This is a genomic window from Maribacter sedimenticola (assembly GCF_900188415.1).
Classification (GTDB): domain Bacteria; phylum Bacteroidota; class Bacteroidia; order Flavobacteriales; family Flavobacteriaceae; genus Maribacter; species Maribacter sedimenticola.
The window spans coordinates 115,343-230,685 of record NZ_FZNV01000003.1; the positions used below are offsets into that span (position 1 = coordinate 115,343).

The window sequence follows — 115,343 nt, forward strand, 5'->3', positions numbered from 1 at the left end:
TTAAGTCCGCTAAATATAAAATTTGGCGTTTATAGAAGAAAAGATAAAAGCAAAATATTTATATTTAGCTAAGTAATAAACCGAAACGAAAGTGCTTATCACCTGCCCTACGATTTCTTATACTAAACGTTGTGCAACATTTCCAAAACTAAACGCTGAATGAGAAAAATTGTAAATCTTACCAAACCGAAAGACGGAATTGTTCGACTTATGATCTATAACGATGAGTTCGGAACTTATCTTTTTGGATATAAAAATTTGGAGGATTGTGGAGCAGAATGGGACGAATGGTATGAATCTGAAAATGACGCAATGGAATCTTGCGAAACGGAATATGGAACAATAAAATTAAATTGGACTGAAATACCAAATCCTGAACCGAATTGCCAACACGATTGGAAAAATCCTGTCAGAATAAAAAGAAATGTAAACGGAAATCCTGAATTCGGAAAATTAGAAAAGCTGATAAACGGAAAATGGACGGAATTTGAGTCGACTAAATAAAAAAAACGTTGCACAACAATGTGTATAATTAATTGCTTATTGTGTGCGTACTCGGAAAATCCTACGGATTTTCCTCTGGTTCGTTTTCTTTTGCTAACTTAGTTCCAGTCAACGCAACTAACCATACACAAATACGTTGTACACCATTTGAAAAAAAATAATATTCAGTAAAATCTATGGGGATTCAGAAATTTTTGAGAAATTTTTTAAAACCGAAAAGTGCGACTGGATTTGTAGACAAGTTCATAAAAGATAGCTCAAAAAGAAGAGTTCATCTGGAATTGATATATAAAAACGATTTAATACTTCAAGTTGACCCACTAAAATTTGTGCCATCTTGGTTTGAACTTTTCAATGTAAATCAGACCAATTTCAAAAATGGTTTTGTAATATTCCTTGTTCTAGATAGAAAGGGAATTGAGAAAAATGAGAATTACATAAACTATCAAGAATCTGGCATTGAAATGATGGAATTGGACGAAATGCACGGAGAAACACCTATTAGGACTTTTGCCAAATTCGTAAAATGGACAAATGACCCTGTTTTATTGGGTAAGGAAATGAGAGTAATTCTTGAGGGAGTATTTAAATCGTCAATAATGGAGGAGCAAGCGATTTTCAATTTGAGGTACATAAAAAAAGGATTTGAAAACTTCTGAACGGAATAAAAACGGTGTACAACACAACCTAAACGTAATGCGGACTTTAGGGCTTAATCGAAAGGTCTGTGTATATTCATGAAGTCGCTAAATCTTATGGATTTAGCTTTGGACAAGAAAAAATAAAACCAAACAATAAGCTTTAGCTTCGTGCGCAGACGGAAACGAAAAGTTTCCTTGCCTCCGCACTACGCTTAGCCCAACCGTTGTGCATAATATGAAAAAACTAATTCTTGTCATTTTAGGAATTGCTTTTACATCGTGTAATCCATTTAACGAAAAAAGAGTTTTCAATTATAAAGCGGAATTGACTGATTTGACTTCAAAAATTGACGATTATCACAACGGAATTTTTGACAGAGATTCAATGGATGAATTTATCATTGAAGAAATTCGTGACTTGGACATTGATTTAATTATAAAAAATGTTGGACAGAAAAACTCGAGTTATTCTGGATTTACAGAAGAAAATGATAGTCTAATAATTTTCGTGAATAGGTCTGGAAGTATATTTAAAACGGAAAAGCGAATTATTTATGATTTCAATAAAAATCCTCGCAATTTTGGAAATGATACAATTGTAGGAGCATCGTATAGAATTATACAATTGGACGAAAGATGGTATTACTCGGAAATTGGATTTGATTAAAAAAATACTATGCACAACAATGCCTAAACGTAATGCGGCGGTTTGGGCTAAATCGAATAGTCTGTGTATATTTACTAAGTCGCTAAATCTTATGGATTTAGCTTTGGAAAAGAAAAAATAAAACTAAACAATAAGCTTTAGCTTCGTGCGCAGACGGAAACGAAATTTTTCCTTGCCTCCGCACTACGCTTAGCCGAACCGTTGTAGCACATTTACCAAAACCAACTAAATGATTGAATTAATACTTTCGACTTTAGCAGAGTTTGGACTAATTCGTGAAGATTATAAACATCGAAAACGAATAAGTATAAAGGAGAAAGAAAACGGTACGAAAAGACCTATTCAAAAATACCTTCTGCAACCGAGTTCCATAATGGTCATTTCGCTTTTAGTAGTTGGAAGTTTAAGCGCATTCCTATTTTTTGGTTATCAAAGAATGTCTATCTATCCTGATAAAACTGAAAAAGAAATAGCTGAAATGAGCGAGAGAATGGAAAATTGGAATGAAAAGTTCGGAAAATACCCAACGGACCTGAATGAATTAATCGGAAATAGTCCTTTGAGAAAAGATTGGAAAAAAGACGCTTGGAATCGAGAATATAAATTTACGATTACGGAAAAGGGAAAAGGATTTTTGATTACGTCTGCTGGTTCGGATGGGAAGTTTCATACTGAAGATGACATTAAATCGAAATAAAAGAAATTTAAAAATTGTTAGACTTTATATAATTAGTTTAATCTGTATTGTTGGTTATTTCTTGATGGAGAATAATAACATAATAGAAGTACTAGTTGAAAAATCGAGTGATTTTTTCCCAATTGAAGTTACCGGTAAGTTTATTACACTTGTTTTCACAGGAATACTCCAATATGGATTATTAGCTGTCGGAATATGTATTTTTTTAATGCTAAGTTTTATACTAATCAGAGAAAAAATTAAAAGCTATTGAGCAAATAAAAACGTGCTACAACAAAGCCTAAACGTAATGCGGACTTTTGGGCAAAACTGAAAGATCTGTGTATATTTATAAAGTCGCTAAATCTTATGGATTTAGCTTTGGAACAAAAAAAGGAAAAGCAAAACAATAAGCTTTAGCTACGTCGGCAGACGGAAACGAAAAGTTTCCTTGCCTCCGCACTACGCTTAGCCCAACCGTTGTAAGCAATTTAACAAATCAAGAAAATGACAGTCGAATATGGAAATTTAGAAATCGAAATACTCGATGGACAAAATTTGAATTCGGCGAATTATGGACTTGAATATCCAAGCGCTTTAGGAGTGCAAAGTGAATACCAACCTTCCTCAAAACATGGAATTAGAATAACGGAAAATGGAATCGAGAAATGTAGTGCATTACTTCTGGAATCTGGAGGAGCAACTGGCATCTCTGAAAACTCGTTTTTAATAAAAAATAAACGAATATATATTTGTTGTTCTGACCATATTTATTCTCTAAAAATATCGGACTTATCGGTTAATTGGAGAAAGCAGTTTGATACAGCAACCTGTTTTGGGATTTATGAATTTCAATCGGACTTTCTCGTTCATGGGGAACTCCAAATTAGTCGTATAGATGAAAGTGGACATGAAAAATGGACTTTTGGAGCGCGAGATATTTTTGTGAACCCAAACGGAAAAGATGAATTTAAAATTAAGGGCGACCAAATAGAACTTACGGATTGGGACAATAACAAATATGTACTAAACGCAGACGGAATTGAGTTATAGTGCGCAAAAAAACTGCTTACAACAATGCCTATAATTAATTGCTACATATTTTCCTCACGGAAAATCTTATGCAATAATTAGTATCTTCATTACTCGCTGGAAACATCCTATGGACGTTTCCGCAACCAATCATAGCCGAACCGTTAGGGTACATTAAACAAAATGAGAATTCCAATCGATATTCAAAAATCCAAGACACTTAGAGCACTCGTTTTTCATAAAAACGGATTCGATAAAGTATCTGAATATTTGACTGAATTCATTACTCTTTTTGCCTTGTTGTTATTACCAGCAACGTTTATACTTAAGGAATATCAAAACCATAAAAGTATAATTTTACCAATCACAACCTTAATGGTTACCATATTTATCATTAGTGGAATAATCTACTCGATTTTTAATACTAGTAAACTAAGAATACTTATAGGAAAATCAATAGACAAAAATAAATCAGATGTTGAGAAAATATCTGAATTGAAAAAATGGAAAGTAATCGATGAAGGAAGAGATTATATGACTTTACTAGTTGCTGATAAATGGAGTGGTTTTCATTCAGGAAAATTTTTGACTATTATTTTTCAAAACAATGAATTACTTTTTAATAGCTATTGTACAGATGTTTTCGGTGCAATAAGTCCATACCATTGGTTTGGAAATAGAAAAGTGGAAAAGGAATTTGTGTCGCAAATAGGATTATTAAACAACGTACCCTAACAACACCTATAATTAATTGCGGTCGGCTTTTCCTTTCGGAAAATCCACGCATATTTAGTATGTTTAGTCTGCGGGTCGAAATCCTGTCGGATTTCACACCGCAACTAATCATAGCTTAACCGTTGTGTGTAAGTTTAAACAAATTCTCAATTGAAAAAAATCTTCCTCATATTTTTGGTTGCCTTGTTTGTTGGTTGCAAAACTGAAACGAACAAAATCAAGCAGGAATCGGAAAATTCAATCGTAAGAAAAGACACCACAATTGAAAAAGAAACACCAAATTATTTTCAATATGAAGAATATAAGGTTGGACATGTTAATGATGGTTACGGAAAAAGATTTTATATCGATTCATTACACTACAATGCCGTGGTAAGATACTATCCGTCGGATAGTACAAAATTTTGGTTTAAACACTATGATGACTTTGTAAATGACACAACGTTATTAAAAGAATATTACAAAAACGGCAACTTGAAATTTATCAAAAAGAAAACTTACCACAATTTCATTCCGATAGGTGTCTGGGAGTTCTATAAAAGAAATGGTGAGCTAAAAGAGACTTTGGATTTTGACAATAAATATTATGTTTCTTTTCAAAAGGCAATAACTATTGCGAAAGTAAACGGAATTAAAAAGCCATTTGAAACTCAAATTTCGGGAGACAGTACTTGCTGGAAAATAATTCACTGGAGAAATGTAAAATTTGATTCATTATCAAATCGGGGGTTAGATGTTGGTAGTGGAATTGAAATCAATCGATTTAATGGTCATGCGGACAAATTTCAAACCGAAAGAAGAAGGGTAAGATAAAAACCTACACACAACACGGTGTATAATTAATTGCGGTCGGAATTTCCACTTGGAAATTCCTGCAATCAATTATCTTTATAGTCAGGCGGACATTTTCCGTTGGAAAAGTCCGCAACTAATCATACACATGACCGTTGTACACAATACCCAAAAAATGAAAATCGGAACTAAAATATTAATCCTATTTCTGACTTTTAATTTACTTTCTTGCAAAGGAACTGCACAAGAAACAGAAATTGAAAAGCCTACTACTGAATTTGATTTCTCAACAGTTGAAAAATTCCGAGAAACAAAACTTAAAGGTCAAATAATAAACGATTACGACAGCATTTTCAATTCTTCACAAAGAAAAGAACTGTCGGACATTATTTATGACTACAATATTGAAACTACACGACAAATAGTTGTTGTAACAATTGATAGTATAAATCCATATTCTGACATTCAAAAAATGGCGACGGATTTGGGAAAATATTGGGGAGTTGGAACAGCGGAAAAAGATAATGGACTGACAATTCTGCTTTGTAAACCTTGTCAGAAAATAGGAATTGCAACTGGATTTGGAACGGAACTTATTTTAACTGACCAAATTTGTAAAAATGTTATTGACCATACCATCATTCCTGAATTTAAAAATGGAAACTTTTATGACGGAATTAAAAACGGAGTGTCTGTATTAATAGAAAAATGGAAATAAAAGTACTGTGTACAACAATGTATAAAAATAATGCTAAATTAATTGCTTAATCAAAGGTTAGTGCACTTTTGTTGCGTCTGATTTTCCTGCGGAAAATCCTCGCACACAAAACCGCACTATTCTTATACGTAAACGTTGTAGCCAATTTAAGAAATGACAATCCAAGAGATACTAAATACAACAGAACACAGACCTTGGAAGATACCTACTGAAAGTTGGAAATTTTATCAGGAGTGGAATAATGCAATATTTCTTCATTGGCAAGTGGAATTATCCGAATTGGAAAAATTTGTGCCGAAAGAATTAGAAATTGACCTCTTTGATGGTAAACCTTGGATTTCGGTTGTTGCTTTTACAATGGAAAAGATAAGACCGAAAAACCTACCTTCTTTTCCTCCTATTTCGGATTTTGATGAAATTAATATTCGAACTTATGTAAAATCAAATAATAAAACTGGAGTATATTTTTTGAGTATAGAAGGCGGTAAAAGTTTGTCTTGTAAAATTGCAAAAGGAATGTCTGAACTTCCGTATAGATTTTCAGAAATCAAACGTACTGAAAACCAATACGAATCTAGCAACTCGGAATTTAATGACAAGTTGGATATTCAGTTTTCGATTGGAAAAAGAATTACGGAGAAAACCGAATTGGACAAGTGGCTGACCGAAAGATATGCTCTTTTTCAAGACACCGAAGAGTCAATTAACGAATTTGAAATTCATCATCTGGAATGGACAGTTAATGAAATTGACTTGAGAAATTTAGATTTTAATTATCCAAGATTTGACAAACTCATTAAAAATAAACCAAACAAACTTCAATACTCCGAAGGAGTAAAAGTTGTCGCTTGGGGTAAAAACAGCAAAGAAAAAACTGGCTACAACAAAACCTAAACGTAATGCGGACTTTAGGGCTTAATCTAAAGGTCTGTGTATATTTATAAAGTCGCTAAATCTTATGGATTTAGCTTTGGACAAGAAAAAATAAAACTAAACAATAAGCTTTAGCTTCGTGCGCAGACGGAAACGAAAAGTTTCCTTGCCCCCGCACTACGCTTAGCCGAACCGTTGTGCGTCATTATGACCAATTTGCCAAATAAATGAACAGAATAGAATTCATAAAGTTTTTAGAAGAGTTCAAAAAGGACTTTGATGAAAATAAATCTTCGTGGGAAAACACAAATTTGTCGGACTTTCTTGAAAGTATGATTGCCTATACTGAAGATATTCAAGTATATTATGAAAATATGAAGATGGACGTAGATGCGGACAAACCGACTTGGGAAAATTTTAAAAATATATTAATGGGTGCCTCGATTTATGAATAATGATAGAAAGGTTCAGGAATGGACTACCATAATTGATTTCTATAATGAATTAATAGATAAATATAAATGGCCTCAAAAGCCAATGTTGGAATTTATAATCGAACTTGAAAAAATAGGATTTTATAATAAATATTGGCCTAGTACCTCACACGAGGCACTTGAATTAAATTTAGAAAAAGAGTATGAAAAAAGGCTCGAATCACGCATGGTATATATTGTTTACAAATCTGATTCAAATAAATTTCAAATAAGTTTTCAAGCCGGACAGGGAAATGAAATACGGAAAAAAGTTTGTGGGAAAAATTTAACCAAGTCGGACTTAAAAGAAATTGAAAATTGGTTGACGGAAAAATAACGAACGCACAACAATACCTAAACGTAATACGGACTTTAGGGATTAATCTAAAGGTCTGTGTATATTTATAAAGTCGCTAAATCTTATGGATTTAGCTTTGGAACAAAAAAAAGAAAAAGCAAAACAATAAGCTTTAGCTGCGTCGTTAGACGGAAACGAAAGGTTTCCTTATCTCCGCACTACGCTTAGCCTAACCGTTGTCTTCAATGTCAACAAGCACTAAACATTTAATTAAATGAAATTAAAAACATATTTGACACTTCTCATATTATCCTTTTTCAGTTCTTGTAGTAATGACAATTTAGGAATTGAAGTAGAGGCGATAACATTGAACTATACATCCGTCGAATTAAGGCGAGGCGACGCACTAAGGTTAATCGCAACCTTAAATCCATCTAACGCAACTACCAAAGAGATTATGTGGAAAAGTTCAGATACTACAATAGTCACAGTAGATAATATTGGAAACATTGAACCAATTAATTTAGGTTCTGCAGAAATCATCGCCACATCCCAGAACAATATATCGGTAAAATGTAGGGTGACCATAATCACAGCTTGGAATTTAAAAGCCGATTTCGGTAGCGAAAGAGGTAGATATGGTGCTGTATCATTTTCTATTGGAGACAAAGCATATGTTGGCTTGGGTCGTGATGAATCATATAGCTATGATATTTTTGGAGATGAGTACATATCCAATGCAGGTAGTTTCAAAAACGACTTTTGGGAATACAATCCTGAGACCGATACTTGGAGAAAACTCAATAATTTTCCAGGTGAAGGAAGAACTGGAGCAGTTGGATTTAGTATTGACGGAAAGGGATATGTCGGATTAGGTTTTTACTCCGATGGTACTCGAAATGATGTCGGGTATACTTCTACATTTGAGTTCAAGCAAGATTTTTGGGAATACAATCCGTATGATGATAGTTGGACACAATTAGAGGATTTTCCGGGGGAAGCAAGAACCAAGTCTGCAAGTTTTGTTATAGACAACAAAGGTTATGTCGCTTGTGGTAGGGGAAAATTTGATAGTAAAAGAGATTTTTGGGAATTCTCGCCTTCTGACCAATCATGGAAACAACTGGTAGACTATCCTGTAGAAGGTAGAACCCCAGTTGGTTTTAGTATAAATAATAAAGGCTATGTATGGAGTAGTAACGGTTTTTGGGAATATTCCCTAAATACAGGTTCTTGGGATGAAAAACAAAACGCAGAAATTCAAGATACTTTTTATTATGATGTTAAAGGTTTTAGTATTAACGGCGATGCTTATATTTGCTTGGACACTAATTCTTTTTTTAAGTACAATCCAACCAATAATGAATGGACTAACCTCCCCGACAGATTTCCTGACTCAAAGGGTCGAGAAGCAAAAACCAGTTTTGTTGTAAATGAGAAAGCATTTTTAGGATTGGGATTTTATAGATACTCTTGCGGAAGTCATTGTAGTTCTTTCTCTCCTACTTCCAGCATATATCAGTTTATTCCCTAAATATATCTAATTAATAAAATAAGTTAGAGATAACACTGAAGACAACAGAGTATAAAAATAATAGCTGTTTAATCACTAAAACGAAAAAAATTAATATAAAAATGGTCTGAGTTTTACCGAAAAGTTAGCGCTTGAAAGGTCGCTACTATTCTTATACAAGACCGTTAGGCGTCATTAGGTACGATATACAAACATCCTTTACAAAGTTATAGAAACATCGTTTACACTTTTTAAGTTGCATTTGAAACCAACATTCAGATGCTATGCCTTGGAAAGAACATACGATTATGGAACAAAAAATTGAATTTATCTGTGAATGGCGAACTGGAAAATACACCATCACGGAGCTTTGCCGAGTCTTTAAAATTTCAAGACCAACAGCTTACAAAATCATTGCCCGGTTTGAAAATGAAGGTTATGAAGGGCTTAGGGAACTCTCCAGAAAACCGCGTAGCCCACACCCTAATGCCACCAATGAAAAAGTGGTAAACCGAATTCTCGAACTGAAGGAAAAACACAAGGCATGGGGCGCTAAAAAGTTGCACACCTTGTTGTATAAAGATTTCCCCGAGGAAATGATCCCATCTGTCTTGACCGTTCATAACATCCTGAAAAAACACGGTTTGGTATCGCCTCAAAAACGGCTTAGAAGAGTCAAACCCATTCACCCCATCTTTGACCCAAAACATTGTAACCAAGTATGGAGTGCCGACTATAAAGGCAAGTTCCTTATGGGCAATAAAATCTATTGCCATCCCCTTACGATCGCAGACTCGAAAAGCCGCTTTGTATTTACTGCAAAAGGGCATTACAAAGAAAACCTTGCATCGGCCAAAGCAGAGTTCAAAAGGGTTTTCAGGAAATTCGGTATCCCCGGACAAATCCATACGGACAATGGAAGTCCATTTGGTTCCGTGGCAGCGATTCAACGATTTACCAGGTTATCCTATTGGTTCATCGAACTGGGAATCATGCCCGTCTTTTCAGACCCGGCACACCCCGAACAGAACAGACGGCATGAACGTATGCATAGGGATTTACAGGCCGCTTGTGCCAAGCCTTGAGCTTATGACCTGAAGGCGCAACAAAGACGCTTGAACAGCTTTGTAAATGAATATAACAACCTAAGGCCCCATGAAGCATTGGGAATGAAAACACCCGCTTCGGTACATGAATTTTCAACCAGACCTTTTCCCGAAAGAACCCCCAACTTTGATTACGATTCCAAAATGAAAGTCTTAAAAGTCACCCAAAATGGAGCTATCAGATGGAAGGCCTATAATTGGGTTTACCTTTCCGCTTCGCTACAAGGTAAACATATCGGGGCCATGGACATTAGCAATGGTATTTGGAGGGTATTTTATAGAAACGTATTTTTAGGATACTTTGATGAACATGTGTTTAGAAAGAAAGAACAATCAGTAAGGTTAGAAACAAACTTAGTGTAAACCCTAATCTATAACTTTTGTAAACAATGTATATTAACGAACATGTTTGACAAATATCTAATATTAAAAAAATAAAAATGAAAGCATATCTATTATTTCTCATATTGCCCTTTTTTATCTCTTGTAATAATGATGAATTCGTATCAATTGATGCTGAAAAAATAACATTGAATCATACATCTATTGATTTAAAAGGAAGTAACACATTACAGTTAATAGCAACAATAAGTCCTTCAAATACTACTGACAAAGAAGTAACATGGGAAAGTTCTGACACCACTATAGTATCTGTTAACAATAAGGGAGTCGTTAAACCAATAAATATTGGCTCTTCAGAAATAACCGCCAGCACAAATGACAATATATCCGCTATTTGTAAAATAACTGTTACTACTTCAGGTTCTTGGGATAAAAAAGCTGATTTTGCAAACGGAATGGGTAGACATGGTGCTGTATCATTTTCTATAGGGGATAAAGCATATGTTGGTTTAGGTAGTGATTATCAATATGACTATGATGTATTTGGAGGTAACCCTATTACATCCCAGGGTGGTTTTAAAGATGATTTTTGGGAATACAATGCTGAGACCGATACTTGGAGAAGATTAAATGATTTTCCAGGTGAGAAAAGAACGGAGGCTGTTAGTTTTAGCATTAATGGGAAGGGATATGTTGGATTAGGTGAATACTTAGCTGTTGAGCCCGACGCTAATGGATTGAACTCTGAAACTGGATTCAAGCAAGATTTTTGGGAATACGACCCTGATAATGACACTTGGAAGCAATTATCTGATTTTCCTGGAGAAGGAAGACTCAAACCCATAGGTTTTGCTATAAACAAAAAAGGTTATGTAGGTTTCGGTGGTTATTATGATAAGAGAGATTTTTGGGAATTCTCACCTTCTGATAACTCTTGGAATCGACTACCCGACTACCCTGGTGAAAGTAGTGGTGGTGTCGTTGGGTTTAGTATAGATAATAAAGGTTATGTAGGTTTCGGTCTCAATTCGGATAATTATTTGCCAAGCACAGATTTATGGGAATATTCCCCAGAAACAAATTCATGGAATGAAAAACAAAGTGCAAAAATACCGACTTATTATGCTACTGGTCCAGATGCTCATGCTACTTTTTATGCTACAGGTTTTAGTCTTAATGGTGAAGGTTATATTTGTTTAGATGTTAACTCTGTATGGAAATACAATCCATCCAGCGATGAATGGACAGGGTTGATTGAACGATTTCCGTCGGTAGGAAACAACAGGTTGAAATCAAAAACCAATTTCGTTGTAAATGGAAAAGCATTTTTGGGGTTAGGATTAAATTTTAGTATTTGTGGAAATCATTGCCAAACTGGAATTCCGAGTTTTTCAATCTATCAATTTGTTCCTTAAACCATATAATTTATTAGCTAAAATCAAAAATACTAAAGACAACAAGGCGTATAGTAAATGGCGGTTTTATTCTGAAAATCAATATTTAAGTTCTTTACAAGCCAAGTGCTAAATCGAAAGTTAAGTGCGTCGAAATCCGCCACTAACCATACACTAACTGATGATGTTGCATTATTCATGAACTTGTTTAATGTTTTTTATAGGTATTCATGTGTTCGCAATGCTCGTGACTCCTACGTCGACCCTATGTGCTATATCTTGTTTTGCCAACGCTACTACTCGCCCACAGCTTTCGCTGATGTCGCCCGCACAAAGGGAAATGCAACATCATCGCAGCGCTATGTCAGATCGCATAAAACCGTAGGATAAGAGTATCTTTTCTAAGTACGACGCTTAACGGAAGAAAACAACCCAACATATCACGTCACTATATGTAATTTATTCATAACTGTTTATTTATTAACGAATTCATGTGTTCGCTACGCTCGGAAGGACCGCCATATTTTATTCCCAATACCGTCGAAAACCAAAAAGGGTTTTCACTATATTTCCATAAAATATCGCGGACTATACATAGCGCTGCGTTATCTACAATTAGGAAAAAGAGATATGATAAAAAAAACAACCCTAATCTTATTGTTATTAATTTCAATAAAAACATTTTCTCAAAAATGTAAAACCGACAAAGACCCATTTACAAATGAGAAAATAACATCATTTGATTTTTATAATAAAACTGTTTATTTTGAAATAAAAAATGACTCGATAAGATTTGACATTAAATTCAACTATTGGGGAGAAAGAAAACATGAATTTACTGAAGGAACTGAAATATTAATTAAACTTGAAAACGGTATTAAAATTGAACTAAAAACAATCAAACAGTCTAAACCAAAAATTGAAAGTATCACATCTTCATCGAACGGACCTTTTTTCCCTGGATTTGGTGGCGGATTTAATACAACAAGTTCTGAAAACTTTACAGCTTATTCTTTTACATTTTTGTTAAACAAAACGGAATTGAAAAGTTTGACTGAATCTAAAATTGATATTATTAGAATTCCAGATACAGATGAAGGTGAACATGTTGACCTAGAAGCAAAAGGAAAAACAAAACAGAAAATAAAAGCAATTAAAAAAGGTGCAACTTGTATAAGTGAAAATATATAACGTTGCACAACATGGTATAAAAAAATGCGTAGTTTAGTGCTTAATCAAGAGTTTGTGCGCTTTTGTTACATCTGATTTTCCTTCGGAAAATCCTCGCATAAAAAACCGCACTATTCTTATACACAACCGATGATGTTGCATTCTCCTACGTCGACCCTATGTGCTACATCTCGTACCTCGATTCTCGCACAAAGGGAAATGCAACATCATCGCAGCGCTATGTCAGATCACATAAAACCGTAGGATAAGGGTATCTTTTCTAAGTACGACGCTTAACGGAAGAAAACAACCCAACATATCAAATCACTATATGTAATTTATTCATAACTGTTAATTTATTAACGAATTCATGTGTTCGCTACGCTCGGAAGGACCGCCATATTTTATTCCCAATACCGTCGAAAACCAAAAAAGGTTTTCACTATATTTCCATAAAATATCGCGGACTACACATAGCGCTGCGTTGGCAACAATTAAAGAAAAACCGTGCTCAAATTGAAAAACTGAATATTATTGAATGATTTTAGACAAATACCAACTATACGGAGAAATCCAAAACAGAGGTTATTCAGCAACCGCAAAAGTAACAGATGAAAGTGGAGAAATTTATTTTGCCAAATGGATAAAAGGAATTGAAAAAAACTCACAACCGAGTAAAATTCTTTATAACAAATTAAGACACTTAAAAAAAGCAGTCCACTCTTCCCTACCGAAAATTATTGAATACGAATGGGACGAAAGCCAAAGTGCTTATTGCATTATATTTGAAAATAAAAACGCACGTTCTTTAGAAGAAAATATTTTTGAAATTAAACCAACGCATTTTTTAAAGGGGATTGAACAAATTGCAAATTGCTTACAGCAATTGCAACAAAAACATAAACTTGCTCACGGAGATATAACACCTGCAAATATACTTGTAGATGAAAACTTTGATTTTTACTTAATTGATTTCGGAATTTCAGATATTTCTGCAACCTTAAGCCAATCACAAGAATTAGAGATTTTCGCAAAAGAATTTGCGTCACCTGAAAAATGGGATAGAAAAATCCCAAAGGGATTTCCCTATCAATCTGACATTTATTCTATTGGAAAAGTTATTGAATGGTATTTTACAAAAAATGAAATTAACGAATTTGAAGAAGTTCAGAAATTGGCGGACAAAACTTGTGAGCAATTACCGATAAATAGAATAAATTATGTTGCTTTTTTAGAGCATTTATTGAAAATAACAAGTGAAATCTCATTTGATAATCAAAATACAATCTATTTATACGCAAATGAAGTTGTAATAGAAGATTTGAATAATCCAGACTTCAAACCAAAGTTTGACATTAGTCCGAGCAAAGGAGAAAATATACTTTTAAATATTTCTTCAAAAAACTTCTATCTACATTGTATTTGGAAAATTTCAGAAAACGGATTGAACATAATTAATTCTGCAAGAAAAGAAGACAAGGAAAAAGAGCATTCAAATACATTGAGGTATGGTAAAGAATTAGGTTTACCAATTATTTTCACATCACAAAGTGGATATAACGAACATTTCAACTTAACACCTTATTTAAAAAAGATACAAAAAGAAAAACAACACGAAAGCGAATACAGAAAAGGAAAAAAAGAAATTACTAAAGAATTAAAATTCTTTAAAGATTTACTAACCAAAGAGATACAAGTTTTAGAAAAAAACTCATTAAGGTTACGTTTTGTAAGTTTTGAGAAAAAAGGGAATTATGAAATTTCATTTAAAATTCAAGACAATGAAAAATACAGCAAGAACGGTTTAATCTACTCTCATATTGACAAAGCAACACCACCAAGTCCAGAAGATTTTGAATTTATCGTAAGTGAAACTGCCGATAAAAAACAAATGAAAGACCCAATGAAATTTTCGGGAGTTGCTTATGATTTCGACACAAAAACAAGAGTTTTAAGGTTTAAGGATTGTGAACGATTAGATTTTGAAAAAATCCCTAAAAACGGATACATATTTGAAAATATCAGGAAACAAGAAGAGGAAAAGAAAAGACAATTAGAAGCAATCCGAAAAGTAGAATATAATGAAGTTCAAAATAGAGATTTAATACATTTTGTTTTTAATCCTACGGATTTACAAGGCAAATATCTTGAGTTTCAAGAACTAAAAAATGTTTATCAAACAGACGAAAAAGGAAATGACTTTGTATATAGTTTTAATCAACAAAAAGCAATATTAAATGCAATTCATAGAGAACCTTTAACAATTATTCAAGGTCCACCAGGAACAGGAAAAACAACTGTAATCACAGAAATTGTTTTTCAAATTTTAAATAAAAATCCTGATGCTAAAATTTTAATCACTTCTCAAACAAATGATGCAGTTGATAACGTGTTAGATAATTTATTGGAAAAAGAGATTCCAATTGTTCGATTAAGTGGTATTAGAAAACCAAAAGTAAGTTTGCAAAAACATACTTTAGAAAGAAAAATTGAGGGTTGGAAAGAAGAAGTAAGAAAAAAAACTAAAGCCAATTGGAAACCATACAAAGAGCAATTTAAAAAGGCATTAGAAAAAGAGAATATTATTCTATTGCCAATTTTTGAAATCCTTTCTTCCAATAAACAATGGAAAGTAAAAAAACAACAAATAGAAAAAATGTTAGAACGTTTCAATACGTTTAAAGGTTTAGAAAAGTCTTTAACTTCTGAAACAGAGTTTATAACATCAATCAATAGTTTTGTAAAAGTAAATTTTGAAGAATATTTTTTAAAACAACAAATATTTAAAGATTGGTTAGCAACAATTAGTTCGTTAGATGAAAATAGTAATATAAATCAAAAATTAATAGATAGCATTAGAGTAATTGGTGCAACAACTAATCATATCGCATCAAAAAAATATCAAAAATATAATTTTGAATTTGACTATGTAATAATGGACGAAAGTGGAAAAGCAACCACAGCAGAAGCATTAATACCAACAGTTTTAGCAGAAAAATTAATTCTTGTTGGCGACCATAGACAATTAAGACCAATGCTAACTGCGAATCGTGAAGTTGAAAAATGGTTGAGAGAAAAATTTAAAACTGACACAGATGAATTTGACAGTTGGGATGATTACTTTAATAGAGCAAGTTTGTTTGAACAAGTAATTACAAAAATTGATGATGATTTTAAAAGTCAGTTAGAAAAATGTAGAAGAAGTTCAAAAGACCAAGTTTTACTAACTTCAAAATGCTTTTACGAACCTTTTGGAGATGAACCTATAAAACCAGTTGAAAGACCTCAAGAAAAAGAACATAATCTTGATTTAAAAATTGATAGTTCAATTGTCTTTCTTGATATTGGTAATTCATATAAAAGTGAAATTGATGGAAATGGTTCGTCAAGAAATAAATTAAGTGCAGAATTAATTCCAGAACTTCTAAATGGATTAGATAGGTTTGATAGAGTAAAGAATTACACAATTGGTGTTATTACAGGTTATTCTGCTCAAGTAAGAGAAATAAGAAAAGTTGTAAGAAATAAAGTTGATTATCGTAAACTGAAAAATGTAAAATCTAACAATGTAGTTATATCGGTTGTAGATAAGTTTCAAGGTTTAGAAAAGGATATTATCATTTTTGATTTAGTAAGAAGTCAGCAACAAACATTAGGATTTTTATCTAATGCAAATCGTATAAATGTTGCTTTATCAAGGCAAAAAAAACTATTAATTATTGTTGGAAATTTAGATAGCATATTAAGTGCAAAACCGCCAAAAGATTTGGAAAACACAAATCAAAAACCAGCATTACAAAAATATTTAAGTGAATTGAAGAAAGACTGGATTGTTAAAAACGTAGAACAAATATTTTAATGGACATACAAGAAATACATAAAAAGTTAGACAAACAATGTCCAAGCGATTATAAGATAAATGAAATTATCCAATTTGCATATCCTTATAGACGTGTACGTGTAAACGCAACTGTAAATAAATCGCCTGAAAAATCAATACAACAAGTATATTCAGTTTTTATAAGAACAATAAAAGCAGGTTATAATAAAGAAGTACAAATAATTAAATTTTTAGGTCTTAACAAAGAAGATTTTATATTAAGAGAATTATACTTTTTGCGTGAAAGAGGATTTGTAGATTTTACTTCAGGAATTTGGTTAGTAACCGAAAAAGGAGAAGAATTTGTAAAAGATAATAGTATTTTAAAAATTCTTGAAGAAGAAGAATTTGAATTTTTAATTGATGCAATATCAAATCGAGCAATTGAAAAGAATTTTAGATTATTTAGCGATAAAAACATTGAAAACAGATTAAACCCAGAGATTGATTATTCAATAAAAAACCCTGAATTGCTTAAAAACAAAAACGAACAACTTTCTGACATTTATAAAAGTCAGAGTAATGGAAAAGCATATTTAGTTGATTATGACAAGTCAAATATTAAGTTTGATAAGAAGGAAAATCACGATTATTATTTAATCGAATATATTCCGATAAAGGAAAAAGAAAGTGAATTAGAACCATATATTGAAGTTAGAAATACTGATAAAGATATTTCAAAACAAAAACGACTTTCAAAATCACTATCTGAAAAATATCCAAGTATATTATATCAATTTACGACTTCTGATAGAACAAGTTTTGCGAAAATTCAAGAAGATAATAATAGTGAACTTTTAGAAGAGTTTAAAACAACTGAAATCGAAAAAAAGATAACCGAAACGCAAACACTTTCAGTTTGGGAAACACAAGAAAAATTTGGAGAAGCATTAAAAACCGTTAAATCAAAAATATTAATAGAAAGTCCTTGGGTAAAACGTGCTACATTAAAATATATCAATAGTATTGAAAACGCATTACAAAGAAGTGTAGATGTTATAATATTGTATGGAATTGAAAGCAATGATGAACATCATTACGGAACAATTGAAAAACTGCGAAATTTAAAAAGTAAATATCAAAAGAATTTCCATTTAATACATTTACCAACTCATTTTGAAGAACAAAAAAACTATAAAATGACAGGAACACACAGAAAATTAATAATAAAAGATAATGATTATTACATACAAGGAAGTTTTAATTTTCTATCGTTCAACAAAGAGAAAGGACAGAAAATAGCGAATGAGGAAAGTATTTTAATCCCTAAAAATGTGGAAACGAAATGGGAAAGCGTTCTGAAAGAATATGGGATAAATAACGGTTGGCAACAACGTATATAAAAAATAGCGGTTTAATCGCTTAATCAAAAGAAAATGAACAAATTAAAGGTCAGTTATAATCCGAAAAGTTAGTGCGTAATAACCCGCTACTTTTCATATACAAGACCGATGATGTTGCATTATTCATAAACTTGTTTAATGTTTTTTATAGGTATTCATTTGTTCGCTATGCTCGTGACTCCTACGTCGACCCTATGTGCTACATCTCGTACCTCGATTCTCGCACAAACGGAAATGCAACATCATCGCAGCGCTATGTCAGATTACATAAAACCGTAGGATAAGGGTATCTTTTCTAAGTACGACGCTTAACGGAAGAAAATAACCCAACATATCAAGTCACTATATGTAATTTATTCATAACTGTTTATTTATTAACGAATTCATGTGTTCGCTACGCTCGGAAGGACCGCCATATTTTATTCCCAATACCGTCGAAAACCAAAAAGGGTTTTCACTATATTTCCATAAAATATCGCGGACTACACATAGCGCTGCGTTATCTACAATTAGGAAAAATGAAAAAGCAAATAGATTCAGTTGACGATTATATTTCTAAATTCCCAAAAGAAGTTCAAGAAAAACTTAACTGGATCAGAAAAGAGATTATAGATATTGCTCCAAAATCAGTTGAAAGTATTTCTTATGGGATGCCTGCCTATAAATTGAATGAAAAACCACTTGTGTATTTTGGAGGTTTTGCAAATCATATTGGGTTCTACGCTACACCAACTGGACATGAAAAATTTAAAAAAGCACTCTCTAAATACAAGCAAGGTAAAGGCTCTGTTCAATTTCCACTTGAGCAACAGTTACCTCACGAAATAATTACCGAACTTATCAAATTTAGGGTTAACGAAAATCTTAAAAAATGAATAGAGATAAAATAAAGATTTACTCCGAAATTTCTGCAAATAGAAAGAAGGTATGGGATTATTATACAAATCCAGAACATATCGTTAATTGGAATTTTGCTTCAGAGGATTGGTGCTGTCCGAAAGCTGAAAATGACCTTCAAATTGGTGGAACTTATAAAGCGAGAATGAAAGCTAAAGATGGAAGTTTTGGTTTCGACTTTGAAGCTGTTTATAAAGAAATAAATCCATTAGAATCATTTAGTTATGGTTTTGAAAATAGAAATATACAAGTTCGTTTTGAAGAAATGGGAAAGAAGACAAAAGTTATGATTGAATTTGACCCGGAATCAGAAAATCCAATGGAGATGCAAAAGAATGGATGGCAATCTATTCTCGATAATTTCAAAAAATATGTTGAATCAAACAAATAAAAGGTGCTAACAATGTATAAAAAACAGGCTAAATAGTAGTCAAAAAGGGTTTTCGCCCGTTTCAAGCATTGTGTTCTACCGAAATTTCAGCCCTTATAAATCGCCTACTTTTCATATACTAACCATTATAACACATTTGACATAAGCTGTACAACAAGACAACAACTTGAACGTTAAATATTTATGAAACGTAATCACTACTTTTTATTCGTAACTATCCTTTTATTATTTGCGGCTTGCGACAAAAATGAAAAGAACATAGAAGAACCTTTGACAGCAAAATTTCTGTTCGAAGATGGATTTGAAACTCAAAATAATTCTATAGACGAACTCTTTCCTTCAACTGGTTCAAGATGGTCATTAATTCAACAAACGGACCCTTCAAATGCCTCCAATGAAATTTCGATTACTAATAATGAATTTTCAGAAGGACAAAACGCAATTCGTTTTCTCGCCTACCGATCAGATGACCAGCTTTCAAAAATAGACATTGAAAAAGGAGGTTTAAATATAAAATCAGGAGATAAAGTAACTATAAAAGCTGATTTCTATATAGATACTAATGAATCGTTGGAAAACCTCTTATTAATTGACCTAGAATGTTGTTCTTGTTGGGACCCAAGTGTTGGGGATAATTTTGGTGCAGAAAATCAATGCCCAGGAGTTAGGCTTATGATGTCCGGTGGCAACGATTATCTTTCTATAGAAAGAGGCAAAATATCAGGTACTACATTGAAACAAACAAATTTTGCTTTTCCAAGAAATCAATGGGTTTCAGTTGTATGGGAAATGACCCTATCAGTAAATGAAGATGGACTTAATAGATTACTTATTAATGGAACGGAAGTATTAAATCAAATGGGTATGAATATGCCAAATGCAAAAATTTTTAGAGAGACTTTTGCTAATGAAGGAATTGACTTCACTTTGAAAGAACCTACCATTTACGAGCGCGTACAAATTGGGGCAACTGCAAATCCAACCGCTGGAAACATTGAATTATTTGTTGATAATTTTTCACTAAGGGTAGAATAAATCGTGCTACAACAAAGCCTAAACATAATGCGTACTTTGGGGCAAAAACCGAAAGGTCTGTGTATATTTATAACGTCGCTAAATTGAACATTACGCATTAGCTAACTATTCAAATTTAGCTTTGGAACAAAATAAGAAAAAGGAAAACCTACCTGTCAGCAGGCAGGCAAAAGGCTTTAGCTATGTCGGCAGAAGGAAACTGGCCAGCGCGCCAACTGGTCCACTGCTTTCGCAGATGTCCTATTTACGCACTACGCTTTGCTCAACCATTAGGCATCATATGAATCTAAAATTGTCCTTATTGATTTTCTTGTGGGTTATTCTTAATTCGTTTGGACAACAATGTGAATACCAGGAATACTTTCTTTTAACCGATTTAGCAAAAGATCAGACTTCCAAAAAGGATTATAAGGCCGCAAAAAATAACTTTAAACAAGCCTTCTCAAAAACTAGTTTTCCCTTGGGGCATGATTTGAGTTATGCCTTATATGTGGCCGACGAGACGAATGATGATGAATGGGCATTATTGATAGCAAAACAGCTTGCGAAGGGAGGTATTCCATTGAGATACTTCGTGAAATTCAAGAAAAGAAAATGGTACAAAAGATTTGTATCAGAATTCCACAGCTTAAATCAATACTATGAAGAAAATTTCAATTTGGAAATACGCGTTCGTTTTCTAGAATTATCCAAGAAAGACGCTGATTTTACTGAGAAGTATCATAGCTGGCGTGTTCGGGAAATAGAACTAACCAAGGAAGAGTTAATAAACGATGCCACGGAACGATTAAACGACTTCAAGGAATTCAACCAAAAATATGGTTTCCCAAATGAACAAACGATGGGATACAATTATAATAGACGTTTAAATAGAATAGAACCTTACCCTGTTGGAGCAATGATGATTCATATTTATCAAATGGGAGTTTTGCTATACCAAGATTCAATACCAAATTTTGTATGTACCGGGGGACTGCACCCTAGTTATAAAAAAAATCTAAAAACGATTCGCGGATTTGGAAATAGTACGGGAGTTAAACAAGAAATTGAGGCTAGATTTGCAAAATTCAGGGGCGAACCTATTAACCATTAAAACGACTGCTTTTCATATGGATAATTTCCTTTTGAAAAGTCCACAACGAAATCATAGCCGAGGACGTCCTATTTAATTTGAATAATTAGACTTTGAAAAATAGTTTCATATTGACTATTGGTATTTTATTTGTTAATATCTCCGTAGGACAAGAAATAGAACTGAAACTCAATATTCTTGGGTACCAATTTGTTCAAAATGGAAAAAAAGAAATTAGAAAGAATTGATAAAAGCAACAGCATCAATTCCTGAGGCTCGTTAATAAAATAGGCCAAATCTCACAAAAAGATTATTAGTGATGTGTCTACAATCGGTGGCGGTTTTATTGGAATATCGCTTTCTTCTACCGTACTTAAAAAACAAACAAAGGATTTGATAAATATAATCTTTCCATAAAATCCAATTCTGCCAATAGTGTTAAACCTGAATCTAAGATTATAGCAAACATCAACGGATTTGGGCTTTCAACGCGCTTTTAAAAAAACTATGTACAACAAGGTCTAAAATTCACTACTTGCGGATTTTCTAAACGGAAATCACGCGCAAAAAACTACCTTTATGTTCGGCAGGATCGTCCTACGAATGAATCTCAGCAAAGAAACATAACCTAACCGTAATGCGTCATGCCAAAAACTTAAACACTATAAAGATGAAACAGCTTATTCAATTTTTAGACATCACCCTAACTGGACTAATTGCCGGTGTAATATTCGGAATTTGGATTGGCAATAATCCTCAAGACTTATCAGCAGTAACTTATGTTGAGCAACAACAGAATACCATTAGAGCTTTGAATGTACTGATGCCAATTCTCGGATTAATCTCAATTATACTTACAGGAATATATGCTGTTCTATCTAAAGGTGAAAAATTAAACCGAAACTTATTACTTCTTGCAACTGCCTTCCTGATTATAAGCGGACTAATCACCCGTTTCGGTAATCAACCAATAAATGCTATTGTCATTACTTGGAAACTTGAAAACATTCCAGACATCTGGAGCACATTAAGAGATAAATGGTGGTCATTTCACATCATGCGAACTCTTTCTGCAATGACAGGTTTCGCATTAATTGTATATGTATCAATTTTTAATAAAATAAAAGGCAGGAACGTATAACAATGTTTTTTATAGGTATTCATGTGTTCGCTACGCTCGGAAGGACCGCCATATTTTATTCCCAATACCGTCGAAAACCAAAAAAGGTTTTCATTATATTTCCATAAAATATCCCGGACTATTCATAGCGCTGGGTTATGCAAAATCATAGCGCAACAATGAAAAATCTAATTAATTACATACAATCAAAAATTACCTTATCGCAAAACGAGATAGGTTTACTCAAAAATTACTTTGTAGCAGAAAAAGTTCCAGCTCAGACTATTCTTCTGGAATCAGGAAAAGTGGAGCGTTATATTTATTTTTTAGCTACTGGAATTGTAAAAGGATATCAAAATGTTGATGGGAAAATTGTTGTACAACATCTAATAGGTGAACAAGATTTTTTTACATCTTTAGATAGCTTTATGACAGAAACCCCATCCGTAGATTATTATGAAACAATCACTGATTGTAATCTGATAAAAATATCAAAACCTGATTTTGACATTTTACAAAAAGAAACAAAATTTTGGCCAATACTTGTTAAAGAGGTTACCAACGAACATTTAAGTTGCAAATTAGAACGCGTTAAGGATTTTCAAATTTTAACTGCAAAAGAACGCTATCTTAAATTTGTGGATCAATACCCAACATTAGCGTTGAACGTATCTATTGAGAATATTGCCTCATTTTTAGGAATGGAACCTCAATCCCTAAGTCGTATCAGAAAACAAATCGCTTTCTAACATATGTTATTTCCAATCTCTTAAAAGGGTTGGAGATTTGCTCAAATAAAATTTAAGAATTATGGGCAATGAAATTTCATTAGTAACTGGCGGAAATGGACATTTAGGAAACAACCTAATTAGACTCTTGCTTTCCGACAACCAAAAAGTAAGAACTACAGTAAGAAACATTAATACTACAAAACCTTTTAAAGGATTAGACTGTGAAGTTGTACAAGCTGATATAACCGACAGAGAATCATTAAAAAAAGCTTTTGAAGGCGTGACAAACCTATATGCTGTAGCAGCTAATTTTAGTATGTGGGCCAAGAATCCTAAAACAGAAATATATGATAATAATATGCAAGGAACTCAAAATGTGTTTGACATTGCTAACGAATGTGGCATCAAAAATATCGTTTATGTAAGTTCAGTAGCTAGTCTGGATTTTTCAAAATTACCCGCCAATGTGGCTAATGGATATAACCAAGACAGAAGAAATTGGTATTACAACTCTAAAAATGATTCTGATAAACTGGCATTAGAGTTGGGGAAAAAATATGGTATAAGAACCGTACTTGTTTTACCCTCTGCTATGATTGGTTCCAAAGCCTTTAAGTTAAGTTATTCCAACAACCTTGTATTACAAGTTTTAAATGGAGAAATACCTGTAGATACCAATGTAACTTTAAATTGGGTAGATGTTAAGGATGTGGCTCTGGGTATGTATAACGCTATGCGGAAAGGCAGAAATGGAGAACGGTATATTTTATCGAACGAAAAACACACTACGTTACAAGAAACGGTGAAAATTGCATCAGAATTATATCCTGAACTAAAATTAAAAACACCTAAAAAAGTACCTAAATGTTTATTGTACTCTGTTGCCGGTTTAATGGAGTTTAGTAGTAAACTTACAGGTAAAGAACCTCTCTTACAAAGACAATACTTGGACATGTTTTATGGCTTAAAACAAGATTATGATATTCGGAAATCCATAATAGAATTAGATTATAACCCTAAACCTTCAAGAAAAGCTTTGGAAGATGCTTTGAAATATTTGAAAACCAATTGGAAAAAAGATAACGGTATATAACAATGTTTAAAGAACATAGCGAAGGTTAGCACTACCGAAAACTATATGCTTATGTACCAAACCGCCAAATATAAAATCAAACCTTCAATATAAAAGTTGAAATCAAAATTTTATATTTGGCTCAATATCAATCAGAAACACACCGACTACTTGCATATAGTTAGAGCTTATGGTTACTTAAATGACTATGAAAAGGCGCGTTTTTATTGGAAAAAGTCTATTGAAGAAAATGACCAAAGTTTAGATGATAGAAAAATTTAAAGTGAACATACCACCATCCGATCTTGATGATTTAAAACATAGAATCAAAAATGTTAGGTGGCCAGATGAAATTAAAAACTCAGATTGGACGTATGGTACAAGTCTTTCCTATATCAAAGAACTTGCAGATTACTGGCTATACGATTTTAACTGGAGAACAATAGAAAAAGAAATCAATTCCTTTCCCAATTTTATTGCAACCGTTGACGGTATTAAAATCCATTTTCTACACATAAAGAGCAAAAGTAAAAATGCCATACCAATAATTATAACCCATGGTTGGCCAGGTTCATTTCTTGAAATGCTCAAAATAATAACGTACCTATCAGATTCAGAAAGCACACCTTTTCATTTGGTGATACCTTCAATTATAGGATTCGGATTTTCAGAAAAACCAACCGTTAATGGTAGTGATTACGGGTTTAACGCAGATTTATGGCATAAATTAATGCTTAAACTTGGGTATCATAAATTTGGCCTTCAAGGGGGAGATATTGGTGCGGGTATTAGCATAAAAATTGCACAAAAATATCCTGAAAGCATTATCGGGTTACATTTGAACTACATATCAGATTCTTATGTGCCATATTTTAGAGAAAATGAACCTATGAATCCCCACATCTTAAAGTACCAAAAATCTACCCGGTTGTGGAACGAACGGGAAGGTGCTTATGCTTTGGTCCATAGCACAAAACCTTTGTCATTGGCATATGGATTAAATGACTCCCCTATTGGACTTTGTGGGTGGATAATAGAAAAATTTAAGGCTTGGAGCGATAACGATGGGAATATTGAAAATAGTTTCACAAAAAAAGAATTATTGGCCAACGTTACATTGTATTGGTTAACTCAAACTATACATTCATCAATTAGAATGTATCACGAAATCAGTAATAATCCACTAAAATTTGGAAAAGATGATTTTGTAAAAACTCCAGTTGGTTTCGCAATGTTTCCAAAAGAGATTCCCGTACCGCCAAGAGATTATATTGAAAAAGGGTTTAATATTGTTCATTGGACTAAAATGCCTAAAGGAGGACATTTTCCGGCTCTGGAACAGCCTAAATTGTTGGCTGATGATATGATACGCTTTTTTATAAATTTGAAATAAAATAGCACAAAACTTCTACAGAACTATACCTAAACGTTGGTAACGTTAAACTTAAAATCTAACTCTAATGAAAGTTACAGCTGAAAAAAACGAAAAAATAGGTGCAATGACCTTTGCATCTGTTTATCCTCATTACTTAAACAGGTTAGAAAAAAACGGAAGAACTAAAGCTGAATTCCATAAAGTAATAACATGGCTAACTGGATTTGATGATAAAACGATTCAGGAATTGATAGATGAAAAAGCCACTTTTAAAACATTCTTTCAGAACGCTAAATTAAATCCTAATGCACACCTTATTAAAGGCGTGGTTTGTGGCTATAGAATTGAGGAAATACCAGATGAATTTGAATTGTATAGAAACTGTAGATATTTGGATAAGTTGTATGATGAACTCGCAAGAGGTCGTAAAATGGAAAAAATATTACGTGTTGAAAAAAAGTAAAACTGGTGTTAATTAATACCAAATCATTAAAGCTGCACACGGCAACATTCACCCTGTTTCATAGAAAAAATGAATAAATAGATTATTCAAGTTGTTATGGAACATCCATTATGTAAAATCGCAAATAGTAACTTTAGGGTGTAAAGCTAAGGTTTGTTCATATGTGTAAAAGCTGCTAACCACAAACTGAATATAGCCGAGTCATGGTAGTGCAAGTACTATCCACTTTAGAACGGAATGAAAACATATAGAATTAGTGGTTTTGGTGCCGATATGAGAGTGTTTGAACATTATCCCCTTACACAAGAGTTAATTTCAGTTAATTGTACCAAACAAAAAGTACAACTCCGGTTCAATAAAGGTAAATAATTTGTTTGGTTTTCCAATTGCCGAGGAATGGTGATTTATTCTGTATTTTTAACTAAACCAATATGTACTTAAATATAGAATTCATGGGCAATATTTTCAAAATCGTATTAATAGTTATGGTAATGGCTACTACCGTGACAGTAGTTCATGGTCAAAAAAAATTAGACCAGCAAACCGTTACAGATTTACAAAAAACACCTAAATATGGCTTTATACTAACTACGGAAAGGCATTTTAAAGGGGTACTAAGCATGTATGATTTGCTCATTGAAAACGGTGTTTCAATAGAAAATTACGAGATTGTTGTTAAAGGTAAAGTGGTTACCCAATTGGTGAAAAATTCTGAACTGGAAAAATTTTTTCAAAAATATAAGGGAAAGGTCAAGGTAAGCGTCTGCAGTGTTGCCATGGAAAAATTAGGCGTAGCGGAAGAGACGCTGTTTGATGGTCTTACTATCACCCCAACTGCTTCTGTACGGATGCTTCAATTACAAGCAAATGGGTACAATACTTTGACGTACTGATACAGATAACGATATTTAGAAAATTCCGATATTGTTAAATATATTTAACGGACAAATGAAAACAAGAACAATCCCTATAATTATTACAGCTTTGATCGTGACACCAAGGTTTTTATAGTACTCTTTATAGTAATCATACAAAACCAAAAGATTTTGCCAAGTGTATGGCAGAAAGCAAAAGGTAATTTACTGCCGAATTGTTCATTACAAAACCGTTACCCCATTAAAAAAATGATATGTCAATAACGAAAGAATCTGAATTAATAGGAATGCAAAAAATTAGTGAAGTTGTTGGAACTACACTAAAATTAATGAGAGAATATGCTAAAGTTGGGATGTCAACTAAAGAGCTTGATGAATATGGAGGTGAAATTTTAAAGGGTTACGGAGCTAAATCTGCACCATACGAAACCTATGGATTCCCTGGTTACACCTGTATAAGTGTAAATAAAGAAGCAGCACACGGAATACCATCAGAGAAAAAAATATTAAAAGAAGGAGATTTAATTAATATTGATGTATCAGCAGAACTAAATGGTTTTTGGTCTGACAATGGTGGTTCTTTTGTTCTTGGAAAAGACATTCATAATCACCAACCTCTTGTAGATGCTTCTAAGAATATTTTACGCAAAGCAATAAACAATATAAAAGGTGGAGTGAAAATTTCAGAAATTGGGTATTTAATAGAAACCGAAGCAAAAAAATCTGGGTTTAAAGTCATTAAAAACTTGGCTGGTCACGGGGTGGGTAGAAGTTTACATGAAGAGCCTGAAAATATATTAAACTACAGGGTTAAAAGTAACAGGGAACGATTTAAGAAAAATACAACGGTAGCAATAGAAACTTTTATTTCAACAAGGTCAACTATTGCCGTAGAATTGAATGACGGTTGGACCTTAGTTGGAAACAAAGGTGGATATGTTACCCAGCACGAACAAACCATATTAGTAACTGATAAACATCCTGCTATCTTGACAGAATCGAACGATATTTGGGGTTAAGTATATGGATAAATAGCCTTTTGTGGGCAGTTAAAAAACTTAAGAACAGTCATTACAAGTCCCCGTAAGAACACAATTTGCGTTTTGAACTTCATACCCATTAGGAACCGAATATTCTACAGGTACTTGCAGACATTCTATTGAATCACACGACAAACATCTAAAATGAAAATGATGTTGAACAACTTCTGGTTGATCCTCACATTTTTTACAAATGGCAAAATATTGTTTGCCATCTTCCGCTACAATTTTATGGACTATATCATCCTCACAAAATCTATTTAAGACCCTATAAATTGTTGCCCTATTGATTTCAATATCCAACTGCCGCTCAATAGCATCTTGACTTAATGCTTTTCTGGAACTTAAAAGTAAGTTCAACACGGCTTCTTTTGTTGGCGTATTTCTTCTGTTCATGTTTTATTGCGAATAAGTTGCAATAATACGGAAAAACTGTATATTTGACAACAATTACTATTGCGACAATTTCGCGTTAAAGATCATTTATGATAAGAAGAGAGGTTATAAGACTTTTTGGAGTAACTGGTTTAGTAACCATACTGTCAAAACCGTTATCGCTCTTCGCACATTACACCAACAAAATGAAAAAAAAAGAGTTTGAAGTCATTATTATTGGCGGCAGTTATGCTGGACTTTCCACAGCAATGAGTTTAGGCCGTTCATTGAGAGATACATTGATTATAGATGCTGGTGAACCGTGCAACCACCAAACACCGCATTCCCATAATTTTCTGACCCAAGATGGGAGCACGCCTCAAAAAATAGCTGAAATTGCCAAGAATCAATTATCTAAATATGACCATATTAATTTCTATAACGGATTTGCCGTAACTGGAAAAAGAATTCATAAAGGCTTTGAAATCACCACATCAGACGGAACAATTTTTACTGCAAAAAAACTGGTTTTTGCCACAGGAATCAAAGACATAATGCCTGACATAAATGGCTTTGAACAATGTTGGGGAATATCTGTAGTACATTGCCCCTATTGCCACGGGTATGAAATACGCCATAAAAAAACCGCTATAATTGCCAATGGGGAAAGAGCATTTCACCTTGCATCCTTAGTGCACAACCTAACCAAGGAAATAACCATCATTACCTCCAATATAAAAGACTTTGAAAAAGATCAGCTCCTAAAATTACAAAGGAACGCTATTCATATTGTAGAAAAAGAAATTGCAACGATTGAACATAAAAATGGCCAGTTAGAACTTATTGTTTTCAAGGATGGAAGTAAAGAAAATTATGACTGTGCCTATGCTGCAGTTCCGTTTATACAAAATTCTACCATACCTGAGGAATTAGGCTGTAAACTCACCGAACATGGACATATACAGGTCACTGCTATGCAAAAAACCACAGAAGATGGAATTTTTGCCTGTGGCGATAATAGTACATTAATGCGTTCCGTTGCAATGGCAGTTTCCAGTGGTAACATTTCAGGTGCTGTTATCAATAATGAACTCACACAAGAGCATTTTTAATATGGTTCAAGAACTTATAACAAACGTAAAATTAGAAGGTCACTCAGAAGAAATTCTACATTTCCTGAAAAACGGCTATCCAACATTAAAAATAAATTTTGATTTGGAGGATTTCAACAGACCATATCCTTGTGGACATTCTATTTTAAGGATAGAAGGAGGATGTATAGATACTGTTGCCATAATACGGCAACTTAGAAGCAAAGGAATTAAGTGTGATTTATTAGATGATAAAATCTGTGTGTAGTATGGCTGCATTTTGGGAAACTGCTTTTAAAAACAAGAAAGAGTTGTGGGGAATGAACCCTGCAAAATCCGCTGAGCTAACAAAGGATTTTTTTGTGGAAAATAAAATAAAGAACGTGCTAATACCAGGAATTGGATATGGACGAAATGCACAACCATTTATTGAACATGAAATTGCAGTTACAGGAATTGAGATTTCAAAAACTGCAATTAAACTTGCCAACAAGCATTACGGTAATGATCTGAATATCTTTCATGGCTCCGTAACCAAAATGCCTTTTGACGACCAAAACTATGACGGAATATTTTGCTTTGCCCTAATTCATTTGTTGGATAACAAGGAAAGAAAAAAGCTGATAAAAGACTGTTACCATCAACTGGCCGAAAACGGATATATGGTTTTTACCGCTGTAAACAAAAATGCTTCTCAATTTGGAAAAGGAACAAGGATCAGTAAAGACCGCTACGAAATTCTTAAAGGCGCAAAAATTTTCTACTACGACCAAGAATCCGTTAAAGAAGAGTTTGAAAAGTACGGCCTTATAGAAATATTAGAAGTAGAGGAAAATCAACCCATGTACTTAATTAAATGTAAAAAAAGTAAAAGCACTTTTCACTTTACAAATAACTCAGCACAAAAAAACTACTAAAATTATTGACCTCTTTATCGTTTTCCAAAATCAAAACTAAAGATCCAAATTAATACACATCCAAGATAAACCTTCATAAGCTTCAAGTAATAGATTAACAGTCAAAACTATACAGAATAGTCTTTACCCATAACTTCTATCCGTACCTTAAATTACCGATATTAGTAACTCAATAGTTCTCTAGAATAATCTTACGCACAAATATGAAAACGTCACTGATCAATTATATCTTAAAACATATAACACTCTCAACAGAAGAGCTAGAGGGCTTTTGCAACTTATTCAACCAAAAGGACGTTAAAAAAAAGTATTTCCTTATGCGTGAAGGAGAGGTTTGCAAGTTTGAGGGCTTTGTTACCAAAGGCCTTTTTAGAGTTTATCACATAGACAGTAATGGCTTTGAACAAGTACTCTATTTTGCACAGGAAAATTGGTGGATTACAGATATTGATAGTTTTACCAATGAAACGCCCTCACAACTTTACATACAAGCCTTAGAGGACAGTGAAGTATTGTTAATCTCAAAGAAAGATAAAGAGTTTGCTTATAACAATATTCCTAAAATAGAAAAACTCTTTAGAATCATGACTCAAAAAACGCATATCGCTTTACAACAAAGAATGATTGACAATTTGAGTAAAACAGCCGACCAGCGTTATTTGGACTTTATTGAAAAATACCCCAATCTTTTTCAACGATTAACCAACCTGCAGATTGCCGCTTATTTGGGCATAAGCCATGAGTTTTTGAGTAAAATTAGACGAAAAATAGCTAGTAAATAATCGTTGCCCAATCATTTATTGAACTTGTTCAATGTTTTGAAGTGGGTAACCGTTGCACCTTTGTACCATCATTAAAAACAGGACAAAAAAATGAAATCGATTATTTCAACAACATTATTTACAATTTTAATTTTATTCAAAATGAATGCACAAGAACAAAGTTTTAAAACAATAGAAACAAGCAAATTTAAACTTCAAATTTACAACGCATCAGAAAATAGTTTTGGTGTGGCATCTGTAATTATCTCAGGAAAAATCGATGCCGTATTAATAGATACACAATTTACATTGGCAGAGGCCGAACAAGTAGCCCAAGAAATTAAAAACTCAGGTAAAACCTTAACAACTATTTATGTGTCTCACGGTGACCCAGATTTTTATTTCGGATTAGAAGTATTCAAAAAATATTTCCCCGAGGTAACGGCTTATGCAACGCCTGCAACAGTAGAACATATTAAAGCAACAGCCCAAAAGAAATTGGAAGTTTGGGGCGAAAGATTAGGTGATAAAATTACATCCAATGTTATTTTACCGCAAGTTCTAAAAGGAAACACTATTGAGTTAGAAGGCGAAAAATTGGAAATCATTGGATTAGACAATTTCCCAAAAAGAACTTTTGTCTGGATTCCATCAATTAAAACAGCTTTAGGTGGTATTAATGTTTTTGGCACAACATTTAATGTATGGATGGCAGATGCACAAACAACAGAAGCACGCCAAAACTGGTTATCAATCTTAAATAGCATAAGTGATTTAAAACCTGAAATAGTAATTCCGGCACATGCAAATACAAATTCAGATTTCACAATTGATGCTGTAAATCATACTAAAAATTACATTCAATATTATGAAGAAGCTTTAAATAGCAATACCACTTCTGAAGCGTTAATAGCAACGATAAAATCAAAATATCCGAATTTAACTTTTGAAACAGCTTTAATGCTAGGAGCAAAAGTGAACACAGGAGAAATGAAATGGTAAGATTTATATTAATCATCAACCTGGCATTGCTTTTAGTAATGTCAGGTTGTTCATTTAAACAGGAAGCAATGACAAATTTAGAAATCATAAAAAGTACGTATGAAGGTAAAACTTCAGAAGAAAACGGTAAAAACTTGGCCAAACATGTAGCTGAAAATATTAGTTGGACAGAAGCCAAAGGTTTTCCTTACGGAGGAACTTATATTGGTTTAAAAAGTATTACCGAAAATGTTTTTAAGCGCTTAGGTAGCGAGTGGACCGATTATAAGTTTACTCCCGAAGATTATATTGCAAATGAAGACAAAGTAGTTGCTTATGGTACATATTCCGGCACCTATAAAAAAACGAACACATATTTTGAAGCACGCGTTGCGCATATTTGGAAATTAAACGATGGTAAGATTATTAGTTTTGAGCAGTTTGTAGACAGTAAATCCGTAGACGAAGCAATTCGTTAAATTACTACTCCAAGGGTGTACATAAGTCATTGATGAATTTGTTTTCGTCTATGACTTCTTTATTTAAATAATTGAAATATAGTAATCTTTATTTAGGGTTGTAGCAAGCTGTTCATTGAATCTAAAATAAATTTCTCCTTATCCATTTTAATTTCCTTTATAAGCGATTTCTTTTCCTCCGTAAGGGTAAAATATTTTTCTGCCCATAAATTAATCTCTACAATTACAGGAATTAAATCAACACCCTTGGGAGTAAGCTGGTATAAAACTTTTGCTTTACTTTCTGGATGGACTAATTTTTGGATCAATCCATGATTTTCCAACATTACCAATCTATTTGCCAAAATATTTGTTGAAATTTTTTCCTCTGTCTTTAACAAATCCCCATAGGTTAGCTTTTTATTGAACATTAAATCCCTAATTATCAATAAAGACCACTTGTCGCCCCAAATTTCAAGTGATGAACTTATTGGACATTGAGACCTTCTTTTTAGTGCTTTCATAAAATCTATCGTAAAATCACTTGCATTTTGCAAGTAAATTAATTTATATTTACACTTGCAAAATGCAAGTAAAATACAAATATAAAAGAAAAGCTATGAAAGAAAGCGCTCTTAACGTACAAACAAAAATTGCAAACATTGAGGGAAATGCAATTGCCTATCGCAAGTACGGTACCGGAATACCAATAATTTTATTAAATAGGTTTAGGGGCACATTAGATACTTGGGACCCGTTATTTTTAGATGTAATGGCTATGCACAATACGGTAATTACAATTGATTACTGCGGCATAGGCTATTCTACAGGAGAATTACCGCTAGATATTAAGGACGTAGCGTCTAATGTTATAAAATTTGCCAATCATTTAGATATTGAAAAATTTATTCTTTTAGGCTGGTCTTACGGAGGTTGGGTAGCACAATATGCTACTTTTCTATATTCTTCAAGAATATTGAATACCGTTATTATTGGCAGTAATCCTATTGGTAAAAACGAATTACCCTTCAAAAAAGAATTCTTTGAAAGAGCTTTAAAACCAATAAACGATAAGGACGATATCCAAGTTCTATTTTTTGAACCTGGTTCAGAAAACAGCAAAGCTGCGGCAGAATCCTCTACAAATAGAATAGCAAAAAGATTTAATCTTAGTAAAGTACCCTCAACTCAAGAGATATTCAATAGGTACTTTGCTTCAAAAACCGCAATTGCAGAAGACAAGGATAATTTTAGAACAGCGTATCAAACCACAACTATTCCTATTTTGGTAATATCCGGAGATCATGACATTTCTTTTGCACTAGAAAACTGGTATCCAATGCTGGGTAAAGCACCCACATTAAGGCTCATTGTTTTACCAGAATCCGGTCATGCCCCACACTTTCAATATCCAAATGAAACGAGCGCTTATATTAAGGCTTTTTTGGGGAACTAAACCGTGTAAATTAGCACCTAAATATACAGGAAGTAAAATCGTGAATTGCCCTTTATAGTTATCATACAAATAAAAAAGTTACCATAGGTAAAACCATTAAGGTCGCCACAAATTAAATTCATGAACTAAAACCTTAAGGGCTTATTGTTAAGTCTGTATTGTTAACAGTTTAAATTACCCTCCAGCCATTATTTTGGCAGAAAATTTAAACTAAACTAAGTGTGATATACTTAAAATGGATAGTTTAGAGTTAGTATTACAACAATCTTATTACCATGACAAAAAAAGGTTAACCCTACTTATCATTTTGCAATTATGTATAGCAAATGCCCAATCTTACAACCAATCGGTCTTGGATTTTCAACAACATTTAAACGAGGAATACAAAAACCCAGATGAATCACCTCTTGATAAAAAAGATTTAAAACGGTTTAAAGGTCATGATTTCTTTCCGATCAATGAGAAATATAGGGTAGTTGCAAAATTTACTAAGATTATGAACCCTACCCCATTTTTAATGAAAACCACAACAAGCAGACTTTCTATGTACGAGGTCTACGGGGTCGCTAATTTTGAGTTAGATGGTAAAGAATATCAACTTAACGTTTATCAAAATCATAAACTTAGGGAAACTGAAGAATATAAAAATTATTTATTTCTTCCGTTTACGGATTTAACCAATGGCGATCAGACCTACGGTGGTGGTCGGTTTATTGACTTGGAAATTCCCGAAGAAGAAACAATTGTTATTGATTTCAATAAGGCATACAACCCTTATTGCGCCTATAATTCCAATTATTCCTGCCCCATTCCGCCAAAAGAGAATGATTTAGACATCCACATTACGGCCGGAATAAAAAAATAAACAATCTTAACCAGGATGTTGGCCTTATGGATGAAATTTAAAAGGTGTGTTAATCAGCTATTTTTCTGGTCAAGTCTATCCCCATTCTTACCCTATTACCATAAAAAGGAACCGTATATGCGAACACGCTAAAACGTAATACTATTCTATTCATTAGAATTTGCAAAGGCACATGCCGTATCAAAAAAAATTATTACCTTAAGGGCTTACACCCGGTTTACGGGTAGTTTGCTTCTATAATCCAAAATTTCAAAACCATGAAAATCAACAATATTTTAATAGGTGTTTTTTCTCTTATCACGTTTACTGCATTTGCACAACATGAAAAAAGTGACCATATGGAATTAGCAACTGCGGTAACCGAACTGAAATTGAAAACGGAAAATTTTGATGAATTAAAGAATTTTGATTGGAATATGGTCAAGGAAATTTTTCAAGAAAACAATACCGATCAAGAAATCACCCTTGCCATTGCATATGTGAATACCTCTGAAGTTGACAAATCAAAAGTTAGAATTGATAATTTTGAAATGGAATTTACCGGGAAACTAGCTGACTTGGATAATTTGACCGCAAGGCTTAAAAAATCGATTGACAGATTGGATGAATTTAACGATCAAAATACCAAAAACTAAAGTTGATAATAGCATTTTACAACTACCTTAAGCTACATCCTTTATAATCATATGGGGTTTTTATGGAACTGTTGATATCAGTTATCGTCTGTCTAATTATTCCATGAAATACACTTGCAACAAATATAAAAGGTTGCATTTTATCTACTTAATGTATTTCCATAGGCAAACACATATTAAATGCTATAACAATCATTTAATTAACATTCTTTTCCCTCAGCCCACCCTAACAACCTTAACTTGTCCCTTATAATTCAACCAAAAAGTATACGTCTTTCGAAAATCCGTATACAGTATTAAGCTTACTCCTGCCCGACCTTTGCCCTATACTAATCATTAGTATTAAAAAAAGGCAAAATGGATATAAATCAATATGGCAAAAAGGGATGGACACCGGACAGTATTGAAAACCTGAACGGTAAAACTTTCATTATTACCGGCACTACTAGCGGAACAGGTTTTGAAGCAGCAAAAATTTTACTTTCAAAAGGCGCAAAAGTGGTCATGCTTAACAGGAACCAAAAAAAGGCAGGGGACACCATTAAAACGCTAAAACAAGAATTAGGCAACCACATTGATATGCTAGCCATACAAATGGATTTGGCGGTACAAGCTTCCGTAAAAAAAGCAGCCGATGAAGTTTTAAGTACCATTACCCAAATAGATGCACTTATCTGCAATGCGGCTATTGCCCAAGTACCTAAACAGATGTTAACGGTTGACGGTTGGGAAAGTCAAATGGGCACGAATTACTTTGGCAATTTCACCCTTCAGGCATTATTGTTTCCGCTCATTGAAAAATCCAAGGGACGTATTGTAACGGTTGGAAGTATGGGATATGACATGGGAATTAAAACCATAAAATTCGATGACCTTAACTGGGACAATGATTATACGCCCAATGATGCCTATAGCCAAAGTAAACTGGCACAGATCATGACTATCTATGAACTACAGGATAGATTGGCTGCAGCAGGCAAAACAGATGTAAAAGCATATGCTTGTCACCCGGGTTCATCAAGAACCAACCTAATTAATACGAGTGGTAGTTTTATGATGAAATTTATCTTTAACTTAATGAAATTATCCCCTCTGACACAATCGGCAGCAAAAGGAGCCTACCCACAATTACTATGTGCCACGGAACCAAACTTGGACCAAAGTGGTTTTTATGGTCCTACTGGCAGAAACTTTTGGACCGGTCCGGTGGGGGCACATAAATTGGAACCGCACGCTAAAGATAAAGCAGTGGCAAAAAGACTGTGGGAACTTTCAGAAAAGGAAACGGGAGTAAAATGGAATATTTAAATTAGGACCATGCAACACTTTAAAACATTAGCATCGTATTTAGATTATTTAGGATTGCCCAGACCCGAGCATCCTATGTTGAGCGTGTTCAATTCTAAAGGTGATGGTTTTTTGCCTTGCCCTAGAGAAAGTTCGCCTCCAATTACCAATGATTGCTATTCCATAAGTTTTAAAAAGTATGTGGATGGAGATTTAAATTACGGGCGAACCCAGTATGATTTTACCAATGGCGCCTTAATTTTTATAGCACCCAGACAGGTCTTGCAATGGGACAAAAGTGTGGTATTCGAACAAAAAGGGTTTTCCATAAACTTTCATGAAGATTTTTTAAAAGGAACGGCATTGGCCCATCAAATTAAAAAATATGGGTTCTTTTCCTATTCGGTTAACGAAGCGTTGCATCTATCGCCAAAAGAAGAAAAGCAATTGGAATCTATTGTAGAAAATATTGAAATTGAATATCAAAATAACCAAGATGTCTTTAGTAAGGAAATCATTATTTCTCAATTGGATACGTTATTGAAATATGCCAATCGATTTTATGAACGACAATTTTTACACAGAAAAGAAATAGCCAACAATTTATTGGAGCAATTTAACCAACACCTTACCCAATATTTTGAATCTGGACAATTGCAGGAAAAAGGCATTCCAAGTATAGAGCAGATAGCTGATAAAATGTCCGTTTCTAAACGCTATTTAAGTGATACGCTGAAAAAGGAAACAGGTAAAACTACCACTGAGCATTTGCAATTACTTTTAATTGATGAAGCAAAGAATATATTGTTGCAACCCAGTAAGAGTATTTCTGAAGTGGCCTATGAACTAGGGTTTGAATATCCGCCCTATTTTTCAAGATTGTTCAAGAAAAAAGAAGGAATAAGTCCAACCCAGTACAGGGAAAAATATAAAATGAATTAAACTATGGAAATCTTAAAATTAGCCACGGAGTGGGCAAAAGCCGAGGTATTCTCTACACGGTTCTTCATCATTTTCGCCATTTTATTTTTACTGGCAAGCATCGGGTTTTGGCAGTTGGGAAAAACAGATTTAGCAAAGGCTTACATTATTCCAACCTTAGTTGCAGGTATACTTCTTATAACCATAGGTCTCGGTCTTTTTTATACCAACAAATCTAGAATCAATCAATTTGAAAAAGCGTTCAATGCAGATGCACCTGCCTTTTATCAGTCAGAAATAGAACGTACCGAAAGTACCTTAAAAGAGTACACCGTTGTGTTTAAGGTCATTCCTATCTTAATTATTATTGCTGCATTGCTAATCCTCTTTATCCAAACTCCCACGTGGAGAGCCATAAGCATTACAACAATTGCGATGTTGACCGTTATCATATTGGTTGACGGAACGGCATATTCAAGAATTGAAGCCTACCATACAGCATTGAAATTGGTAGATTTAAAAAACTAAATCAAAAAATAAAACCTATCTTATAATAGGCGTTAGCGGTTCAGGTAGTGTCCTGAATTTAAACGGCCAGCAACAAGAAGAACTAAACAACGGTCAATGTATAGGATTAGAGCTTTTTTTGAGGAAATTGTGACAATTAACGATGAAGATTGGAAACTGTTCTCATCTAAACTTGAAAAAACCGAATATTCCAAAAAAACCATACTACTAAAAACGGGACAGACAGAAACGTATCTTTCGTTCATTGAAAAAGGAGCGGTTAGGCTTTATATTCCAAGTTTGGAAAACGATCTTACATTTGGTTTCTGCTTTGAAAACCAATTTGTTTGTGCATACGATTCGTTCATAAGGCAATCTCCTTGTACGTATCAGCTAGAAACATTGTCCAAGACAACCTTATGGCGTATCTCCCATACAGATTTACAAGAAATATATGCCCGGACAGCAATAGGCAATACCATTGGTAGATTGACCGCTGAAAACCTATATTTAATAAAATCAGAAAGGGAACAATCACTTTTAAACCAAACTGCGCAAGAACGTTATTTGTCGCTCTTTAAAAATAGACCAAATCTTTTCAAGGACATACCATTGAAATATATTGCTTCCTATATTGGCATAACCCCACAAGCTTTAAGTAGAATTAGAAAGCGAATTTCTTAACCTGGGTTCATTGTTTAAAGCGCCAATAGTCTTCAACTTTACAATAAAAAATGAAACCCTTAATTGTTTTACTAGTTGCCACATTAATTACAGGAATAGCCTTTAAATCCATACATGGAACGTACGACATTTCCTTATGCGCTAGAATTGGCATGTCCGTAATGCTACTCTTCACTGCACTAGGTCATTTTATGTTCACTGAAGGAATGGCCATGATGATTCCCAATTATATACCGTACAAAAAAGAAATAGTCTACTTTACCGCGGTAATTGAAGTTTTTGGTGCAATTGGGTTACATATTCCACAATATAGAACGTTGACAGCCTATCTACTAATTTTGTTTTTTATTTTGATAATACCAGCAAACATAAAAGCTGCAATTGAACATATAGAGTATCAAAAAGCCACGTTTAACGGACATGGATTGTACTATTTATGGTTCAGAATTCCATTACAAATATTTTATATAGCATGGGTATACTTATCTTCAATCAAGTACGGTTAAACACCTAGAAAAACCCTAAACGAACTTTATTCGTTATAGCTACATATCAATAATTTATAACCATTTTTATGGGAAAATTCACACAGATTTGTTAAATTTAAAGAACAAGAAATTTTTGGTCCAAATTTTATCCTAATACTCATTTTTTAAAGGAAACAATAAATGATGAACACAAATTTCAAATTTATTATCGGTTTAGTTTTAGTCTTAGGTTTTCTTTCCTGCAAGAGTAATAGGGTAGCCCTAAACCATCTAGAAGGATCATGGTTGCTTACGGATAATGAAAAGAATTTGAAATATGTAAAAATTGATGAGACCAAAGAACATAATGGATCTATCTTAAAAATAGCAGAGGACAGCACCATCATTGATTCGTACGTCATGAATTGTTTAATTGGAACGGGCAAATCAAAATTCTACTCTGAAGGTACTTGGAATATTGCCAAAAATTCAAAGTACATATCAAGCACAGTTCCTATTGACCGTCAAGGTCATAATTTTAAAATACTAAAACTTAACGACACCAGTTTTATTTTGAAAAATGTCGACAAGAAAAAAACAGCACTTGCTCAAAATGGCCATAATCCTTAAGTGCAAACATGTACAACTGGTCAACAATAACCGCTGTTTTACATTCTAGAACAGGAAAAAAATCATTTTCAACACTGTCCCGGCACATTAAGTTTTTTACTAAATTTCCCAAGAATAGTAAGTACTCCTATCTATACCAATGTTTAGAATATTAGATTAGTGCCTACTACTATCCAAACTTAAAAACTTGAGCCTGAAATAAGAAACAGGACATGAGAATGTCAAGTTTAGGATACATAAAAAGCATAGGATTTCAAAAAATTCAATCTAAACTAAAAAGAACTATACAATTCAATTTTTCAACTGAAATCAAAAACTTAATATGTTGTGGTATGTTAATACAGAAGCTGATCAATGTCCATTCTAACTAACTACCAGGAAATTTTGGTGGTAGATAAGGGTATCGAGGAACTAAAAAAATCGATCCTCCATGAAAAGCACATTTTTGTCAAATGGATTTCGCAAACGGATTGTATCCTAAGCCTACCATTTTCAATTGGCACAAACTATGCCCTTGATTTAAACAAGGATGCAAAAAGCGCAATCATTGTATATGCAACCTTTTCCAACTTGTCTAAAACACGAACACAAATTAAACTATATACAACGTTTAAATATGGTCTATTGTTTATACTGTTAATTCCTATTATTATGTTGGCTTTGGAACTAACGGTAGACTTGGGAATTCCGTTAGCCTTTTATTTTGTTTTTCCTATAGTTTATGTAATGCTCTTAATTTTTTTTAGGGCTGAAGAAAAAAAACTAATCAACCGGTTTAAGGGTCTTATAATAAATATGTAGCCCATTTGGGATATTAAAAACAACGATATCATTTATTCATACACTTTAAAAGAATAAGGGCAAAACAAGCACTTATCCTTCAAACGAAACTTGTGAAAATTTTAATTACAATTTGATAATCGCGGTTACTATAACCCTAAATAATTTAGAATTGCCTACCATACCACATGTACCTTGGCAACAGTAAATACTTCAAAATCAATTACATTTCTTATACTTGTACTACCCCATGGCAAACATTAAAACAAAGCTTTATGAAAAAAGCTATAGTACTATTTATCACAATAATGGCTTTATCATGCCAAGAAACCCAAGAGCTACTAAACCTGACACACGGGGTATATATTTCAAATATTACCATCATTACCTCAGAAGACGGCAACTACCATCCGTATAATGGCCACTTGGTAATCAAAAATGATTCTATTGTTTATGTCGATAAAAAAAAACCTACCCTTAGTGGCACTTTTGAACAAATAGATGGCACGGGTAAATATATTATTCCCGGCCTAATAGACAGTCACGTTCATATTACGGAAGTTCAAGGAATGTTGCCCCATCATATGGAAGCCAACCCAGAACTCGCCAAACAATTTACTTCGCAAATGCCCAACAGTTATCTGTATTATGGCTTTACCTCACTCATTAATCTTGGTGGCATATCCAATGAGCAATTAACCGCTATCAATACCCTGCCTATTCATCCGGATATTTACCATACAGGTCGCTCTGGGGCATCCGTTGCAAATGGTTATCCAATGAATTTTGCACCGGAACAATACCGGTTTGAATCTACCCCCAATTTTATTTACATGGAAAGCCAGGCAGCACATATCCCTGATAAATACGATCCTGCGGACCACACACCTAAGGCGGTAGTGCAACGTATAAAAAATACAGGAGCCATTGCCGTAAAATCCTATTACGAATCAGGATTTAGGGGCATGCCAAAATTACCCGTGCCCACGAAAAAAATCATGAACGAATTAATATCAGAATCGCACGCCAACGATTTGGTATTGACCGTGCATGGCAATTCCCTAGAGGCTCATTCCTTTTTAGCGGATGTAGGGGTAGATGTCATTGCACATGGGTTATGGAATTGGGAAACCTATAGGGATGTACCATTAGATTCACTACCCTTAGAAGTAAAACAAACCTTGGATAAAATAATAGAAAAACAAATAGGCTACACCCCCACCCTAACCGTCCTTTCCGGTGAAGAGGCACTAGCGGACCTAGCCTTTCTTGACCAACCCGAATTACAAAAGGTAGTACCCAAAAAATTGCTAGATTGGTATAAAACCGAAGAAGGACAGTGGTTTGCCAAAGAACTTTTCATCGAGCTTGAAACCGGTGAGGTTCATAAGATATATGGCAACATCCAGGCACATGCCATGCTTGCTCTAAAATACCTTTCCGATCGCAATGCATTACTGTTATTTGGTACGGATACGCCCTCTGCTCCAACATATGGCAACCAACCGGGCCATAATGGGTATTGGGAACTGCAATTGATGAAAGAGGCCGGTGTACCATTGGATAAAATTTTATCTTCAGCTACGATCAATAATGCCAAAGCATTTCATTTAGATGCTAATATAGGTTCCATAAAAACAGGTAAAAAGGCCAATATGCTCATTTTAACCAAAAATCCATTGTTGGATATTGAAGCTTACAACGCTATTGAACATGTGATGATTGGAGGCAAACTGGTCACTAGGGAGGATTTGGCAGTGAAAAATTAATGGCTAAGCAAGGTACATAACTTGTTAAGGGCATATTGATGAATATATTTTCCTAATGAGGCTGAAAAAACCTTATACGAACGACCTATATGCAGAACGCAGTATTTTATATTTTAAACAACCTAACCCATGATGAAATCAATAATACCAATGCTACTTCTAATGCCATTATTATTCTTTGGTCAAGAAGAAAAAGAAACCATAAAAAAAGTAGCCAACGAATTTCATGAATTATATAATGCAGAGCAGTACAAGGACATATTTGAGCTCTTTGCCCCGAATATGAAGTCGGCCCTACCCTTGGAACAAACCACTGATTTTTTAAAAGGCCTTAAGAGCCAAGCCGGTAAAATGGTGAACAGAACATTCATTACTTATGAAAATGGCACTTACGCTTCGTACAGAACAAATTTTGAGCGGGCACTTTTGGCCGTAAACATTTCGCTTGATAAAACAGGAAAAATAAACGGGTTGTTCGTTAAGCCGTTCAAAGACCCCGATCTGCCTAAGCTTGTAAGGAACACTACAAATTTTATACTACCCTTTAATTACGAATGGACCATTTTCTGGGGAGGAGACACCAAGGAATTAAATTATCATGTAATCAACGAGGCCCAAAAAAATGCATTTGATATCGTCATTACGGACCATACTGGAAAATCCTATAAAACCGACGGGAAAACAAACGATGACTATTACGCCTTTGGTAAAGAACTTATTGCCCCCTGCAATGCGGAAGTTGTTCTGGTCGTGGACGGTATAAAGGACAATATTCCCGGAGAGATGAATCCTATCTATGTTCCTGGCAATACGGTCATCTTAAAAACAGACCTGAATGAATTTCTATTTTTTGCCCACTTTAAACAAAATTCTATTGTAGTAAAGCAAGGTCAGCACGTAAAACAAGGAGATTTATTAGGACTTTGCGGAAATTCAGGTAATTCATCAGAGGCCCATTTGCATTTTCATTTGCAAAATATAGAGGATATGAACAAAGCCACTGGAGCAAAAAGCTTTTTTACCAATATTCTTGTGAACGGGGAACTTAAAAAAGAATACTCACCTATTAAAGGGGAAAAGGTCCAGAACAAAACAAAAACACCTTAAATGATTCAGGTAACAACCTAACACCTATTAAAGCGCCAGTAATACACAAACCACATGCCTTTTCAATGCCATTTCAACAAAAAACAAACTAGGAACTCGGTAAGCAAAGCTTTAGTTAACTTATTCTAAATCAGCTTAAAAAATTACTAAATTTAACCAAGGCCATTGCGCCAATCATACTAAAAATAACGCTATGCAAGCCCTAACAAAAACCGATTACGCTATATTGCCAGATCGTATAAAAGCAGCAATTATTGATGCATTGCTTTTAATAGCTGCAATGTACGCAGCCTCAGAACTATTGAATTTATTTGACAATGTCCCCAATTATGTTCGTATTGTCATAGCCGTACTATTGTTCATTTTATACGACCCTCTTTTTACGAGTCAATTTGGTGGTACAATTGGCCACTCCTTTAGTAATATTACGGTAAGAAAAGATACTGAAAGGGAAAATTATATTGGCTTTCCCTCCGCCCTTGTGCGGTTTATTTTCAAATTCACCTTAGGCTGGGTATCTCTTTTAACGGTAACCGGAAATAAAAAGAAAAAGGCCGTACACGACTATATTGCAAACTCTGTGGTAGTTACTGACAAATAAATAAACACTTGTAAAAAGCTGAACCTTACTATTTGCCAAGCCAATTATTATCATGTTATTTAATGCATAATTAATTTCCTGTTTATAAAAAAACTATGATTTGGCATCTTATTAGGAAAACGAACATGCTTAATTTGGGACTATATTGATAAACTCACCGTTCATAACTGACAGTGGTGTACAAAAGTTTGTAGATTTAAGGTATGGAAAAGGAAATCACGATTATTTGGAAAGACCTTAGCGAAGAACTCTTTATGTTTATTTTAAACAAAGTTAAAGATGAGCAATCCGCAAAGGATATACACCAGGAGGTTTTTATTAAAGTAATGACCAACATCCATCAATTAAAGCAAATTTCCAGACTTACTTCATGGATTTATCAAATTACCAGAAATAGTATCATTGATCATTTTAGAGGTATTCAGAAAAAGCAGGACATTTCAGTAGCCGAAATTGAATTGCCCGTTTTAGAGTCCAACAATTTTGACTATTCAAGACTCAGCCACTGTATCAACCAAAAAATCAATGCCCTATCCCAACAGCATAAAGAAGCCATTGTATTGACTACTTTTCAAAATTACTCCCAAAAAGAATTGGCCGCCCATTTAAAAATCTCCTATTCCGGTACAAAATCCAGAGTGCAAACAGCCAAGAAAATTTTAAAGGAAACGATTTTGGATTGCCCTAATGTAACATCTGACAAAACCGGTAAAATATTGGATTATAAAAAAAATGATTTTTAACTCCGTCTTTTTCCTCTCCTCTACGTCCCTATTATATAACCTAAAAATTGTATCCTATGGACAAGTCTAAAAAAACAGTTACCGTACAGATTTTGAACGCATTTGCAGAAAATGGTCAGGGTGGCAACCCTGCCGGAGTGGTATTAGATGCAGATGACTTATCGGTTCAGGACAAGCTTCAAATTTCAAAACAGGTGGGGTTGTCAGAGACCGCTTTTGTTTCAACATCAAAGACCGAAGATTTTAAATTGGATTTTTTTACGCCTACCAGACAAATTGCCCATTGTGGCCATGCTACCGTAGCAACCTTCTCCTACCTTAAACAACTAGGTAAACTGAAAAAAAATATATCTTCCAAGGAAACCATAGATGGTAAGAGATCCATAGAACTTAAAGGAGATTTAGCTTTTATGGAACAACTGGCGCCGACCTATACCCAAGTAGATGACCAAACCCATGTCATTTTGAAGTCATTGGGAATTCAACAAACGGACTTATTACCCAATGCCCCTATTGTTGTAGTACATACGGGCAATTCTTTTTTAATGGTACCCGTAAAGGATGAAAATGTACTTGCAAAACTAACCCCACAATTTCAATTGATTACCGAACTCAGTAACGCGCTAAATCTAATTGGCTATTATGTATTTGCTCCCAGCACCCAGTATGATGCCACGGCCAGAATGTTTGCCCCTAGTTATGGCATACTGGAAGAATCGGGAACTGGTATGGCAGCAGGACCCTTAGCATGTTATTTGTATGACAAGCTAGATATAACAAAGGAGGCGTTTCATATTCAACAAGGAAAATATATGTCAAAACCTTCTCCCAGTTTAATCATTGTGCACTTAAAATTACAACAGCATAGTATTAAAAGTGTAATGGCGGGCGGAAAAGGGATCGCTTCCAAAAAAATGAAAATTACTATTAATGCTTAAATTTTTTGGTGCAAAAAAAATAAGATAGGTCTCCGTTTTGGTTGTTCAACGATGTTTTCCATGAAATTTGAAATTTCTTATACTACTTTAATATTTATCAGTTGAAATGTAATTAGTTTTGTTCTGTACGACAAAGTAGATGGAAAAGAACCATTTTGTTCCATTTTATTTGAAATTAGTAGATTTTATCATGAACATTCAATATTCGAATACCGCACAATTACCAACGGCATATGGAAAATTTAACATCATTTCCTTTAAGGAAGAGGGTGTTGATTTTGAGCATTGTGTACTTTACAAAGGGGAATTAGAGGCTAAGGAAAATGTGTTGACAAGGTTGCATTCAGAGTGTCTTACCGGAGATGTGTTCGCTTCAAAAAAGTGCGATTGCGGAGAACAGCTTGAGGAAAGCTTACGGGCCATTGCCGAAAAAGGTAGCGGTATTGTGCTGTACTTAAGACAGGAAGGTAGAGGTATAGGACTTTTCAACAAAATTAACGCCTATGCTTTACAGGATGAGGGACAAGATACCATACAAGCCAACCATTCCTTGGGGTTTGATACGGATTTGAGGGATTTTACCATTGCGGCCAAGGTTCTTGAACATTTAAAAGTAAAATCCATAGAACTGTTATCCAACAACCCGGAAAAGATTGAAGTATTGGAAAATGCCGGAATCATTATTACAAAAAGAGTTCCGCTCATCACCAAAACTAACGTACACAACCAAGATTACCTAAACATAAAAAAGGTAAAGCTTAAGCATTTACTTTAACTCCAAAAACCAACCAATCCTTAAAAAACTTGGTATAATTTGGTTACGATTTTCCCCTTGGCAACCGGCAGACTCAATAATTGAGTCTCCTTTTTTACCTTGAAATTGAACGGTGGGGCCAACAAATCTACCCCGCTATGGTTTTTTAAACGTATGCCCTGCCCCGATATGATATCCTTGTTGGGTTCAAATTCTTGATCAGGCAAATGTTCGGTAAGCAGCACATATTTATAGTGGGCCAATTTTTCCACGATCTGTTGTATTTCCTGATTGCTAAGATGTTGTAAAACTTGCCGTACCACTGCACAATCCGCTTTGGGCAAGGGGTCTACGGCAATATCCAAACAATGAAATTCCAAATTTTCCTGGAGAAATGTTTTTTGATTGTGAACTATAAGGCTTTCAACTATATCAATAGCTATATAATGTGCTGTGTAGGCTACTAAGGTACTGCCTATATTAAAATCACCACAACCAAGATCGCACACTCGTAAAGGACGTTCAAAAGAACCTAGGAACGAGGAGACTACCTCTATATAAGGGGTTACGATCTTTGGTAAGTGAGACCCTTCTCCGGAATAAAATGCTGTTCCGTTTTCTCCCCAAAGTTGCATGGCATAAACCTGTTCCATAGCCGCCTTGGTGGGCCATGGTCTTTTTACTTTTTTAGATGTATTCCCTTTCACGATGCCGTACAACTATTGTCCTTACTGATATAGAAATGCCATAAGGTATTCATCCTTACAGCATTTTACAATATAGTAAAGCATTTACTTTTGTGTGGCTATCCATGTTCTAACCCTACGTTCTAATAATTCTAATGGTAAGGCTCCGCCACCAAGTATGGTATCATGAAATCCTTTGATATCAAAGCTATCGCCCAATTCAGTTTCTGCCATTTTACGTAATTCTTGAATCTTGAGCATTCCTATTTTATAAGATGTTGCCTGCCCAGGCATCACCATATACCGCTGTACTTCCGCTTTCATGGCTCCCTGGGCAATAGATGAATTTTCAGTAAAGTACTTTATACCGTCCGCTTCCGTCCATCCCTTGGCATGTAAGCCCGTATCGACCACTAATCTAATGGCCCGCCAAATTTCGTTCACCAAACGTCCAAAATCATAGTATGGATTTTGATATCCGCCCATTTCCTTGGCCAATGCTTCTGAATATAAGCCCCAGCCTTCACTGTACACACTAAAACCGGCCTGCGTCCTAAACTTAGGCACGGATTCCAATTCCTGTGCAATGGAGATTTGCATGTGGTGCCCAGGATTACCTTCATGATAGGCTACGCCTTCCATTGTTGATTTTGGCATAGCGTTCATATCCGATAAATGCACATAGTAGGTCCCTTTTCTGGAACCATCCGGGGTACCTGCAGAGTAATGTTGTGGCGCACCGTCCTGCTCACGAAATGCCTCCACTCGTTTTACCTGTAATTCCGCTTTGGGCAAAATGCCAAAATAGTCCGGTAGCTTCTTGGTCAAATCGTCCAAATATTTTGTGGATTCATCCAAGTATCCTTGTCTTCCTTCATCTGTATTTGGAAAGAAAAACTGCTCATCAGAATTTACGAACTTAAAAAATGCGTTTAAATCGCCCTCAAATCCTACGTTCTCCTTTATCGCCAACATTTCACTCTTTATTCTAGCTACCTCCTTTAAGCCTATTTCATGAACCTCATCCGCGGTCATACCGGTGGTGGTAAATACCTTTAAACGATAGTTATAAAAATCTTTGCCATTTTCATGCCTACTAACCCCAGTGGGCTTTTCTTCTGCATTATCCACTTCGCTCTCCAACCAACTCAACAGATCGGCATATGCCGGCTTAAAATAGTCATTGATCGCTTTTTCCGATTTCCCGATTAGTTCCGTCGCCTCTTCTTCCGTAATCTTATCCCCGGTCAAAAGCGCATTGATCTTACTTTTCATATCATTAAAGACTGGCGTACCGTCCTTTAATGCCTTTGTTTGGACAATTACGGTTTCAAAGGCAAACCTTGGCGGCAATATACCTGCTGCAGCCTGCTCCTTTGCACGCACTACCAGTTGATCCATTGCCCTACCTGTTTCCTTGATTCTGGAGATATAGGCATTCATATCCACAATACTGTCCACTTTATGAAAGTTGATCAAGTAACTGGGCAACCGTGTATGCATGCCACGCATTTGGTCAAACACATAATCCATATGGCTATAGGCCTCACCTTCTTTCATGATTTCATATTGGTACGTCCATAGATCATAGGATGTGCGGTCCGCATCGCTTAAACTATCATAATCAAACTTTTCATGTAGCTCCTTTGTACTTGCCGCCATCCACGCCAATTCGTTTTCCTCTGCCGCTTTGCTAAGGTCATCGATTTTATCATATTGGTCCTTTCTTCCTTGGGCGGTAAGTGCCAACGGACTCATTTGCAACCGTTCTTCGTATTTGTCATCAAACCATTGGTTCAATTCTGCTGTTTGGTCAATAATGGGCTTTTCTTCTTCCTTACAGGAGGATACCATTAGTAATGCCGTTAAGAACACGCCTTGAGTTACTTGGGTTAGTATTTGTTTCATGTTTGATCAGTTTATATTTAGTTAGTTAAATGCTCATAAGATATGATTACGGAGGTAATTTAAAGATATAGTAAATTGTTTATACCAGCTTCATCAGTACCTATCAAAAAGAAAATAACAATGGGATATTTAGTACCTTGAGATGTCCTCCATAAAAATCAAGACTAACAACCAAAAGTAAATGACCTATAAAACAAATCCATGAAATATTTGCATCTGCTACTTTGTTGCCTAACCTTAGGCTGTAATTTCCCCAGTGAAACCATTGTTGATACGGACAAGGGTAAAATAGAAGGGAGTTATAACACGGATAAAACGGTGCGTATATTTAAAGGTATTCCCTTTGCCTCACCTCCAGTAGGTAATTTAAGATGGAAAGCTCCGCAACCGGTTTTATCATGGAATGGAACTCTACAATGTACCGAATTTGGGCCAAGCCCCATTCAAAATACCCCGGAACCTTTCTATTGTTGGACAGAAGAGTTTATTGCCTTACCCGAACCTTTAAATGAGGATTGCCTATACTTGAACGTATGGACGACTGCAAAGACCAAAACAGAAAAACAACCGGTTTTTGTATGGATTTATGGTGGCGGACTCTCAAGTGGTTCTTCCAATTGTGCTATTTATGATGGTGAGGAATTGGCCAAGAAAGGTGTTGTATTCGTAAGTTTTAACTATCGCGTAGGTATACTTGGTTTTATGGCTCACCCAGAGTTGACTGCTGAATCCGGGAAAAATGCATCGGGCAATTATGGACTAATGGACCAAATAGCGGCGTTAAAATGGGTAAAGAACAATATTGCCGCATTTGGTGGCGACCCATACAATGTAACCATCGCCGGACAGTCGGCAGGGGCGTTTAGCGTGAATACCCTAATTGCCTCTCCCCTTTCCGATGAGTTGTTCCATAAAGCCATATTACAAAGCGGAGGTCTATTGGGAAGCACAAGGACACAATCCCTGGCCGATGCCGAAGCTACCGGAATACGCTTTATGGAAAAGGTCAAGGCAACCACTATCAACGAATTACGAAATTTACCTGTGAAAGATGTACATCTTATCAGTAATGATACCAATGTAGGGCGGTTTGGCATTACAACAGAAGGCTACGTAGTTCCAAAGGATATAAAGGACCATTTTAAAAATGGCAGACAGCATCAAATACCTATAATTAGCGGCTGGGTAACCGGGGACGGAAATTTTTCAGGAGATAATGAAATGACCGTTGAGGCTTATTATAACGAGGCCCAAGAAGAATACGGCGCTAAAGCATCGGATTTTCTAACTATTTTTCCTGCCGAAACAAAAGAGGATGTCAAAAAAGTAAAAAGCAAATTGGGTATGCTGCACTTTGCGGGCGTACCATCACATCTATTGGCAACGTATAATACACAACCCACCTACCTATACCAGTTTGGTCACGTACCACCGGATAAACAGGGTTTTCCCAATTACGGAGCTTTTCATACAAGTGACGTTCCCTATACATTGCACACCTTACATACATGGAAACGGAATTGGCAACCAAATGACAAGATGATAGAAGACGTACTTTCTTCTTACTGGGTGAACTTTGCAAAAACCGGAAACCCAAATAACGACGGTCTACCCACTTGGAAGTCTTACGACGAACAAACTGGAAATATTATGGTCATAAAAGATAATGAACCAAATTCTGAAGAAGGGTTTCTTGGCAATGAATTAAAATTCTTGACCGATCAATAGGGATTGAAAGTTTAATCTATTACATCTAATAACAATTTAATCACCTATTAATTAGCCTATTATGTGAAATTATAGTACAAAACCGATTTTTTTATATTTTCGATTATTTTCGTTATTTAAATATTATCTTCCATTATCGAAAATAAACGAAATATACCGATGCTATTATGAAGACCTATATACTCACTATTGTAGTGCTCATTTTGAATGGTCATTTATCTTTTTCACAACACCAGCAGAATGCCTTACCAGAAAACAACACGGCATTTGCCTACTGGTTAAAAAAATATATACCGGAAAACTATAAAAATGCCACTTTTGACCATCATAACGATTGGTTTCAGGTTAATTTGCCAGAACATAAGCTTACCATTAGTTGGGGAAAAGTAACCTCTACACAATCTGAACTTAGGGAAGTTGAAGGGTTAACAGAAAACGAGTCACTTTTTATAGGTAGACAAAAAGAGGAAAATTGGACGGATCTGCCAGGTATTGAATACTACCCTGAAATGGGCTATTATATTACCCAATATAAAGAGGCCACCATGGGCAGTTTTAAAGTTAGGCCTTTGACCGTACTACAGTTTGATGGAGATTCTAAAAATTTCATAGATGAGTTGGTTAATGCCTTTTCCCGGACATCTTCGGTTTCCGAGCATGATTTTATGTATTGGGTCAAAGATTACATAAACAACATCTACCCCTCACAAAAAGTAGCATATCACGGTGCATGGTACCAATCTGTAATACCGCAATTGGACCTAACGGTCACTTGGGGAACAATGGACAAACAGCAAATGGTCATTAAAGACCTTTATGGGGTACGTGAAGACAAATCATTTTTTATAGAAAAAAATTCTGTTGAAGATTGGAATAAATTTCCGACCATAACTCACAAGCAAGGTCTTGGCTATTACCTATCTACTTATAACGCACCTACCATGGGCAATTTTGAGGTAGGCAATAGTTGCGTAATCCAATTTAACGGCAATGCCAATGCGTTCGTTGACCAAATGTACCAAGCATGGCAAGCATCTGCACACTTTTATCAACATAATGGCAGTGAACCTACAGCAGGAATAGGATATCAGCCATTTCCTAAAAACGTAAGGGTAACCAAGGTAAAACATTTTGATAATATGTGTTGGAAAATTGCCGCCGCTGGTGGTACCTGGTATTTTGAAAATGGGGAAACAGATGGTAAAACCGGCTTTAGCAGCGCCTTTGATCAAGCTGGCAATGATTGGATCGGTAACGATGCGGATAAAGGCTATAATACCTCATCATCCAATGGAGGTAAACATGAATACCGGGGCTGGCCAAACTTTGGAGAAGGTAATTTCAACCATCCACAGCGCAAAAGCAACGCTACATCTTATTGGACGGATGCAAAAGGAAATCCAATAGCATTTAATCACATTTTAGAGGGCGATCATTTAATCATGAGAACTTCAAATGAAACGTATGATCTGGAATATCACTTTTACCCTACACATGCCACTATTAAAATAATAAAGGCGAAAGACAACTACGCATTTTTATATGAAGGTCCTGTGGGTGGCGAACAAGAAGCACCGATAGAAAAAGATTATTATGTATTGAAGGATGGCGTACATAGAACATTTGTAGAAGGCGGTTTAGGTTATTTAAATCCTGAGTTCGGCAACAAATTTCCTTCCCCTTACTTCTATTTGGCCGATAGTGACCCTAAGGATACCCAGGTTTTTTATGTTGGAGTAAAAGACACAGGTCCAACTGCTGCGGGAGATGAAGGTTGGCGACAAGGCGATAATATGGTAATCTTCAGTTTTGGAAGGGATGAGGACAAGCGCGCTTATACAGGTAACGAGGCCATATGTGTTTTTGGATTCTACCCTAAAGGCCCACATGATCAGATTTCAACCTTCATTGAATCTAGATTAAAACAACCCTTTACACCGGTCATGAAAACGGATTGACACCAAAATTTAAACATGCATAACACAAACATTTGTTAAAAGGTTTTTATATAACTAAACGAATGGTTAGTTTTGTAATGGATTTATAGCATATGGCGCGTAAAAAACAATATATAGAAAGTGAGGTTATTGACAGGGCAATGCAATTGTTCTGGCGTAACGGATATGAAAGTACTTCTATGCATATGTTGGAGCGTGAAATGGGCATCAATAAATTTTCAATTTATTCCAGTTTTGGCAATAAGCATGGTGTTTTTTTGGAATGCTTAAAATCTTACAAAAAACGTGTTCATGCCATTTTTGAAAAATTTAAAAAGGCCAAAAATGGCGTTGAGGATATCAAGGCATTTTTTTACGACTCTGTTGCAATAGGAAATATGAACGGAAATCAAAAAGGTTGCCTAGTCACTAATACATACTATGAATTTGCCCATAGTGATGATCAATTGGTGAAAGAGGAAATGGAAAGTTTTATGAAGAACCTTAAACAACTTTTTATAGAAAAACTTAAAATAAACACTGAAAAGGACCTTGACACTATAGAGCAACAGGCCAATTATTTATTACTTGCCAAACATGGCTTGGCGGTGGCAACAAAAGTAAATTCCAACAAAGAAATTGAAGATTATATTGAAATGACATTCAATAACATTTAACCCTTTTTTTTAACCTAAAACTAAACGACTGTTTAGTTATTAATTTATTTAAATTTTATATTATGACAACATTAAAAATACATGACATTGCATCTGCTCCTGAAGGAAGTAAAACGCAATTAGAGGAATCCGTAAAAAGCTTTGGAATGCTTCCCGGGCTACATGGTGTTCTTGCCGGATCACCCCAATTGTTACAGGCATACAAATCATTACATGAACTATTTTCAAACTCATCGTTCAACAATGATGAGTTGACCGTAGTTTGGCAAACGATCAATGTAGAGCACGCCTGTCATTATTGTGTGCCCGCACATACAGGAATTGCAAAAATGATGAAGGTTGATGATAGCATAACCAATGCCCTACGTAATGAAACACCATTGGAAAATACCAAGCTAGAGGCGTTACGTAAAATGACCTTGACCGTTGTAAGAAATAGAGGCCATGTAACCTCTGAGGATTTAGAGGCGTTCTACGCCGAAGGTTATGGTGAACAACACGTATTGGACATTATTTTGGGTGTATCTCAAAAAGTGATCAGCAATTACACCAACCATATTGCCAACACACCGGTAGATGCCCCTTTTCAAAAGTTTGCATGGTCCAAGGATAATGTAGGCGTATAGCCCTTAAAAACAACTAGGCAAACCTTCTACCCATACGGTAGAAGGTTTTTTTGTTTCAAACTACTTATATATTGATCCGTGCATTCACTCACGCCAACCATGACATTGTTCTTTTATCAAAATTCAAGTCCTTCAATGTTAGCTATGCCTAAGAAATACTATTGCGCCAATAAACATTTTATTCCGTTGCATAGATTCCTATACCATAGCTCTTGATGAAAATTAGATTTTAAGAATATGTATCTTTAGCGCACCATTAACTACAGCTTAATTTCATGTACAAAAAAACGCTATTCGTAGTATTGACTACTCTATTACTTACCTCCTGCTGGAAAGATAAAAGTCCAGAAGACCTTATACGCTTAAAGGATAAATTTAAATCACAGGTCAATGCATTTGAAAACAAAAAAGAGACCGCTAATAAAAATGTAAATAAGGGCTTGGCATCTTTGAACGCTTTAAAAAGTGCTTTGGAAGAAACCAAAAACGAGGACAAGGAATTCGCCAAGGTTTATGGGGATTGGGAAAAAGTAGATCGCCGTGTTCAAAACCTAAACAAGGAATATGAAGATTTAAAGGAAAAGGCATCCAATCTTTTTGCTGCCATGGAAAAGCAGACAAACAGCCTTAGTGACGAGACCAGTAAAAAAACTCTACTAGGCGCTATAAAAAAGGCCCGTGACAAATATAATGGTACTTTGGCCAATACCTCCAAAGCAATAGATAAATTAAAATTACTTCATGGAGATGCCGTAGAAGTGGTCAAGGCTTTGGAAGTTGCAGCGGCACTGAATTCTTTTGATAATATCAACGACCAAATGAAAAGTATTGAAGGTAGGGTAGACGGAATTATGCAAGAACTTAATGTAGCCGTAGTTGAAAGTAAAAAATTATATGAAAAAAAAATAACGGAATTAGGTGAGTAACCTTGCCACCCAAACCCTTTTTTAACTTTATACCAATCTATTTCTTGCTTGATTAACGGTATCGTTTTACAACTTTTTTAAAATTGATTATTTTAAAACGGACCTCTAATTATAGTGGTTGCATGAATCTTATTGTAAAAATAAATCACATAAAATGAAACAAATTATATTCCTATTAAGTATTGTATTCATATTTGGTTGTAATTCAAAAAAACAGCAAGCAGATAATCCCCCTAATACTTCAAGTAAACTTAAGGACAACAAAGACGAAATACCTGAAGGAATGCGCAATTCCCCCTTATTCGATACCACTGTGGTAACGCCAACCCAATTATTTGATAATATTTATTATGTAGGATATAAAGGGGTTGGATCTTTTGTGGTCACCACTTCGGAAGGCATTATCCTTATAGATGCAATGTGGACCTCAAATGATGCAGAAACCGTCATCGTTCCCCGTATTAAAGAACTTGGTTTGGACCCCAATTCCATAAAAAAACTTATTGTCACCCATGAACATGCAGACCATTATGGAGGTGCTCGTTATCTGGAAAAAAACTATAATGCCAAGGTAATGATGAGCAAAGTTGCGTGGGAGGGATTGCACGACCCCAATGCCAGAGTACTCGTGGATCCTTTTGGGAATAAATCCAGTGATTTATCTGTGCCAAAAAATTACATGGAATTAACGGATAAACAATTAGTGACCTTGGGCAATACGTCGATCCAAATTTTATTGACCCCTGGGCATACCCAGGGCGCCATTTCCATGATTATCCCAACAACTGACCATGGCGAACCCCATGTGGTGGCAATTTGGGGCGGAACAGGTCTACCGGATACGTTGGAAGAAAATAAAACATATTTAAATTCATTGAACTATTTTGCCTCTCAAGCGGTTACGCAAAACGTAGATGCACAAATTTCAAACCACCCTTTTTCCAACGATCTTCTTGACAAAATGACGGCACTAAGATCTAGAAATCCTAATGACACCAATCCTATTATTGTAGGTACTGAAAGTTTTAGCACAACTATTGACACTACCTTGCGTAAAAATGTTCAGGAAAAAATTGAACTTTTAAAGAAGAAGGACCAATAAATAGAAAAGTTTAGTTGAACATATTTCTTTGTGAACAACGTTTTTAGCATTATAAATATTGAATTGTAAATGCCCTTTTAACTTATGCAAAATATTATTATTCAAGGTATAAATTGGGATGCAAAATCCTCTTTTCAAAAAGGTCCTGCAAAAGCCCCAAAACAAATAAGAAAGGCTTTATACAGTGACTCCATGAATCTATATTCAGAATTGGGCACATCCATAGAACACCAAACAATTGTTGATGCTGGAGACTATGCAATAACCGACTATTTTGACATAGAATCCATCACAAAAAATAACCTTTTAAAAAACCTGCCCAAAATACTTACTCTAGGTGGCGACCACTCGGTCACCTTTCCAATTATAAAAGCGTTTCACGGTTTTTATCCTAAATTGGACATACTACATATTGATGCACATGCCGATCTGTACCATGCATATGACGGAGACCCTTACTCCCATGCATGTCCGTTTGCCCGGATTATGGAAAACGGTTTTGCGGTAAAACTAGTACAGGTAGGTATCCGAACCTTAAACCCACATCAGGCAGAACAGGCAAAAAAATTTAATGTAGAATTGCACGAGATGCGCAATTTGGACATCAATTCAATATCCAAATTTGAAAACCCGGTATATATTTCATTGGATATGGACGGATTTGACCCTGCCTTTGCCCCAGGGGTTTCACACCATGAACCAGGCGGACTTACCTCTAGGCAAGTCATAGATTTAATACATAGTATTGATACAAAAATTGTAGGGGCAGATATTGTGGAATACAATCCAGATAGGGATTTTCAAGATATGACCGCTTACCTAGCCGCCAAAATGATGAAGGAACTTTTAGGTAAAATGCTACAGCCCTAAACAAAATATATGCTAAAACCTTATATTGCCTTAATACAAAACCTGACCAATAATGCCCAATTCCCTAAGTACATTTTTGAAGCTACATAAGGTTTCAATACTTTTGGCAATGATGGGTTCAGTGTTTTATATCACTTTTGCCTATTATCTTCCCCGTACGGATTTTATAAAATTGTTGACTTTATTTGTAGCCCTGTTTTTCCTGTGTTACAAATTAATACAGTTTGAAAAATGGAATTTTAAATTTCTTTTGGCAATTGGTATTTTCTTTAGGCTACTATTTACCATTGCAGAACCCAATCTATCACAAGATTTTTATCGCTTTATTTGGGATGGGCATTTAGTGGCCAACGCTATTAATCCGTATTTACACGTACCCCAAGAACTGATTTTGGCACCCAATAATAGCATCCCCAATGCACAGCAACTTTTAAATGGTATGGGCAGCCTTAGCGCAAAGCACTATAGTAATTATCCACCTTTGAACCAGTTTATATTTGCGCTTTCCTCTTTAATTGGCGGAAACAGCATTTTAGGTTCTCTTGTTATAATGCGCGGTAGCATAATCATGGCTGATATTGGCATCCTTTATTTTGGAAGAAAGTTGCTGAAAAACCTGAACAGATCACCTCAGTTGATTTTTTGGTATTTCCTTAATCCATTGGTTATTGTTGAATTAACGGGTAATCTTCATTTTGAAGGAGTCATGCTATTCTTCTTTATAACTGCCATGTACTTATTATCAATGAAAAAGTGGCATTTGGCGGCCGTAATCATGGCATGTTCCATTTCAATAAAATTGGTGCCATTATTGTTTCTCCCCCTATTTTTCACCTATTTGGGCTGGAAGAAAAGTTTATTATTCTATGCCATAACGGGACTTACATGTCTGCTCCTGTTTTTACCTTTTTATACCCCGTTATTTATAGACCATTATATGAGTACCCTTAGGCTTTGGTTCTCCAATTTTGAATTCAATGCCAGCTTATATAATATAGTAAAATATACTGCCATGCATTTTGATGCCAAACCATGGGAATTCATAAAAGAATATGGAAAAATAACACCTTGGGCTACAATTACGATAGTACTCCTATTTACTTTTATACAGAAAAAACGCAATTTAAATGCAGTACTAGCATCAATGATGTGGGTATTGACCCTTTATTATTTTATGTCCACTACGGTACACCCGTGGTACATAATCTTTTTGGTACTGCTAGCCCTGTTTACTTCCTTTAGATACGCCTTGGTTTGGTCTGCGGCCATAGTCCTGAGCTATTTTGCCTATTCCCAATTAGATTACAAGGAAAATTTATGGTTGTTGGCCATTGAATATATTTCAGTATTTGGCTTTTTAAGCTATGAAATTGTTGCACAACGTAACAAAAAGTAAAGTTTTTGTAAAAAAATAACCATCGTTGATGTCAATTAAATATAATTTGTACATTTACCCCGTAATGAACGAAGAAATCTACTTTTTATACAGTACCGTGAGCCCAGTTGCTCTTGCGCGTCCGTTCACATCTCGCCGTCGTCGCCCGTAAGGGTAAGATATATTTATGGAATTAGGTGAGTCCATTTCCGCACAGAACATCAAAACTTTTTTTTACACTTTAAATCCAATTGGCAATGAACTTAATTGTTGCTAACGAATCACATTTTAAATACGCACAAGACATTTGCGATACCATTGCAGAATCTGCAAAGATCCGTGGTACCGGAATTGCTAAACGTACCCCGGAATATATCCAAAAAAAACTTTCCAACGGCAATGCTATATTAGCCTTGGACGGAGAAAAATTTGCAGGTTTCTGCTATATAGAGGTTTGGGGACACGAAAAATTTGTAGCAAATTCCGGCCTTATAGTACACCCGGACTATCGTGGTCAAGGACTTGCCAAAAAAATAAAGGCCAAGGTATTTGAACTTAGCAGAAAGAAATTCCCAGATGCCAAAATCTTTGGCATTACCACAGGTTTGGCCGTTATGAAAATCAACTATGAGCTTGGCTATAAACCGGTAACCTTTTCTGAACTTACTGATGATCCAGAATTTTGGAAAGGCTGTCAAACATGCAAGAACTTTGATATTCTTACACGTACGGAACAAAAAATGTGCCTATGCACCGGTATGCTTTACGATCCTGCACATAAGAAAAAACCGGAAGAAGGAAAGCAAATGAACGGAAAGGCATTTACCAGGTTAAAGAGTATAAAGGAAAGTCTGTTCTTGAAAAAGAAATAAGAGAATAGAAGTTATGGAGCTTAAAATGACTTTTACCAATTACAGATTTAATGATCGAAGTCTAGTTTCTTTCTTCTAACCTCTCAACACTGAACCTATAGAACCAAAATAAATAAATATCCGGCTTGCCGGAATTGAACATCATACAATGAAAAAATTAGTACTAGCATACAGCGGCGGATTGGATACTTCTTATTGCGCCAAGCATTTATCAAAAGACAAAGGATTTGAAGTTCATGCAGTAAGCGTGAACACAGGAGGTTTCTCTGTAGAGGAAATAAAGGAAATTGAAAAGAAAGCTATTGAACTGGGCGCTTCTTCTTATACCTCTATAGATGCCGTACAGACCTTTTATGATAAAGTAGTAAAGTATCTTATTTATGGCAATGTACTTAAAAACAATACCTACCCACTTTCCGTAAGTGCAGAACGAATTGTACAGGCCATAGAAATTGTTAACTACGCTAAAAAAATAGGGGCTGGCTATATTGCCCACGGTAGTACAGGCGCGGGTAATGACCAAGTACGTTTTGATATGATTTTCCAGATCATTGCCCCAGAAATTGAAATCATCACTCCGATCAGAGATAATAAACTAGCTAGGGAAGAAGAGATAGCGTACCTAAAAGAAAACGGTGTAGATTATCCTTGGGAAAAAGCAAAATACTCTATCAATAGAGGACTTTGGGGTACTTCTGTTGGTGGTGAAGAGACATTAACTTCAGAAAAACCTTTACCAGATAGTGCCTACCCAAGCCAATTACAGGAAAAGAACCCTACAGAGGTGAAACTTACTTTTGAAAATGGCGAATTGGTTGCTATAGATGGCGCAAAAGACAACCCCGTTGCAAATATTGAAAAACTAGAGGCTTTGGCATCTAAATATGCCATTGGCAGGGATATTCACGTTGGTGATACTATTATAGGCACTAAAGGTAGGGTTGGTTTTGAGGCTCCTGCATCCTTAATTATCATAAAAGCACACCACTTATTAGAGAAACATACGCTTACAAAATGGCAACAATATCAAAAAGAGCAACAAGGGAATTTCTATGGTATGCTATTGCATGAAGGTAATTACCTAGATGCTGTAATGCGCAACATAGAAACCTTCTTGACAGATACCCAAAAAACGGTTTCTGGAGATGTATTTGTAGGCTTATATCCATTTCAATTTAGGTTACACGGTATTTCATCTAAACATGATTTAATGACCGATGCTTTTGGCAAATATGGCGAGGTCAATAAAGGATGGACAGCAGATGACGCTAAAGGATTTATTAAGATTCTTTCAAATTCCGGTAAAATCTACAACCATGTAAATGGGAATAAATAATTAGGAGTTAGGAGTTAGGAGTTAGGAGTTAGGAGTTAGGAGTTAGGAGTTAGGAGTTAGGAGTTAGGAGTTAGGAAAAAAATAGTATTAAGTAATGAGTACAAAGTATTAAGTGAAAATTTAAAATATTGGATAAAGTACTTCGTACTTAATACTTATTACTTGATACTTGATACTTGATACTTGATACTTATTCAGAAAATAAAATTATGATTAAAGCAGGTATTATTGGTGGTTCTGGTTATACGGGAGGTGAGCTTATTCGCATCTTATTAAATCATCCGGCAACGGAAATCGATTTTGTATTCAGTACTACTAGAGCTGGCAAAAAGGTGACAACGGCTCATCCAGATCTATTGGGAGTTACTGATATAGCGTTTACGGGTAATGTAAATCTAAATGTAAACGTTGTTTTTCTATGTTTAGGCCATGGTAATTCTACCGCATTTTTAAACGAGCATCATTTTTCAAAAGATACCGTTATCATAGATTTGAGCAATGATTTTAGATTACACGCCTATGCCAATTTCAATGGTAAAGAGTTTGTTTATGGTTTACCGGAATTATTCAAATCCGAAATTGAAAATGCAAAATATATTGCTAATCCAGGTTGTTTTGCAACTGCTATCCAATTGGCATTGCTTCCATTGGCAAATGCCGGGTTGTTGGACAATGAAGTACATATAAATGCTGTAACCGGTAGTACTGGCGCAGGTGTTAGTCCGTCTGCCACATCGCACTTTTCATGGAGAAATAATAATGTAAGCTGGTACAAGCCTTTTACACATCAGCATTTAGGGGAAATCAACGAGAGCTTACATTCATTTCAAAAAGATACTGGTAATCTGTATTTTATGCCCAATAGAGGGAATTTTACCCGTGGTATTTTGGCAACTTCTTATACCAAATATGAGGGCAGTTTAGAGGATGCTAAAAAAATCTATCGGGAATTTTATAAGAATGCGGTGTTCACCCAAATATCAGATGAGCCCATCAATTTAAAACAAGTGGTAAATACAAATCAGTGTCACATCCATTTACATAAACATGATGATGTGCTATTGATTACTTCTGCCATAGATAACTTATTAAAAGGTGCATCTGGGCAAGCGGTACAGAACATGAACTTAATTTTTGGATTGGAAGAGAACTTGGGCCTTAATTTAAAAGCGGGCGTATTTTAACATAATTAAGCATTGGGCATTTTGTACAAAGCCAAATACATAATATTGTAACCGTTTTGTACCGATTAATCTGCCCTTGATAAAACAACGACACTAACATGAAAATAGCAATTATAGGAGCTGGAAACTTAGGACTTTCAATAGCCACGGGTATTTTGAACAGCAATGGCGCCACCAGTATGTATTTGACCAAACGGGATATAAAGTCCATTGCCGATTTTGAAAAATACGATAAGGTTACCGTAACGGATGACAATAGACTGGCCGTACAACGATCTGATATCTTAATATTTGCCGTACAACCCGTACATTTTGCTGAAATTTTGGAAAGCGTAAAGGATCTATTGACAGACAACCATGTGTTGATTTCTACCATTACCGGTTTTGGAATTGCAAAGATCGAGGCCGTCATAGGAAAGGACCATTATATTATTAGGAGTATGCCCAACACGGCTATTTCGGTCGGCAAATCCATGACCTGTATCTGTAGTAATGAAAAAGGTAAGAAAAGGGTTGAGCTTGCAAAGGCAATTTTCAATAGAATGGGACATTCCATGGAAATTCCTGAAAGTCAAATGCAGGCGGCAACCGTTATCTGTGCAAGCGGGATCGCTTTTTGGATGCGCTTGATACGTGCCACTACCCAAGGGGCCATACAATTAGGGTTTGATGCCCATGAAGCACAGGAATTAGCTATGCACACCTGTAACGGAGCTGCAAGCCTTCTTATTGAATCTGGCAATCATCCGGAAGAGGAAATCGATAGGGTTACCACGCCCATGGGATGTACCATAAAAGGCCTGAACGAAATGGAGCACCAAGGACTAAGCTCATCCCTAATAAGGGGAATAGTGGCATCTTTTGACAAAATTACCGAGTTTAAGAATAGCTGAGCGTAACAAACATGCCTGCTTAAAATTAAATATGAGCTATTAGCGAAAAGTGATAAAATATGAAATTATTTGACGTTTACCCTTTATATAATGTAACCCCGGTCTCTGCTCAAGGTATTGTAGTGACGGATGAAAAAGGACAGGAATATTTGGATTTTTATGGCGGTCATGCCGTAATCTCCATTGGCCACACGCACCCACACTATGTAAAACGGCTAAAAGATCAGTTGGATAAAATAGGATTTTACAGTAACGCCGTTCAAAATCCATTACAAGAAGAGTTAGCGGAAAAATTGGGTGCGGTATCCAATTGCGAGGATTATAACTTATTTATGTGCAATTCTGGGGCAGAGGCAAATGAGAATGCCCTAAAAATGGCATCATTTGTTACCGGTAAATCCAAGGTCATTGCTTTTAACAATGGTTTTCATGGACGTACCTCTGCCGCGGTGGCCGCAACGGATAACCCCTCGATCAACGCCCCTATTAACCAACAACAAAAAGTTACTTTTTTAACGCTCAACGATATTAAAAGTTTTGAGAATGAAATTGTCAAAAAAAATATCTGTGCAGTTATAATTGAATCTATACAGGGTGTTGGCGGTCTGGACGAACCTACTACGGAATTTTACCAAAACGTGGCCGCTTTGTGCAAAGAGAACAATGTCATGTTAATTGCAGATGAAGTACAATGTGGATTTGGCAGAAGCGGTAAATTCTTTGGTTTTCAACATCATAACATTAAGCCGGATATTATCAGCATTGCAAAAGGTATGGGCAACGGTTTCCCTGTTGGCGGAATTTTAATTCATGAGAGCATTAAAGCTAAATACGGTATGTTAGGTACAACGTTTGGAGGTAACCATTTGGCATGTACCGCAACCTTGGCCGTATTGGAAGTCATTGAAAAGGAAAATTTAATTGCCAATGCAGAAAAGCTTGGACATTATTTTAGGCAAAAGGCAACAGAAATACCGCATGTAAAACGAGTAAAAGGAAGAGGTTTAATGCTTGGTTTGGAGTTCGATTTTCAAGTAGCGGAATTACGCAAGAAATTGATACATGAACATCATCTCTTTACTGGTGGTGCCAAGGATAAAACCGTTTTAAGAATATTACCGGCCCTGAATATCACGGAACAACATCTAGATGCGTTCTTTGTGGCCCTCAAAACCGCATTATCATGAGTAAGATCCTAAGCCTTGAAAAACGAAATGCGGTATTGTTGCGCATGGCAGAATTGGTAAGGCAAGAAGAATCCATTTTAATATCCGCCAACGACAAAGATTTAACTTCTTTTGAATCTGGGGACCTTGCAATGACAGACCGTTTAAAGGTCAATAAAAAAAAGGTGGGGGAAATGATACTTTCCTTAAAGCAATTGGCCGCACAGGATGATCCGCTACATGTAGAGCGTTTTCAGTTTACCCATGATAACGGATTGGAGATAAGCAATAGAACGGCTCCTTTTGGAACCATAATGATTATTTACGAATCTCGGCCAGATGTTACTATTGAGGCTGCAGGAATTGCGTTTAAATCAGGAAATAAAATACTATTAAAAGGAGGTAAGGAATCGTTGAATTCCAATTTGGTACTGGTCAACCTTTGGCATAAGGCCTTAGAGGCCTGTGACTGTTCCAAGGAATGGGTAACATATTTAAATTATTCTAGGGAAGAAACACAGCGGTTTTTGGAAAACCCTTCCCAAAAGCTAGATCTGATCGTACCAAGGGGTGGTGAAAAACTCATTGCTTTTGTTAAGACACATGCACAATGTCCAGTTATTGTGAGCGGGCGGGGCAATAATTTTGTCTATGTCTCACATGAGGCAGACCTGCAAATGGCACTCGATGTTATTGTAAATGCCAAGACCACTAAAATTTCCGCTTGCAACGCCGTGGATAAAGTAATTATTTCCAGAGATTTACCTCGAAAAATGGAATTCTTAAATCATTTGGTACAGACCCTAAGAAAATATAACGTGGATATCATAACCGACGCAAAATTGGCAGGCTTGGAAGGAACGACCAAAATGGACAATGAATCAGTTTGGCATGAGGAATTTTTAGATTACAAAATTGTAATAGGACAAGTACCTGATGTAGATGAGGCCATACAACACATCAATACGTATGGAGGTGGCCATTCGGCTGCCATAATAACCGTAAATGAAGAAGAAGCATCGGTTTTTATGCAATCTGTGGATAGTGCCGCAGTTTACCACAATGCATCTACCAGATTTACGGACGGTGGGCAATTTGGTCTAGGTGGTGAGCTTGCTATCAGTACGGATAAGTTACACCAACGCGGCCCTATAGGCTTGCAGCATTTGGTGACTAACAAATGGTATGTAAAAGGAAACGGACAGATTAGATAAGTGATTCGTTGTTCGTTGTTCGTTGTTCGTTGTTCGTTGTTCGTTGTTCGTAAAATAAATGATAATAGTGTCGGGTTATGCGCAATCGAAACCTAAAAAACGGCTAATAGTTAAGACTAAAAGCAAAGAAGCATGTTGAAAAAGAGAATTTTATTAAAAATTGGTTCCAATACCCTAACCAAGGATACTGACCATATTTCTCGTGGTAAAATTGAGGATATAGGAAGGCAAATTGCGGCATTAAAGGACCAATATGAATTCATCATTGTGAGTTCCGGAGCTATAGCCGCAGCAAAGCAATTTGTAAAACTAGAACATAATGGCGAGGAAATTAATGTCAAGCAAGCTCTTGCATCCATAGGACAACCACATCTTATGAGGATTTTCCAGGAAAATTTCCGTGAATTGGGCTTATTTACCTCCCAATGCCTTTTATCCTATTCTGACTTTGAAAAAGAAGGTTCAAAAATAAATATTAAGAACACCATTAACGTTTTGGTCGCCAATAACTTTATCCCCATAATCAACGAGAACGATACCGTTGCTACAGATGAAATCAAGTTTGGGGACAATGATAAATTGGCCGGTCTAACCGCTGCCCTTCTTGCAGCAGATATTTTAATAATCGCGACCAATACGGATGGTATTTACACTAAGGTCTCGTTGGCCAGCAATACTCCCAAAACCATTACTAGTGTATCCGATCTTGATGAGTTGAGCCAAGAAATTGGCGACTCTAAATCCACACACGGTACCGGGGGTATGCAGTCTAAGATAGATGCCGCAACAATTGCTAAGAACGCAGGCATAGAAACTTGGATCACCAATGGCCTTGCGGATAATTTCATAATAGATGCTATTGAAAACAAAAGTGTATTTACAAAAATAAAAGCATGAAGAATTACCTTTCCATAAATGATATAGATGTATTGTCCAATTGGGTAAAAGAAGCCATATCATTAAAAAAAGACCCTAAAAAATTTAAGAAACTTGGTAGCGATAAGACAATCGGACTCCTATTTTTCAACAATTCTCTACGTACACGATTAAGCACACAAAAGGCCGCAATGAATTTGGGTATGGATGTGATTGTAATGAATTTTGGAAGCGAAGGGTGGGCGTTGGAATATGCCGATGGCACTATTATGGACCAAGGCACATCTGAACATATAAAAGAGGCGGCGCAAGTAATTTCCCAATATTGTGATATCATTGCCATACGTGCATTTGCCGGTTTGGTAGATAAGAAACTAGATGAAGCGGAAGAAGTATTGAACGGATTTAAAAAATATGCCAATGTTCCCATCGTTAACATGGAAAGTTCCGTTGGGCATCCGTTACAGGCCCTTACCGATGCCATTACCATGGAAGAACATAATTTTAAAAACAATCCTAAAGTGGTCTTATCTTGGGCTCCCCACCCTAGATCCTTACCGCACGCCGTAGCCAATTCCTTTGTGCAAATGATGCAGAAACAACATGCGGAGTTTGTAATCACCCACCCAAAAGGATATGAACTAGACCCTAACATCACAAAAGATTGTACTATTGAGCACGACCAAGAAAAAGCTTTAGAAAACGCCGATTTTGTTTATGTAAAAAACTGGAGCAGCTATAACGATTATGGTCAAATAAAATCGCAAGACCCAAACTGGCAAATGACGCTTAAGAAATTAGGCAAGGCAAAATTTATGCATTGCCTACCCGTACGTAGAAATGTAGTGGTAGCAGATGAAATTTTGGACAGTGACCAATCTTTGGTCATTGAGCAGGCAAACAATAGGACCTATGCGGCGCAGTTGGTACTAAAAAAAATACTGGAGAATTTAAAAGACTAACGTGGGCCATAAACTTGAACATAAGGTAGCGATAGTAACAGGGGCAACCAGCGGCATGGGCAAAGCCATTGCAAGATCCTTTGTTGCCAATGGCGCCAGCGTTGTATTATCTGGCAGGAATATTGAACGTGGTAAAAAGTTGGCAAAGGAACTAGGAGATCAGGCCCTGTTTTTAAATGGTGATGTAAGCATTGGTACCTATAACGAACAACTTGTGCGGTTAGCCGTGGAACGATTTGGAAGATTGGATATCCTTTCCTTGAATGCCGGAATTTTAGGTATAGGTAGTGTCACAGATTTAGAGGAACACGTATGGAATACCACGTTACATACCAACCTTTCCTCTATATTTCTCCTTTCAAAATATGCTATTCCAGAATTGCAAAAGCAACCGGGAAGTTCAATACTTATCAATGCCTCTATAGCCGCCTATAAAAGTTTTCCGCAACATCCAGCATATTGTGCCTCAAAGGCGGGTTCTCTTGCCTTAATGCGCCAAATGGCGGTAGAGTACGCCCCAAGCATTAGGGTAAATGCCATGTGTCCAGGACCTGTAGACACCCCATTGCTACATGATTCCGCCAAAGCGTTCAACGATCCTTCCAAGGCCGTGGAAAATGCCGGCAAGAGTACACTTTTAAATAGGCTTGGAAAAGCTAGTGATGTTGCCAACCTAGCGTTGTTCCTGGTTTCTGAAGATGCGTCTTGGATTACAGGTTCTGCAATGACCATTGATGGAGGTAAAATAAACACATAACATGAAAGAAGTAGTTTCCATAGTTAAAATTGGTGGTAACGTTATTGAGGATGACCATGCCCTAGACCAATTTTTGAATTCCTTTTCTAAATTAAAAGGACCAAAAGTATTGATTCATGGAGGTGGAAAATTAGCCACCAAATTGTCCACTAGATTGGGCATACCATCTAATATGGTAGATGGCAGACGTATTACGGACAAAGAAACCGTAGATGTCATTACCATGGTGTATGCTGGTTTGGCCAATAAAAAAATTGTAGCCCAACTTCAGTCCAAAGGTATTAATGCCTTAGGTATGAGCGGCGCGGACGGCAATAGCATTCAAGCTCATAAAAGACCTGTCAAAGAGATAGATTATGGTTTTGTTGGCGATATTGACGGGATAAATTCCAAAATGATCGCTAATTTATTGGGTACAGGAATCACGCCTGTTTTCTGTGCTATTTCCCATGATGGAAAAGGTCAGTTACTAAATACGAATGCAGATACCATAGCCGCTGAAATTTCCATTGCAATGGCATCTTATTATGAAGTTATACTATATTATTGTTTTGAGAAAAAAGGGGTTTTAATGCATATAGAGGACGAAAATTCGGTCATAGAACATATAAACACAACAACCTATAAGGAACTTTTGGACAAAGGTATCATTGCCGATGGCATGTTGCCCAAGCTACATAACTGCTTTCATGCATTAGAGCACAATGTTGCAAAGGTATGCTTGGGAGATGTGGGCATGCTCCAAAAAAACGCAGAACTGTTCACTACCATAACGCTTTAAAATGAATCAAGAACAACTTACGAAAAGCGCACTTGAATTACTTAAAAATTTAATTGCAATAGAATCTTTCTCCAAAGAAGAGGATAAGACCGCAGCTGCCATACAGGCTTGGTTGGCCAGTTATAATATCCCAACCGAGAGAGATATAAACAACGTAATTGCCAAAAATAAATATTGGGATGATAGTAAACCAACACTGCTTCTAAACTCTCACCATGATACGGTTAAACCAAATACGGCCTATACCAAAAATCCGTTTGACCCTCATATAGAGGATGGTAAGTTATTTGGACTTGGAAGTAATGATGCCGGCGGACCATTGGTATCACTTTTGGCTACATTCGTTAATTTTTACGAGGCCGAAAACCTCAACCATAACATTTTAATGGTGGCTTCCGCAGAAGAGGAAAATGCCGGGGAAAATAGTCTTAGGGGGCTATTGCCCAAACTTCCACCAATTGACGTGGCCATTGTTGGAGAACCTACCCTTATGCAGTTAGCCATAGCGGAAAAAGGTTTGGTCGTTTTTGATGCTGTGGTAAAAGGTACCCCATCACATGCCGCACATCCTAATACGGACAATGCAATCTATAATACAATTGATGCACTCAAATGGTTCAAGAATTATAAATTCAAAAAAACGTCAGAGGCACTTGGAGATGTAAAATTGACCGTTACCCAAATTAATGCCGGTACCCAGCACAACGTAGTGCCTGCACATGTAGATTTAGTCATAGATGTACGGGTTAACGATGCATATTCAAATAAGGAAATAGCAGATATTTTGAAGAAAGAGGCCCCTTGTTCTATCAAGGAACGGTCTTTACGTTTAAACTCTTCTAAAATAGACAAGGACCATCCTTTGGTACAATCCGGTATTGCGTTGGGAAGGTCCACTTACGGCTCTCCCACCCTGTCCGATCAGGCGGCATTAAGTTGTCAATCCTTAAAATTAGGACCAGGTGATAGTACACGTTCCCATTCTGCCAATGAATTTATTTATGTTCATGAAATTGAGGAAGGCATAGATTTGTATATTAAATTATTAAAAGGATTTTTGCAATAGGCAGTTCACTTAGAATTAACATACCATACTGTACGGATAGCATATTTAAATATGATATTTGAACTACTAATTGAAATTGAATTATGAAACTTTGGGATAAAGGATTTAGCACGGATAAAAAAATAGACCATTTTACAGTGGGCAATGATAGGGAGTTAGACCTTCACTTGGCAAAATATGATGTCATAGCCTCAAAAGCCCATGCTAAAATGCTAGGCAAAATTGGTTTGTTGACCACTAAGGAAACCAAGGAATTGGTAGATGAGCTAGATTTAATTGCTGCCAGAATTGAAAAAGGTACGTTTTCCATAGAAAAATCCTTTGAGGACATGCATTCAAAAATTGAATACATGCTTACTTTGAGCCTAGGAGATACCGGTAAAAAAATACATACCGCACGATCAAGAAACGATCAGGTTTTAGTGGCCATGCATCTTTATTTAAAAGATGAACTGAAAGAAATTAAGACAATGACAAAGTCCTTGTTCAACCTTTTAATAGTAAAGGCGGAAGAACACAAGGAGGTACTATTGCCTGGTTATACCCACCTACAAATAGCCATGCCGTCCTCTTTTGGGCTTTGGTTCTCTGCCTATGCTGAAAGTTTAATAGACGACCTATATTTTATAGAGGCCGCTTTTAAAGTAGCGGACCAAAACCCGTTGGGAAGTGCCGCAGGATATGGAAGCTCTTTTGATATAGACCGTAGTTTCACCACAAAGGAAATGGGCTTTGAGACAATGAAATATAATGTTGTAGCAGCTCAAATGAGCCGTGGAAAGGCAGAAAAAGCTGCAGCCTTTGGCTTGGCAAATATTGCCGCAACCCTCTCTAAAATGGCTATGGACATATGCCTTTACATGAGTCAGAACTTTAATTTTATTTCTTTTCCGGACGAGTTGACCACAGGCTCAAGTATAATGCCGCACAAAAAAAATCCGGATGTATTTGAATTGATAAGGGGTAAATGCAACAAACTCCAATCCATTCCCAATCAATTGACATTAGTCATCAACAATCTTCCCAGCGGATATCATAGGGACCTACAATTGGTAAAGGAAATTATTGTACCTGCCATTCAGGATATGAAAGCCTGTATTGAAATACTTACTTTCAGCCTTAAGGAAATACAAGTTAACACTGCTATTCTGGAAGACCCTAAATATGACTATCTATTTAGTGTGGACACCCTTAACGAGCTTGTGCAAAATGGTATGCCGTTTAGGGACGCCTATAAAAAAATGGGTATGGAAATTCAGGAAGGTACATTTTCACCAAAAAGGGATATACATCATACCCATGAAGGAAGTTTAGGTAACTTGTGCCTAAAAGAAATTGCGGAAAAGATGAAAAAGGTCTAGTCCCTTTTCACATATTTGTCCGAATATATTTTGGTGAATTGTGCACCAAATGTAACGATCAAGCTAGAGTACGAAACCCAGAGCATGACCAAAATTATGCTTCCGGCGGCTCCATATGTTGACCCAGGCTCTGCCTTTCCAAAATAGAAAGCCAAAGCATATTTTCCAATTAAAAATGAAAAAGTGGTCAATGCGGCCCCTACTTTAACCGCCTTCCAACGTACATGGGTACTGGGCAAATACTTGAACATTGCGCCAAACAACAAGTAGATAAATGTGAGTGACAATAGAATATCCAAAACAAAACCTAAAGCTAACATGCCTTCTGGCAACAATCTGGACAAATGAGCTGAAAAAGCGGATAAAAATGAAGTAAGTACAAAACTAATAAGCAATAAAAAACCAAATATAAGTATGAAACCAAATCCTTTTAACCGCATGAAAAGTGTAGAAAGTACTTCATTGGTATATTTTGGTTTTGCATTCCAAATATCGTTCAACGCATTTTGTAATTGATAAAATACTCCGGTCGCACCATAAATGAGAACCCCAACCCCTAAAATCGTGGCAATTACGGAGGTATTTTCGCTACCTCTATCTGCAATCATTTCTTGGATAGATTGTGCGGTTTCCGGCCCCATAGCAGATGAAATCTCGGCGAATAATTCTCCTCGCACAATTTCTTTTCCCCATATACCTCCTACCAGTTCCAAAATCAATATTAAAAGACCTGGTAATGAAAGTATAGCGTAATAAGCAATTACGGCACTTATTTGAAATGGTTCTTTAGCCATCCATGCCTTAAAGGTATCTACCATTAACCTTGGTAGATGTCTAAAATTAAATGTAGGTGTATTTAAATCTTGGGTATTAGACATTAAAATTATTTTAGCTGACCCTAAAATATACCATGTTCAAAACCCATACTGATTCTATTGCGTAAAATACTATCCCTTAAGCAATAACGAACCTCATACAATATCCTGATTTTGACCAAGTTCAACAGTATTGTTAAGGTTCACACTTATTATTTGCCCTTACACAACAAATAATTTTAACACTTAGCGTTCATTATCATATTTGATGATAATACATCGTACAAAACCAACAACATGCCTAACTTAACGAAAGTTATATCCCTCATACTTTTATTCATAAGCATAAACCTATCCTCCCAAGAATTTACGACCATTTGGACTACCACCAATAGTAGTTCGGGCTCTTCGGGGAACAGTGAAGTCAGCATTCCTACCAACCCTGCATATACCACATATAATTATAATGTAGATTGGGGAGATGGTACTTCAGATGCCAATGTAACCGGCAATATATTACACACGTATGCCACCTCTGGAACCTATACCATAAAAATCAGCGGTAGTTTTCCCGCTATATATTTTAATGATACCGGAGATAGAAATAAAATCATAGAAATTTTAGATTGGGGAAACATTCAATGGCAAAGTATGGAAAACGCCTTTTTTGGATGTGAAAACCTAAATTTTGATGCTATAGCCGCTCCCGACCTATCCCAAGTAAGCAGTTTAAAAAATATGTTTAGGGAATGTTATTCATTTAACGGAATTGTTAATTCTTGGGATGTGAGCAACGTAACGGATATATCAGGAATGTTTGCAAGTTGCTCCGTATTTAATAGGCCATTGGACAACTGGACGACGAACTTGGTTACCGATATGTCTGAAACATTTAAAAACTGTTCATCGTTCAACGAACCATTGGACAATTGGAATACATCTGCAGTTTCCTCCATGAAAGATATGTTCTATTCCTGTGTGAACTTTAACCAAAACATCAGTAACTGGAACGTTAGTCAAGTTACGGACATGGCCGGTATGTTCGTTGCCTGTAGAAAATTCAATCAACCTTTGGGCAATTGGGACGTAAGCCAAGTTACAGATATGAACTTAATGTTCTTCAGGACCAACGACTTTAACCAGGACCTTAGCTCATGGCAGGTAGGCAATGTTACAGATATGACCCGTATGTTTCACGAATCTGCCATTAGTTATCCTATGAACGACTGGGATGTTGCCAAGGTAACCTCTATGCAGCAAATGTTTGCCGATACCCCAAATTTTAATCAACCTTTGAGCAATTGGGATGTAAGCAATGTTACCAACATGGCCCAAATGTTCCGTAATGCAAGACTTTTTGACCAACCGTTGAATGATTGGGACGTATCTGCAGTAACGACCATGCAATCTATGTTTGCAGGAACTTCATCCCCTACCTCTACGTCATTTAACCAGCCTTTGAACAATTGGGACGTTAACAACGTAACGGATATGAGCTCTATGTTCTACAATAGCACTACGTTCAACCAAAATATCAATAACTGGAACGTTTCATCAGTGACCAATATGTCACAAATGTTCCGCAATGCAGATGCCTTTAACCAACCCTTGAACAATTGGGACGTTAGCAATGTAAGCAACATGCAATACATGTTTCAACAAAATGATGGTTTTGACCAACCCTTGAACGATTGGACAACGAGCAGCCTTACCAATATTTCATTTATTTTTTCCGGTAATTCTATATATAACCACCCTCTCAACAACTGGGACGTAAGTAAGGTAACCAACATGGGAAGCGCATTTAACAATGCCTCCGCGTTTAATCAAAACCTTGGGGTTTGGGATATAAGTTCCGTTACCAATTTGGGTAATATGCTATCTAACAGTGGTATCTCCCAAGAAAATTACGATGCCATCCTTACCGCTTGGTCCAACCAAACGGTACGTACAGGATTAACCTTAGGCGCAACCAATCTACAATATTGTGATGCCTTACCACAACGGCAGAGTTTGATCGATGTTGATGGATGGAACATTTTAGGAGATGCCGTAAACTGCTCTTACGTACTTTGTACGGATATTACCATGCCACATGCCAGTGATACCGCTACTCCTGCAAATAGTGATATACGTTGGGACCCTGCCCCAAATGCAGATGGTTATAGGGTTACCATAGAAGTTGAAAGAGGTGGCACAAGAAGTTATGTAAGTATTAACGGCAACCCTGCAAACAATTATGATATTGGAAATGTAGTGGGCGTAAGTTTCACCAATGAGTTTTTGGCTGGGGATACGGTATTTGTAACCGTAGTTCCGTATAACAGCGAAGGCCCTGCCACAGGATGCCAGGAGATTAGTTTTACCGTTGTTGAAAGTTGGGTCAATAATCCCAATGCGTTTAAATTCACGATTGATACCAGAAATTTAGATACCCAGTCTACGGCCACCAATCAATATAGATTACAATTGTTAAGCAGCTTGGATTATGATTTTAATATAGATTGGGGAGATGGACAATACAACAATAATGTAAGTAGTGATATTACCCATACCTATTTGGCCCCAGGTATATATACCATATCTATTATAGGAGATTTCCCATCATTTTACCATGCCTCCTCCAACAGGGACAACCTTAAATTAATTTCAATGGACCAATGGGGATCGCAGGTATGGGAAAGTATGAGACAAACATTTTACTTCTGTGAGAATATGGAGTATAATGCTACGGATATCCCTAATTTGTCTATGGTGACAGACATGCGAAGTATGTTCAGAAGAGCAACTTTATTCAATACCAACATCAATAATTGGGATGTAAGCAATGTTTCGGACATGAGCGCTATGTTTTACCAAGCATACATTTACAACCAGCCCATGGATACCTGGAATGTAAGTAATGTTACCAGAATGGACAATATGTTTGATACCGCTAATGAATTCAATCAAAATATCAATGGTTGGGATGTATCAAACGTTACCAGTATGTATAACATGTTCTCCAATACGGACAATTATAACCAACCATTGAACAATTGGAATGTATCATCCGTAACCTCTATGCGCCAAATGTTCCAAAGAGCAGATGTCTTTAACCAACCTTTGGATAATTGGGATGTTACATCGGTAACCAATATGCATGAAATGTTCTATGATGCAGAACTATTTAATCAAAATATTGATAATTGGGATGTAGGCAATGTTACCCTTACCAGTGGTATGTTCTATAGTGCTAAAGCATTTAACCAACCTTTAAACTCATGGGATGTTTCTAAAGTAACCAATATGTCATCTATGTTTTATGGTGCCAGTGTATTTGACCAACCGCTTAACAATTGGACCGTAGACAATGTTACCAATATGTCCTCAATGTTCAGCTCTGCAACTTCCTTTAATCAAAATATTGAAAGCTGGAACGTAACCAATGTTATCAGCATGTCCTATATGTTCAATTACGCCACCTCATACAACCAAGCACTAAATAATTGGGACGTAAATTCAGTAGTGAATATGAGTGGCATGTTCAGGGGTACCCAAAGTTTTAACCAACCCTTAAACAATTGGGATGTAAGTGCAGTGGCCAATATGAGCGCTATGTTTGAAGATGCTATTATTTTTAACCAACCTCTTGACAACTGGAACGTAAGTTCCGTAACATTAATGGAGTCCATGTTTGAAGATGCCGAGGCATATAATCAACCTATGAACAATTGGAATGTTTTTGTAGTTACCAATTTTGAATCAATGTTCCAAAATGCTGCAGTGTTCAACCAACCCTTAAATAATTGGAATACCGAAAAAGCCAAAAATATGGCCTCTATGTTTTATGGGGCAAATGCTTTCGACCAAGATATTGATTCCTGGAACGTAACCTATGTAACCACCATGGCAAATATGTTTAGGGAAGCATATGCGTTCAACAGGTCCTTGAACAGTTGGAACGTGGCATCTGTAAATACAATGAGCAGCATGTTCCAAAACGCAACAAGTTTTAATGAAAATATAGCGGGTTGGAACGTTCGTGGGGTCACTACCATGCAAAATATGTTCAATGGAGCTAGCTCTTTTAACCAAAATCTCAATAATTGGCGTGTTTCCGGTGTGGGTAATATGGATTATATGTTTAGGGACGCTACCGCTTATAATCAAGCTATGGATTTATGGAATTTAGGTGATGTAAGTATGCGCTCCGCTTTTTATAATGCAACTACTTTTAACCAATATCTGGGAGATTGGGATATTAGTGGAGTCAATAACATGAACGATATGTTGGACAATACGGCACTAACTAGGGAAAATTACGACAATACCTTAATTGCTTGGTCTGATCAAACCCTTACCAATGGAATTATGTTAGGTGCACAAGGATTACCCTATTGTGATGCCCAAGAAGAAAGATTGTCCATCATGACCAACTTTGGTTGGACATTTGATTTGGATGTTCGCGATTGCCCTATACCCGAGTGTACATTACTGGCGTCCCCATTAAATGGCGATACAGATGTGCCGGTAAATACGAACATTACATGGGAACCCACTTTGTTTGCCCAAGGATATCGATTAACCGTCGGCACCTCTGCAGGAGGTAATGATATCGTGGACAATGAAACCATTATCAACGAAACATCCTATGAATTTGCAACCAATTTCAATACAGGGGATATCATATTTGTAACTTTAATTCCTTTTAACGATGAAGGGGAAGCCGTTGGTCCGTGTACAGAAGAAAGCTTTACCATATCCAATGATCCCGCAACTATACCGGAATGTACTTCCATGACAGCTCCCTTAAATGGAGCCAATGACATTTCCGTAGGCACAGATTTAAGTTGGAACCCCATTTCCAATGCAGATGGCTACCTATTGAATGTGGGTACATCGTCCGGAGCTACTGATATCTTGAACGGATTGGATGTGGGCAATACCATACATTACGAATTTACCACAGATCTACCGGAGGACAGTGATATTTATGTTACTATTACCCCATATAATGATGAGGGCAACGCCACTTGTACAGAAGAAGTTTTCCATACAGAAATAATTCCCGTACCTCCTACCTGTACCAATCTAACACTGCCCCTTAATGGTGCCGTTGATGTTGCTAAAGACACTCATTTGACTTGGAACGCCATAAATAATGCTACAGGATATTTGGTCAAAGTTGGTACCACTGCCGGAGGAAATGAAGTTGTGAACAATATAGATGTAGGCAATGTTACTACCTATGATATTCCTGTAGACCTGCAGGAAGGAAGATTACATTATGTAACGATTACACCGTATAATTTGGAAGGTGATGCCGCTAACTGTACGGAAGAGACTTTTACTACGGGAGATTCCAGTATTCCCCCTTCATGTACCATGTTGACCTCACCTAGCAACAATGCTACCGGTGTTGATCCAAGCACCAATCTAACCTGGGTAGAACAGACCTCGGCTACAGGATATTTACTGACCGTAGGAACTTCATCGGGTGGTTCGGATATTTTTTCCGGAGACGTAGGTAACGTCATTACCTATGATCTAGCAACAGACTTGCCAGAGAATACTACAATTTTTGTTACTATAACTCCTTATAACGACAACGGCAATCCAACATGTAGCGAAGAACGTTTTACTACCAACGGTCCTCCCCAGTGCACAAGCCTATCAAGCCCTGCAAATTTAGCGGTCAATGTACCCGTAGATACAGGTATTGAATGGAATGCTACTGCCGGTGCAGTTGGTTATAAGTTAACGGTAAACGCTAGTATTACTACAGCAAACAATGTTATGGGGCTAGACATATCTTCAGGAACTACCTATAACTTTCCCAATAACTTTGAACAAGGGGAAACGGTTACCGTGACCATTGTTCCTTACAATAGTTTTGGTGATGCGGTAGGCCCTTGTACCCCAGAAAGCTTTACCATTGTTCCACCACCTAGACCAAATTGTACAACGTTAACAGAACCTCTTTCCAATGCGGTAGATGTTAACACGGACACCAACATAGAATGGGCACCCGTATTAGGTGCCGAAGGTTACAAATTAACAGTAACGGCCAGTAACAGTACGGCAAATAATTTAACGGATACCAATGTTACCACAGGTAATTCCTATAATTTCCTCAATGATTTTGAACAAGGGGAAACCGTAACGGTAACCGTAATACCTTATAATACTTCAGGTGATGCCATAGGGTGTAATTCAGAATCTTTTACCATTAAACCTGTACCTAGTTGTACAACCTTAAGCGCACCACTAAATGAAGCTACAAATGTAGATTTGGACACTTCTATTTCATGGAATGCAGTGAGCGATGCAATCGGATATTTTGTATCAGTAACCGCAAGTGCCAGTACTGCAAATAATATAACCGAACTTAAAACTACGGATACCTCGTATACTTTTAATTCCAGTTTTGACCAAGGTGAAACGGTATCCGTACATATTGTTCCTTATAATGAATCAGGAAACGCCATTGGCTGTACTACGGAACGTTTTACCATAGAGTCCGTACCGGTATGTACCAACTTAATATCACCTGTAAATGGTGCAATTGACCTACCTGTTGACCCAACCTTGGAATGGATGCCCATTGATACAGCTGTGGGGTATAGACTTTCAGTAACGGCGAGCAGTAGCACAGTAAACAATGTTATAGATCTTGACATAACTTCTGGCAACACCTATACGGTCCCTAACGAATTTGAACAAGGGGAAACGGTTACCGTATCCATTACACCCTACAACGATGCCGGTGAAGCTATAAACTGCCCAGCAGAAAGCTTCACGATAAAACCAATTCCTAACTGTACCAATCTAAATTCTCCGGAAAATGGCCAAGTGTTGGCACAGGTAAATGAAATATCCTGGAATTCGGACCCTTATGCAAACGGTTATAGGCTAACAGTAACGGCAGATTCTAGCACGATCAACAATGTTGACAATTTGGACATTACAGATACGTCGTACACATTTCCTCAGAATTTTAATGAGGGAGAAACCGTTACGGTTACCATAGTTCCTTACAATGAGCTTGGAAATGCAGCGGGATGCTCTCCCGAAAGTTTTACCATACGCCCTTTACCTGTATGTACCGATTTAATTGCACCATTGCAAGATGGAATAAATATCCCCGTTACTACAGATATAGAATGGAACAATGTGCTTGATGCCGATGGCTATAGAATATCCGTAGGTACAACACCAAACGGTACGGATATTGTTGAAAACGAAGATGTTGCATCTTTGACGAGCTACACGTTCGCAGAAAATCTTCCATCGGAAACAATGATCTATGTAAGTATAATTCCATACAATACATCGGGAGATGCTCAAAATTGCTCGTATGATAGCTTTGAAACCGGCAGGATAGCTCCGGATTGTGCCACAATAGTATCCCCTGCAAATGGGGAACGTGATGTTCCGTTGGAAAGTGTTATAACATGGAATGAAGTAGAAAAAACAGATGGTTATCGTATATCTATTGGTACTTCACCACAAAATAATGACTTGGCGGACAATTTGGATATGGGTACGGAAACAAGCTATACCCACCCTGAAGAATTCCCTTTTGGAACTGAAATCCATGTAACCATAACGGCCTATAATACTGTTGGAGACGCAATGGATTGTGATCAATTTACTTTTACCACTTTAGTACCGGAAGATGATACAAAATACGGATTCTCACCAAATGGAGATGGTATAAATGACTATTGGCATATTGAACATATAGAATATTATCCGCAAAATGTTGTCACCATTTATAACCGTTGGGGCGATATGGTTTTTCAAATTGAAAATTATGATAATGCATCCCACATTTTCTCGGGTACCGCCAATATGAAAACCAAAATGGGAGCGGATATACTTCCATCTGGTACTTACTTCTTCAATATACAAATAGAGGGTGAAACTATTTTAAACAAAACTCAAGGTTTCCTTGTATTAAAGCGATAGTCACATGAAACATTTATATAAAAACATCGCTTTTGCGGCACTACTTTTCATATTTGCCATACATAGCATTTTAGCGCAGCAGTCACCTAGTTTTTCTGAATACAATTATAATCCGTATTTGGTAAATTCTGCTTTTGCCGGATTGGCCCCAAGCGCGGAAATAGGGATAAGCAATACAGGTTTTTTTAATCAAATAGAAGGAAGTCCCACAAGTTTTGCACTTAGTTTTCATAGTCCGTTCAACAGAGGCAAGATAGGACTTGGTGCCGGACTCATAAGGGATGAGATCGGAGTAACCACGTCAACGAGTGCTTTTGCAACCTATTCCTATAAGATTTTCTTTGATACGAAAAAGAATAGGCCCTATTGGCAAATATATACGCCTAACTCACTATCTTTTTCCATCTCTCCTGGTGTACAACAATACCAGGATAATCTATTGGAATTGGGCATAATGAACGATCCTAATTTTGCTATGAACATTAATGCGACCATACCTACGGTGGGCCTTGGTTTTCTTTTAAATCTAGCGGACGTTTATGTTGGCTTGTCCACACCCAATGTAATTGGTGATTTATTGGTTTCTGATGATAATGTGGAAATCAACGTCCCTTATTATGGATATTTGGGATACCGGTTTTTCTCCAATAAATTTGAGGAACTGATGGTCAAGCCCAACTTACTTTTAAAGTATGAAAAAGGTTCTCCATTTCAAGTGGATATGAATGTAGCCGTAAGTTTTAAAAATAAATTTGAACTTGGCACAGGGTATAGGACAAACTCCTCAATAAATTTATTGGCAGGAATTTATCTGTTTAAAAATATAAGGGCCATTTACAGTTACAATATTGCCACGAACAATTCTCCTCTGGGCAATTCCCACGGAATAATTGCTACTTATAGATTTGGCGAAGGGTTCCCTACAGATTAATTAAGAAAACTTAGGGTTATTTGATCATTTTTAGATTAATGATTTCTTGTTGGGTCAAATACCTCCAATGTCCTCTAGGTAAATCCTTTTTGGTCAACCCGCCATAAACGACCCGATCCAATCTTTGAATATTGTAACCCAAGGTTTCAAACAGGCGCTTTACAATTTTATTCCTAGAACTATAGATTTCAATACCTACCTCTCTCTTGGGTGCATCTGCGATATAACTAATGTCCTGCACACGTACGGGTTTTTCATCGACTACAACACCTTCCTGTATCTTCTTTAAATCTGCGCTACGTAGTTCAACATCCAGCACTACATGATAAATTTTGCGCATTCCGTTTATTGGACTTTTCAAAATTTTGGTCATACTACCATCATTGGTAAACAGCAATAAGCCGGTATCTTCCTTTTCCAATTTATCTACCGGTAATAATTTTGATTTCGAAGCACTTGAAATTAATCCAGAAACATGCCTTTTGCCCTTTTCATCCCTAATTGTAGTAACAAAGTCCTTTGGTTTGTTTAGCAGCACATATTCCTTTTTTACAGGGTTCAGTAATTGACCATCAAACTTTACCTCATCTGTCAGTTTTACTTTATAGCCCATTTCGGTAATTGGCTTACCATTGACCGTTACATTACCTGCAGCAATGTAAATGTCCGCGTCTCTACGTGAACAAACACCAGAGTTGGCCACATATTTATTTAGACGTATAGAATTTGGATCGGAGGGCTTGTTTGGTGTAACATTCTTTTTAATTGGCGCATTGCCACGTGCGTAGCTTTTTTTCTTGAAATTACCACCCTGTCTACCTGAAGCCTTTTTTCCCCTACTTGAATCATCCCTACTCATAACTGTACCAATTTTATGCAAAGGTAGCAAATTGCACTACCGTTCAAATTTTTATCTTCAACATAATCCTAGGAACTACAAAATTCTATTGAGTACCAAGTCAATATCTATTAACAATATACTAAAGACCCCCGCTACAATGATAAGTTTTAGAATATTATGCAACCATACATAATCTTTCTTGTTCTTTGATTTCAACAACAAAAAAATGAACAAAAGAAGTAATCCTATACACCCTATAAAGTAAAAGTTCATATAACCAATATCAAACTTGAATATCAATAATAATGATGGCAATAGGGTAAATAAAATTAAACATGTAATGATCGTTTTAGAAATGTTAGCCCCATAAATTATGGGTATAGTACTATAATTTTGCGCAACATCACCAGAAATATTTTCTAGATCTTTTACCATTTCACGTGCCAAAATCAGTAAAAAAAGAAATATGGCATGGACAAAAATTACATTCTCAAAATTTTTATAATATACAAATACCACAAAGAACGGTGTTATGGCCAACGTAGCGGAAATAAAATTTCCCAATAGGGGAACTCTCTTAAGTTTATGGGAGTATAACCAGATTCCAAAAATATAGGATGAAAAAAAGAATACGGCCCTGAACGAAACATAACTTGCCGCAATAACCGCCAAAAAGTTCAATACGAAATAAGTAGTCAATTTAAAGCGTTGGCTCACCAAACGATCCAACATACTTTTTCTTGGTTTGTTGATGAGGTCTTTTTCTGCGTCATAAAAATTATTAATGATATAACCTGCCGCAATGACCATGGCAGATGCCATGACGATAACCAATAAATTTACATCAAAAACCACTTGTCTTAAAGGTAAATCTGGCGCCAAAATATAAATAGAGGCTAGATATTGCGCCAAGGCAATCACCAAAATATTATAGCCCCTTACTACCGAAAAAAGACTCAGTACCTTTAAAAGTAAGAGTTTGTTTTTTCTATTGAGCATTTTGGTACGTCCTAAAAATTATAAACGACCTCTAGTTTGTAGTCCTTAAGTGCAGTTTGTGCTTTTTCAAAATCTTCCGTAAAGCCTAAAATATATCCTCCACCTCCAGATCCGCATAATTTTAGATAATATTCATTGGTCTCTATCCCTTTTTTCCACAGTTCATGAAATTTTACTGGAATCATAGGTTTAAAGTTATCCAAAACAACATGGGACAATTGTTTTAAATTACCGAACAATGACTTAATGTTGCCACTCACAAAATCCTCTACACAGGCATCTGTATGCTTAATAAATTGATTTTTGAGCATATTACGGAAACCATCATTCTTCATTTGCTCCATGAATATCTGTACCATAGGTGCAGTATCACCAACAGTACCGCTATCCAGTAAAAATACGGCACCCTTACCTTCACTGTTTTGGGAAGGTATACTGGTAGATTCTATATTATCCTTGGAATTTATAAGTATAGGTAAACTTAAATAACTATTCAATGGGTCTAGTCCAGATGATTTTCCATGGAAAAACGACTCCATAGCCCCAAAAATAGATTTAAGTTTTAAAAGCTTTTCCCTGGTAAGATTTTCCAGCACCGTAATCTTATCCTTGGCATATTTATCATAGATTGCGGCTACCAAAGCACCGCTACTACCTACCCCATACCCTTGTGGTATAGAACTATCAAAATACATTCCGGATGAAATGTCGTTTTTAAGCAGTTGCAAATCAAATGTCACAAAATCATCATCATTTTCTGAAAGTTCTTCCAAATAATCTGCAAAGGCAGCTAAACTTTTATTTGATTTCTCTGCTTCTGGTGATAGAACGGAATCAGATTTTAAAGCGCCATTATAAAAATTATAAGGTATAGATAATCCTTTGGAGTCTTTAATGATTCCATACTCCCCAAAAAGAAGAATTTTTGAATAAAATAATGGTCCTTTCATATGTAAAGTCTTGGCAAATATCTAAAAAACTAACCAAATATGATCAAAGATTCAGTTAAAGTTTAACCTTTTACCTAAAAAGGTTAAACAAAATATATATGATATATTATACATAACGTCTGTACAACCTTAAACGTATATTACTTTTTTTTTGCTCCTTGACCTATTTGGTCGCAAATATACTGTCCGTTTTGACAAAAAGGAACTAATTTCTCCTTAATGAAAGAAAACACCTTATCTTTTTCATTTTCAGGGTATAATACATGCACATTAGCTCCTGCATCCAATGTAAAACAAACATGTGTCTTGGAGGTTTCCCTAAATTCCCAAATTGCATTAATAATAGAAAGTGTATTGGGTTTCATTAATATAAAATACGGGTTACTGGTCATCATCATGGCATGTAGGGTAAGCGCCTCACTTTCTACAATGTTTATAAATTCCTTTATATTACCACTTTCCAACACTCCTATAATTTTTCCTAAATTATCATCTGCCTGCTTAAATCTATTTGCAGCAAAAGGATGGCCGTGCATTAAATCATGACCCACTGTACTGCTAACCTGTTTTTCACCTTTATCAACCAATAATATGGTATCGTGAAAATTATTAAAAATGGGGTGTACGTCATAGGGAAAAGGAATTCCATAAAGATCGGAACTACTTTCTATAAAATTACTTTTACCCCATTGCACCAAAGGTCCGTTTATGCTTCTACATGCACTACCAGAACCCAATCTGGATAAAAAAGATGCTTTTCTGTCAAAATAATCATCTGTCATATTTTTAGTAAAACTTCGTTCCATCTCCATGAGGCACAAGGCCAGGGCAGACATTCCACTTGCAGAGGACGCAATACCGCTACTATGCGGAAAAGTGTTGCTGGTATGTATTGAAAGCCTATACTCCAACAAAAAGGGCATATAGGTAATTATCCGCTTAAAAAAGGTAGTTATCTTCGGCTTAAATTCCTCTTTGGGCAACCCTTCAAAATAAAGATCGAAAGAAAAATCCGAAGCCTTTTTCCCTAACTTTACATATTCAATTTTTGTTGTGGTAGAGCAAGCATTGAGCGTAAAACTGATTGATGGATTTGCCGGAATTTGATTTTCCAGCTTGCCCCAATATTTGATCAAGGCAATATTGCTAGGTGAAGTATACTGAACAATACCATGATCTTTATCTAAATTTAACGTATCGGGAATAAAATCTGTTTCAATCATTGAATATTCTCTTTGCGCAAAGATAGTTTTTAGGACCGTCAATTAAAATAAATCCTTATTTTAGAGCTAAACACCTACAGATTGAAAAGCAAACTTACCTATGTAACCATTGGCATATTAGTATGCTTAACCATTGGCTTTCTTGCTAGTGTAGCCACCCAAAGTTCTGTAAATACGTGGTACACTACATTGAACAAACCCGCATTGAACCCTCCAAACTGGGTATTTGCCCCTGTATGGACCGTTCTTTATATATTTATGGGTATTTCAGCTGGTTGGGTTTGGGCCAAAGGATTTTACCACAAATGGGTGAAAACCGGCCTCTATCATTTTGGCTTTCAATTGTTATTAAATGCCTTATGGAGCATTATCTTCTTTGGTCTAAGACAACCATTTTTAGGTCTTTTGATCATCATAACCCTTTTAATAGTATTACTATTGACTATTAAATGGTTTAAATTGGTAAGTAAACTTGCCGCTATATTGTTGGTACCTTATGTGCTATGGGTTTGTTTTGCCACCTATTTAAATTATAGTATTTGGATATTAAATTAGATTGACTGCACCCACTACCTATTGTTCTTTGGCCATTGCCAATAATTTATGCATAGTCCTATAATTTCTTGTGGTCGCCGTAATGTTCAACCGTTTCTCAATTAAATTGTTGTTCAATTTTGCCTTTCCATAACCTTGGTTACACTTAAGATAGATACAGTTTTCCTCTACTTGAAATGTTTCATTTTGAAAAGATTCTAATTTGAGCTCATTTACCCTCTCAATAGCGGGTTTTTGAAATGGCAAAACAAAATATACCCTATTCCCCAAAATCTCCTTTTCATCTACATATGGATTTTGCTGTAGTATTTCCGTTACTTCGTTTACCGTTTTTACTAAAACAGGCACATCAAAACCAAATTTGTCGGCAATGGCCTTTGCTAACTGAATATTTAAAAAATTAATATTGGTTTCTTGACATTTAAAGACCATATTACCGCTTTGAATATATGTCCTTACATCCTGGAATTCCAAACCTGAACATAACTCCCTTAATGATTGCATAGCCACTTTCTTTGTGCCACTTACATTAATGCCCCTTAAAAAAGCTAAATAAGTATTCATTCCTATTTTTTATGTCCCATATTGTCCACTACCCCTTTTGCGGCCAGATAACCCCCGGTCCAAGCATTTTGAAAATTAAATCCACCCGTAATGGCATCCACATTAATGATTTCTCCAGCAAAAAATAAATTAGGTAATAGCTTACTTTGAAAATTTTTAAAATTGACCTCTTTTAAATCCAAACCACCTGCGGTCACAAATTCTTCCTTGAAAGTACTTTTACCATTAACCTGGTATACCCCTTTTGTCAATTGCTCGGCAAGGGCCATCAATTGTTGTTTAGAAACTTCTGGCCAAGTAATCTCATCTGCAATATGCGCAGCTCTCACTAAATTCACCCATAACCGTTTGGGTATCTCCAATACTTTGGTCCTTAAAACAGTTTTCTTCTCTACTTGTTTTACTTGCATAAACAATTCCAAAAGTCCATTTTGATGATATTCCGGAACCCAATTTACCTGTATCTTGAATTGATATCCATATTGCTCAAGAACCCTGGCTCCCCATGCGGACAATTTTAAAATAGCGGGGCCACTCATCCCCCAATGGGTAATCAGCAAAGGACCATCCGTAGAAAGTAACGTATTCAATTTATTCTTGGCTACAATTTTCCCCTGTTTTCTTTTGGGCAAAACCTCTACCTCAGCATAGGTAGAAACACCTGGTATATTGGCAATCCGTTCATCCTTTATATTGAAAGTAAACAGGGACGGCACCGGTGGTATTATGGTATGCCCTAAATCTTTGATCAGCTTCCAAATTTTAGGGTTGCTACCCGTAGCCAATACCAGCTGCTTGGCTTTCAAATTTCCGCTAGTTACCAATACATTCCAATATGCACCTTCATCACTTTCTTCTTGTACCAGCCCAGTAACCGAGCATAGTGTCTTGACTTCAATCCCCAAGCGTTCAGCTTCGGAAAGAAAACAATTTATTATGGTTTGGGAACTATCTGACTGCGGAAACATTCTACCATCATCCTCAATCTTTAAGGCCACCCCTCGTGATTCAAAAAAACCTACGGTATCACCACTGGCATATTGATGAAACGGACCTAACAATTCTTTTTCCCCTCTGGGATAATTCTTACTTAGCTCGCTAGGGTTAAACTCCGCATGGGTTACATTACACCTGCCCCCACCGGATATCCGCACTTTGGTCAACACTTCCTTGCCTCGTTCCAAAATTGCTATTTTCGCTGCTGGCAAGGCCTCTGCAATATGAATGGCCGTGTAAAAACCGGCCGCGCCTCCCCCTACGATCAGTACATCGTACATTAGCGAACCCGTTCAGGAAAATTGGTGATAATACCATCAACACCAATTTTTTTCATAGCAGTAATATCTTCAGGTTCGTTTACGGTCCAGGTATAGATCTTTAGTCCCGCATCATGAATTTTATTGGCCATTTCTTGATCTAGTTTTTCAAAAAAGGGATTTATGGCCACTGCATTCAATTCTTTTGCAACCTCTATGGCATCCTCTGGATTATCCTCTGTAAGAACAGCAATGTCTATTGTTGGATTGTGTTTTCTCATTTCCCTTAATTCATCCCAATTAAAACTTGAAATCAAAAAATTATCCGGTGACCAGTTTCGTTGTTCAATATAAAAATTAGTAATGAAGTTAACCTTATCCGCCGTGCCGGCCCCTTTTAATTCTATGTTCAACGCAACTTTGTTATCTATAAGTTTTAATACATCTTGCAGTGTAGGAATCTTATGCCCACCATCCACGATCAATTGATGAAGCTGTATAATGTTATATTCCTCAATATTACCAGGGCCATTGGTCAATCTATCTACCGTATCATCATGAAAAACTACAATTTCTCCACTTTTTATCTTAAAGACGTCTATTTCTATCATATCTACCCCAAGATCCAATGCTTTTTGTATGGATGGCAGTGTGTTTTCAGTTTCATGCCCCATGGCTCCTCTATGCCCTATGACCAGCGGTTCTTTCATATTACAGGATATTAATGATGTGCAAATCAACAAAAAGATTAAAATCTTATTTAACATAACGTCTTATTTTAATTCAAAAATAAAGGATTCCAACGGATTTAAATTGACAGCTATATGACCCTCGCCGCTTCTAATCTCCAATTGATGCTTACTTCCATATAAGGTATCTATCAAATCATAGGATTCTCCCGTCAACTGCCACTGATTTACAACATCTACGGGAAGTTTTAAATCAAAGGTAAAATGTTCGTGAACATCAAAATTAACGACCACAATAAGTTTTTGATTGGAAGACCAGCGCACATAGGAAAGAACTCTATGGTTATAATTTTCAGTAAGTTCCTTATTATAAAAATGAATTTCACGGTAATGCCCCATTAAGGCATCACTCTGTATGGTGAAGTTTAACAACCTCTTATAAAAATCGCGCAAATCCGCTTCATTTTTATTGAGCTGTCCACCGTCAAATTTTTTATCGTTTACCCACCTTTGATGGTGCGGAACACCAATATAATCAAAAATAGATGTTCGTGACGGACTACCAAAACCAGCATGTTCGGCCGCAGGTTCCCCAACTTCCTGTCCAAAATAGATCATTGTTGGCGATGTCCCTATTGTTGCAGATACGACCATTGCAGGTTTCCCAATTTCGGCATTGCCTACGAATTCCGGACTTGCTATTCGTTGTTCATCGTGATTTTCCAAAAAATGAAGCATATGGTGTTCTATATCCTGAAGGCCGTTTTGAACCACCGGCAGGTGATCGGACCACCCGTAACCTTTCATAATATGCTTTAAGCCATCATAAAAGTCCACCTTGTCATACAAATAATCCATTTTACCCTTATGGATGTATGTCCTGTACAAATCCGGATTATAGACTTCTGCCATTAAAAATGCATCTGGATTTTTCATTTTTATGGATGAATTCATAAAACTCCAAAATTCAACAGGTACCATTTCTGCCATATCATACCTAAAACCATCTACACCCATTTGTAACCAGTACAGTGCTATATCCCTAAATTTTCTCCATGAACTGGGTACGGTTTTCTTTTTCCAGTAATTAAAATGCTCTTTATAATCCTTTTCCCCATAATCATTGGGCAACATATCAAAATCCAAAGCTCCATCTGGACTTACCCCGTAATTTATACGTACAGTTTCATACCAATCGTTCATGTCCGGTTGTGGACTTCTTGATCCGTTACCTGTCCATTTTGCGGGTACCTCAACCAAAGTGGCATTAGGTATGTTTAGGGTATCGCCGCCCAAAGGCCTATACCCATCTCTCCATACGGGATGTTGAAAGGTTGAACCCGGTATATAATAGAAATTGTTATCCTTTTGGTATTGAACAGATGTATCGTCACCAAAACCAAAATCGGTTACACCATTTGGGTTCGTTATACCTTCATACCTTCTTGCAACATGATTGGGCACAATATCAATAATCACCTTCATGCCCGCATTATGGGTACGCTCAATCAAAGACTTGAACTCTTTTAACCTATTGGATGGGTCAATTGCCAAATCTGGGTTAACATTATAATAATCCTTTACTGCATATGGTGAACCAGCTCTCCCCTTTACCACATTGGGATCATCATTAGAAATACCAAATTCGGTATAATCATTAATTACTGCGTGATGTGGAACCCCAGTATACCAAATATGTGTTACACCCAAATTTTTAATCTCTTTCAATGCCTTTTTGGTAAAATCCGCAAATTTACCAACGCCATTTTCCTCAATGGTACCCCAAGGCTTATTAGCGGTTTCAGTGTTTCCAAAAAGTCTTGTAAAAACATGGTAAATAACGATTTTCCTATTCATTGACACAATATCATATTTCTTGTCCTTTCTAATTATAAAGTATAGACCTACCGTTTTTAAACAGTAATAATCTCATCTGGATAAAGCACCACCTTTTCACCATTGACCCTTATTGAAACTTCCTTAGAACCTGACAATTGAAAGGTTACGGCCTTGGCACTAACATGAACCTTAATAATCCTGTTTCTAAAGTTCACCTTAAAGGAATATGCATTCCATTGTTCCGGTATTTGTGGCTGAAAGGATAATTTATCATTGATTATCCGCATACCGCCAAAACCTTCAACAATGCTCATCCAGGTACCTGCCATTGATGTTATATGTAACCCTTCCTCGACTTCCTTATTATAATCGTCCAAATCTAACCTAGAAGTTCTCAAGTAAAAATTATAAGCCTGTTCCATTCTACCCAACTTTGCAGCTTGTATACTATGCACGCAAGGAGACAAGGAAGATTCATGTACGGTAAACGGCTCATAAAAATCAAAATGCTTTTGTAATTGTTCCAAGGAGAAATCTTCTTCAAAAAAATAAAATCCCTGTAGGACATCTGCCTGTTTAATATAGGGCGACCTTAAAATTCTGTCCCAGCTCCATTTCTGGTTTATGGGCCTATCGGTTTTAGGCAAATCGTTCACTTTTACCAGATGTTTGTCCAAAAAACCATCTTGCTGTAAGAACACTCCATATTTTTTATCGTATGGAAAGTACATGTTGTCAGCTACCTTTTTCCAAGATTCGCATTCCCTATCCGTGAGTTTGGTCTTTCCAATAATACGATGGTAATCATCCGGATATCCATTCTTTACTTTATCCAATTGTTCCAACGTATAATCAATACACCATTTGGCCAAGTAATTTGTATACCAATTGTTGTTCACATTATTCTCGTATTCATTAGGGCCGGTAACACCCAGCATGACATACTTATTTTTATCCTCGGAAAAATTGACCCGCTGATGCCAGAACCTTGCTATACCTATCAAGACCTCCAGACCCATTTCCGGAATGTAGCTATAATCACCGGTATACCTGTAATAATTGTATATAGCAAAGGCTATTGCCCCATTTCTATGGATTTCCTCAAAGGTTATTTCCCACTCATTATGGCATTCTTCACCATTCATGGTCACCATAGGATAAAGAGCCGCACCATTGCTAAACCCTAATTTTGTAGCATTCTCTATTGCCTTCTCTAAATGGTTATATCTATATTTCAACAGTTTTTTGGCTACCTTATCATCTTTTGTAGCCATGTAAAACGGAATGCAATATGCTTCTGTATCCCAGTAAGTACTACCTCCATATTTTTCTCCCGTAAACCCTTTTGGACCAATATTCAATCTAGAATCTGTTCCTAAATAGGTTTGGTTAAGTTGAAAAATATTGAAACGAATACCCTGCTGCGCCTTAACATCTCCTTCTATGACGATATCGCTCATTTCCCAAATAGATGCCCATGCTTTTTTCTGTAGCTCCAACAAACCTTCAAATCCCAAAGAGGTGGCTTTATCAAGAACTGTATTGGCAGCGGTCACAAGCTCGTTTGCCTTATGATTTCTGGAGACGGTATACCCGCCAAATTTTGTTATTGTAATGGTTGTGCCCGCAAGTACCTTTTGCTTAAACTCCAAGGAGGCATAGGTTTCGTTGCGCTTAGCGACCTCTCCGGTGATCTGCTTACCGTCATATTGCAAAGTAGCCTGCATAAATGTACAGGTCTGAAAATTAGTTTTCATGGTATGCGCCTCTATAAAGGCCCTGTCACCTATAATGGAAGTGTTGGTGGTATTCCAAAATTTATCGTCCCAGTTACTATCCTCATTGGTTATACCACTATCCAAATAAGGTTCAAAAACAACTTCCGCATTGGCCTTTAGAACCTTTATTGAATATGAAATTGCACCTACTTCATCTATATCCAAACTTAAGAAGCGCCTTACCGTTACTTCAATCTCAATATTATTTGAAGTAACCGCTTCAAAGCTTCTGGTATAACAACCCTCTTTCATGTTCAGCTCCCTTCTAAAAGCCGAAATCTTTTTACAGGTAGACAGATCTAGCTCCTGTTCATTAATGTAGACCCTGATTCCTATCCAATTTGGTGCATTGAGCACTTTTGCAAAATATTCCGGATATCCGTTTTTCCACCAGCCTACACGTGTTTTATCAGGATAATACACCCCGGCGATATAACTACCTTGGAATGTAGCACCGGAATAGCTTTCCTCAAAATTGGCCCTTTGACCCATTGCCCCATTTCCTATACTGAAAATGCTTTCTGAAGATTTGACATTTTCCTTATCAAAACCCTCTTCAACAATGCACCATTTATCTGCCTTTATATAATTCTGATTCATACATTTAAATTGATTAGTCCGTAAAATTAAGTGAACTTTATACAGATATCCCTATCTACTTTGCAAGATTTTTTTGCACCAGAGATGCAATGAAATCCGTACCCATCTCCGTGAAATCCTTAAAATTATAGTGTGCTTCGCTGAGCACATTTTCCTCTCCTATACCTATACTGGTCATATTGGCACGATTTGCCGCTTCAATACCCGCAACCGCATCCTCAAAAACTACACAGCCTAATGGATCAACCTGTAAACTACGCGCCGCAATTAAAAATACTTCTGGATCAGGCTTGGCCTTCGTTACCTGGTTCCCGTCCACAATACTGTCAAAATACGACAAAAGGCCTACCTTCTTTAATATGGGCCTGGCATTTTTACTTGCAGAGCCCAATGCAATTGGAATGTTCTTATCCTTTAAATAATCTAATACGCGCGGTACATCCGGTAGAATTTCACTGGAGTCCATGTTTTCAATATAAGCTAGATAATCAAGGTTCTTTTCAACCATCCAAGTATCAAACTGTTCTTGGGTTGCTTTGATTTGACCAATATCCAGCAATATTTCCAAACATCTTTTTCTACTTACTCCCTTAAAAAGTTCATTTTGCTCAACCGTAAATTCAAATCCCAGTTCATTGGCCAATTTCTTCCAAGCCAAATAATGATACTTGGCGGTGTCTACGATAACTCCGTCCAAATCAAAAATAAATCCTACTTTTTTCATAACTGCAAAAGTATCAATTGATGGTGGATCCGCGTTTAATTAATGTAGCATTTATGATTTCGGTCTTAAACGGCCCCTCTTCTTCCGTAGATTCCATTCTACTTATCAGCATTTGGGCCGCCCTTTCTCCCATGATGTCCCCATGTTGGGCCACGGTGCTCAGGCTAGGATGGGAATATCTGGACAGCATGCCGTTTGTGAAACCTATTATTGAAATATCATCCGGAACCTCAAATCCCAGCTCCTTGATAATATTCATACATTGCACGGCAAAAATTTCGTTTACGCACAAAACAGCATCTATTTTACGCGTTTTGAAAAAATCCCTGATCAAGCTGTCGTTCTTCATATTGTAAGGTAGGGTCAGTATCAAATTATCGTCAACCTCAATATTGTTCTTGGACAAAGCCGATAAATATCCGTCCCTTCTATATTCACTTACATTAAAATAGTTCTCGGTGGTTACCAGGGCTATTTTACTAGCACCACTATTAATAAAGTGTTGTGTTGCCTCAAATGCAATTTCCTTGTCGTTCAATATAACTTTATCACAATCGATCTCTGATGTTACCCGATCAAAAAGCACCACAGGTATACCTTGATCTATAAGCTCCCGCAAATGAGTGAAATCATTTTTAAGCTGGGTCTCCGCACTTAACGAGAGAATAAACCCATCTATACTGCCGTTGGCAAGCATTTCCATATTGATTACCTCCTTATCAAACGACTCGTCGGATATACATACTATGACATTATATCCTTTTTGATTGGCATATTTTTCAATACCCCTAAATACCGTTGTAAAAAAATGGTGAACAATATCCGGTATGACGACACCTATATTCTTGGTTCTTTTATTTTTTAGGCTAAGGGCAATATTATTGGGCCGATAATTATAAAATTTGGCGAATGCCTTGATTTTATCCTTGGTATCCTTACTGATTTCAGGACTATTTTTCAATGCCTTGGACACGGTAGAAATAGAAACATCAAGTTCCTTGGCAATATCCTTAAGTGTAATTTTTGGCTTCAAAACAGGTATTTTAAATTAAATAATTTTTAAGATAAGAACTTAAAGCCTTTCTAAAAATTAAAAGGGCATTTTTGGTCAAAAATTGGCATTTTCAATAAAATAAGTATTTTTATATCATAAATTATTATCCTATATTCTCAAATACCATTTATCTAAATTATCAATTGTATAAATTAAAGGGGTTTGAACCATTAACCTCATAATTATTTAAAGTTATCAACACGAAACCGTTTTCGTAGTATTTTATCTTAGCCTACATATATACCGAAGTCTACATTTTACATATTTTTAACACTTGAAATTATATTAACTCAACTTAAATTAACAATTTATGAAGATTACATTAGTTAAAAGCTTGTTGGTACTAAGTACATTTTTGTGCTTTAGTTTAACGCAAGCTCAAGAAGTATCTGGTACCGTATCGGACGCCAGTGGACCTTTACCCGGAGCTAGTGTTCTTGAAAAAGGCACTACAAACGGTACACAGACCGATTTTGATGGTAACTATACCTTAACTGTTGAAGATGGAGCAGTACTTATTGTTAGTTATATCGGATACAAAACACAGGAAGTTGCCGTAAATGGTAGAAGCACTATAAACTTTTCTCTTGAAGAAGATGCCGAAGCTCTTGAAGAAGTTGTTATCATTGGTTATGGTACAACGACGGTTAAAGATGCAACAGGCTCGGTAACCGCGGTTACTGCAGAGGACTTTAACGGAGGTAACATTTCTTCTCCAGAACAATTGATCCAAGGTAAGACTGCAGGTGTCAATATTCAGGAAACCAGTGGTGAACCAGGAGCAGGTATTCAAATCAACATTAGAGGTTCTAACTCGGTTCGTGCCAATAACAACCCATTGTTTGTTGTTGACGGTGTTCCATTAGGTGGTGGAGACACTTCTCCACAAGGTGAAACCGGTTTTGGTCAAAGTGCCGTTAAAAACCCGTTGAACTTTATCAACCCTAACGATATTGAAAGCATTAGTATATTAAAAGATGCTTCCGCAACCGCTATCTACGGTTCTCGTGGTGCAAACGGTGTTGTTATCATTACAACAAAAAGTGGTAAAGGTAGCAGCCAAGGTGTTTTTGACTTCTCAAGTTCTTTGAGTATAGCTACAGCAGCGAATACTTTTGATTTATTGGATGCCTCTGAGTTCCTTTCTGGGGTTACTTCTGTTGGTGGAGATGCCAGCGCCGTAAATTTTGGGTCCAATACAGATTGGCAACAAGTAGTATTACGTTCTACTGCTTCTCAAAACCAAAACTTATCCTATTCCAAAAATTATGGAAACGGAAATGTTAGAGCTACTTTTGGCTATGGAAAGCAATTTGGTATCGTTGAAAATTCCGATCTTGAAAGAATTACAGGTAGAATTAATTTGAACCATAGATTTTTGGATGATAAATTGGTACTTGGACTTCAGACATCCATCGCTAGAATAAACGATTCCCAAGCGCCTATTAGTGCACAGGCAGGTGCAGCCGGTGATGTATTAGGTGGTGCTTACGCCGCCAATCCAACATGGCCAGCCAGTTCTAGTTTTAATGCAGGCGGACTTAACGTTAACCCACAAAATGCTTTGGACGAAACCCAAAACATTACAAATACAAACAGATATTTATTGAATGGTTCTGTTCAGTATAACTTTACCTCAGAAATTTCCGCAAAATTAAATGCGGGTCTTGATATTGCAGAAGCATCTAATACTTCTGTAATCTCTAGGGATATCAATAATATTAACGGTGTATCTGGGGTAGGTCGTGGAAACTATGGTGTTTTGGAAAGAAACAACAAAACGATAGAAGCTACGGTCAACTATAACAAGGAGTTTGAAAATTCTAACCTTGAGGCCTTAGTAGGTTTTGGATACCAAGATTTCAGAACGTTTGGTTTTAATGGAGGTGGTAGAGGATATACTACTGGCGACCTAAACCAAATGGGTGCTGACCTAAGAAGTGCTGTATCAGATTTACAGAATGCAGTAACAGGCTCATATCAACAAGCTTACTATGCACCCAATACAGGTGGTGTATTGGTGAACAGACTTCTTCCAACTGTTGCTCCTCAGGAAGCATTGGGCAGAAGCCTAAACAGTGCCGTAACTTCAGTATTTACAAATGCTTTTGACAATACTGACGAGTTACAGTCATTCTTTGCCAGGGTTAACTATACCTTAAATAACAAATATTTATTTACAGGTACAATGAGAGCGGATGGTTCTTCAAGATTTGGACCTGAAAACCAATACGGATACTTCCCTTCAGGTGCATTTGCATGGAAAATGAACGAAGAAGATTTCGTAGGAGAAAATGTATCTACCCTTAAATTACGTTTAAGTGCGGGTATTACTGGTAACCAAGATGGTTTAGGTTATGGTAACTTTGTGGCAAGACAGCGTTTTTCTGATTTAGTTATACAGCAAAACCTTGAAATTAACAACAACGGTACTGAAATTGTTGCTACTGATAGACCTGACCTTAAATGGGAATCTTCTTTCAACTTAAATGCAGGTATCGATTTTGGTTTTAACAACGATCGCTTTAGCGGTAGTCTTGATGTCTATAGAACAGAAACGACAGATGTATTGTTACAAACACCTCCTGCAGCTCCTGCAGTTGACCCGTTCCAATTCCAAAATGTAGATGCCAGCATTATCAACCAAGGTGTTGAACTTGCTTTGGCTTATGATTTTATTCAATCTGATGATGCTACATTCTCCGCTGATTTCAATATTGCATACAACAACAACGAAGTACAGAATTTTGCCGGTTTAATAGATACTGGTGAAGTTAACGGTCCCGGTTTAAGTGGTGCCTTTGCACAACGATTTGCTTCTGGCCAATCCTTATATTCTTACTACCTACCAATATTTACAGGTTTTGATAGTGGCGGTTCACCAACTTATCAAGATGTTGATGGTAATGGTGAAGGTGATCCGTTCCAAGACAAAACTTTTGTAGGTGAAGATGCTTTACCGGATATTACAACAGGTCTAAGCTTAAATTTAAAAGTAAAGAATTTTGATGCGTCCGTATTCTTCCAAGGACAGTTTGGTTTTTCTGTTTATAACAACACGGAGAACGCTTACTTTACTGCCGGTGCACTTTCTAACTCTAGAAACGTTACACAAAATGTATTGACTAGCGGTGAAAATCCTGGAGCTTCTGCAGATGCATCTACAAGATTCTTGGAAAAAGGAGATTTCGTACGTTTCCAAAACGCTAGCATTGGATACAATGTTCCATTATCTGGAGAAGGCGCCTTAAACTCTTTACGACTTTCAATTACTGGTCAAAACCTATTCTTAATAACTGATTACAGTGGTTTAGATCCAGAGGTTACTGCCAATACTGGTGATTTAGGTTCTGGTGTACCATCAAGAGGTATAGATTACGGTTCATACCCAAGACCTAGAACGATCACTTTTGGTATTAACGCATCATTTTAATTAAAAAAAATTGTATATCATGAAAAATAATCATTTTAAAATCTTAACACTTTCTATTCTATCGTTGGTAGGGGTTTCCTCTTGTACCGACCTAGAAATAGAAGAAACAGATTCAATTATATCTGATGGGTTTCAAGGCTTGGCCGACCCTTCATCTACCGTAACCAATTTATACGGTTCTCTTGCCGGACAATATGCAGGGCAGGACAATTACTTCGCCTTACAGGAAGTAACTTCAGATGAACATTTAATTCCTACCCGTGGTGGTGACTGGGGTGATAATGGTTTATGGAGAGTTTTGCATACCCATGACTGGAACGGACAACATGCATTTATCACAAATGTATTTCAGTTGTGGAACGGTAATCAATTGCAAGCCTCTCAGGTTTTAGACTCAAGAAGTAACCCTTCCGCAACAAACATAGGGGATGCAAGCTTTATAAGGGCATATAGTATGTGGGTTATTTTGGACAATTATGGACAAGTACCTTTTAGGGATACTTCATTACCTTCCACTTCAGTTCCTGAAGTATTGACAGGGCAAGCTGCAGTAGATTTTATCCTAGCGGATATTGAGACTGCCATTGCCAATGCTCCTGCAACACAAGCAGCTAGTGGTGAAGCTAACTTAAGAGCCAGTAAAGCAGCGGCTAGATATTTAAAAGCTAAGGTTCTTTTAAATAAGCATATCTATGTTGGTGGTGAACCAAATGGTGCAGATATGGCCGAAGTTATTTCTTTGGTTGATGCCATTACCGCAGATGGTTATGCATTGCAAGAAGGTTATTTTGATTTATTCTTACCAGATGCAGATACTGAAACTATTTGGGCTTTAGAAGCCAATACCATTAACAAAGTGGTAATGGGACTTCACTATAACAACACCAGTATTCAAGGTGGTGGTTGGAACGGGTTTAGTACCCTTGCTGAATTCTATGATCTTTTTGAAGGTGATGCCGAATTCAACGAACTGGATGCTAACCAAGAACCTGCAAACGGACAGGAAGAGCGTAGAGGTGGTGTACCAACAATTGGTGTTCCTTTTGACAACCAACCTTATGCATCAGAATTGGATGGATATGTAAATGGTTCCAACGTTGGATATGGTTTCCTAATCAACCAACAATATGCTTTGGATGGTACTCCTTTAAAAGACAGGCAAGGTGCCCCTTTAACTTTCAAAAGAGAATTTAAAGATGGTACAGGTGCTGTAAATTTCATTAACAATGATGAAACTACAGGTATCAGAATCCAAAAGTATGCCGCTAGAAATGGCGAAGCTTCTATAAGTCATCAAATTGTATTTAGATATGCAGATGCCCATTTGATGAAAGCTGAAGCTATATTTAGAAGTGGTGGTGACCCAACTTCTATGATCAACGACCTTAGAACAATTCGTAATACGGAGGAGTTACTAGGTACAGTTACCGCACAGGATATCTTAGATGAGAGAGGAAGAGAATTGTATCAAGAGGCTTGGAGACGAAATGATTTAATTCGTTTTGGTCAGTTTGGTAGAGATTGGTTGTTCAAAGCACCTGGAACAGTTGATAACGATGATTACAACGTTTTCCCTATTCCACCTGCACAATTATTGGCAAATCCAAACTTGGTACAGAACCCAGGTTATTAATAAGTTAAGTTAAGTGTAAGTAAAAAGGACCTCCATTTTTGGAGGTCTTTTTTTTGCACTTATGTCATTGGGTTTAAGGATAAACCACTTTTATTACATGTCAGCTGTTATTCTAAATCCAATTACCAATCTTCAATTATAGAAAGGATTTGTCATTCCTTACAGCCAAATCTATTCAGAAATTCCTGATATCTAATAGTACTTAATTTACACAATACATGTATTTAATTACATTCTGCCCTACCAGGTACATCTACAAACCATTTAAACAAAAAATAAACCTGCAATGCCAATATGGTATCCATTTAATACAAATACCATGTTACCCATGCATAAAAAATCACCTTAAGCAACTTTTAAAAGTTACCTAAGGTGATTAATACAAATTAATTTTACAATGAATATAAATAGATATTATTTGGCAAAGTATATATAGATACCCACTACAATACAGCAGATTGCAATACCAACTTGATTTACATATTTGTAGGGTGTAATGGATACTTGATTAGTATACTCTAATACAAAAGGCTCCTTCCTAGGCCTTAATGCTCCTATAATAAGCATGATTACTATGTTGGTGATAAACAGAATCGCCATTATATGCAAATAATGGGGATATGCTTCAGCCTCAATTAGCTTTAGTGCACCGGCATCCGTAATTCCATTTGCATTGGCCTGCGCCAAGGCATCATCAACAAATTTATTTTTAAGCCAAAACTGGCTAATGATATATAATGCGGAACCAGAAAGTATTCCAATTTTTGCAGCCAATGCGGGAACTCTCTTTGTTAAATAGCCTACAACTATTATAGTGAAAATTGGGATACTATAGATTCCGTTTATTTCTTGCAAATAATTGAACAAACTACCTGCATTGGCAATTAGCGGAGCTATGAACATTGCCGCGAGCGCCAAACATATTCCAAATATCTTACCATATTTAACTACAGTAGTTTCAGAAGCATCCTTATTGATATGTTGTTTATAGATATCGATACCAAAAAGGGTTACGGAACTATTTAACACACTATTAAATGAACTCAATATTGCACCAAAAAGTACCGCGGCAAAAAAACCAACCAAAGGTTTGGGCAATACGGCCCTAACAAGTTCTGGATAGGCCAGGTCACTTGAATCTAAATTACCGTCAAAATAATGATAGGCGATCATTCCCGGCAAAACCAAAATTAATGGCCCCAATATCTTTAAGAACGATGCCAGTAATAAGCCCTTTTGCCCTTCTGCAAGGTTCTTGGCGCCTAAGGCTCTTTGTATAATTTGTTGGTTGGTACCCCAATAAAACAATTGCACTAACATCATTCCGGTAAATATGGTGCTAAAAGGTACTTCTTGACCTGTATTACCGGTAGAATCAAATCGTTCTGGGTTTGTGCTCATTAGCGTATCCAAACCACCAAACACACTACCGTCACCAATAGCCATCAATCCAAAAATGGGTATTAAAAGCCCCCCCACCAATAGCCCTATGGCGTTAATGGAGTCAGAAACTGCAACCGCCTTTAAACCCCCAAACACCGCATAAACGGAACCGATGATACCTATTCCCCATATACATATTACCAATGCCGTACTATCCGTTACGTTCAACAATTGCGGTACATTGAACATACCGCTAATGGCCACTGACCCTGAATATAAAATTACCGGAAGCAAAACCACTACATAACCGGTAAGGAAAAGACCAGAGGTCAATGTTTTTGTAGCAACATCAAACCGTTTGGCCAAAAATTGAGGCACTGTGGTCAAACCGCCTTTTAAATATCTGGGCAATAAGAATATAGCGGCAACTACTATGGCAATGGCAGCCAAGGTTTCCCATGCCATTACGGACAATCCGTCCGTATAGGCACTACCGTTAAGTCCAACAATTTGTTCCGTAGAAAGATTGGTCAGCAACAATGATCCTGCAATTACCCCAGCCGTTAAACTTCTGCCTCCTAAAAAATAGCCGTCAGAGGATTGTTCATCTGTACTTCTTGTTGCAAAATATGATACTATGGCCACCAATAAAGTAAAGCCTCAAAAAGATAAAATCCCTATCATTTGGTATGTTGTTTGTTATTAAGTCAATGCTAAATATATTGGATTATTTTCATTACTTCTAAAATAGGACCATGAAAAACATTTTTATCACAATTAAACGCCTAATCTATAACGATTTCGACAAATATTAACATACAGTTTTTTCAATAAAACGCAACAAATAGTAGGTATTTGGCTATCTTGCAATTTAATTTTCCGTATAATGAATATGGAGTTTGAAACCGATTTTAATAGTTTTACAACATCATATTTAACGAGATGAAATTAGAGTTGACCATCTGCAAAAAAAAGGCATCTTGCAACGCTGATTATTTACTTATAAAGTTCATTTAACAATATGACATTTTCCTTGTCCATACCCCAATACAAATTGATATTTCAAACATACTTTAAAATGGGTCCGCAGTCGTTTAAACTCCTCTGCTTAAGCTTGCTCACACTTTTATGTATTTCTTGCGACCCAAAAGAACAAAAAGATGCTATCGATACCAATGCTCCAGAATCTACTTTATTTACCCTTTTAGACCCAAAAGAATCAGGTATTGAATTTGTAAACAAAGTGGAAAACTCCAAAGAATTCAACATATTCAAGTACAGGAACTTTTACAATGGCGGAGGCGTTGCAATAGGTGATATTAATAATGACGGATTATCAGATGTTTTTCTTACCGGAAACATGGAACCCAACAAATTGTATTTGAACAAAGGCGGGTTAAAATTTGAGGATATATCGGAAAAAGCAGGAATTCAAGGTAGCAAACCATGGTCTACCGGGGTAGTAATGGCAGACATTAATAATGACGGCTTACTAGATATATATGTAAGTAATGCGGGCAATATGGAAGGCAACAACCATGATAACGACCTCTACATAAATAATGGGGACGGTACATTTACAGAAAAAGCGCATGAATATAATTTGGCAGAAACAGGCTTTTCCACCCATGCCTCTTTTTTTGATTATGACAAGGATGGTGATCTTGATGCCTATATCCTGAACAACAGTAATATTCCCGTAAGTAGTTTAGGTTATGCCGAACAACGAGATGTAAGGGCTCAGGATTGGGAAGGCGTTCCTAAAATTTTTAGGGGTGTTGGCGATATGCTTCTGAGAAACGACAACGGAAAATTTGTTGATGTTAGTGAACAAGCGGGTATTTATGGCAGTCTTATTGGATTTGGACTGGGAGTAATGGTTACCGACATTAACAATGATCTATACCCGGACATTTACATTTCCAATGATTTTTATGAACGGGACTATTTATATATCAACAACCAAGATGGAACATTTAGTGAGGAAATTCAGGAATGGACAAACCATTTAAGTCTGTCGGCAATGGGTATTGATATGGCAGATATAAATAACGATGGGCTGACAGATATTTTTATTACAGATATGCTTCCGGAACCGGACCAACGTGTAAAATCTGTAATGGAGTTTGAAGGATATAATGTCTTTAAGCTCAAACAAAGTAAAGATTTCCATCAGCAGTATATTCAAAATACCTTGCAACTAAATAACGGAAACGGCTCTTTTTCTGAAATTGCCTATTACAGCGGTATTGAAGCAACTGATTGGAGTTGGGCCGGTTTATTGTTCGACATGGATAATGACGGGTTAAAGGATATATATATTACCAATGGTATTAACCATGACTTGACAGATTTGGATTTTGTAGATTTCTTTGCCAATGAAATCATTCAAAAAATGGCATTGACCGGAAAGAAGGAATCCATTGATTCCATTATCCAGAAAATGCCGGTTACACCACTTCCTAATTATGCCTACCGTAACAATGGCGATTTAACCTTCAGTAAATACAACAAGGAATGGGGTTTTGAAATTCCAAGTCGTTCCAATGGTACCGCCTATGGAGACCTGGACAATGACGGTGATTTAGATCTGATCGTCAATAATGTTAATATGGAAACCTTTGTATATAGAAACAATGCAGAATCTAAAACCGACAACAATTATATTAAATTGAATTTTAAAGGTGCGGATGGCAATAAATTTGGTATAGGAACAATTGCACGTTTATATTACCCAGATAATATAATTGACCAAACATTAATGCCCTCAAGAGGATTTCAATCTTCTGTAGAATACGCTATGACCATAGGTTTGGGCACTACCTCAACATTAGACTCCATTAGAATTATTTGGCCAAACGATGCAACAGAAAAATTGGTGAACGTAAAAGCCAACCAGACCCTTACATTCGTTCAAGACAATGCAAAGGAAATATTTAAAGTCGCAAAAAAACCCAAGGCAACCTTGTTGAGCGAAATACAAAATAGTACGCTTTTACAGCATGAAGAAAACAATTATGTTGATTTTGACAATGAAGGATTAATATCAAGATCTTTATCTGAAGAAGGACCTGGAATGGCCATTGGCGATGTGGACAATGATGGCAATGAAGATATATTTATTGGTGGTGGCAAAAACCAATCTGGCGCATTGTACTTGCATAAAGGTAACGGAAAGCTATCCAAGCCCATTTTAAACCATTTTAAAGATGAGGCTTCTTACGAGGACACTTCTGCCGCTTTTCTTGATGCAGATGCAGATGGCGATTTGGATTTACTTGTAGGGTCTGGCGGCAATGAACTGAGAATGCAGGCCACATATGGCATACGCCTATATCTTAATGATGGTAAAGGTAACTTTACCTTAAGCACGGAAAAATTACCCTCTACCAATAAAAATGTTGCTGTCATTGCCCCTTCGGATTTTGACGATGACGGGGACATGGACATTTTTGTTGGTTCAAGAAGTGTAGTAGGTACCTATGGTATAGATCCGGACCATTTGTTATTATTGAATAATGGCGATGGCACTTTCACGGATGTAACGGAACGCAGGGCATATGACCTAAAGGATGCCGGCATGATCACCGATGCCAAATGGCTGGATATGGACGGTGACGGCAAAAAAGATTTGGTCACTGTCTCTGATTGGGGCAGTCCAAAAATTTATAAAAATTCCGGCAGAAGATTAAGCAACTTTAAAAGTTCGTTAGATAGTTTAAGTGGATGGTGGGGCGCTGTTGAAGGATACGACCTTGACAATGATGGTGACCAAGATTTGATCTTAGGGAACATGGGCAGCAATCTACATTATAAACCTACCACCGGGCAACCTATGAGAATGTGGGTCAATGATTTTGACAATGACGGTACCATTGAACAGATTACTACACAACACTATGATAATGGAGATTATCCGTTACATCAAAAAAAGGAATTGACCTCACAGATTCTAGCCCTAAAAAAGAAAAACATCAAAGCTTCTGAATATGCGAACAAAACCATTCATCAGCTTTTTGATAAGGATATACTTGATAATACTATTATAAAAGAAGCACGTATCTCAGAATCCATTATAGCGATCAATAATGGTAACGGTAATTTCACAATACAAATTTTACCTCCCCAAGTACAGTTTTCCTGTATTTGTGGAATTCAATGCCTGGATGTGGATAAGGATGGTAATCTAGACTTGGTCATGGCGGGCAACAACTTTGAATTTAAACCTCAATACTCTAGATTAGATGCCAATTATGGCAATGTCCTTTTAGGGGACGGAGCACTTAACTTTACATGGCAAAATTACTTGGACAGTGGATTTTTTATTCGAGACGAGGTCAAACAATTGAAAATAGTTAAGGACAATAAGGGCAATGAATTCATAATAGCGGCCATTAACAATGAACTGCCCAAACTGTACAGCTTAAATGAAAAATAGATTATCAATACTTTTCTTGCTCTTGGTCATTGCAAGCTGCACCAACAAAGGTGGCGAAGTCTTTACCAAACGTTCACCTAAAGATTCTGGTATTACGTTTGAAAACACGCTTACAGATTCAAAAGACCTGAGCATACTGGATTATCTTTATTATTACAATGGCGGCGGTGTGGCCATTGGGGACATCAACAATGACAGCCTGCCCGATATCTTTTTATCCGGCAATCAGGTCAAGAACAAGCTGTACCTTAATAAAGGTAATTTAGAATTTGAGGATATCTCCAAGAATGCCGGAGTTGAAGGCAACAGTTCATGGAATACAGGTGCCGTAATGGGAGATATCAACGGAGACGGTTTGTTGGATATTTATGTATGTGCCGTGGTTGGCCTTAACGGGTTTAATGGTTACAATGAACTATATATCAACCAAGGCAACAACACATTTATGGAGAGCGCTGCCCAATATGGGTTGGACTTTGAATCCTATAGCTCATCGGCCGCTTTTTTAGATTATGACCTTGATGGCGATTTGGATATCTACCTTTTGAACCATGCCGTGCATTCACAAGATTCTTATGGCACAGCTTCCTTACGAACAAAGCGTACCTACGAAACCGGTGATAAGCTATTGCGCAATGACAATGGCAAGTTTACGGATGTTAGTGAAGAGGCAGGTATTTACGGTGGCATCAATGGATATGGATTGGGTATTGCGGTTTCTGATTTTAATCAAGATGGCTACCCGGACCTTTATATAGGAAATGATTTTCATGAAGATGATTATTATTACCTTAATAATGGCGATGGCACTTTTAAGGAAAGCTTAAGGGAGTATTTTGGACATACCACTAGGTTTTCTATGGGAAGTGATGTAGCGGACATTAACCATGACGGGCTTCCTGATCTTATTTCATTAGATATGTTAGCGGGCGATGAGAAAGTCCTAAAATCATCAGATGGGGATGATGATATTCAAATCCATAAATTAAAGACCGGAAAATTTGGGTACTATAACCAATACACAAGAAACATGCTGTTCATCAACCAACCAAATGGTACATTCTTGGAAACCGCATTGTTGAGCGGTGTTGCAGCTACGGATTGGAGCTGGAGCGCGTTGTTTGGAGATTATGACCAAGATGGTGAGCAAGATCTGTACATTAGTAACGGTATCCCAAAAAGGCCCAATAATCTGGACTATATCAATTACATTTCCAACGAAAACATTAAACAAAAAATCAATAATACCAACCTTGTTGATCAAAAGGCATTGACACTAATGCCTTCTGGCTATGTGGGAAATATGGTGTTCAAAGGAGCAGCAAACCTTAAATTTATTGATGAATCACAAAATTGGCTAGAAAAAGATTCCATTATTTCCGGTGCCACGGCCTATGGGGACTTGGATAACGACGGGGACCTTGACCTTGTGACGAACAATCTCAACCATCCTTCATTAATTTTGGAAAACACTACCAATGCACAGCGTAATTGGCTCAAAATTAAGTTGTCATATCAAAAAGGTAACAATTTTGGCATAGGGACAAAAATATATGCATATACCAATGGTGTGCAGCAATTTAAAGAGCTTTATACTGTAAGGGGGTTTCAAGCATCATCAGAACCCGTGATACATTTTGGTTTCAATACGGTAGAAAAAATAGATTCCATTAAAATTGTATGGCCAAACAAAAAATATCAGACACTCAAGAATATTCCTGTCAACCAAACATTATATATTCAGCCAGAAAATACCAAAACTGTTCCGGTTAAGGCTAAAAACGGTGCATCCTTGCTCTTTAAAAAAACAACCAATAATCTAGGGATTGATTATGTACATATAGAAGACTCATATAGTGACTATTTACGTCAGAAACTGATTCCATATCAGATTTCTGATAGAGGCCCTGCCGTTAGCATTGGAGATCTGAATGGTGATGGAAAGGATGATATATTTTTTGGCGGGGCTAAATACGTTGCATCAAAAATATACATTCAAGGAGATACGTTATTTCAACAAAAGCAGTTTCCAAAAGTTAAAAATGATAGTATCAAGGAAGATATTTCTTCCTTGATTGCCGATTTCAATGCGGATGGCAACAATGACCTCATGGTAGGTACCGGTGGAGCGGATTTCTTTGGACAAATGAAACCATTGACAAATTCTTACTACACCAATAGCGGACAAACTATGGTGGAAGCAGAATTACCCCAACTTTATGAAAACACGGCAGTTCTGTTAAAATTAGATTTTGACCATGATAATGATATAGATGTGTGGGTAGGAAACCAGTCCATTACCGCAGATTATGGAAACAAACCCAACAGTTATTTATTGGAGAACACTAATGGGTCATTTTCAATTTCCAACCAAAACGTCTTTAAGAATTTAGGACTTGTTACAGATGCCCTTATTGCCGATTTCAATAATGACGGTTGGGAAGACATCATTGTTATAGGTGAATGGATGTCCCCTAAATTTTTTCAGAACAATAATGGCATTTTTACCGAGGTCAATGTATTGGACAATGACAAAATAAACGGATTATGGCAAGCAATTACAAGTTTTGATATCGATGCGGACGGAGATTTAGATTTTCTTTTAGGGAATTGGGGCACAAACACCAAATTTTCGGCTACGCAAGAGCACCCAATGCGTATGTATTATGGAGATTTGGACCTAAACGGGTCTACAGAAACAGTCATCAGCACATATAAAAGTGGCAAAAATTATCCCATTGACGGACTTAAGGAATTGTCCAGCCAATTGGTATTCTTACGTAAAAAATTCACCAATTATAATTCATTTGCCGGAAAATCAATAGAAGAAGTTTTGGGCAAAGAAGCCATTAAAAATACCGAGATTTTGGAAGTTCATACATTAAACTCCGGATTTTTAAGAAATGACAACGGTAAATTCTCGTTTATTCCTTTTAATTTTGAATTACAAACAGCTCCGATCATGGACTTTTTGGAATATGATTTTGATGGTGATACCAAGACCGAAGTTTTGGTCGCCGGAAATTATTTTGGGGTTAAACCCTACCATGGGCGTTTTGACTCGTTTCCCGGTGCAATGATTTCCCAAGGCCCAGCGGTATCGCTAACAAGTGGTCTAGGCCTTGATCTTACGGGAAAATCAATTAGGAACATGCAAACTATCACATTTAAAGGACATACGTACCTACTGCTAACATTCAACAATGAAGCGGCACAGGTATATCAAATACTTAAACAATAGAACATGAAAAAGTATCTTGCTTTACTATGTTTTGGTCTTCTCTTTTTAAATTGTAAAAAGAAGGAAGAGCCAATACAAATTACCCCGGAAGAACTACACAATTCTATAGATTTAGTGGTGGATATCATGATTCATGATATTTTTTCTCCCCCGGTCGCAAGTAGAATTTTTGCCTACCCAAATATTGCAGCATATGAAATTATTGCCCAGGTAAACCCTGAATACAATTCATTGGCAGGACAGGTAACAGATTTAAAACCAATACCTGAAATAGACACTGTACAAGGCATAAATCCTCAACTTGCAGCATTGATCGCCCATATGAACATAAGTAGGCAATTAATATTTTCAGAAGATAAATTTGATATTCTTCAGGATAGTTTGTTTACCCAATGGAAAAATCAAAATGAGACAGAATTTGAGGTTTCCAAGGCCTATGGACTAAAGGTCGCCGAGCATATCAAGGACTGGATGGGAAAAGATCAATATAGCCAAACCCGTACCATGCCAAAATTTACCGTTAATACAGACGAAGCGGCAAGGTGGCAACCTACCCCACCGGCCTATATGGATGGTATTGAACCCCATTGGAACAAAATACGTCCTTTTGTATTGGATTCCGCAGCCCAGTTCAAACCCATTCCGCCACCGGAATTTTCATTGGATAAAGACTCCCATTTTTATAAAGAGCTAAAGGAAGTATATGATATAAGTAATGAAATCACCAAAAATGGTGATGAGTCCGAAGAAGTGGCCATAGCCAAATTTTGGGACTGTAACCCTTATGTCTCCGTTACCAGGGGGCATTTAATGTTCGCTACCAAAAAAATTACACCCGGTGCACATTGGATAGGAATAACCAAAATTGCCTGTAGAACTACAGAATCTAATTTTGATGATACGGTATATGCCTATACCAAAACCTCCTTGGCCATTGCAGATGGATTCATAAGTTGTTGGGATGAAAAATACAGAAGTAATCTGATAAGACCGGAAACCTTGATCAACCAGCACATTGATGAAAACTGGAAACCCATTTTACAGACCCCTCCGTTTCCTGAATACACCAGCGGGCATAGTGTGGTTTCTGGTGCGGCCGCTACTGCCCTAACCAGTATTTTTGGAGAGGATTTTTCTTTTGAGGACGATACTGAAATACCTTATGGACTTCCGGTCCGTTCATTCAATTCCTTTAATGAAGCTGCAGATGAAGCGGCCATTAGTAGAATGTATGGAGGTATTCACTACCGTGCCGCCGTAGAGGTTGGCGTAGGACAAGGAAGAAAGATCGGTGCATTATTGAACTCAAAAATTAAAATGAAAAACACAAATTCAATAGCCCAGAACTAAACATGAAAAAAGGTATTACCATTGCAACTACCATTATTGTCATTGGCTTACTTTGGTACTTTTTTATAAAACCACAAGATTACCAAGTAAGGGTATTGGCAAAATCATTTCCAGGAACCATCAACCAATCATTGAAGGCATGGAACAACACTTTGCCAAACGCTACCATTCAGCAACTAAACGACCTAAATCATCTTGAGCAAAAAATAACTTTTGGAGATTCTACCAATATCTATATCTGGGAAATTACATCAATAACGGATTCAACCTCCAAATTAAAGGTTGATATTAAAGATGTGGACCATAGTTTTTTCAATAAACTTTATGTTCCGTTCACCGATACCGATTTTGAAAAAAGATCACGTAAAACGGTAACCGAATTTATGGAGAGCCTAAACCAACATTTAAAGGAAATAAAAATTACATTTGAAGGTATAGAAGAATTGCCGTCTACCTATTGCGCTTGTGTTGAACACACCACCATACAAAGCAATAAGGCATTTGCCATGATGAAAAGTTATCCGTTTTTAAACTCCGTCATTATCAATAATGAAATACAAATGAACGGTATTCCATTCATAGAAACCACTGAATGGAATATGCAAACGGACAGTATTTCGTTCAATTTTTGTTATCCAATTATCCGAACAGATTCCTTACCTACGATAAAGGATGTTGTTTTTAAGGAATTCATAGGCAAAAAATCATTGAAAGCTACATATAACGGTAACTATATGACCTCTGACAGGGCTTGGTATTCTTTGTTGGATTATGCCAAAGCAGAAAATATTTCCGTAGAACAAACCCCAATAGAATATTTTTTCAACAACCCTAATATGGGCGGAGATGCGTTGCGATGGAAGGCCGAAATATTCTTGCCCATAAAAGATACCGATGAATAAATTTCTTCCTTTTTTAATCATAGCGGCATCTGTACTAATTTCATGTACCAATTATGGTCAACTGAAAGTGGTTACGGACCTACCCACTAGCCTAGAAGAAATTTCTGGAATGGTCACCTATAATGATTCTACAATTTGGGCCATTGAGGATAACGGCAATAAAGATGAAATCTATCAAGTGGACCAAAAAGGTGAAATTCTAAAAAGCCTGAAGGTTAAAAATGGGGACAATACGGATTGGGAAGACCTGACCAAGGACAAAGACGGCAATCTTTATATTGCCGACATTGGGAATAACGCCAATACAAGAAAAAATCTAGTTATCTATAAAGTTCCCAACCCCTCCCAGGAACCAGGAGAAAAAATAGATGCCGAACAAATTGCATTTTACTATCCCGAACAAAAAAAATTCCCCCCAAATAGAAATGCCCTATTTTATGATGCAGAAGCTATATTCCACAAGAACAACAAATTATTTATTGTAACGAAAAATAGATCTAACCCATTTACAGGTGAGGCATTCATTTATACCGTACCAGATAGCAAAGGATCTTACGAAGCATCGCTAATTGGGACTTTTACCCCTTGTAAAGATTGGAAATTATGCCAGATTACCGCAATAGATATCTCTCCAAACGGGGAAAAAATTGTAGCTCTCAGCTATGGTAAACTATTTGTTTTTACAAATTTTACCTGGGATGATTTTTCCAAGGGAAAAATGGAAGAAATAGATTTGGGTGCAAGAACCCAATTAGAATCCATTTGTTTTATAGATAATAAAACCATTTTACTTGCTGATGAAAGAAGCCATGGTACGGGTGGCAATCTGTACACCTACACACTTCCTTAAACCTTAAAATCCAAATCCCAGACCAAAACTAAACCTTGCCCCATCATCACTTGCAAACAATGCCGTATTAATAGAAATAACGTCTGAGGCATTCAAGAAAAAACCACCTCCATAAGAAGTATGCCAACGCTTGGAACTTATTTCCGGATACCACACCCTACCATAATCAAACCCACCAAAAATACCCATGGCCATTGGCAAAAGAGAAGTACGTTTCTTTTTTAAGCTAAAGCGTATATCCGTATTTTGGTAAAAACTGGTTTTCCCGGTGAACCGCTGGTTTCTAAAACCACGAAGTCCGTCCGTACCCCCAATACTTGCCGCTTGATAAAATTCATAACCGTTACCTACATTAAAATGTGCCTTCCATTTGGTGGCCAACACCAATCTTCCATTTGGCACCAGCCTATAATCGAAGCCTAATGAAGGAATAATATACCCAAAATCTCCACCACCATTGGAAATATTGTCCTTAAACCCAACATTTAAACTGGTAGACATGCCCATGGTAGGAAAAGCTTCATTGTCCTTATTTTCATAGGAATAACCTGCATGAACCCCTAAAAAATCACTGTTTGTTTCTTCTCCATTTTGTTGATAGAACGTATTTATAAACCTATCCGCCGTTTCTTCTACACTGATATTTTGATAGGAAACCCCAAATTTAACTTTTGCCCCCAATTGCCCGCGCCACACCAAGGATGGGGAAAATTCTATTTGTCTTAATTTGACCCTATTGTAATCCAAATCATCATCAAGGTTTACGGTGTTGTTACCGAAACCAAAAAAGTTGACGGCAAAATTAGGACTGGTAAATCTTGCATGTAATTCAGCGTTCCAATTCTCTAGAATATGTGCAAATTCTCCCTGATACTTAAAATCAAAACCACTTGTAGCAAAATAATAAGATGCTGCAAATGTATGTTGTTGAGTAAATGGATTTTGTCTAAAACCATTATAAGTATATGTATTTAAAAATCCGATACGCACCCCATCATCCGGATTAAAACCTATGGTAGGTATAATTTGGTTAAAGCTATTTCTAACATTTAAAGGCTGGTAAGTATTTAACTCATAATCATCTGAGCGCTTTACTTTTGCCCCGGACGTTTCTTCAAATGTATTTTTCTTGCTCTTAAAATCATAGAGTGCCACATTTCTACCATTGCCAACTTTATATATATCATTATTTTGACCACCAATGACCCTAACTTTTATTCCCTTAAAATTTGAAGGATTCTCAATCTCAAAAATATCATCGTCATCTAAACCATATACCCAAATTTCTTTGGTATCCGCTTTTGTAAATATTTTATGATAAAAAAGTTTTTCCTTTTTATCATCTATATTCCTATACACCTTTACTTCCGTTTGCCTTTCGTTTAGCCTATGAATTTCAAACCAATCGTCTTTATCAGTACCTGCAACCACTGCATACTTATTAAGGACACCATAATATTCTTGGGCCGTTTCCCGTATATGACTCAGCCGTGCCAACAAAACTTTCTTTATTTCATCTATGGTTTCATCCCTAACCTCTTCAGGAAAAGCGGTAAAGGCGTTATCTATTACTTCCGGAGTTAAATTTTTTTGCAAATAATCCGCTTGCGCCAACCATTGGTCTTTGTCCGTTTCGCCCAATAAAGCCAAGTCCAATACATAGGTTTTTGGAGATGAATTAAAGCCTTTGACACTTCTTATCTCTTCCGTAAAACCTTCCATTAAACGTAACCCCGGTATAATACGGGTAGCAATGTTCATTAAGGCACCATCGCCCATTTTGGAAAACACCTGATCACGGTCTCTGGGTACAGGTCTATAGATTATTTTATCTCTCTCCTTGTCCTTAAATTCTGCCCACCTCCATTGGTCTACATGTCTATCCCAGTCTCCCAAAGCCATATCAAACAATCTTGCCCGTAGGTATAAATCTTTGTCCACCTCATATTTTTCATCATCCCGTAAATCTTCCAACATACTATCTGTACTCTTAAGCTCATTGGAATATCCAAAACTTGCCAAATTTCCATGGCCATCACCGGCATGTTCCTCTATCATATAAAGTTCGTCACCAAAAGTATCGTTGTATTCCTTTAGAGCAGGTTGTTTGGGAACATAATACAATACGGGATTGGTATGGTAAAGTCCCACAGCATCAGAAAGTGCCGCAATGGTAAAAGGTCCATAAGGATGCGACCCTGTGTAAAAATCTTGTAATAGCTCTTGGGTATAGGTTTCCTTTAAGTCTTCCAATACATACTGGTCTTGAAATGCCATGGACTGCAGATAAAGTTCAGCACTTTTTTTCAATGCCCTCATTACATATTCCCTACCGTCCTTTCGTTGTAACCGCAATGATTTGGATTGATGACCGCCCCCTTTCTTCACGGGTATAAGACCCCCCATTAACGTATCCAAATTAACGGTTGGTGCTGTAATTTTGGTGCCATAATACTTGCGGTAACGTTCTCCCCATATAGTCCTAAAAAATTTACTCTTATCAATATCCTCTTGCGTATATACCGAAGCTTTTACGGTTTTAGGAAATGAAACCGTATACTCACCCGTATACTCTACTTGAGTAGGTGGCAATACGGTATTGGTAAACAAAAACTCTTCATTGCCATTAGCCCTAACACCATAGAACCTAACCCTTGAAGAACCGTCTTTGTATACTTCTAGTGTGGCATAGCCCATTTTTCCGGTATTGAACTGCGACCCGTTCAATAATCTAGTGGTACCTTCCTTGGCCCCAGATCCGCTTACAATTTGCGGTGTATTGTTTTCAACAATGTATTGTAAAGTATGTTCGTGACCGGAAGCGAATATTACACGATCGGAAAATTGGGCCAAAGTAGTTACCCTTTTCATCAATTCATTGTATCGCTTGTTGTTCAGATCCTCAACAGATGCACCGGAAGTATTTCTAAGTACATTAATAAATGTTCCCAATACGGGTACCGGCACAGGAAGTTCTTTGGGATAAAATTGTTTACGTAATGAAAATTGACCACCATGGGGACCATAGCTTGTAGTAGGGTGATGCATGGCAATAATCGTAGTTCTATCCCTATAATCCTTTATGGCGTCCTCCAATTCCAGAAAAAATTTCTCCCTGCTTTTTATATCGCATTTATCGTTCATATCCGGGCGCTTGTCCCAATTCGTCAAGTACCACTCCGTATCTATCGTAATAATAGCAACATCATCCGATACCTCTATGACATCCAAGGGACATCCATTTTCCGGTAAAAACGGGTCTTTTTCTTTCTTTTTCAATGCATCCTTGATATAGTTCTCTTCCCGCTCCAGACCTATTAAACCTTCTGTGTACCAATCATGATTTCCTGGTATGAACAATGGTCTACCCTTAAAATTATCAAGGGTCTTCAACTGGGCATCAAGATCATTTTTGGCATTAAAATATGCGGCTGTAGAATCCTTGGGGTCTGGCAAACCAGCAGGATATATATTGTCTCCCAAAAAAATAGCAGTACTGTTCTTATCCGCTTTGTCCAGTCTTTTCTTGAAAATTTTCAAGGCAGCGTTCATGTCTCCCATTGGGGACAGGCCCGCATCACCTATAAGATAAAACGTATGGACCACTTCTTTGTCCTCTTGAACGTCCAACGCATATTTTTCATCTACATATTTAGTATCAATGGTGGCGCAACTGGCAATTACGGATACTATTAATAGGTAAGCATAATATTTTCTCATAGTAATGTAACCCTCTTTAAATTTTTGTAATTTGGGTATTTCTAACCAAAATTTCCTATGTCGAATATCTTAGCCAAGGCACAAGATTTTGTGACCGATCTACTTACTAACAAGTTGGATAAGAATTTTCTATATCATAACCTCAGGCACACTCAACGTGTCGTTAAAAGTACTAAAGAATTATTGGACGCATGTTCTCTATCCGATCAAGAAAGGGAATTATTACTACTTGTTGCCTGGCTGCATGATACAGGATACACCAAAGGGATAAAAGATCATGAGGAGAACAGCTGTGCCATAGCCGAGACTTTCCTAACAAAGGAAGGTTATGAACCCAATAAAATAGAACAGATAAAAACGTGTA

At 36.5% G+C, this 115,343-nt stretch carries 100 protein-coding genes (1 of these 100 cut by a window edge); 82 read left to right on the top strand and 18 right to left on the bottom strand.

Features of this window, described 5'->3' with window-relative positions; all coding sequences use genetic code 11:
- The first annotated feature begins 159 nt into the window (after positions 1–159).
- From CHB68_RS09855 to map, 29 genes are all read left to right on the top strand, one after another.
- On the top strand, positions 160–504 hold the full coding sequence (locus CHB68_RS09855) for a hypothetical protein (protein WP_089260719.1): 345 nt from the start codon (positions 160–162) through the stop codon (positions 502–504).
- 176 nt (positions 505–680) lie between these two features.
- On the top strand, positions 681–1,163 hold the full coding sequence (locus CHB68_RS09860; protein ID WP_089260720.1) for a hypothetical protein: 483 nt from the start codon (positions 681–683) through the stop codon (positions 1,161–1,163).
- Between the two features lie 217 nt (positions 1,164–1,380).
- Positions 1,381–1,812 carry a hypothetical protein gene (locus CHB68_RS09865; RefSeq protein WP_089260721.1) on the top strand — a complete coding sequence of 144 codons (432 nt, stop codon included), beginning with the start codon at positions 1,381–1,383 and terminating at the stop codon, positions 1,810–1,812.
- Positions 1,813–2,041: 229 nt separating this feature from the next.
- Positions 2,042–2,509, top strand: a complete 468-nt coding sequence (locus CHB68_RS09870) for a type II secretion system protein GspG (protein ID WP_089260722.1) — start codon at positions 2,042–2,044, stop codon at positions 2,507–2,509.
- Between the two features lie 486 nt (positions 2,510–2,995).
- Positions 2,996–3,541, top strand: a complete 546-nt coding sequence (locus tag CHB68_RS09880; protein ID WP_089260724.1) for a hypothetical protein — start codon at positions 2,996–2,998, stop codon at positions 3,539–3,541.
- A gap of 162 nt (positions 3,542–3,703) precedes the next feature.
- A complete protein-coding gene (locus tag CHB68_RS09885; protein WP_089260725.1) occupies positions 3,704–4,255 on the top strand; it encodes a hypothetical protein in 552 nt (183 codons plus the stop codon).
- Positions 4,256–4,405: 150 nt separating this feature from the next.
- On the top strand, positions 4,406–5,068 hold the full coding sequence (locus CHB68_RS09890; protein ID WP_089260726.1) for a hypothetical protein: 663 nt from the start codon (positions 4,406–4,408) through the stop codon (positions 5,066–5,068).
- A 154-nt stretch (positions 5,069–5,222) separates the two neighbouring features.
- On the top strand, positions 5,223–5,765 hold the full coding sequence (locus tag CHB68_RS09895) for a TPM domain-containing protein (protein WP_089261243.1): 543 nt from the start codon (positions 5,223–5,225) through the stop codon (positions 5,763–5,765).
- Between the two features lie 153 nt (positions 5,766–5,918).
- Positions 5,919–6,659: a YqjF family protein gene (locus CHB68_RS09900; protein ID WP_089260727.1), complete on the top strand. Its 741-nt coding sequence runs from the start codon at positions 5,919–5,921 to the stop codon at positions 6,657–6,659.
- A 206-nt stretch (positions 6,660–6,865) separates the two neighbouring features.
- Positions 6,866–7,093 (top strand): DUF7660 family protein, encoded by a 228-nt coding sequence (locus CHB68_RS09905; protein WP_089260728.1) that lies wholly within the window; start codon positions 6,866–6,868, stop codon positions 7,091–7,093.
- Complete coding sequence (locus CHB68_RS09910; RefSeq protein WP_089260729.1) at positions 7,086–7,448, top strand: hypothetical protein; 363 nt, start codon at positions 7,086–7,088, stop codon at positions 7,446–7,448. Before CHB68_RS09905 ends, CHB68_RS09910 begins: the two co-directional genes overlap by 8 nt.
- A 235-nt stretch (positions 7,449–7,683) precedes the next feature.
- The gene (locus CHB68_RS09915) at positions 7,684–8,943 is read left to right on the top strand and encodes an Ig-like domain-containing protein (RefSeq protein ID WP_089260730.1); all 1,260 of its coding nucleotides are present in this window, start codon (positions 7,684–7,686) and stop codon (positions 8,941–8,943) included.
- 287 nt (positions 8,944–9,230) lie between these two features.
- A complete protein-coding gene (locus CHB68_RS09920; protein WP_179213182.1) occupies positions 9,231–10,007 on the top strand; it encodes a helix-turn-helix domain-containing protein in 777 nt (258 codons plus the stop codon).
- 9 nt (positions 10,008–10,016) lie between these two features.
- Positions 10,017–10,391 (top strand): integrase core domain-containing protein, encoded by a 375-nt coding sequence (locus CHB68_RS09925; protein ID WP_089260732.1) that lies wholly within the window; start codon positions 10,017–10,019, stop codon positions 10,389–10,391.
- Between the two features lie 77 nt (positions 10,392–10,468).
- The gene (locus CHB68_RS09930; RefSeq protein ID WP_089260733.1) at positions 10,469–11,785 is read left to right on the top strand and encodes an Ig-like domain-containing protein; all 1,317 of its coding nucleotides are present in this window, start codon (positions 10,469–10,471) and stop codon (positions 11,783–11,785) included.
- A gap of 609 nt (positions 11,786–12,394) precedes the next feature.
- On the top strand, positions 12,395–12,955 hold the full coding sequence (locus CHB68_RS09935) for a hypothetical protein (protein ID WP_089260734.1): 561 nt from the start codon (positions 12,395–12,397) through the stop codon (positions 12,953–12,955).
- Between the two features lie 517 nt (positions 12,956–13,472).
- Positions 13,473–16,793, top strand: coding sequence for an AAA domain-containing protein (locus CHB68_RS09940; protein WP_089260735.1), 3,321 nt, complete (start codon positions 13,473–13,475; stop codon positions 16,791–16,793).
- Positions 16,793–18,157 (top strand): phospholipase D-like domain-containing protein, encoded by a 1,365-nt coding sequence (locus tag CHB68_RS09945; protein ID WP_089260736.1) that lies wholly within the window; start codon positions 16,793–16,795, stop codon positions 18,155–18,157. Before CHB68_RS09940 ends, CHB68_RS09945 begins: the two co-directional genes overlap by 1 nt.
- A gap of 518 nt (positions 18,158–18,675) precedes the next feature.
- On the top strand, positions 18,676–19,032 hold the full coding sequence (locus tag CHB68_RS09950) for an iron chaperone (RefSeq protein ID WP_089260737.1): 357 nt from the start codon (positions 18,676–18,678) through the stop codon (positions 19,030–19,032).
- Complete coding sequence (locus tag CHB68_RS09955; RefSeq protein ID WP_089260738.1) at positions 19,029–19,445, top strand: SRPBCC domain-containing protein; 417 nt, start codon at positions 19,029–19,031, stop codon at positions 19,443–19,445. Before CHB68_RS09950 ends, CHB68_RS09955 begins: the two co-directional genes overlap by 4 nt.
- Positions 19,446–19,628: 183 nt before the next feature.
- A complete protein-coding gene (locus CHB68_RS09960; protein WP_089260739.1) occupies positions 19,629–20,480 on the top strand; it encodes a hypothetical protein in 852 nt (283 codons plus the stop codon).
- A 121-nt stretch (positions 20,481–20,601) separates the two neighbouring features.
- Positions 20,602–21,573, top strand: coding sequence for a hypothetical protein (locus tag CHB68_RS09965; RefSeq protein WP_143815194.1), 972 nt, complete (start codon positions 20,602–20,604; stop codon positions 21,571–21,573).
- A 649-nt stretch (positions 21,574–22,222) separates the two neighbouring features.
- Entirely contained in the window at positions 22,223–22,693 is a 471-nt protein-coding gene (locus tag CHB68_RS09970; RefSeq protein ID WP_179213184.1) for a DUF1772 domain-containing protein, read from the top strand.
- A gap of 158 nt (positions 22,694–22,851) precedes the next feature.
- Positions 22,852–23,421, top strand: a complete 570-nt coding sequence (locus tag CHB68_RS09975; protein WP_089260742.1) for a Crp/Fnr family transcriptional regulator — start codon at positions 22,852–22,854, stop codon at positions 23,419–23,421.
- A 61-nt stretch (positions 23,422–23,482) separates the two neighbouring features.
- Entirely contained in the window at positions 23,483–24,496 is a 1,014-nt protein-coding gene (locus CHB68_RS09980; RefSeq protein ID WP_179213185.1) for an NAD-dependent epimerase/dehydratase family protein, read from the top strand.
- 244 nt (positions 24,497–24,740) lie between these two features.
- The gene (locus CHB68_RS09985; protein WP_089260744.1) at positions 24,741–25,868 is read left to right on the top strand and encodes an epoxide hydrolase family protein; all 1,128 of its coding nucleotides are present in this window, start codon (positions 24,741–24,743) and stop codon (positions 25,866–25,868) included.
- Between the two features lie 67 nt (positions 25,869–25,935).
- On the top strand, positions 25,936–26,313 hold the full coding sequence (locus CHB68_RS09990) for a DUF2200 domain-containing protein (RefSeq protein WP_089260745.1): 378 nt from the start codon (positions 25,936–25,938) through the stop codon (positions 26,311–26,313).
- Positions 26,314–26,765: 452 nt separating this feature from the next.
- Positions 26,766–27,206 (top strand): DsrE family protein, encoded by a 441-nt coding sequence (locus tag CHB68_RS09995; RefSeq protein ID WP_179213186.1) that lies wholly within the window; start codon positions 26,766–26,768, stop codon positions 27,204–27,206.
- Positions 27,207–27,442: 236 nt separating this feature from the next.
- Positions 27,443–28,207, top strand: coding sequence for a type I methionyl aminopeptidase (gene map / locus CHB68_RS10000; protein ID WP_089260747.1), 765 nt, complete (start codon positions 27,443–27,445; stop codon positions 28,205–28,207).
- A 39-nt stretch (positions 28,208–28,246) separates the two neighbouring features.
- Here the strand turns inward: map and CHB68_RS10005 are convergent, their stop codons facing one another.
- A complete protein-coding gene (locus CHB68_RS10005; protein WP_089260748.1) occupies positions 28,247–28,624 on the bottom strand; it encodes a Fur family transcriptional regulator in 378 nt (125 codons plus the stop codon).
- 185 nt (positions 28,625–28,809) lie between these two features.
- Between CHB68_RS10005 and CHB68_RS10010 the strand changes: the two genes are divergently transcribed.
- From CHB68_RS10010 to CHB68_RS10035, 6 genes are all read left to right on the top strand, one after another.
- Complete coding sequence (locus CHB68_RS10010; protein ID WP_245838906.1) at positions 28,810–29,715, top strand: NAD(P)/FAD-dependent oxidoreductase; 906 nt, start codon at positions 28,810–28,812, stop codon at positions 29,713–29,715.
- A 1-nt stretch (position 29,716) separates the two neighbouring features.
- The gene (locus CHB68_RS10015; protein ID WP_245838907.1) at positions 29,717–29,962 is read left to right on the top strand and encodes a hypothetical protein; all 246 of its coding nucleotides are present in this window, start codon (positions 29,717–29,719) and stop codon (positions 29,960–29,962) included.
- Between the two features lies 1 nt (position 29,963).
- A complete protein-coding gene (locus CHB68_RS10020) occupies positions 29,964–30,611 on the top strand; it encodes a class I SAM-dependent methyltransferase (RefSeq protein WP_089260751.1) in 648 nt (215 codons plus the stop codon).
- 203 nt (positions 30,612–30,814) lie between these two features.
- A complete protein-coding gene (locus CHB68_RS10025; RefSeq protein WP_089260752.1) occupies positions 30,815–31,393 on the top strand; it encodes a Crp/Fnr family transcriptional regulator in 579 nt (192 codons plus the stop codon).
- A gap of 90 nt (positions 31,394–31,483) precedes the next feature.
- Entirely contained in the window at positions 31,484–32,374 is an 891-nt protein-coding gene (locus CHB68_RS10030; protein WP_089260753.1) for an MBL fold metallo-hydrolase, read from the top strand.
- Positions 32,375–32,442: 68 nt separating this feature from the next.
- On the top strand, positions 32,443–32,832 hold the full coding sequence (locus CHB68_RS10035; RefSeq protein ID WP_089261244.1) for a nuclear transport factor 2 family protein: 390 nt from the start codon (positions 32,443–32,445) through the stop codon (positions 32,830–32,832).
- 92 nt (positions 32,833–32,924) lie between these two features.
- On the opposite strand, the gene CHB68_RS10040 is transcribed toward CHB68_RS10035, so the two are convergent.
- Positions 32,925–33,335: a winged helix-turn-helix transcriptional regulator gene (locus tag CHB68_RS10040; RefSeq protein ID WP_089261245.1), complete on the bottom strand. Its 411-nt coding sequence runs from the start codon at positions 33,333–33,335 to the stop codon at positions 32,925–32,927.
- 95 nt (positions 33,336–33,430) lie between these two features.
- Between CHB68_RS10040 and CHB68_RS10045 the strand changes: the two genes are divergently transcribed.
- The 16 genes from CHB68_RS10045 (at position 33,431) to ribA (ending at position 46,976) form a co-directional block, all read left to right on the top strand.
- Entirely contained in the window at positions 33,431–34,267 is an 837-nt protein-coding gene (locus tag CHB68_RS10045) for an alpha/beta fold hydrolase (protein ID WP_089261246.1), read from the top strand.
- A 235-nt stretch (positions 34,268–34,502) separates the two neighbouring features.
- Positions 34,503–35,132 (top strand): DUF1684 domain-containing protein, encoded by a 630-nt coding sequence (locus tag CHB68_RS10050; RefSeq protein ID WP_089260754.1) that lies wholly within the window; start codon positions 34,503–34,505, stop codon positions 35,130–35,132.
- Positions 35,133–35,389: 257 nt separating this feature from the next.
- A complete protein-coding gene (locus CHB68_RS10055) occupies positions 35,390–35,767 on the top strand; it encodes a hypothetical protein (RefSeq protein ID WP_089260755.1) in 378 nt (125 codons plus the stop codon).
- 357 nt (positions 35,768–36,124) lie between these two features.
- On the top strand, positions 36,125–37,075 hold the full coding sequence (locus CHB68_RS10060) for an SDR family NAD(P)-dependent oxidoreductase (protein WP_089260756.1): 951 nt from the start codon (positions 36,125–36,127) through the stop codon (positions 37,073–37,075).
- Between the two features lie 9 nt (positions 37,076–37,084).
- Positions 37,085–37,996, top strand: coding sequence for a helix-turn-helix domain-containing protein (locus CHB68_RS10065; RefSeq protein WP_089260757.1), 912 nt, complete (start codon positions 37,085–37,087; stop codon positions 37,994–37,996).
- A 3-nt stretch (positions 37,997–37,999) separates the two neighbouring features.
- Positions 38,000–38,503 carry a hypothetical protein gene (locus tag CHB68_RS10070; RefSeq protein ID WP_089260758.1) on the top strand — a complete coding sequence of 168 codons (504 nt, stop codon included), beginning with the start codon at positions 38,000–38,002 and terminating at the stop codon, positions 38,501–38,503.
- 96 nt (positions 38,504–38,599) lie between these two features.
- A complete protein-coding gene (locus tag CHB68_RS10075) occupies positions 38,600–39,166 on the top strand; it encodes a Crp/Fnr family transcriptional regulator (protein ID WP_089260759.1) in 567 nt (188 codons plus the stop codon).
- A gap of 50 nt (positions 39,167–39,216) precedes the next feature.
- Positions 39,217–39,672, top strand: a complete 456-nt coding sequence (locus CHB68_RS10080) for a DoxX family protein (RefSeq protein WP_089260760.1) — start codon at positions 39,217–39,219, stop codon at positions 39,670–39,672.
- A 162-nt stretch (positions 39,673–39,834) separates the two neighbouring features.
- Positions 39,835–40,263, top strand: a complete 429-nt coding sequence (locus CHB68_RS10085; protein WP_143815195.1) for a hypothetical protein — start codon at positions 39,835–39,837, stop codon at positions 40,261–40,263.
- Between the two features lie 354 nt (positions 40,264–40,617).
- A complete protein-coding gene (locus tag CHB68_RS10090) occupies positions 40,618–41,064 on the top strand; it encodes a hypothetical protein (RefSeq protein ID WP_089260762.1) in 447 nt (148 codons plus the stop codon).
- A gap of 254 nt (positions 41,065–41,318) precedes the next feature.
- Positions 41,319–42,812, top strand: coding sequence for an amidohydrolase family protein (locus tag CHB68_RS10095; RefSeq protein WP_179213187.1), 1,494 nt, complete (start codon positions 41,319–41,321; stop codon positions 42,810–42,812).
- A 129-nt stretch (positions 42,813–42,941) separates the two neighbouring features.
- Positions 42,942–43,919, top strand: a complete 978-nt coding sequence (locus CHB68_RS10100; protein ID WP_089260764.1) for a M23 family metallopeptidase — start codon at positions 42,942–42,944, stop codon at positions 43,917–43,919.
- A gap of 193 nt (positions 43,920–44,112) precedes the next feature.
- Positions 44,113–44,520 carry an RDD family protein gene (locus CHB68_RS10105; protein ID WP_089260765.1) on the top strand — a complete coding sequence of 136 codons (408 nt, stop codon included), beginning with the start codon at positions 44,113–44,115 and terminating at the stop codon, positions 44,518–44,520.
- A gap of 203 nt (positions 44,521–44,723) precedes the next feature.
- Positions 44,724–45,263: a sigma-70 family RNA polymerase sigma factor gene (locus CHB68_RS10110; protein WP_089260766.1), complete on the top strand. Its 540-nt coding sequence runs from the start codon at positions 44,724–44,726 to the stop codon at positions 45,261–45,263.
- 56 nt (positions 45,264–45,319) lie between these two features.
- The gene (locus CHB68_RS10115; protein ID WP_089260767.1) at positions 45,320–46,201 is read left to right on the top strand and encodes a PhzF family phenazine biosynthesis protein; all 882 of its coding nucleotides are present in this window, start codon (positions 45,320–45,322) and stop codon (positions 46,199–46,201) included.
- A 139-nt stretch (positions 46,202–46,340) separates the two neighbouring features.
- Entirely contained in the window at positions 46,341–46,976 is a 636-nt protein-coding gene (ribA, locus tag CHB68_RS10120) for a GTP cyclohydrolase II (protein WP_218822499.1), read from the top strand.
- Positions 46,977–46,996: 20 nt separating this feature from the next.
- On the opposite strand, the gene CHB68_RS10125 is transcribed toward ribA, so the two are convergent.
- Together CHB68_RS10125 and CHB68_RS10130 are read right to left on the bottom strand one after the other, a co-directional pair.
- The gene (locus tag CHB68_RS10125; RefSeq protein ID WP_089261248.1) at positions 46,997–47,608 is read right to left on the bottom strand and encodes a class I SAM-dependent methyltransferase; all 612 of its coding nucleotides are present in this window, start codon (positions 47,606–47,608) and stop codon (positions 46,997–46,999) included.
- 138 nt (positions 47,609–47,746) lie between these two features.
- On the bottom strand, positions 47,747–49,549 hold the full coding sequence (locus CHB68_RS10130; RefSeq protein WP_089260768.1) for a DUF885 domain-containing protein: 1,803 nt from the start codon (positions 49,547–49,549) through the stop codon (positions 47,747–47,749).
- Between the two features lie 201 nt (positions 49,550–49,750).
- Between CHB68_RS10130 and CHB68_RS10135 the strand changes: the two genes are divergently transcribed.
- The 20 genes from CHB68_RS10135 to argH all read left to right on the top strand — a co-directional run bounded on the left by CHB68_RS10135 (position 49,751) and on the right by argH (position 71,258).
- Positions 49,751–51,277, top strand: a complete 1,527-nt coding sequence (locus CHB68_RS10135) for a carboxylesterase/lipase family protein (protein ID WP_089260769.1) — start codon at positions 49,751–49,753, stop codon at positions 51,275–51,277.
- A 167-nt stretch (positions 51,278–51,444) separates the two neighbouring features.
- Positions 51,445–53,235: a hypothetical protein gene (locus CHB68_RS10140; protein WP_089260770.1), complete on the top strand. Its 1,791-nt coding sequence runs from the start codon at positions 51,445–51,447 to the stop codon at positions 53,233–53,235.
- A gap of 92 nt (positions 53,236–53,327) precedes the next feature.
- Positions 53,328–53,891: a TetR/AcrR family transcriptional regulator gene (locus tag CHB68_RS10145; RefSeq protein WP_089260771.1), complete on the top strand. Its 564-nt coding sequence runs from the start codon at positions 53,328–53,330 to the stop codon at positions 53,889–53,891.
- A gap of 62 nt (positions 53,892–53,953) precedes the next feature.
- Positions 53,954–54,517: a carboxymuconolactone decarboxylase family protein gene (locus tag CHB68_RS10150; protein ID WP_089260772.1), complete on the top strand. Its 564-nt coding sequence runs from the start codon at positions 53,954–53,956 to the stop codon at positions 54,515–54,517.
- Positions 54,518–54,792: 275 nt separating this feature from the next.
- Positions 54,793–55,443: a hypothetical protein gene (locus CHB68_RS10155; protein WP_089260773.1), complete on the top strand. Its 651-nt coding sequence runs from the start codon at positions 54,793–54,795 to the stop codon at positions 55,441–55,443.
- 154 nt (positions 55,444–55,597) lie between these two features.
- Complete coding sequence (locus tag CHB68_RS10160) at positions 55,598–56,545, top strand: MBL fold metallo-hydrolase (protein WP_089260774.1); 948 nt, start codon at positions 55,598–55,600, stop codon at positions 56,543–56,545.
- An 84-nt stretch (positions 56,546–56,629) separates the two neighbouring features.
- Entirely contained in the window at positions 56,630–57,415 is a 786-nt protein-coding gene (gene speB / locus CHB68_RS10165) for an agmatinase (RefSeq protein WP_089260775.1), read from the top strand.
- Between the two features lie 52 nt (positions 57,416–57,467).
- Entirely contained in the window at positions 57,468–58,811 is a 1,344-nt protein-coding gene (locus CHB68_RS10170; RefSeq protein ID WP_089260776.1) for a putative hexosyltransferase, read from the top strand.
- 236 nt (positions 58,812–59,047) lie between these two features.
- Positions 59,048–59,662, top strand: coding sequence for a GNAT family N-acetyltransferase (locus CHB68_RS10175; RefSeq protein WP_089260777.1), 615 nt, complete (start codon positions 59,048–59,050; stop codon positions 59,660–59,662).
- Between the two features lie 148 nt (positions 59,663–59,810).
- Entirely contained in the window at positions 59,811–60,998 is a 1,188-nt protein-coding gene (locus CHB68_RS10180) for an argininosuccinate synthase (protein WP_089260778.1), read from the top strand.
- Positions 60,999–61,207: 209 nt separating this feature from the next.
- On the top strand, positions 61,208–62,182 hold the full coding sequence (argC, locus tag CHB68_RS10185) for an N-acetyl-gamma-glutamyl-phosphate reductase (protein ID WP_089260779.1): 975 nt from the start codon (positions 61,208–61,210) through the stop codon (positions 62,180–62,182).
- A 98-nt stretch (positions 62,183–62,280) separates the two neighbouring features.
- On the top strand, positions 62,281–63,075 hold the full coding sequence (proC, locus tag CHB68_RS10190; RefSeq protein ID WP_089260780.1) for a pyrroline-5-carboxylate reductase: 795 nt from the start codon (positions 62,281–62,283) through the stop codon (positions 63,073–63,075).
- Positions 63,076–63,134: 59 nt separating this feature from the next.
- Positions 63,135–64,262 carry an aspartate aminotransferase family protein gene (locus tag CHB68_RS10195; protein WP_089260781.1) on the top strand — a complete coding sequence of 376 codons (1,128 nt, stop codon included), beginning with the start codon at positions 63,135–63,137 and terminating at the stop codon, positions 64,260–64,262.
- Entirely contained in the window at positions 64,259–65,455 is a 1,197-nt protein-coding gene (locus tag CHB68_RS10200; RefSeq protein ID WP_089260782.1) for a glutamate-5-semialdehyde dehydrogenase, read from the top strand. Before CHB68_RS10195 ends, CHB68_RS10200 begins: the two co-directional genes overlap by 4 nt.
- Before the next feature lie 132 nt (positions 65,456–65,587).
- Entirely contained in the window at positions 65,588–66,352 is a 765-nt protein-coding gene (gene proB / locus CHB68_RS10205) for a glutamate 5-kinase (protein ID WP_089260783.1), read from the top strand.
- The gene (locus tag CHB68_RS10210) at positions 66,349–67,293 is read left to right on the top strand and encodes a Rossmann-fold NAD(P)-binding domain-containing protein (RefSeq protein ID WP_089260784.1); all 945 of its coding nucleotides are present in this window, start codon (positions 66,349–66,351) and stop codon (positions 67,291–67,293) included. Before proB ends, CHB68_RS10210 begins: the two co-directional genes overlap by 4 nt.
- A gap of 1 nt (position 67,294) precedes the next feature.
- Entirely contained in the window at positions 67,295–68,050 is a 756-nt protein-coding gene (locus CHB68_RS10215) for an SDR family NAD(P)-dependent oxidoreductase (RefSeq protein WP_245838908.1), read from the top strand.
- Position 68,051: 1 nt separating this feature from the next.
- Positions 68,052–68,831, top strand: a complete 780-nt coding sequence (argB, locus tag CHB68_RS10220; RefSeq protein WP_089260785.1) for an acetylglutamate kinase — start codon at positions 68,052–68,054, stop codon at positions 68,829–68,831.
- Position 68,832: 1 nt separating this feature from the next.
- Positions 68,833–69,897: a M20 family metallo-hydrolase gene (locus CHB68_RS10225; RefSeq protein WP_089260786.1), complete on the top strand. Its 1,065-nt coding sequence runs from the start codon at positions 68,833–68,835 to the stop codon at positions 69,895–69,897.
- A gap of 83 nt (positions 69,898–69,980) precedes the next feature.
- Positions 69,981–71,258: an argininosuccinate lyase gene (argH, locus tag CHB68_RS10230; protein WP_089260787.1), complete on the top strand. Its 1,278-nt coding sequence runs from the start codon at positions 69,981–69,983 to the stop codon at positions 71,256–71,258.
- Here the strand turns inward: argH and CHB68_RS10235 are convergent.
- A complete protein-coding gene (locus tag CHB68_RS10235) occupies positions 71,255–72,136 on the bottom strand; it encodes a YihY/virulence factor BrkB family protein (RefSeq protein ID WP_089260788.1) in 882 nt (293 codons plus the stop codon). The two genes, argH and CHB68_RS10235, sit on opposite strands and share 4 nt — an antisense overlap.
- Before the next feature lie 234 nt (positions 72,137–72,370).
- Between CHB68_RS10235 and CHB68_RS10240 the strand changes: the two genes are divergently transcribed.
- Both CHB68_RS10240 and CHB68_RS10245 read left to right on the top strand, forming a co-directional pair.
- Entirely contained in the window at positions 72,371–80,026 is a 7,656-nt protein-coding gene (locus CHB68_RS10240; RefSeq protein ID WP_089260789.1) for a BspA family leucine-rich repeat surface protein, read from the top strand.
- A 4-nt stretch (positions 80,027–80,030) separates the two neighbouring features.
- Positions 80,031–80,957 (top strand): PorP/SprF family type IX secretion system membrane protein, encoded by a 927-nt coding sequence (locus tag CHB68_RS10245; protein ID WP_089260790.1) that lies wholly within the window; start codon positions 80,031–80,033, stop codon positions 80,955–80,957.
- Between the two features lie 16 nt (positions 80,958–80,973).
- On the opposite strand, the gene CHB68_RS10250 is transcribed toward CHB68_RS10245, so the two are convergent.
- The 4 genes from CHB68_RS10250 to CHB68_RS10265 all read right to left on the bottom strand — a co-directional run bounded on the left by CHB68_RS10250 (position 80,974) and on the right by CHB68_RS10265 (position 84,970).
- On the bottom strand, positions 80,974–81,816 hold the full coding sequence (locus CHB68_RS10250) for a pseudouridine synthase (RefSeq protein ID WP_089260791.1): 843 nt from the start codon (positions 81,814–81,816) through the stop codon (positions 80,974–80,976).
- A 75-nt stretch (positions 81,817–81,891) separates the two neighbouring features.
- Positions 81,892–82,797, bottom strand: a complete 906-nt coding sequence (locus CHB68_RS10255) for a geranylgeranylglycerol-phosphate geranylgeranyltransferase (protein WP_089260792.1) — start codon at positions 82,795–82,797, stop codon at positions 81,892–81,894.
- 11 nt (positions 82,798–82,808) lie between these two features.
- Positions 82,809–83,747 (bottom strand): mevalonate kinase family protein, encoded by a 939-nt coding sequence (locus CHB68_RS10260; protein WP_089260793.1) that lies wholly within the window; start codon positions 83,745–83,747, stop codon positions 82,809–82,811.
- Positions 83,748–83,887: 140 nt separating this feature from the next.
- A complete protein-coding gene (locus tag CHB68_RS10265; RefSeq protein ID WP_089260794.1) occupies positions 83,888–84,970 on the bottom strand; it encodes a diphosphomevalonate/mevalonate 3,5-bisphosphate decarboxylase family protein in 1,083 nt (360 codons plus the stop codon).
- A gap of 81 nt (positions 84,971–85,051) precedes the next feature.
- Here CHB68_RS10265 and CHB68_RS10270 point away from each other — a divergent pair, with 81 nt between their 5' ends.
- Complete coding sequence (locus CHB68_RS10270; protein WP_089260795.1) at positions 85,052–85,525, top strand: TspO/MBR family protein; 474 nt, start codon at positions 85,052–85,054, stop codon at positions 85,523–85,525.
- Between the two features lie 18 nt (positions 85,526–85,543).
- Here CHB68_RS10270 and CHB68_RS10275 read toward each other — a convergent pair whose 3' ends face one another.
- The 7 genes from CHB68_RS10275 to CHB68_RS10305 form a co-directional block, all read right to left on the bottom strand.
- On the bottom strand, positions 85,544–86,089 hold the full coding sequence (locus CHB68_RS10275; RefSeq protein ID WP_089260796.1) for a DUF1697 domain-containing protein: 546 nt from the start codon (positions 86,087–86,089) through the stop codon (positions 85,544–85,546).
- Positions 86,090–86,091: 2 nt separating this feature from the next.
- A complete protein-coding gene (locus CHB68_RS10280) occupies positions 86,092–87,366 on the bottom strand; it encodes a BaiN/RdsA family NAD(P)/FAD-dependent oxidoreductase (protein ID WP_089260797.1) in 1,275 nt (424 codons plus the stop codon).
- Positions 87,366–88,055, bottom strand: a complete 690-nt coding sequence (locus tag CHB68_RS10285; RefSeq protein ID WP_245838909.1) for a glycerophosphodiester phosphodiesterase — start codon at positions 88,053–88,055, stop codon at positions 87,366–87,368. Before CHB68_RS10285 ends, CHB68_RS10280 begins: the two co-directional genes overlap by 1 nt.
- A gap of 63 nt (positions 88,056–88,118) precedes the next feature.
- Positions 88,119–89,891, bottom strand: a complete 1,773-nt coding sequence (locus CHB68_RS10290) for an alpha-amylase family glycosyl hydrolase (RefSeq protein WP_089260799.1) — start codon at positions 89,889–89,891, stop codon at positions 88,119–88,121.
- Positions 89,892–89,947: 56 nt separating this feature from the next.
- Entirely contained in the window at positions 89,948–92,251 is a 2,304-nt protein-coding gene (locus tag CHB68_RS10295) for a glycoside hydrolase family 65 protein (protein ID WP_089260800.1), read from the bottom strand.
- A gap of 55 nt (positions 92,252–92,306) precedes the next feature.
- On the bottom strand, positions 92,307–92,975 hold the full coding sequence (gene pgmB, locus CHB68_RS10300) for a beta-phosphoglucomutase (protein WP_089260801.1): 669 nt from the start codon (positions 92,973–92,975) through the stop codon (positions 92,307–92,309).
- Positions 92,976–92,988: 13 nt separating this feature from the next.
- Complete coding sequence (locus CHB68_RS10305) at positions 92,989–94,008, bottom strand: LacI family DNA-binding transcriptional regulator (protein ID WP_089260802.1); 1,020 nt, start codon at positions 94,006–94,008, stop codon at positions 92,989–92,991.
- A 331-nt stretch (positions 94,009–94,339) separates the two neighbouring features.
- Here CHB68_RS10305 and CHB68_RS10310 point away from each other — a divergent pair, with 331 nt between their 5' ends.
- Together CHB68_RS10310 and CHB68_RS10315 are read left to right on the top strand one after the other, a co-directional pair.
- Positions 94,340–97,462 carry a SusC/RagA family TonB-linked outer membrane protein gene (locus CHB68_RS10310; protein ID WP_089260803.1) on the top strand — a complete coding sequence of 1,041 codons (3,123 nt, stop codon included), beginning with the start codon at positions 94,340–94,342 and terminating at the stop codon, positions 97,460–97,462.
- A gap of 19 nt (positions 97,463–97,481) precedes the next feature.
- Positions 97,482–99,095: a RagB/SusD family nutrient uptake outer membrane protein gene (locus CHB68_RS10315; protein ID WP_089260804.1), complete on the top strand. Its 1,614-nt coding sequence runs from the start codon at positions 97,482–97,484 to the stop codon at positions 99,093–99,095.
- A gap of 414 nt (positions 99,096–99,509) precedes the next feature.
- On the opposite strand, the gene CHB68_RS10320 is transcribed toward CHB68_RS10315, so the two are convergent.
- A complete protein-coding gene (locus CHB68_RS10320; protein ID WP_245838910.1) occupies positions 99,510–101,126 on the bottom strand; it encodes a solute:sodium symporter family transporter in 1,617 nt (538 codons plus the stop codon).
- Between the two features lie 430 nt (positions 101,127–101,556).
- Here CHB68_RS10320 and CHB68_RS10325 point away from each other — a divergent pair, with 430 nt between their 5' ends.
- Genes CHB68_RS10325 through CHB68_RS10345 form a run of 5 tightly spaced genes read left to right on the top strand, consistent with a single transcriptional unit; the run spans position 101,557 to position 111,259 of the window.
- Positions 101,557–104,916: a VCBS repeat-containing protein gene (locus CHB68_RS10325; RefSeq protein ID WP_089261250.1), complete on the top strand. Its 3,360-nt coding sequence runs from the start codon at positions 101,557–101,559 to the stop codon at positions 104,914–104,916.
- Positions 104,906–108,157: a VCBS repeat-containing protein gene (locus tag CHB68_RS10330; protein WP_089260805.1), complete on the top strand. Its 3,252-nt coding sequence runs from the start codon at positions 104,906–104,908 to the stop codon at positions 108,155–108,157. The genes CHB68_RS10325 and CHB68_RS10330 overlap by 11 nt, the downstream gene beginning before the upstream one ends.
- 3 nt (positions 108,158–108,160) lie before the next feature.
- Positions 108,161–109,507 carry a vanadium-dependent haloperoxidase gene (locus CHB68_RS10335; protein WP_089260806.1) on the top strand — a complete coding sequence of 449 codons (1,347 nt, stop codon included), beginning with the start codon at positions 108,161–108,163 and terminating at the stop codon, positions 109,505–109,507.
- 2 nt (positions 109,508–109,509) lie between these two features.
- A complete protein-coding gene (locus CHB68_RS10340; protein ID WP_089260807.1) occupies positions 109,510–110,409 on the top strand; it encodes a GyrI-like domain-containing protein in 900 nt (299 codons plus the stop codon).
- Positions 110,402–111,259: a hypothetical protein gene (locus tag CHB68_RS10345; RefSeq protein WP_089260808.1), complete on the top strand. Its 858-nt coding sequence runs from the start codon at positions 110,402–110,404 to the stop codon at positions 111,257–111,259. Before CHB68_RS10340 ends, CHB68_RS10345 begins: the two co-directional genes overlap by 8 nt.
- Positions 111,260–111,262: 3 nt before the next feature.
- Here CHB68_RS10345 and CHB68_RS10350 read toward each other — a convergent pair whose 3' ends face one another.
- Positions 111,263–114,979, bottom strand: a complete 3,717-nt coding sequence (locus tag CHB68_RS10350; RefSeq protein WP_089260809.1) for a metallophosphoesterase — start codon at positions 114,977–114,979, stop codon at positions 111,263–111,265.
- Between the two features lie 57 nt (positions 114,980–115,036).
- Between CHB68_RS10350 and CHB68_RS10355 the strand changes: the two genes are divergently transcribed.
- Positions 115,037–115,343: the 5' portion of a Pycsar system effector family protein gene (locus CHB68_RS10355; RefSeq protein WP_089260810.1), read on the top strand. The gene runs 911 nt beyond the window's last position; the window shows 307 of its 1,218 coding nt (coding positions 1–307); its start codon is at positions 115,037–115,039; the stop codon falls past the right edge of the window.

Coding starts and splice junctions, on each gene's coding strand:
- CHB68_RS10035 (WP_089261244.1), top strand. CDS start 32,443: ATGACAAATTTAGAAATCATAAAAAGTACGTATGAAGGTAAAACTTCA.
- CHB68_RS09895 (WP_089261243.1), top strand. CDS start 5,223: ATGAAAATCGGAACTAAAATATTAATCCTATTTCTGACTTTTAATTTA.
- CHB68_RS10325 (WP_089261250.1), top strand. CDS start 101,557: ATGGGTCCGCAGTCGTTTAAACTCCTCTGCTTAAGCTTGCTCACACTT.
- CHB68_RS10310 (WP_089260803.1), top strand. CDS start 94,340: ATGAAGATTACATTAGTTAAAAGCTTGTTGGTACTAAGTACATTTTTG.
- CHB68_RS10195 (WP_089260781.1), top strand. CDS start 63,135: ATGAAATTATTTGACGTTTACCCTTTATATAATGTAACCCCGGTCTCT.
- argB (WP_089260785.1), top strand. CDS start 68,052: ATGAAAGAAGTAGTTTCCATAGTTAAAATTGGTGGTAACGTTATTGAG.
- CHB68_RS10240 (WP_089260789.1), top strand. CDS start 72,371: ATGCCTAACTTAACGAAAGTTATATCCCTCATACTTTTATTCATAAGC.
- CHB68_RS10170 (WP_089260776.1), top strand. CDS start 57,468: ATGCCCAATTCCCTAAGTACATTTTTGAAGCTACATAAGGTTTCAATA.
- CHB68_RS10235 (WP_089260788.1), bottom strand. CDS start 72,136: ATGTCTAATACCCAAGATTTAAATACACCTACATTTAATTTTAGACAT.
- CHB68_RS09920 (WP_179213182.1), top strand. CDS start 9,231: ATGGAACAAAAAATTGAATTTATCTGTGAATGGCGAACTGGAAAATAC.
- CHB68_RS10030 (WP_089260753.1), top strand. CDS start 31,484: ATGAAATCGATTATTTCAACAACATTATTTACAATTTTAATTTTATTC.
- CHB68_RS10015 (WP_245838907.1), top strand. CDS start 29,717: ATGGTTCAAGAACTTATAACAAACGTAAAATTAGAAGGTCACTCAGAA.
- CHB68_RS10020 (WP_089260751.1), top strand. CDS start 29,964: ATGGCTGCATTTTGGGAAACTGCTTTTAAAAACAAGAAAGAGTTGTGG.
- speB (WP_089260775.1), top strand. CDS start 56,630: ATGCAAAATATTATTATTCAAGGTATAAATTGGGATGCAAAATCCTCT.
- CHB68_RS10100 (WP_089260764.1), top strand. CDS start 42,942: ATGATGAAATCAATAATACCAATGCTACTTCTAATGCCATTATTATTC.
- CHB68_RS10285 (WP_245838909.1), bottom strand. CDS start 88,055: ATGAAAGAACCGCTGGTCATAGGGCATAGAGGAGCCATGGGGCATGAA.
- CHB68_RS10110 (WP_089260766.1), top strand. CDS start 44,724: ATGGAAAAGGAAATCACGATTATTTGGAAAGACCTTAGCGAAGAACTC.
- CHB68_RS10105 (WP_089260765.1), top strand. CDS start 44,113: ATGCAAGCCCTAACAAAAACCGATTACGCTATATTGCCAGATCGTATA.
- CHB68_RS10085 (WP_143815195.1), top strand. CDS start 39,835: ATGATGAACACAAATTTCAAATTTATTATCGGTTTAGTTTTAGTCTTA.
- CHB68_RS10135 (WP_089260769.1), top strand. CDS start 49,751: ATGAAATATTTGCATCTGCTACTTTGTTGCCTAACCTTAGGCTGTAAT.
- CHB68_RS10255 (WP_089260792.1), bottom strand. CDS start 82,797: ATGCTCAATAGAAAAAACAAACTCTTACTTTTAAAGGTACTGAGTCTT.
- CHB68_RS09975 (WP_089260742.1), top strand. CDS start 22,852: ATGAAAAATCTAATTAATTACATACAATCAAAAATTACCTTATCGCAA.
- CHB68_RS09880 (WP_089260724.1), top strand. CDS start 2,996: ATGACAGTCGAATATGGAAATTTAGAAATCGAAATACTCGATGGACAA.
- CHB68_RS10265 (WP_089260794.1), bottom strand. CDS start 84,970: ATGATTGAAACAGATTTTATTCCCGATACGTTAAATTTAGATAAAGAT.
- CHB68_RS09960 (WP_089260739.1), top strand. CDS start 19,629: ATGAAACGTAATCACTACTTTTTATTCGTAACTATCCTTTTATTATTT.
- CHB68_RS09900 (WP_089260727.1), top strand. CDS start 5,919: ATGACAATCCAAGAGATACTAAATACAACAGAACACAGACCTTGGAAG.
- CHB68_RS10350 (WP_089260809.1), bottom strand. CDS start 114,979: ATGAGAAAATATTATGCTTACCTATTAATAGTATCCGTAATTGCCAGT.
- CHB68_RS10075 (WP_089260759.1), top strand. CDS start 38,600: ATGTATAGGATTAGAGCTTTTTTTGAGGAAATTGTGACAATTAACGAT.
- proC (WP_089260780.1), top strand. CDS start 62,281: ATGAAAATAGCAATTATAGGAGCTGGAAACTTAGGACTTTCAATAGCC.
- CHB68_RS10060 (WP_089260756.1), top strand. CDS start 36,125: ATGGATATAAATCAATATGGCAAAAAGGGATGGACACCGGACAGTATT.
- CHB68_RS10055 (WP_089260755.1), top strand. CDS start 35,390: ATGAAAATCAACAATATTTTAATAGGTGTTTTTTCTCTTATCACGTTT.
- pgmB (WP_089260801.1), bottom strand. CDS start 92,975: ATGAAAAAAGTAGGATTTATTTTTGATTTGGACGGAGTTATCGTAGAC.
- CHB68_RS10040 (WP_089261245.1), bottom strand. CDS start 33,335: ATGAAAGCACTAAAAAGAAGGTCTCAATGTCCAATAAGTTCATCACTT.
- CHB68_RS09905 (WP_089260728.1), top strand. CDS start 6,866: ATGAACAGAATAGAATTCATAAAGTTTTTAGAAGAGTTCAAAAAGGAC.
- CHB68_RS10045 (WP_089261246.1), top strand. CDS start 33,431: ATGAAAGAAAGCGCTCTTAACGTACAAACAAAAATTGCAAACATTGAG.
- CHB68_RS10345 (WP_089260808.1), top strand. CDS start 110,402: ATGAATAAATTTCTTCCTTTTTTAATCATAGCGGCATCTGTACTAATT.
- CHB68_RS09855 (WP_089260719.1), top strand. CDS start 160: ATGAGAAAAATTGTAAATCTTACCAAACCGAAAGACGGAATTGTTCGA.
- CHB68_RS10335 (WP_089260806.1), top strand. CDS start 108,161: ATGAAAAAGTATCTTGCTTTACTATGTTTTGGTCTTCTCTTTTTAAAT.
- CHB68_RS09990 (WP_089260745.1), top strand. CDS start 25,936: ATGAAAGTTACAGCTGAAAAAAACGAAAAAATAGGTGCAATGACCTTT.
- CHB68_RS10155 (WP_089260773.1), top strand. CDS start 54,793: ATGTACAAAAAAACGCTATTCGTAGTATTGACTACTCTATTACTTACC.
- CHB68_RS10010 (WP_245838906.1), top strand. CDS start 28,810: ATGAAAAAAAAAGAGTTTGAAGTCATTATTATTGGCGGCAGTTATGCT.
- CHB68_RS09985 (WP_089260744.1), top strand. CDS start 24,741: ATGATAGAAAAATTTAAAGTGAACATACCACCATCCGATCTTGATGAT.
- CHB68_RS10125 (WP_089261248.1), bottom strand. CDS start 47,608: ATGGAACAGGTTTATGCCATGCAACTTTGGGGAGAAAACGGAACAGCA.
- proB (WP_089260783.1), top strand. CDS start 65,588: ATGTTGAAAAAGAGAATTTTATTAAAAATTGGTTCCAATACCCTAACC.
- CHB68_RS10005 (WP_089260748.1), bottom strand. CDS start 28,624: ATGAACAGAAGAAATACGCCAACAAAAGAAGCCGTGTTGAACTTACTT.
- CHB68_RS09860 (WP_089260720.1), top strand. CDS start 681: ATGGGGATTCAGAAATTTTTGAGAAATTTTTTAAAACCGAAAAGTGCG.
- CHB68_RS10225 (WP_089260786.1), top strand. CDS start 68,833: ATGAATCAAGAACAACTTACGAAAAGCGCACTTGAATTACTTAAAAAT.
- CHB68_RS10080 (WP_089260760.1), top strand. CDS start 39,217: ATGAAACCCTTAATTGTTTTACTAGTTGCCACATTAATTACAGGAATA.
- CHB68_RS10315 (WP_089260804.1), top strand. CDS start 97,482: ATGAAAAATAATCATTTTAAAATCTTAACACTTTCTATTCTATCGTTG.
- CHB68_RS09865 (WP_089260721.1), top strand. CDS start 1,381: ATGAAAAAACTAATTCTTGTCATTTTAGGAATTGCTTTTACATCGTGT.
- CHB68_RS10140 (WP_089260770.1), top strand. CDS start 51,445: ATGAAGACCTATATACTCACTATTGTAGTGCTCATTTTGAATGGTCAT.
- CHB68_RS10180 (WP_089260778.1), top strand. CDS start 59,811: ATGAAAAAATTAGTACTAGCATACAGCGGCGGATTGGATACTTCTTAT.
- CHB68_RS10245 (WP_089260790.1), top strand. CDS start 80,031: ATGAAACATTTATATAAAAACATCGCTTTTGCGGCACTACTTTTCATA.
- CHB68_RS10175 (WP_089260777.1), top strand. CDS start 59,048: ATGAACTTAATTGTTGCTAACGAATCACATTTTAAATACGCACAAGAC.
- CHB68_RS10070 (WP_089260758.1), top strand. CDS start 38,000: ATGGAAATCTTAAAATTAGCCACGGAGTGGGCAAAAGCCGAGGTATTC.
- CHB68_RS10210 (WP_089260784.1), top strand. CDS start 66,349: ATGAAGAATTACCTTTCCATAAATGATATAGATGTATTGTCCAATTGG.
- ribA (WP_218822499.1), top strand. CDS start 46,341: ATGGAAAAGAACCATTTTGTTCCATTTTATTTGAAATTAGTAGATTTT.
- CHB68_RS09995 (WP_179213186.1), top strand. CDS start 26,766: ATGGGCAATATTTTCAAAATCGTATTAATAGTTATGGTAATGGCTACT.
- CHB68_RS10295 (WP_089260800.1), bottom strand. CDS start 92,251: ATGAATCAGAATTATATAAAGGCAGATAAATGGTGCATTGTTGAAGAG.
- argC (WP_089260779.1), top strand. CDS start 61,208: ATGATTAAAGCAGGTATTATTGGTGGTTCTGGTTATACGGGAGGTGAG.
- CHB68_RS10065 (WP_089260757.1), top strand. CDS start 37,085: ATGCAACACTTTAAAACATTAGCATCGTATTTAGATTATTTAGGATTG.
- CHB68_RS10275 (WP_089260796.1), bottom strand. CDS start 86,089: ATGAATACTTATTTAGCTTTTTTAAGGGGCATTAATGTAAGTGGCACA.
- CHB68_RS10145 (WP_089260771.1), top strand. CDS start 53,328: ATGGCGCGTAAAAAACAATATATAGAAAGTGAGGTTATTGACAGGGCA.
- CHB68_RS09910 (WP_089260729.1), top strand. CDS start 7,086: ATGAATAATGATAGAAAGGTTCAGGAATGGACTACCATAATTGATTTC.
- CHB68_RS10340 (WP_089260807.1), top strand. CDS start 109,510: ATGAAAAAAGGTATTACCATTGCAACTACCATTATTGTCATTGGCTTA.
- CHB68_RS09940 (WP_089260735.1), top strand. CDS start 13,473: ATGATTTTAGACAAATACCAACTATACGGAGAAATCCAAAACAGAGGT.
- CHB68_RS10050 (WP_089260754.1), top strand. CDS start 34,503: ATGGATAGTTTAGAGTTAGTATTACAACAATCTTATTACCATGACAAA.
- CHB68_RS09945 (WP_089260736.1), top strand. CDS start 16,793: ATGGACATACAAGAAATACATAAAAAGTTAGACAAACAATGTCCAAGC.
- CHB68_RS09950 (WP_089260737.1), top strand. CDS start 18,676: ATGAAAAAGCAAATAGATTCAGTTGACGATTATATTTCTAAATTCCCA.
- CHB68_RS10280 (WP_089260797.1), bottom strand. CDS start 87,366: ATGTACGATGTACTGATCGTAGGGGGAGGCGCGGCCGGTTTTTACACG.
- CHB68_RS09885 (WP_089260725.1), top strand. CDS start 3,704: ATGAGAATTCCAATCGATATTCAAAAATCCAAGACACTTAGAGCACTC.
- CHB68_RS10115 (WP_089260767.1), top strand. CDS start 45,320: ATGGACAAGTCTAAAAAAACAGTTACCGTACAGATTTTGAACGCATTT.
- CHB68_RS09930 (WP_089260733.1), top strand. CDS start 10,469: ATGAAAGCATATCTATTATTTCTCATATTGCCCTTTTTTATCTCTTGT.
- CHB68_RS09915 (WP_089260730.1), top strand. CDS start 7,684: ATGAAATTAAAAACATATTTGACACTTCTCATATTATCCTTTTTCAGT.
- CHB68_RS10150 (WP_089260772.1), top strand. CDS start 53,954: ATGACAACATTAAAAATACATGACATTGCATCTGCTCCTGAAGGAAGT.
- CHB68_RS10025 (WP_089260752.1), top strand. CDS start 30,815: ATGAAAACGTCACTGATCAATTATATCTTAAAACATATAACACTCTCA.
- CHB68_RS09870 (WP_089260722.1), top strand. CDS start 2,042: ATGATTGAATTAATACTTTCGACTTTAGCAGAGTTTGGACTAATTCGT.
- CHB68_RS10200 (WP_089260782.1), top strand. CDS start 64,259: ATGAGTAAGATCCTAAGCCTTGAAAAACGAAATGCGGTATTGTTGCGC.
- CHB68_RS09980 (WP_179213185.1), top strand. CDS start 23,483: ATGGGCAATGAAATTTCATTAGTAACTGGCGGAAATGGACATTTAGGA.
- CHB68_RS10090 (WP_089260762.1), top strand. CDS start 40,618: ATGTCCATTCTAACTAACTACCAGGAAATTTTGGTGGTAGATAAGGGT.
- CHB68_RS09935 (WP_089260734.1), top strand. CDS start 12,395: ATGATAAAAAAAACAACCCTAATCTTATTGTTATTAATTTCAATAAAA.
- CHB68_RS10095 (WP_179213187.1), top strand. CDS start 41,319: ATGAAAAAAGCTATAGTACTATTTATCACAATAATGGCTTTATCATGC.
- CHB68_RS10250 (WP_089260791.1), bottom strand. CDS start 81,816: ATGAGTAGGGATGATTCAAGTAGGGGAAAAAAGGCTTCAGGTAGACAG.
- CHB68_RS09955 (WP_089260738.1), top strand. CDS start 19,029: ATGAATAGAGATAAAATAAAGATTTACTCCGAAATTTCTGCAAATAGA.
- CHB68_RS10330 (WP_089260805.1), top strand. CDS start 104,906: ATGAAAAATAGATTATCAATACTTTTCTTGCTCTTGGTCATTGCAAGC.
- CHB68_RS10130 (WP_089260768.1), bottom strand. CDS start 49,549: ATGAAACAAATACTAACCCAAGTAACTCAAGGCGTGTTCTTAACGGCA.
- CHB68_RS10260 (WP_089260793.1), bottom strand. CDS start 83,747: ATGAAAGGACCATTATTTTATTCAAAAATTCTTCTTTTTGGGGAGTAT.
- CHB68_RS10290 (WP_089260799.1), bottom strand. CDS start 89,891: ATGAATAGGAAAATCGTTATTTACCATGTTTTTACAAGACTTTTTGGA.
- map (WP_089260747.1), top strand. CDS start 27,443: ATGTCAATAACGAAAGAATCTGAATTAATAGGAATGCAAAAAATTAGT.
- CHB68_RS10160 (WP_089260774.1), top strand. CDS start 55,598: ATGAAACAAATTATATTCCTATTAAGTATTGTATTCATATTTGGTTGT.
- argH (WP_089260787.1), top strand. CDS start 69,981: ATGAAACTTTGGGATAAAGGATTTAGCACGGATAAAAAAATAGACCAT.
- CHB68_RS09970 (WP_179213184.1), top strand. CDS start 22,223: ATGAAACAGCTTATTCAATTTTTAGACATCACCCTAACTGGACTAATT.